General features: G+C 50.2%; 89 protein-coding genes (1 of these 89 running past the window's edge). 41 read left to right on the top strand and 48 right to left on the bottom strand.

Annotated features, from left to right (window positions below; translation table 11 throughout):
* Positions 1-37, top strand: partial view of a zinc-dependent peptidase gene (locus P2W70_RS12950; protein WP_276481894.1) — the final stretch only. 764 nt of this gene lie to the left of the window's left edge; 37 of the gene's 801 nt are visible here — the last part of the coding sequence; its start codon lies beyond the left edge, outside the window; the stop codon is at positions 35-37.
* A 220-nt stretch (positions 38-257) separates the two neighbouring features.
* Entirely contained in the window at positions 258-1061 is an 804-nt protein-coding gene (locus P2W70_RS12945; protein ID WP_276481893.1) for a zinc-dependent peptidase, read from the top strand.
* A gap of 129 nt (positions 1062-1190) precedes the next feature.
* On the opposite strand, the gene P2W70_RS12940 is transcribed toward P2W70_RS12945, so the two are convergent.
* Positions 1191-2246 (bottom strand): NAD(P)/FAD-dependent oxidoreductase, encoded by a 1056-nt coding sequence (locus P2W70_RS12940; protein WP_276481892.1) that lies wholly within the window; start codon positions 2244-2246, stop codon positions 1191-1193.
* Positions 2247-2321: 75 nt separating this feature from the next.
* A complete protein-coding gene (locus P2W70_RS12935; protein WP_276481891.1) occupies positions 2322-8390 on the bottom strand; it encodes an alpha-2-macroglobulin family protein in 6069 nt (2022 codons plus the stop codon).
* Between the two features lie 282 nt (positions 8391-8672).
* Between P2W70_RS12935 and P2W70_RS12930 the strand changes: the two genes are divergently transcribed.
* Positions 8673-9512: a proline and serine-rich protein 1 family protein gene (locus tag P2W70_RS12930; RefSeq protein ID WP_276481890.1), complete on the top strand. Its 840-nt coding sequence runs from the start codon at positions 8673-8675 to the stop codon at positions 9510-9512.
* Positions 9513-9647: 135 nt separating this feature from the next.
* Here P2W70_RS12930 and sucD read toward each other — a convergent pair whose 3' ends face one another.
* Positions 9648-10523: a succinate--CoA ligase subunit alpha gene (gene sucD / locus P2W70_RS12925; RefSeq protein WP_276481889.1), complete on the bottom strand. Its 876-nt coding sequence runs from the start codon at positions 10521-10523 to the stop codon at positions 9648-9650.
* A 202-nt stretch (positions 10524-10725) separates the two neighbouring features.
* On the opposite strand from sucD, the gene P2W70_RS12920 reads away from it, so the two are divergent.
* The gene (locus P2W70_RS12920) at positions 10726-11043 is read left to right on the top strand and encodes a winged helix-turn-helix transcriptional regulator (RefSeq protein WP_276481888.1); all 318 of its coding nucleotides are present in this window, start codon (positions 10726-10728) and stop codon (positions 11041-11043) included.
* 78 nt (positions 11044-11121) lie between these two features.
* Positions 11122-11598, top strand: a complete 477-nt coding sequence (locus P2W70_RS12915; protein WP_276481887.1) for a GNAT family N-acetyltransferase — start codon at positions 11122-11124, stop codon at positions 11596-11598.
* A 66-nt stretch (positions 11599-11664) separates the two neighbouring features.
* On the opposite strand, the gene P2W70_RS12910 is transcribed toward P2W70_RS12915, so the two are convergent.
* The 3 genes from P2W70_RS12910 to P2W70_RS12900 form a co-directional block, all read right to left on the bottom strand.
* Positions 11665-12474, bottom strand: coding sequence for an ABC transporter ATP-binding protein (locus P2W70_RS12910; protein ID WP_276481886.1), 810 nt, complete (start codon positions 12472-12474; stop codon positions 11665-11667).
* 49 nt (positions 12475-12523) lie between these two features.
* Entirely contained in the window at positions 12524-13267 is a 744-nt protein-coding gene (locus P2W70_RS12905; protein WP_276481885.1) for an MlaE family ABC transporter permease, read from the bottom strand.
* A 79-nt stretch (positions 13268-13346) separates the two neighbouring features.
* A complete protein-coding gene (locus P2W70_RS12900) occupies positions 13347-15686 on the bottom strand; it encodes an NADP-dependent malic enzyme (RefSeq protein WP_276481884.1) in 2340 nt (779 codons plus the stop codon).
* 912 nt (positions 15687-16598) lie between these two features.
* Between P2W70_RS12900 and P2W70_RS12895 the strand changes: the two genes are divergently transcribed.
* From P2W70_RS12895 to P2W70_RS12850, 10 genes are all read left to right on the top strand, one after another.
* A complete protein-coding gene (locus P2W70_RS12895; RefSeq protein WP_276481883.1) occupies positions 16599-17432 on the top strand; it encodes an ABC transporter ATP-binding protein in 834 nt (277 codons plus the stop codon).
* A 9-nt stretch (positions 17433-17441) separates the two neighbouring features.
* Positions 17442-18302, top strand: coding sequence for a hypothetical protein (locus P2W70_RS12890; protein WP_276481882.1), 861 nt, complete (start codon positions 17442-17444; stop codon positions 18300-18302).
* 19 nt (positions 18303-18321) lie between these two features.
* Positions 18322-18693 carry a GntR family transcriptional regulator gene (locus P2W70_RS12885; RefSeq protein WP_276481881.1) on the top strand — a complete coding sequence of 124 codons (372 nt, stop codon included), beginning with the start codon at positions 18322-18324 and terminating at the stop codon, positions 18691-18693.
* 18 nt (positions 18694-18711) lie between these two features.
* Entirely contained in the window at positions 18712-19446 is a 735-nt protein-coding gene (locus P2W70_RS12880) for a hypothetical protein (protein WP_276481880.1), read from the top strand.
* Position 19447: 1 nt separating this feature from the next.
* Positions 19448-20359 carry an ABC transporter ATP-binding protein gene (locus P2W70_RS12875; RefSeq protein WP_276481879.1) on the top strand — a complete coding sequence of 304 codons (912 nt, stop codon included), beginning with the start codon at positions 19448-19450 and terminating at the stop codon, positions 20357-20359.
* 2 nt (positions 20360-20361) lie between these two features.
* Positions 20362-21126, top strand: a complete 765-nt coding sequence (locus P2W70_RS12870; protein ID WP_276481878.1) for an ABC transporter permease — start codon at positions 20362-20364, stop codon at positions 21124-21126.
* Between the two features lie 35 nt (positions 21127-21161).
* Entirely contained in the window at positions 21162-21482 is a 321-nt protein-coding gene (locus P2W70_RS12865) for a hypothetical protein (RefSeq protein ID WP_276481877.1), read from the top strand.
* Positions 21483-21615: 133 nt separating this feature from the next.
* Positions 21616-22044, top strand: coding sequence for a hypothetical protein (locus tag P2W70_RS12860; RefSeq protein WP_276481876.1), 429 nt, complete (start codon positions 21616-21618; stop codon positions 22042-22044).
* Positions 22045-22054: 10 nt separating this feature from the next.
* A complete protein-coding gene (locus tag P2W70_RS12855) occupies positions 22055-23467 on the top strand; it encodes a TlpA family protein disulfide reductase (protein WP_276481875.1) in 1413 nt (470 codons plus the stop codon).
* Between the two features lie 47 nt (positions 23468-23514).
* The gene (locus tag P2W70_RS12850) at positions 23515-23949 is read left to right on the top strand and encodes a hypothetical protein (protein WP_276481874.1); all 435 of its coding nucleotides are present in this window, start codon (positions 23515-23517) and stop codon (positions 23947-23949) included.
* 141 nt (positions 23950-24090) lie between these two features.
* Here P2W70_RS12850 and P2W70_RS12845 read toward each other — a convergent pair whose 3' ends face one another.
* From P2W70_RS12845 to deoC, 3 genes are read right to left on the bottom strand one after another with little or no spacing between them, the layout of a single operon-like run.
* Positions 24091-25281 (bottom strand): M20 metallopeptidase family protein, encoded by a 1191-nt coding sequence (locus P2W70_RS12845; protein WP_276481873.1) that lies wholly within the window; start codon positions 25279-25281, stop codon positions 24091-24093.
* A 29-nt stretch (positions 25282-25310) separates the two neighbouring features.
* Complete coding sequence (locus tag P2W70_RS12840; RefSeq protein WP_276481872.1) at positions 25311-25733, bottom strand: SPOR domain-containing protein; 423 nt, start codon at positions 25731-25733, stop codon at positions 25311-25313.
* Between the two features lie 41 nt (positions 25734-25774).
* A complete protein-coding gene (gene deoC / locus P2W70_RS12835) occupies positions 25775-26449 on the bottom strand; it encodes a deoxyribose-phosphate aldolase (protein WP_276481871.1) in 675 nt (224 codons plus the stop codon).
* Positions 26450-26607: 158 nt separating this feature from the next.
* Between deoC and P2W70_RS12830 the strand changes: the two genes are divergently transcribed.
* Together P2W70_RS12830 and P2W70_RS12825 are read left to right on the top strand one after the other, a co-directional pair.
* The gene (locus tag P2W70_RS12830) at positions 26608-29676 is read left to right on the top strand and encodes an amidohydrolase family protein (RefSeq protein WP_276481870.1); all 3069 of its coding nucleotides are present in this window, start codon (positions 26608-26610) and stop codon (positions 29674-29676) included.
* Positions 29677-29697: 21 nt separating this feature from the next.
* A complete protein-coding gene (locus tag P2W70_RS12825; protein ID WP_276481869.1) occupies positions 29698-31008 on the top strand; it encodes an amidohydrolase family protein in 1311 nt (436 codons plus the stop codon).
* 80 nt (positions 31009-31088) lie between these two features.
* Here the strand turns inward: P2W70_RS12825 and P2W70_RS12820 are convergent, their stop codons facing one another.
* From P2W70_RS12820 to P2W70_RS12785, 8 genes are all read right to left on the bottom strand, one after another.
* Entirely contained in the window at positions 31089-32030 is a 942-nt protein-coding gene (locus P2W70_RS12820; RefSeq protein WP_276481868.1) for a hypothetical protein, read from the bottom strand.
* A gap of 74 nt (positions 32031-32104) precedes the next feature.
* On the bottom strand, positions 32105-32719 hold the full coding sequence (locus P2W70_RS12815; RefSeq protein ID WP_276481867.1) for a helix-turn-helix domain-containing protein: 615 nt from the start codon (positions 32717-32719) through the stop codon (positions 32105-32107).
* A gap of 259 nt (positions 32720-32978) precedes the next feature.
* Positions 32979-33896, bottom strand: a complete 918-nt coding sequence (locus P2W70_RS12810) for a UbiA prenyltransferase family protein (RefSeq protein ID WP_276481866.1) — start codon at positions 33894-33896, stop codon at positions 32979-32981.
* A 130-nt stretch (positions 33897-34026) separates the two neighbouring features.
* Positions 34027-34218 (bottom strand): hypothetical protein, encoded by a 192-nt coding sequence (locus tag P2W70_RS12805; RefSeq protein WP_276481865.1) that lies wholly within the window; start codon positions 34216-34218, stop codon positions 34027-34029.
* Entirely contained in the window at positions 34197-34694 is a 498-nt protein-coding gene (locus P2W70_RS12800) for a phosphatase domain-containing putative toxin (RefSeq protein WP_276481864.1), read from the bottom strand. Before P2W70_RS12800 ends, P2W70_RS12805 begins: the two co-directional genes overlap by 22 nt.
* A 5-nt stretch (positions 34695-34699) precedes the next feature.
* Positions 34700-35278: a hypothetical protein gene (locus P2W70_RS12795; protein WP_276481863.1), complete on the bottom strand. Its 579-nt coding sequence runs from the start codon at positions 35276-35278 to the stop codon at positions 34700-34702.
* Positions 35279-35491: 213 nt separating this feature from the next.
* The gene (gene secA, locus P2W70_RS12790; RefSeq protein WP_276481862.1) at positions 35492-38815 is read right to left on the bottom strand and encodes a preprotein translocase subunit SecA; all 3324 of its coding nucleotides are present in this window, start codon (positions 38813-38815) and stop codon (positions 35492-35494) included.
* A gap of 475 nt (positions 38816-39290) precedes the next feature.
* Positions 39291-40268, bottom strand: coding sequence for a c-type cytochrome (locus P2W70_RS12785; RefSeq protein WP_276481861.1), 978 nt, complete (start codon positions 40266-40268; stop codon positions 39291-39293).
* Between the two features lie 273 nt (positions 40269-40541).
* Here P2W70_RS12785 and P2W70_RS12780 point away from each other — a divergent pair, with 273 nt between their 5' ends.
* The gene (locus P2W70_RS12780; protein ID WP_276481860.1) at positions 40542-41297 is read left to right on the top strand and encodes an XRE family transcriptional regulator; all 756 of its coding nucleotides are present in this window, start codon (positions 40542-40544) and stop codon (positions 41295-41297) included.
* A gap of 207 nt (positions 41298-41504) precedes the next feature.
* Here the strand turns inward: P2W70_RS12780 and P2W70_RS12775 are convergent, their stop codons facing one another.
* The 9 genes from P2W70_RS12775 to guaA all read right to left on the bottom strand — a co-directional run bounded on the left by P2W70_RS12775 (position 41505) and on the right by guaA (position 53436).
* Entirely contained in the window at positions 41505-42407 is a 903-nt protein-coding gene (locus tag P2W70_RS12775; RefSeq protein ID WP_276481859.1) for a histone deacetylase family protein, read from the bottom strand.
* A gap of 7 nt (positions 42408-42414) precedes the next feature.
* Positions 42415-43074, bottom strand: a complete 660-nt coding sequence (gene pdeM / locus P2W70_RS12770) for a ligase-associated DNA damage response endonuclease PdeM (RefSeq protein ID WP_276481858.1) — start codon at positions 43072-43074, stop codon at positions 42415-42417.
* Positions 43075-43181: 107 nt separating this feature from the next.
* A complete protein-coding gene (locus tag P2W70_RS12765; RefSeq protein ID WP_276481857.1) occupies positions 43182-43637 on the bottom strand; it encodes a heme-binding domain-containing protein in 456 nt (151 codons plus the stop codon).
* Between the two features lie 73 nt (positions 43638-43710).
* The gene (locus tag P2W70_RS12760) at positions 43711-46248 is read right to left on the bottom strand and encodes a ligase-associated DNA damage response DEXH box helicase (protein WP_276481856.1); all 2538 of its coding nucleotides are present in this window, start codon (positions 46246-46248) and stop codon (positions 43711-43713) included.
* A 29-nt stretch (positions 46249-46277) separates the two neighbouring features.
* Positions 46278-47660: a c-type cytochrome gene (locus tag P2W70_RS12755; protein ID WP_276481855.1), complete on the bottom strand. Its 1383-nt coding sequence runs from the start codon at positions 47658-47660 to the stop codon at positions 46278-46280.
* A gap of 42 nt (positions 47661-47702) precedes the next feature.
* Complete coding sequence (locus P2W70_RS12750; protein ID WP_276481854.1) at positions 47703-49349, bottom strand: ATP-dependent DNA ligase; 1647 nt, start codon at positions 49347-49349, stop codon at positions 47703-47705.
* An 81-nt stretch (positions 49350-49430) separates the two neighbouring features.
* Positions 49431-50453 carry a ligase-associated DNA damage response exonuclease gene (locus P2W70_RS12745; protein WP_276481853.1) on the bottom strand — a complete coding sequence of 341 codons (1023 nt, stop codon included), beginning with the start codon at positions 50451-50453 and terminating at the stop codon, positions 49431-49433.
* 136 nt (positions 50454-50589) lie between these two features.
* On the bottom strand, positions 50590-51792 hold the full coding sequence (locus P2W70_RS12740; protein WP_276481852.1) for an ABC transporter substrate-binding protein: 1203 nt from the start codon (positions 51790-51792) through the stop codon (positions 50590-50592).
* Positions 51793-51903: 111 nt separating this feature from the next.
* Positions 51904-53436 (bottom strand): glutamine-hydrolyzing GMP synthase, encoded by a 1533-nt coding sequence (guaA, locus tag P2W70_RS12735; protein ID WP_276481851.1) that lies wholly within the window; start codon positions 53434-53436, stop codon positions 51904-51906.
* 232 nt (positions 53437-53668) lie between these two features.
* On the opposite strand from guaA, the gene P2W70_RS12730 reads away from it, so the two are divergent.
* Positions 53669-54388, top strand: a complete 720-nt coding sequence (locus P2W70_RS12730) for a head GIN domain-containing protein (RefSeq protein WP_276481850.1) — start codon at positions 53669-53671, stop codon at positions 54386-54388.
* A gap of 51 nt (positions 54389-54439) precedes the next feature.
* Here P2W70_RS12730 and pbpC read toward each other — a convergent pair whose 3' ends face one another.
* Positions 54440-56782: a penicillin-binding protein 1C gene (pbpC, locus tag P2W70_RS12725; protein WP_276481849.1), complete on the bottom strand. Its 2343-nt coding sequence runs from the start codon at positions 56780-56782 to the stop codon at positions 54440-54442.
* Positions 56783-56946: 164 nt separating this feature from the next.
* On the opposite strand from pbpC, the gene P2W70_RS12720 reads away from it, so the two are divergent.
* The 5 genes from P2W70_RS12720 (at position 56947) to P2W70_RS12700 (ending at position 65826) form a co-directional block, all read left to right on the top strand.
* The gene (locus P2W70_RS12720; protein WP_276481848.1) at positions 56947-57945 is read left to right on the top strand and encodes a PDDEXK nuclease domain-containing protein; all 999 of its coding nucleotides are present in this window, start codon (positions 56947-56949) and stop codon (positions 57943-57945) included.
* A 286-nt stretch (positions 57946-58231) separates the two neighbouring features.
* Positions 58232-63631: an alpha-2-macroglobulin family protein gene (locus tag P2W70_RS12715; RefSeq protein ID WP_276481847.1), complete on the top strand. Its 5400-nt coding sequence runs from the start codon at positions 58232-58234 to the stop codon at positions 63629-63631.
* Positions 63632-63748: 117 nt separating this feature from the next.
* Entirely contained in the window at positions 63749-64351 is a 603-nt protein-coding gene (locus P2W70_RS12710) for a hypothetical protein (protein ID WP_276481846.1), read from the top strand.
* A 106-nt stretch (positions 64352-64457) separates the two neighbouring features.
* Complete coding sequence (locus P2W70_RS12705; RefSeq protein WP_276481845.1) at positions 64458-65288, top strand: sigma-70 family RNA polymerase sigma factor; 831 nt, start codon at positions 64458-64460, stop codon at positions 65286-65288.
* Positions 65289-65355: 67 nt separating this feature from the next.
* On the top strand, positions 65356-65826 hold the full coding sequence (locus P2W70_RS12700; RefSeq protein ID WP_276481844.1) for a carboxymuconolactone decarboxylase family protein: 471 nt from the start codon (positions 65356-65358) through the stop codon (positions 65824-65826).
* 375 nt (positions 65827-66201) lie between these two features.
* Here P2W70_RS12700 and P2W70_RS12695 read toward each other — a convergent pair whose 3' ends face one another.
* From P2W70_RS12695 to P2W70_RS12685, 3 genes are all read right to left on the bottom strand, one after another.
* Entirely contained in the window at positions 66202-67041 is an 840-nt protein-coding gene (locus P2W70_RS12695; protein ID WP_276481843.1) for a toxin-antitoxin system YwqK family antitoxin, read from the bottom strand.
* 273 nt (positions 67042-67314) lie between these two features.
* The gene (locus P2W70_RS12690) at positions 67315-68421 is read right to left on the bottom strand and encodes an energy transducer TonB (RefSeq protein WP_276481842.1); all 1107 of its coding nucleotides are present in this window, start codon (positions 68419-68421) and stop codon (positions 67315-67317) included.
* Between the two features lie 98 nt (positions 68422-68519).
* Positions 68520-70250: a M14 family metallopeptidase gene (locus P2W70_RS12685; RefSeq protein WP_276481841.1), complete on the bottom strand. Its 1731-nt coding sequence runs from the start codon at positions 70248-70250 to the stop codon at positions 68520-68522.
* A 132-nt stretch (positions 70251-70382) separates the two neighbouring features.
* Between P2W70_RS12685 and P2W70_RS12680 the strand changes: the two genes are divergently transcribed.
* From P2W70_RS12680 to P2W70_RS12665, 4 genes are read left to right on the top strand one after another with little or no spacing between them, the layout of a single operon-like run.
* A complete protein-coding gene (locus P2W70_RS12680) occupies positions 70383-71246 on the top strand; it encodes an ABC transporter permease (protein WP_276481840.1) in 864 nt (287 codons plus the stop codon).
* Positions 71243-72520: an ABC transporter ATP-binding protein gene (locus P2W70_RS12675; protein WP_276481839.1), complete on the top strand. Its 1278-nt coding sequence runs from the start codon at positions 71243-71245 to the stop codon at positions 72518-72520. The genes P2W70_RS12680 and P2W70_RS12675 overlap by 4 nt, the downstream gene beginning before the upstream one ends.
* A 22-nt stretch (positions 72521-72542) precedes the next feature.
* Positions 72543-73562, top strand: a complete 1020-nt coding sequence (locus tag P2W70_RS12670; protein WP_276481838.1) for a glycosyltransferase family 2 protein — start codon at positions 72543-72545, stop codon at positions 73560-73562.
* Positions 73559-74593 carry a glycosyltransferase gene (locus tag P2W70_RS12665; RefSeq protein ID WP_276481837.1) on the top strand — a complete coding sequence of 345 codons (1035 nt, stop codon included), beginning with the start codon at positions 73559-73561 and terminating at the stop codon, positions 74591-74593. The genes P2W70_RS12670 and P2W70_RS12665 overlap by 4 nt, the downstream gene beginning before the upstream one ends.
* Here P2W70_RS12665 and P2W70_RS12660 read toward each other — a convergent pair.
* Both P2W70_RS12660 and rpsT read right to left on the bottom strand, forming a co-directional pair.
* Positions 74590-76818 (bottom strand): S41 family peptidase, encoded by a 2229-nt coding sequence (locus P2W70_RS12660; protein WP_276481836.1) that lies wholly within the window; start codon positions 76816-76818, stop codon positions 74590-74592. The two genes, P2W70_RS12665 and P2W70_RS12660, sit on opposite strands and share 4 nt — an antisense overlap.
* A 725-nt stretch (positions 76819-77543) precedes the next feature.
* Positions 77544-77807, bottom strand: a complete 264-nt coding sequence (gene rpsT, locus P2W70_RS12655) for a 30S ribosomal protein S20 (protein ID WP_276481835.1) — start codon at positions 77805-77807, stop codon at positions 77544-77546.
* Positions 77808-78078: 271 nt separating this feature from the next.
* Between rpsT and P2W70_RS12650 the strand changes: the two genes are divergently transcribed.
* Complete coding sequence (locus tag P2W70_RS12650; protein ID WP_276481834.1) at positions 78079-80826, top strand: 2-oxoglutarate dehydrogenase E1 component; 2748 nt, start codon at positions 78079-78081, stop codon at positions 80824-80826.
* A gap of 161 nt (positions 80827-80987) precedes the next feature.
* Positions 80988-82223: a 2-oxoglutarate dehydrogenase complex dihydrolipoyllysine-residue succinyltransferase gene (odhB, locus tag P2W70_RS12645; protein ID WP_276481833.1), complete on the top strand. Its 1236-nt coding sequence runs from the start codon at positions 80988-80990 to the stop codon at positions 82221-82223.
* Positions 82224-82604: 381 nt separating this feature from the next.
* Here the strand turns inward: odhB and P2W70_RS12640 are convergent, their stop codons facing one another.
* Together P2W70_RS12640 and P2W70_RS12635 are read right to left on the bottom strand one after the other, a co-directional pair.
* Complete coding sequence (locus tag P2W70_RS12640; protein WP_276481832.1) at positions 82605-83231, bottom strand: response regulator; 627 nt, start codon at positions 83229-83231, stop codon at positions 82605-82607.
* 52 nt (positions 83232-83283) lie between these two features.
* Entirely contained in the window at positions 83284-86364 is a 3081-nt protein-coding gene (locus P2W70_RS12635) for a sensor histidine kinase (protein WP_276481831.1), read from the bottom strand.
* Between the two features lie 71 nt (positions 86365-86435).
* On the opposite strand from P2W70_RS12635, the gene P2W70_RS12630 reads away from it, so the two are divergent.
* A complete protein-coding gene (locus P2W70_RS12630) occupies positions 86436-87611 on the top strand; it encodes an RsmB/NOP family class I SAM-dependent RNA methyltransferase (RefSeq protein WP_276481830.1) in 1176 nt (391 codons plus the stop codon).
* On the opposite strand, the gene P2W70_RS12625 is transcribed toward P2W70_RS12630, so the two are convergent.
* From P2W70_RS12625 to mnmA, 3 genes are all read right to left on the bottom strand, one after another.
* Positions 87608-89581: a S8 family serine peptidase gene (locus P2W70_RS12625; protein ID WP_276481829.1), complete on the bottom strand. Its 1974-nt coding sequence runs from the start codon at positions 89579-89581 to the stop codon at positions 87608-87610. The two genes, P2W70_RS12630 and P2W70_RS12625, sit on opposite strands and share 4 nt — an antisense overlap.
* A gap of 29 nt (positions 89582-89610) precedes the next feature.
* Positions 89611-90384: a hypothetical protein gene (locus P2W70_RS12620; protein WP_276481828.1), complete on the bottom strand. Its 774-nt coding sequence runs from the start codon at positions 90382-90384 to the stop codon at positions 89611-89613.
* Between the two features lie 218 nt (positions 90385-90602).
* On the bottom strand, positions 90603-91697 hold the full coding sequence (gene mnmA / locus P2W70_RS12615; RefSeq protein ID WP_276481827.1) for a tRNA 2-thiouridine(34) synthase MnmA: 1095 nt from the start codon (positions 91695-91697) through the stop codon (positions 90603-90605).
* 640 nt (positions 91698-92337) lie between these two features.
* Between mnmA and P2W70_RS12610 the strand changes: the two genes are divergently transcribed.
* From P2W70_RS12610 to P2W70_RS12600, 3 genes are all read left to right on the top strand, one after another.
* A complete protein-coding gene (locus tag P2W70_RS12610) occupies positions 92338-92784 on the top strand; it encodes a single-stranded DNA-binding protein (protein ID WP_276481826.1) in 447 nt (148 codons plus the stop codon).
* 90 nt (positions 92785-92874) lie between these two features.
* On the top strand, positions 92875-93693 hold the full coding sequence (locus P2W70_RS12605; protein ID WP_276481825.1) for an alpha/beta hydrolase: 819 nt from the start codon (positions 92875-92877) through the stop codon (positions 93691-93693).
* Positions 93694-93833: 140 nt separating this feature from the next.
* A complete protein-coding gene (locus tag P2W70_RS12600) occupies positions 93834-94706 on the top strand; it encodes a LamG domain-containing protein (RefSeq protein ID WP_276481824.1) in 873 nt (290 codons plus the stop codon).
* Positions 94707-94809: 103 nt separating this feature from the next.
* Here P2W70_RS12600 and P2W70_RS12595 read toward each other — a convergent pair whose 3' ends face one another.
* From P2W70_RS12595 to P2W70_RS12580, 4 genes are all read right to left on the bottom strand, one after another.
* Positions 94810-96111 carry a hypothetical protein gene (locus tag P2W70_RS12595; protein WP_276481823.1) on the bottom strand — a complete coding sequence of 434 codons (1302 nt, stop codon included), beginning with the start codon at positions 96109-96111 and terminating at the stop codon, positions 94810-94812.
* Positions 96112-96257: 146 nt separating this feature from the next.
* Complete coding sequence (locus P2W70_RS12590) at positions 96258-97535, bottom strand: RNA polymerase sigma factor (RefSeq protein ID WP_276481822.1); 1278 nt, start codon at positions 97533-97535, stop codon at positions 96258-96260.
* A 73-nt stretch (positions 97536-97608) separates the two neighbouring features.
* On the bottom strand, positions 97609-97962 hold the full coding sequence (locus P2W70_RS12585) for a YciI family protein (protein WP_276481821.1): 354 nt from the start codon (positions 97960-97962) through the stop codon (positions 97609-97611).
* 155 nt (positions 97963-98117) lie between these two features.
* Positions 98118-99818 carry a PQQ-dependent sugar dehydrogenase gene (locus P2W70_RS12580; protein ID WP_276481820.1) on the bottom strand — a complete coding sequence of 567 codons (1701 nt, stop codon included), beginning with the start codon at positions 99816-99818 and terminating at the stop codon, positions 98118-98120.
* Between the two features lie 590 nt (positions 99819-100408).
* Between P2W70_RS12580 and P2W70_RS12575 the strand changes: the two genes are divergently transcribed.
* Positions 100409-101287: a bestrophin family protein gene (locus tag P2W70_RS12575; RefSeq protein ID WP_276481819.1), complete on the top strand. Its 879-nt coding sequence runs from the start codon at positions 100409-100411 to the stop codon at positions 101285-101287.
* A gap of 27 nt (positions 101288-101314) precedes the next feature.
* On the opposite strand, the gene P2W70_RS12570 is transcribed toward P2W70_RS12575, so the two are convergent.
* Positions 101315-102196 (bottom strand): YihY/virulence factor BrkB family protein, encoded by an 882-nt coding sequence (locus P2W70_RS12570; RefSeq protein WP_276481818.1) that lies wholly within the window; start codon positions 102194-102196, stop codon positions 101315-101317.
* An 825-nt stretch (positions 102197-103021) separates the two neighbouring features.
* On the opposite strand from P2W70_RS12570, the gene P2W70_RS12565 reads away from it, so the two are divergent.
* Complete coding sequence (locus P2W70_RS12565; RefSeq protein WP_276481817.1) at positions 103022-104908, top strand: hypothetical protein; 1887 nt, start codon at positions 103022-103024, stop codon at positions 104906-104908.
* Between the two features lie 361 nt (positions 104909-105269).
* Here P2W70_RS12565 and P2W70_RS12560 read toward each other — a convergent pair whose 3' ends face one another.
* Both P2W70_RS12560 and P2W70_RS12555 read right to left on the bottom strand, forming a co-directional pair.
* Entirely contained in the window at positions 105270-106496 is a 1227-nt protein-coding gene (locus tag P2W70_RS12560) for a sterol desaturase family protein (protein ID WP_276481816.1), read from the bottom strand.
* Between the two features lie 32 nt (positions 106497-106528).
* A complete protein-coding gene (locus P2W70_RS12555; protein WP_276481815.1) occupies positions 106529-106849 on the bottom strand; it encodes a carboxypeptidase-like regulatory domain-containing protein in 321 nt (106 codons plus the stop codon).
* Positions 106850-107312: 463 nt separating this feature from the next.
* On the opposite strand from P2W70_RS12555, the gene P2W70_RS12550 reads away from it, so the two are divergent.
* Both P2W70_RS12550 and queD read left to right on the top strand, forming a co-directional pair.
* A complete protein-coding gene (locus P2W70_RS12550; protein ID WP_276481814.1) occupies positions 107313-108197 on the top strand; it encodes a DUF4382 domain-containing protein in 885 nt (294 codons plus the stop codon).
* 101 nt (positions 108198-108298) lie between these two features.
* Positions 108299-108655 carry a 6-carboxytetrahydropterin synthase QueD gene (queD, locus tag P2W70_RS12545; RefSeq protein ID WP_276481813.1) on the top strand — a complete coding sequence of 119 codons (357 nt, stop codon included), beginning with the start codon at positions 108299-108301 and terminating at the stop codon, positions 108653-108655.
* Positions 108656-108670: 15 nt separating this feature from the next.
* Here the strand turns inward: queD and P2W70_RS12540 are convergent, their stop codons facing one another.
* Entirely contained in the window at positions 108671-109105 is a 435-nt protein-coding gene (locus tag P2W70_RS12540) for a DoxX family protein (protein WP_276481812.1), read from the bottom strand.
* A 270-nt stretch (positions 109106-109375) separates the two neighbouring features.
* Between P2W70_RS12540 and P2W70_RS12535 the strand changes: the two genes are divergently transcribed.
* Positions 109376-110437 (top strand): hypothetical protein, encoded by a 1062-nt coding sequence (locus P2W70_RS12535; RefSeq protein ID WP_276481811.1) that lies wholly within the window; start codon positions 109376-109378, stop codon positions 110435-110437.
* Positions 110438-110592: 155 nt separating this feature from the next.
* Here P2W70_RS12535 and P2W70_RS12530 read toward each other — a convergent pair whose 3' ends face one another.
* Positions 110593-112416 carry a M61 family metallopeptidase gene (locus P2W70_RS12530; protein ID WP_276481810.1) on the bottom strand — a complete coding sequence of 608 codons (1824 nt, stop codon included), beginning with the start codon at positions 112414-112416 and terminating at the stop codon, positions 110593-110595.
* 90 nt (positions 112417-112506) lie between these two features.
* On the opposite strand from P2W70_RS12530, the gene P2W70_RS12525 reads away from it, so the two are divergent.
* On the top strand, positions 112507-112983 hold the full coding sequence (locus P2W70_RS12525; protein ID WP_276481809.1) for a nucleoside deaminase: 477 nt from the start codon (positions 112507-112509) through the stop codon (positions 112981-112983).
* 4 nt (positions 112984-112987) lie between these two features.
* Here P2W70_RS12525 and P2W70_RS12520 read toward each other — a convergent pair whose 3' ends face one another.
* Positions 112988-113350: an anti-sigma factor gene (locus tag P2W70_RS12520; protein ID WP_276481808.1), complete on the bottom strand. Its 363-nt coding sequence runs from the start codon at positions 113348-113350 to the stop codon at positions 112988-112990.
* 27 nt (positions 113351-113377) lie between these two features.
* Complete coding sequence (locus P2W70_RS12515; RefSeq protein ID WP_276481807.1) at positions 113378-113950, bottom strand: RNA polymerase sigma factor; 573 nt, start codon at positions 113948-113950, stop codon at positions 113378-113380.
* A 101-nt stretch (positions 113951-114051) separates the two neighbouring features.
* Between P2W70_RS12515 and P2W70_RS12510 the strand changes: the two genes are divergently transcribed.
* Complete coding sequence (locus P2W70_RS12510; protein WP_276481806.1) at positions 114052-114822, top strand: C40 family peptidase; 771 nt, start codon at positions 114052-114054, stop codon at positions 114820-114822.
* Positions 114823-115343: the final 521 nt, after the last annotated feature.

Raw genomic sequence — 115343 nt, 5'->3', positions numbered from 1 at the left:
ACCGGGAATTGTACTGAACGTAGTAGAAAATGTTTAACGCCAGCATATTATAATAAGGTTATAAAATTATTATCCGGGGCTTTCATTTACCAACTATTGTTTCTATTTTGTACCCGGGTTATAGATACCCCATTAAGAATTGACCCCTCTGTTCCTGAAACTTCCATACTCCCGAAAGACCGTTTTTTCTAATCCAAGCTTTGTGAAACCACATCCGTTACCACGTACCTATTCACAAAAAGAAAAAATGGACCCTTATGGAAATTTTGATCATTTTCCTGGTGGTTACTAGCATCCTCATTCTCCATAATCCGGTGAGTGAATGGATCAACCGCCTCTACGTTAAACGTCAGTATAAATCATTTCTCGCCCAGGAAACTTTTTACCACTCGATCGTCTCCAAAAACATTCGTTACTATAACAGACTCAACCTCGAAGAACAACGTAAATTTTTATTCCGCACCTATCTGTTCCATAAAGCCAAGAAGTTTCATTATATAGAAGTTACACCTACTGCTGAGATGCCCATTCTCGTTAGTGCTGCCTCGGTTCAACTGACATTCGGATTGGATAAGTATTTGCTGAACTATTTCAGGGACATCTATGTGATCAAGGATGACTATCACTATGGATTTTACTCACGGCCATTTATGGGGCATGTGGATCTGAGTGGTATTTATCTTTCCTGGGATAATTTCCTGAAGGGCATCAAGGGCGAACAACCCAACTGTAATGTAGGTTTGCACGAAATGGGACATGCGTTGGCGTGGGTTAACTTTATAACCCAAACAGAAGAGGATAAACACTTCAAAGGCGAGTTCAAAAACTTTTCCAAAGTAGCGCGCCCGATCTTCGAGTCTATGCAGAAAGGGGCCAAGAACATACTCGGCGATTATGCCGCCAGCAACTACCACGAGTTTTGGGCAGTAAGCGTTGAAGTGTTCTTTGAAAACCCAATCCGTCTGCGTCACGAATTGCCCGAACTCTACAAAGCGATGAGCACCCTGCTGCGTCAGGACCCTTCCGTGATCCTCACGGCGGCTAACAAGATCGCGGCGTAACTGGCCAATTATTACTGAACGATATATATAAACCGGTTCAGGTAGCTGTCGCCCGACAGACACCTGAACCGGTTGTCTTTTATTCACTTCTTGCACGATTAGGGTTTTCTCCATTCAAAGCTGCAACGGCTATCTCGACAATACCCGCTGAAACCGTTTGACATCCGCTTCAGGAGCAATGGCCTCACCAGACCTGATATGCTCCACCAGTTGGCGGGCAAACCAAGGCGCTAGTGAACATCCTTTGGTCCCCATACCATTGAAGATGCCAATAGCAGGATGCAACGGATGAAACCCTACAAAAGGCCGACGCTCGAGGGTGGCAGGTCGTACCGCCGCTTTGTGATCGAGTATCCTGAATGGCAACTTGACGGTTTGTAACAGCCAGTTGTGGGCAAACTGCCGGAAGCCTGGTGTAGGCAGGTCATTCTCAAATTCCCAGAGATAGGTGGAACCCAGCCAGAATACATTGTCCTTCCAAGGTACAAGGTTGAATCCCTTTTTGAAGATATGTGTAGGCGGGAGACCTCCTATCTCGGCCCATACCGCTTCGCCTTTATTGGGGGCAAAAGGCAGGGTCTTAAAATAAGGATTGTTGGCGGTGGCAATTCCATCGCTGAAGATGATGCGTGATGCTGTGACATCCTTGTAATTGACACCTGTACCAGTAACCTGCAGTTGCTCCACCTCGAACCGTTCTTCCAGCAGTAGCTGCCGGTTCTGCAGCCGCGCCCTCCAGGCGGGTATAATCTCCTGCAGCCTGACCAGGTAACAGGGATCTATCTCACCGTAACCAAAATCATAATTGAACAACGAGTGCCAGTTATTTTCATCAGCAGGTAGCGAGAGGTATTGCGGATCTTCCTGGTACTTCTTTTCGAAGGCCAGCTTCATTTGAGGCGTGGCATAGAAATCGACAATGCTGGTAGTGTCAATAGCATTGACGCCCAGTGCAGCGCCAAGTGTTTCATACGCCTGTTTGGCAAAGGGCATCACTTCATCGATGAGCCAGGTCTTCACAATCCGGCGGCCCGTCACCGGGTTGATGATGCCTGCTGCTACTTTAGAGGCGGTATTGTCCTGCGGCACATCGATCACCAGGTAGGAGATACCAGCCTGCTCCAGGTACCAGCTTAAGAAGGTGCCACAGATGCCCTGTCCAACGATGAGAATATCCTTATGCATGGCGCAAAAATAAGCCGGCCACTCCAAAGAGTGGTCGGCTTAATGATGTGACCTATAAAATTAAGGCCGATTATGTTATTGGGCTTCTACCGTCACTTTTACACCTTCCGAATGGCTGGTGAATTCAGGGGCGTACATACACTGGATGGTGGTAACTCCATTGCTGTAAGTGCCTGTATGCGTCACGAAGAGTGCGTACTCAAAAACAAAGGTGCCTTTGGGCAGGTTGCCAAAGAAGAAATTGGTGCTGGCATCTTTGGTGCTTTCGTAGTAACCAAGACCATCCTGCCATTTGTAGCTGCTCAATACATTCACCGGCTCCAGACAGGCGGCACGCATATCCTTCATGTGTACATACTCCATGGCCCGGTCGGACCGCAGTTCGATACGCACCTTCACCTTGTCACCTACCTTCAATGCATCTCCTTCATTCAGGGGCTGCAGCACGGGGCCGCGATCGGTAAGGCGCTCCACGAACAGTTTCTTGCTCAGCTTCAGTGGAGTTTCGGTAGCCTGTGTGATCTTGTCCAGGTTTTCGAAGTACTGCCAGTATACGGCTCCCCAGGATACAGATTCAGCTGCTGAAGGTGTAGAGGAAGTTACGGCTACTTTGATATTACCCATGTCAGGCTTCACATCTTTGCCGTCAATGACCTTTTTGAAGTAACCCGTACCGGCTTCCTGTGTTTGGGAACTGCTATTGATCACGTAATTGCCCAGGCTGATCTGTACCTGTGGTTCGTTGCTGAGCCAGTCGGTTCCCTGCAACAACAAGGCATAGCAAGCTTCGGCGGTAGCCTTGGTGGTTCTCCAGTTCTGCGTTTGCTTTTGTTTCAGCAACCAGGTCTTCATGTCGGCTACTGCTTTATGATCTTTCGTTACCTCGGTAAATGCTTCTATCAGCAGTGACTGGGTTTCGATGGGATGTTGATACCAATAGTAACCGGCTGATGCATTCTTCCAATACATACCCATTTCTTCGTTCACCACGGCATGTTGCTTCAGCGAGGCGATAATGGCCTGTGCTTTGGCTACATCCCCTGTGCGGTGCAGGGCCAGGGCGATCATTCCCTGCATATAGGTACTTTGTTTCAGCCAGTGTTGTTGTGCTTGTTTCCTGAAATAAGTGTGTGCCTTCAGGGAAGTGCCGGGAATACCATATTCCGGGAAGAAGCTACGCATGTACAGGTACTGAATCTGAATACTGCTGAGCGCCTCTTTAGGCTCTACATTCTTATTGTTTTTCAGCAATTGATCATACTCTTCTTTGATGGCCTTATCCAGGTAGGGGATGGCGGCCTTGACGATGGCATTGATGCGTGCATTGTTCTTTTGGGCATTCAGCTTCTTCAGGTGGCCAATGCTGGTGAGCATGTATTGCGTGATGTAGCGATCATCACGTCCACCCTGGAACCACGCAAATCCACCATTGTTCGTTTGCAGGTCTTGCAATTTACTGAGCGCGGCATCCTGTTCGCGGCTCATGCGGATCAGGTCAAACAGCAGCCCGATCTGTTTCTTTTGCTGGGCTTCGGTTTTGGCTTCCATGACCCAGGGCGTTTCCTGCAGCAGTACCGATTTTAATTCCTCGTTCTTTTGCAGGTTGCTCAGCAACGCGGCAGTGTCTGCCGTTTTCCAACGCTCGAAGATAGCCTTCAGGCGAGGAGAAGCGTTGGCGATCGTTGTAGCCAGGGTATTGGCGTAATACCGGTTGAAAACCTGCTCGGCGCACTCGTAAGGATACTCCATCAGGTAGGGGAGTGCCTGTACGGCGTACCAGGCAGGATTGCTGGTAAACTCAACGGTCACGGCATGCTGGCTGAGGGTTTCGCTTTCTCCGCTTTTCAGCAGTTTGTCGAAGGTGAAATTCTTCGTGCCGTTGCCACGTACGGGCAGGGGCAGGCTTTCTGTCACCAGCATCCGGTTGCTGACAACCGGCAGGGTGTTTTCTTCTCCGTCACTCAGACTGCTCGCCGTGCCTGCTGCTTTGGTAGCAGCGATGAGGCGGTAAGTAACCGGCTTGTTGTATTGGAAAGGTATTTCCAGCGAGAAGTTGACGGGAATGCTTTGGCCAGCCCCCACCGTAAAGAACTGGTTGGGGAATACATTCCGGAACCATCCATCAACGGATTGATTGGTAGTGGGGTCGATCAATTGCAACTCTACCTGGCCGGTTAGTTCCTTATCGCTCAGGTTCACGATCTTACCGCTGAAGTCCATGCGATCACCTTCCCGCAGGAAGCGTGGAGCATTGGGCTGCACCATCAGGTCTTTTTGGGTAATGATCTTTTTCTCTGCATAACCGAATGCCAGCTCTTTGGTATGCGCCAGGCTCATCCATTTCCATTCGGTGAGCGCCTCGGGCATGGTGAAGGAAAAGGTGATATTGCCGTCTGCGTCCGTTTGCAGGTCGGGGAAGAAGAAAGCGGTTTCATTGAAATTCTTACGTGCCTGGATGGGGGTGGACTCCTGTAGCGGGCCGGCATCTTCGGCCTTGTCATATTCATCCCGCATAATGCCTTTAGATCCATCAGGATCAGCCTTCAGGTCTGGAACAGCAATCATCCTTGGTTTAGACAGGGATGCAGAGACGGGTGCGGCCGCCATATTGGATTCGAAAACCATATTCGTTGCCCTGCCCGCAGCTTGTTTAGCCGCTCTGGCGCGGAATACTGTGCCATTATTGCCCATCATCACTACCTCTTCCCTGACCGTATTGCTACCCACCAGTGCATCATAGGTCTTTTCAAAGGAGTTAGCATCCTCTTTTTCGAAAACCCGGTCGGAGCTACCCATGTACTGAAAATTGTCCATATCATCCCAACGGGTGATACCGGAAATAGCCTGCCAGATATAAGGTCTGTTCCAGCTATGGGGATTGAATTGATCGAGCGAGGCATCATACATCGCCGTGAGCATCTCTGCTGCCACCTGGTCGCCTTTTATTCCGCTGATCTTTACCTTCCATTGCTCGGCACTGCCGGGTAGTGTCTTATCGCGATAGGTAGCGAAGTCGATCTTCAGCTCCTTGTTGGTAAAAGGAACATCGAAATTGAACGCATGGCTATAGAAGCGATTGTGTTTTACGAAAGCGATCTGTGCCGAAAAGCCACCCAGGTCATTTTCCGTTACCGGAATATTGTATACAGGGCTTTCACGGTTTATGTCCAGGTAGCTGCGTTCAGGCTTTACACCACGCCTTTCCACTTGTTTGATCACAAATAGTTTGTCGAGGTTGCTGACAACCTGGTAGGAGGCTGTTTGGCCAGGCGCATAATCGTCGCCATTGGGTCGTATGCTACCAAAGGCGACTGGGTTATGCTCTCCCGGTTTATTGAATAACTGCAGATAGTGCAGTGCTTTTACCGGATTGCCGTATTTATCCTTGGTGGTGGCTTCTATCAGGTACCAGCCTGCGGCTATCTTTCCTTTGTATGGGAAGCGGCCGTCTACCTGGGTGCTGTCTGTCATCTCCATCACTTTTTCCTGTCTTTCCCAACTGGCAGGTTGATCTTCATTGGCATACAGGTCATACGGGAATAGCTGCCGGTATTCCTCCTGCGACAGTACATACTGGTCGGGCTGCTCCCAATAGCGGGAACGGAAAACACGATCAGGTGCTTTTAATTTGTACAGACTCACTGCCACCTTCGACTTTTCAAAGAGGTTGTTGAGGTTGGTCGATTTGATCAATACATTTTTAAGGCTATCGATCGGTAGCTCGTTCAATCCTTCAATAGACAGCAACAATGCCTGATAGGCCACCGCCACCGTAGTACTACCGCTGCGGGTTTCTCCATTGATATCGGTGACGTCCGCATTGACGTTATAGGTAAAGGTTGGCTGGCTTTTTTTGTCAACGCTCAGGTCGGGCAATGCTTTGAACACTACTTCAAAACTACCATCTGCTTTGGTGGTAGTGGTGCCGTGTGCAATTTCCGCTTCGTTACGACCCTGTGGCGGCCAGATCTTTCTGCCCCAACCATACCAGTAAGGCATCTGCACATTGCGCACAACCCGGTATTTGACCGTTGCGCCGTCGATGTTGTTCCCGGCATATGCTTTGGCAAATCCTTTTACAGTAATGCTGTCGTTGAGGCGATAGGTACCGATGGGTTTGTTGACCTCTGTGGCAAAACGGGGTCTTTTGTATTCTTCCACCCGGAAGCTTTGATTGGTGCCGGTCACCTTATCACGAAGGGTGAATTGGCCATTCAGGTTGTTGGAGGGCAGTGTAAACCGGCCGGAGTAGGAGCCATAGGCATTGGTCGTTACTGTAAGGGAGTCCACTTCCTGGCCATTCGCATCGACCAGGTATACCTGTGTAGCGAAATTGGCAGCCACTGCATTTTGGTTGGTACCGCGGTGGTTGATCATGATGCCCTTGAAGTGAACGATCTGTCCCGGACGGTAGATAGACCTGTCTGTAAAGAAATACGTCGCCGAGCGATTCTCTTCTTCTGTCGAGGTCGTACGGTAGAGATATTTATTCCCTTCGAGTGCCAGGCGGTCTTCTTTGGTACTGATATCAAGGCGGTAATTGAGGTATTGGTTGCTGCGTTTGGCAGCGAACGTAAACAACCCTTGTGCATCACTGTACAGCACTTCGCCTTTGCGATCTACATACTCTCTTTTGGAATTGTCGTATTCGTTGTACCAGACCTGTACGGTAGCGCGGGGAACAGGGGCACCGGTTTCGCGGTTCAGTACATAGTAGTCGGTACCCTGGTTGATGTAGGCGAGATTGGAAACATGAATGGTTTGTAACGCCAGTGCATTCTCTTTCAGCGTAAAGTCTTTGTTGGCACTTACCAACAGGGCATAGGCACCTACAGGTAGGGCCTCTGCCTTGATCTCCACACCGTGCTCCTGGTAATCTTTGGTATCCGGCAGCGACTGGGTGAAGGTCTTCTGGGCTTTCAGGCTGGTCACTTTTTTCCAGTAATCTTCGTCCCAGCTCCGGTTATCTAATTTGATGGCTGGCGAGCCATCCAGGCGGATCACACGTACATACACCTGCGTGATGTTGCGGTAGTTGACCAGCATCCGGAACGGCTGGCCGGGAATATTGACCCGTTCGGTCTTCAGGCCCAATTGCTGTCTTTTAATGCGATTGAGCAGTTCGGTACAATTGGTTTTTCCTTCGCTCGAATCTTTTTGCACGATGATCTTTTCACAGATCTCTATAGCCTTGAGGTAAGCAAAGCGGTGCGTGGTATCTCCCAGCGCCTCATAGGTACCTGCGTCCAGGGCATAGGAATTGGCAAGCAGGTAAGACGCCTGTGCGGCAATGGGTAACTTACCATAGCGTTCTATGATGCGTTGCAAAGCCTGGCGATACAAGGTTGTTTTGTTGTCGATGACGGCATAACTATGAACAAATGATAAACGGGCAATATCGGCATCAATCCAAGCTTCGGGTTTAGCATCCTGCGCGTGGAAGTGGAGCAATCGTTGGTACAATTGAAGGGCCTTGGCATGCAGCGAGGTGGTGTCATCGGCCCTGAATCGATGGGTGGCAAAGTTGCCTGCATCGGCATAAGCCGCCGGGTCGGTGATCTCGAAGGCATCGGCGGGCTTGTCGATATTTCGTTCGTCGGTACTAAAGTAGGCCAGGGCCTCATGCGCCAGCAGGTCAAACAGGGTTGGGCGCAGGTAGCGCACATTACCTTTTACAATAATCGGATCGAATGGCTCCAGCTTCGTTTGCTGTAACTTCTTTTCATCTTTTAGTGATGCCAGGTACAGGGCGCTGATACGCTGATGGAAATCAGGAACCGACCAGGTGGCGATATCCGCTTTACTGAAGTTGACGGTGGCAGACCGGTTATAGATCCGGTAGCGGTATCGTTGAAATAAATTCCAGTACGCACTCGCAGCAATGTTCTGCAATATGGCCTTCGCCGGTTCGGTGGCGGTGGCGATCTCTGCTTCCAGTGCTGCAATGCTTTTGAGTTCGGCCCCTTCTTCATTGGTTTCGCTGAGTGCTCGCCGGTACAATAAGGCCTTGATCAACTGGCCATCATTCTTTTCCTGCTTTGCCTGGGCATAGATCTTATTGACTTCGGTCAATGCCGATTGCGGCAATCCCTTTTTATTGATCAGGCTGTCAATCTTTTTCCAGGCTTTGTCGTAGGTATTCATTTTTTGCTGCGCAGTTGCGTTGAAAACAAATAATATAGCTAATAGTAAGCAATAGACCCTTTTAAGAGGCATACCATCAATTTTTATACAAGTTATAGAATCTGCAATATTTTGCACGGTTGGCCGTTTTTAAATGCGTATTACTGCTTTGATGCAGATTTTAATCCAAATTCACATACTCCTAAAAACCCTATGCCCTAAATAGCATTCTTTTAACACATCCCGTGTAAACGTTCAGTGCCATCCGGCTTCTATATACTAAACAACCAACTGGAGGTCTTTATGAAAAAGATATTTACCCTTGCCTTACTGGTGATCACCTACGCTGTATATGCTCATCCCAACGATGGAAAAATGAGTGTGACCAACCTCAGTCAACAGCGGATCATTGTAGAACTGGATGGAAAGCGGTTTGAAGAACGTACAGACAACTACAACAATTTATTGCTGATCCCGGAACTGTCTTCCGGTTTCCATACCATCAAAGTATACCTGCAGGATGATAGTAAAGGGGCTACCAAAATGGGCCTGCGCAAACAGGTGCTGGTGTTTCAGAAAAGCCTCAACGTACGTCCTCAATTCCATATCGATATCGTGGTGAACCGTTTTGGGAAAGTATGGTACGACGAATTGTCGATGAAAGACCCCAAATACGTCGATACTGATGCCGACGACTGGAACAACAGCCGAGACAATGGTTACTACCCTGGCGGCAACCAGCAGCCTGGTGGCAATCAACCCGGCGGTGGCTACCAACAGCCAGGTCGTGGTAATAACCCCAGCAATCCTCCTGGCAACGGATATCCCGGCGGCGGCTATAACAACGGTTATCGCCCCATGAATGACCAGTCATTTGCAGCTCTGAAGGAAACCCTCACCAGGGAGCGGTTCGATAATTCGCGGGTAACCATCGCCAAGCAGGTCATCGACCAGAACCTGTTTACGGTAGACCAGGTAAAGCAACTGGTGCAGATGTACTCGTTCGATAATTACAAGCTCGACCTGGCCAAATATGCCTATAAGAATACCCTGAATAAGCAAGACTATTTTATGCTGTACGACGTTTTTCAGTTCAGTAACAGTAAAGAAGAATTAGCGGCCTTTATCAGGAACTATAAATAAAGATTTTCTGCGTGTTTTTAAGTGATGGATTCATCGAAGGCCCCGGCTTCAGCCCCGGGGCTTTTGATATTTTAAGGGGCAATAAAAAAGGGCCGCTGTTGCCAGCCGCCCTTGTAATATGTTGCGCGTATATCCTTACTTCTTCAGCAAATTAGCCATGGTGACACCGATATCAGCCGGGCTGGATACTACAGTGATACCACACTCTTTCATGATCGCCATTTTTGCTTCAGCAGTGTCTTCAGCGCCACCGATGATCGCACCGGCATGGCCCATACGACGGCCGGGAGGAGCAGTTTGACCAGCAATAAAACCAACTACGGGTTTCTTTACGGGTTGTGCTGCGTACCAGCGGGCAGCTTCTGCTTCCATACCACCACCGATCTCACCGATCATAACGATCGCTTCTGTTTCGGCGTCGTTCATGAACAGTTCCAGCGCCTCTTTGGTAGTAGTGCCGATAATGGGGTCACCACCGATACCTACCGCAGTAGATACGCCGAGACCAGCTTTAGCAACCTGGTCAGAAGCTTCATAAGTGAGGGTACCCGATTTGGATACGATACCGATCTTACCTTTCTTGAATACAAAGCCTGGCATGATACCTACCTTGCACTCTTCTGCAGTGATCACACCGGGACAGTTGGGGCCGATCAGCCTGGTCTTGGTGCCTTGCAGGTACAGTTTGGCTTTCACCATATCCTGTACAGGAATACCTTCAGTAATACAAACTACGAGGCCAATACCTGCTTCTGCCGCTTCCATGATAGCGTCTGCTGCAAATGCCGGGGGTACAAAAATGATCGATACATTAGCGCCGGTTGTCTTTACGGCTTCTGCTACCGTGTTGAAAACAGGACGGTCCAGGTGCGTAGTGCCACCTTTATTGGGCGTCACACCGCCAACCACATTTGTACCATATTCGATCATCTGAGTAGCATGGAAAGTGCCTTCCGTACCGGTAAAGCCTTGCACCAGTATCTTTGACTGTTTGTTGACTAATATGCTCATAGCTGTGATTTATGTATTCAGGAGGGGCAAAAGTAAGGCATAAACAGCATATCTGCTATGGTAAAATGCGATCTCTAACAGAGTCCTAATAAGGGCCCCGAAACCAACGGCAGACCTGCGTTAACCTGGTGAATCAGAAGCATATAAGTTCAATATGGGTAAAATAAAAATATATCTCTTTATATTAATTTAATACTGCATCATGGCTGTCATCTATAGCCCCATCGATACCTTTTTGCAGGTCATCAAAGGCAAGTACAAAGCTAAGATCCTCATCTACCTTGCTGCCCGCCAAAGGAGGTACAGTGAGATCAAAAGAAAATTTCCCCTGATGAGTGAGCGCATCCTCATCAAACAGCTGAAGGAGCTGGAGCAACAAGGCATCATTACCCGCAGCGTTACTGGTACCAAGCCGCCGCTCAAGGTGCAATACCAGCTCACGGCCTATGGATCTACCGTATGCCCCATCCTCAAGCAAATGTGGTTCTGGGGCGAGCAACATGAGCAGCAGGCGCGTTAGATCCGAAATAGTACCATCACCAATTGTTCGCTATTGATTGGCGGTTGCCAGTCCAGTAACTTTGACAAAAATGTAGCTATGAATAGTGTTGAAGCCAAACCCGTGCAGATAGTTGTTTATACCGCCGAATACCGGAATGCCTTTCGCAGCCTGAACCAGGCCTGGATCAATCGCTACTTCCGCCTGGAAGCAGCCGACAACAAAGCCCTCGACGATCCCGAAGGTTATATCCTCGACAAAGGTGGATTCATTTTTATAGCCCTGTACAACGACCAGCCTGTGGGTGCCTGTGCCCTTATCATGATTAGTGATGAGGAATATGAGCTGGCCAAGATGGCGGTAGACGATAGCGTACAAGGGAAAGGCATTGGCTACCTGCTGGGACAAGCCTGTCTGGATAAAGCCCGTGCGCTTGGTGCGACTAAAGTCATGTTGCTGTCGAATACGGTATTGAAGCCCGCCATTCACCTGTATGGCAAACTGGGTTTTGTGGAAGTACCCTTGCCTGCTACCGAATACGAGCGGGCCGATATCAAGATGGAAATCGTGCTGTGATATGCCGAAAAAAATGCCTGTAACCGATATGGGTACAGGCATTTGTGTTTTATTGTAAGCTAATAGCTACTTGATCATTTCATCCATGTTCCGGTCATTGTCGATCTTGCCCGTTTCCTCCAGCATACGCATGTCTTTGGCGTCTTTCAGGAACTCTGAGGCAAATATGAACTCATTCAACTTTTCATTTTTACTGAAGATGATCTCCTTGTTGGTTCCTTCCCATTCCTTGAGGCCCTGGTGCATGTAGATGATGTGATCGCCGATCTCCATCACACTGTTCATATCGTGGGTGTTGACGATCGTGGTAATATTGTACTCGATCGTGATCTCTTTGATCAGTTTATCGATCACCAGCGAAGTTTGCGGATCGAGCCCCGAGTTGGGCTCATCGCAGAAAAGGTATTTGGGGTTGAGTACGATGGCCCGCGCAATACCTACCCGCTTTTTCATGCCGCCACTTAGCTCAGCCGGGAATTTCTTGTTGACATCTTTGAGCTTTACCCGATCCAATACCTCATTCACCCGCTTCATTTTGGTAGCCTGACTGTCTTTGGTAAACATATCCAGGGGAAACAGTATGTTCTGTTCAACGGTCTGGCTGTCGAACAAAGCGGAACCCTGAAACAGCATACCTATCTCCTTGCGGATGCCTTTACGCTGCTCATCGTCCATCTCGGTGTAGTTCACCTTACTGTACATGATCTGTCCCTCATCGGGCTGAAACAGGCCGACCAGGCATTTCATAAATACCGTTTTGCCGCTGCCACTGGCACCGATGATCAAGTTGCACTTCCCGGCTTCCATGGTGACATTGACGCCTTTCAGTACCTCCTTATCGCCAAAATTCTTCTTAAGGTCTTTTACTTCGATCATATGATAAAGAAGAAACTGCCGGTTGCCCGGCAGTTCGACTGTTTTATCTTTAAGTACTTAACAATAATTGGGACAGAATATAGTCTGCAAACAATATCGCGATACAGCTCACCACCACCGATTTCGTACTCGCCCGTCCGATCTCTAAGGCACCACCATTCACATGGTAACCATAAAAAGCAGAGATACTGCTGATGATGAAGGCGAAGGTATATGCCTTGATGAGGGCAAAGAACACGTTATACGGTACAAAGGAACTCAGCAACCCGGTATCAAATTCCTGCGGCGACAGGATACCGGAAACAGTACCCGCCAGGCGGCCACCCCAGATGCCCAGGGCACCAGCCAGAATGATCAACATAGGGATCGTCAACAGCGCTGCCAGGATCTTAGGCATTACCAGGTAAGCCTTGGTATTGATGCCCATGATCTCGAGGGCGTCGATCTGCTCACTCACCCGCATATTACCCAGCTCACTCGCAATCTTACTGCCGATCACACCCGCCAGTACAATACAGACGAGGGTGGGGGCAAATTCCAGGATGATGGTATCGCGAACGATCTGTGCAATGGTGCTTTTTGGAATGATCGGGCTTACCAGCTGGTAGGCTGTTTGCAAGGTCGACACCGCTCCGATGAAGAACGAGATCAACACCACAATGCCCAGCGACCCGATACCGATCTCACCGCATTGGTGCATGAATTCCTTCCAATACATCTTGCCGTTCTCCGGTTTGGAAAACATGCCTTTGATCATTAACAGGTAGCGGCCAAATTCGGTAAATAGTGTCATAGATTCTTACCACAATAATAAGTCAACTAACCGAGTATTGACCAATCCTGGCCGTTAAAACTGCCTGATCATCCTCGTATTATGCGTTTTTTGCGTCCTTTTTGTTCCTTTTCCACCAGTGCGTCTTCTGTTGCGCCTCGGCATTGGCATGGCATTTCAACTGGGCGTCGATCACGGTGATCAGCGTCATATTGTAAATGCTGCGAACCGAACTACCCAGCTGCAGGATATGCACCGGCTTCTTAAGACCCAGCAGGATTGGCCCGATCGCATCGGCGCCACCTACTTCCTTCAATAAATTGTATGCCACGTTACCGGCGGCCAGGTTGGGGAAGATGAGGGTATTCACTTCCTGGTCTACCAACTCGCTGAAAGGATAGCTTTCCTTCATCAGATCCTGGTTGAAGGCTACGCTGGCTTGCATTTCACCATCAACGATCAGTGTAGGATCTTTTTGCTTCACGATCTCCCGGGCCTGCGACACCAGTTTGGCTTCGGGGGAAGCGCTGCTGCCGAAGTTGGAGTAGCTCAGCATGGCAATCCGGGGCACCAGGTTGAAATTGCGCACTTCCTGGGCAGCCATCAGGGTGATATCAGCCAGTTCTTCCGCCGTAGGGTTGAAGTTGACGGTAGTATCGGCCATGAAGATGGGGCCACGTTTGGTGAGCAATAGGTACATACCGGCGATCTTCTTGACACCGGGCTCTGTACCGATGACCTGTAAGGCGGGGCGGATGGTTTCGGGATAGTTACGGGTAAGACCGGAGATCATACCGTGGGCATCACCGGTTTCCACCATCATAGAACCAAAGTAGTTGCGGTCTTTCATCATCTTGATCGCTTCGTACTTGTTCACACCACGACGTTTTCTCTTTTCAAAGAAAAGCTCGCCATAGATCTTCCGACGCTCTTCGTAATCGTCGCTTCGGGGATCGATGATGGGCATATCGTCCAGGTCGATCTTGTTTTCGTTGGCGATAGCACGTATTTTTTTCTCATCGCCCAACAGGATAGGGTGGGCGATACCTTCTTCGTAGGCGATCTGTGCGGCTTTGAGGATCTTTTGGTTATCGGCTTCGGCAAATACCACACGCTTGGGATCGCGGCGGGCCTTGTTGCCGAGGATACGCATCACCTGGTTGTCCTGGCCAAGGCGTCGTTCCAGCTCGATCACGTAGTCGTCCCAGTTGTCGATCGTCTTTTGGGCCACACCGCTTTCGATAGCGGCTTTGGCGACCGCAGGTGCCACGGTAGACAGCAGGCGGGGATCTACGGGTTTGGGAATGATGTATTCAGGTCCGAAGGACATATTGTCCTGGTTATAGGCGAGGTTCACGATATCGGGCACCGGTGTGCGGGCCATTTCGGCCAGTGCTTTCACGGCTGCCAGTTTCATCGCTTCATTGATCTGCGTGGCACGTACGTCGAGAGCGCCGCGGAAGATGAAGGGGAATCCCAATACGTTGTTGACCTGGTTGGGATAATCACTGCGGCCGGTAGCCATGATGATGTCTTTACGAACTGAAGTAGCCAGTTCATAGGTGATCTCCGGATCGGGATTGGCCATCGCAAATACGATGGGGTTCTTTGCCATCGCCTTCACCATGTCACCGGTCAGTACATTACCCTTGCTGAGACCGATGAATACGTCGGCATCTACCAGGGCTTCGGTGAGGGTCAGGTTCTTACCGGTCGACAGGAATTCTTTCTTCATGTCGTCCAGGTCGGTACGGCTTTCATGGATGAGCCCCTTGCTGTCGAACATGCGGATGTTCTCCTTCTTCGCCCCCAGGGCTATATACAATTTGGTACAGGCCATGGCGGAGGCGCCGGCACCGTTTACCACAAACTTTGCTTTTTCAATCTTCTTCTTCTGCAGTTCTACCGCATTGAGGAGGGCTGCAGCGCTTATGATGGCGGTACCGTGCTGGTCATCATGCATCACGGGGATCTTCATCTGTTCTTTCAGCTTCTGCTCGATATAAAAGCACTCGGGGGCTTTGATGTCTTCGAGGTTGATACCGCCGAAAGTAGGCTCCAGGGCTTTTACGATCTGTACGAATTTCTCAGGATCTTTCTCGTTGATCTCGATATCAAATACATCGATGTCGGCGAATATTTTGAACAGTACGCCTTTGCCTTCCATCACGGGTTTGCCCGCTTCCGGGCCTATGTCTCCCAATCCCAATACGGCGGTACCGTTGCTGATCACGCCTACCAGGTTGCCCTTGGCGGTATATTTATAGACTGATTCGGGATTGGCTTCAATTTCGCGGCAGGGTTCGGCTACGCCGGGGGAATACGCCAGGGAAAGGTCTCTTTGGGTTTTGGTCTCTTTGGTCGGGATCACTTCGATTTTGCCGGGGCGACCTTTAGCATGATACTCGAGGGCCTGTTCTCTGATAAATTCTTTTTTCATACAATTTTTTTAGTCGGGGGCTGGGAAGGAGTGGTTTCTGGATATTTGATTAATGGGCCTTCCCGCCATGAAAAACAGGCGTGCAATTTACGGTAATTATGCTATCCGGGTGCTAATCTGCCAGTTAGGTAAATACACGGCTAATTTTGGTTTGAATTATTGGAAATAGGGCGGGGTGCGGGACGGGCACGTCGCGCCCTATCGCTTTTGGTGTAAGTGATTGATTTAGAAAAGTTGTGCTATTTTCATTACACTTCCATGGGAGCGCCATGGGAGCGGTACGGAAGCGGGTAGGGAGCGGTACCCTTCCGGTTACTCCGAACTACCTGTTTTTATCCTTCACTGCTGGCTCCAGACATATTAACCCCTTCCATTTTTAGCGAAAATGGCCTTGTTTTGAAAGTTGAGCTATTTATACGGGATCGATACGGGAACGGTACGGGATGGGTACGGGAGCGCCTGAGGTACGGTACCTGCACAACCAGGTAAAAGCGGGGCAAATGTACGGTCGCGGGCAGGCCTTTTCCAACTATTCAGTAAAATGTCATGACTTGGCTGATGGAGCGAACGATTACTCCAAAAGTCCCGGCAGGTGTCGAGCAACACTCATCCCGACAGCATACCAGCTCTATTTACTGCCCTGAGACGGTGGTTAAACCAGGGGTACAGCGCCCTTATAGAGGTGCTGTATCTACGCTGTATCCTCTATAACTGCCTACATTATCAATACATTAGGAGAGAGCCCGGCACGCGGGTCACGTGAATATTGCTAAGGTATTGTAAATCAATAAAAAACTCTGCAAACACTCTTTTTTACCGACCGCTCATCCCAGTTTTTGAAGAAAGATTTGGAATGTTAAGGAGTATTAGTATGTTTGTGTACTATTTAAGTAGTACACTAAAACACCGAGCATGGTCAATATTCAACAATTGCACTTTGGCTACCGCAAAAAGAAAGTCTTTACCGGGCTTAGCCTGCAGCTACAACCCGGCCATATTTACGGCCTGCTGGGTAAGAACGGCACCGGCAAATCGACCCTATTACGCAATATCGCCGGCCTCCTGTTTCCCGATCAGGGCAGCATCGACGTGATGGGCTTCACGCCCGGCAAACGCCAACCAGCCTTCCTGCAGGAAGTATTTATGGTACCCGAAGAGTTTTACCTGCCCAATATTCCGTTGCAGGCGATGGTGTCGAACCTGTCGCCCTTTTACCCCCGCTTCAACCAACAGCAGTTTGATACCTATATCCGTGAATTCGAGATACCGGTAGAGAACAAGCTGGAGAGCATGAGTTATGGCCAGAAGAAAAAAGTGCTGATCAGTTTCGGACTGGCCTGCAATACTTCTGTCTTGCTGATGGACGAGCCTACCAACGGTTTGGACATTATGAGCAAAAGCCAGTTCCGCAAAGTCATGGCCGGTGCCATCGATGAAAACAAATGTGTGATCATCAGCACCCACCAGGTAAAAGACCTCGAAAACCTGATCGATCGCATCACGATCATCGACGAGGGAGACATCCTTTTTGATCAAACGATCGACGCGATCTCCCGCAAACTGTCTTTCCGCATCTCTTTCGACCAGGAAGAAGTGAAACGGGCGCTGTACAGCGAAAGCTCCCTGCGTGGCAATGCCATCATTACATCCAATACCGATGGCGAAGAAAGCAAGATCGATCTGGAGCTGCTGTACAAAGCCATTGTAACGAACCGTCAACCCATTCACTCAGCCTTCAACTCTTAATAGAATAACATGAATCAGGTTTTTGATACAAGTCGGTTTGGCCTGCTGGTGCGGAAGCACTGGGGCGACAACCGCGGTAAATATTTGTTGTCATTGGGGGCCATCGCATCGCTACTGTTATTGTGGTATGGCTTTCTGAATATTATCGAAACGCGCAGCGCCATGCAGGAAGATGGCCAGATCGTGACCTACTATGTAGGGTTGTTTATTACCGGATCGCTCTATGCCAGCTTGCTGTTCAGCGATCTTGCCAATAAACCCAAAGCCATTAACTTTTTGGCCGTACCAGCTGCACAATTGGAGAAAGTACTGGTGATGATCCTGTATAGCGTCTTTATATTCTTCGTATGTTATACCGTTATTTTCTATCTGGTCGATTTTCTGATGGTGAAATTGAACAATGCCATCCGGTTAGCTAGCTGGGAAGATCAATTTCACGAAGCACAGGAAGTTTTTACGCCCCGGGAAGTAGCCAATGTATTCTACAGGGGAGTTAGTGACGGCACCGGCCCACACTTCGATCCGCTGGCCATGGCCTTCACATTGTTTTTTGGTGTACAGGGAGCTTATGCGCTGGGGTCCATTTACTTTCCAGCCTACAGTTTCATTAAAACGACCATTGCCCTGCTGTTGCTGGCCTTGTTATACGTCCTGGTCATTGCAAAAGTATTGTATCCCATCCTGCCACAAGGCTACTTCGACGATGGGCTTACGAGTTTTTACCCGTATGGTATCAACGATCCCAACTCGGAGAAACTGGTAGAGGTGCCCGGTTGGGTTGGCCAGGTAGTATTTGGTTTCTTCCGCTATGTGCTTGCGCCGGCATTCTGGGTAATCACTTATTTCAGGTTAAAGGAAAAAGAGGTTTAACCAACGTAAACAACTTATTATGCAATTCAGAGAATCGCAAGCAATATACTTACAGATCGCAGACTATGTGTGCGAGAAGATACTCCTGAAGGAGTGGAAACCGGAGGAAAGGGTGCCTTCTGTGCGTGAGCTCGCTGTACAGCTGGAGGTCAATCCTAATACCGTGATGCGGACCTTCGAGTTTCTCCAGCAACAGGAGATCATCTATAACCAGCGGGGTATCGGATACTTTGTATCACCCAATGCGCTGCAACAGGCTGTTCAATACAGGAAGGCAGAGTTTACCGAAAAAGATCTTCCCAACCTGTTCCGTAATATGTACCTGCTGGGTATGATACCGGAAGACCTGAAACCCTGGTACGAAAAATACAAACAACAACATTTCGCTTAACAAGCATAACTCAGTAACATGAGAACGAGTAATAAATTATTGTCTGGATTGATCCTTACCGGCCTGCTGCTGATTGCCGGATTGTTCATCTTCGTGAGGGTGCAAGTGGCCCGTGGGGCTACCGTGACCCGTGCGGTGGCTGGACAGGACCGTTATTGGGCCAATGTACACAAGATCGATGGCCCCGTGCGGTCTGTATCCATTATTGGACTGAAAAACATCACGCTGGTACCTGCTGATTCCGCCAGGCTGGAGATCGATAAAAATTTCCCCAAGGGCATTTTCTGGAAATTGGACAACGGCAGGCTGACCTTGACGATCGATACCAGCAGCAAAAATAGTTACAGCAGTAATGTACATGTTGAGCTGTTTCTGCCTGCTACCGATAGTATCATTGCTGACTACAGCAACATCGACGTGAAAAATACCGGTGATAGTACAACGGCGGCTGCTTTCCACTTCATGCTGTCGGGGTCTACCGTGGCGATCCAATCTGATGACCGTGACCCCGCCCACAAACCCGTAACCTATTATCAATCGCTGCAGTTCGACGCCCGGAATGGATCTGAAGTAAAGCTGCACAGCGACGTTACTGTCGGCAAATTCTCCGTCAAACTGCGGGGCTCGACCCTGGAAGTTACTGAAGACCATATCCGGTTTAATGAAAAGCCGACTATACAAACTGATAGTATCTCCCAATTACACCTAACCGGATCAACGTTACGTCAAGCCCTTATCACTTCAACAGAATAACATGAGCAACCATATTATCGAGACCCAGCGGCTGGACTTTTTGTTCCGGTCCGGGCAACCCATCCTTCAACAATTGAGCCTGCAAGTACCAGCAGGAAGTATTTACGGTTTCCTCGGTCCTAATGGGGCGGGCAAAACCACCACACTGCGGCTGATACTTGGCCTGCTGAAAAAACAACAGGGCAGTGTGACCCTCTTCGGCAAGGAACTGGCGAGCAACCGTATCGAGATACTGAAACGCCTGGGCTCCCTGATCGAGCAACCTTCCTTATACCTGCACCTCACGGGCAGGGAGAACCTGGAGGTTTTCCGGTTATCGTACCAATGCCCAAAGCAAAGGGTAAATGAGGTGCTGGACATTGTAAAACTGAAAGATGTCGCCAACAAGAAAGCGAAGGCTTACTCGCTGGGCATGAAACAGCGACTGTCCATTGCCATCGCGTTGCTGCACGATCCCGAGTTGCTGATCCTCGATGAACCTACCAATGGCCTCGATCCCAGCGGTATCATCGAAACCCGTGAGTTGATCAAGACGCTCAATCGGGAGCATGGCAAAACGGTCATGGTATCGAGCCATATGTTGGCAGAAGTAGAAAAGATGGCTACACACGTAGGTATTATCAATAAAGGTAAGCTGCTGTTTCAGGGTACGCTACAGGATCTGCAAAAACTGAAATCGAATCAATCGGCCATCGAGATTGAAGTAAGTGATACGCTCAAAGCGAAACAGGTACTCAACGGTCATTACGCGGTAAAAGAAGTCAATGGTGCCCGGATGCTGGTGCATTTCGAGAGCCGAGAAAAAATGGCGCTCATGAATCGGACACTTGTACAGGAAGGGATAGATGTGTACCAAATGGCGATGACACAAAATGACCTGGAAAACCTATTCATTCAAATTACATCCGAATAACCATGGCCTCTTTTTTTATCAATACACGCGCGGAAATGCTGAAATGCCGTAAAACGGCTGCCTACTGGCTTACTATAATAGCAGGGACTATCGTGCCCATCATATCGTGGATCGTCCTTGTGGCAAATCCCGATGAAATGTTGAAGGAGTTTGAAACCGATGCCTGGCGCAACCTGATGAATCTGAACTGGCAGCCTGCTGCTGCGTTTTTCCTTCCAATGTACGTAGTATTGGTTACCAGCCTCGTGGTACAGATCGAATACCGCAACAATGCCTGGAAGCAGGTGTACGCCTCTCCACGCAGCTATGCTGATATTTTCTTTTCCAAGTTTGTGATCATACACCTGCTGGTACTGGCGTCGTTGTTGTTTTTCAACGTAACGATTATTTTAACGGGTTTGGCCGCCAGCGCTGTTAATAATGGATACAAATTCTCCGGTACGCCCATCCCCTGGTACGACATGCTGCTGGTAACCAGCAAGATTTATATTTCCGTATTGGCCATGACGGCCATCCAGTATTGGATCAGCCTGAGGCTACGCAATTATATAGCGCCGGTAGGCATTGGCCTGGCCTTGCTGATCACAGCGGTAATGATCATACAATGGAAAAAGATTGTTTATTATCCTTATGCATATACGGCGCTTACGTATTTCAGGAATCTCAATAAGGGAGGCATGAACCACCTGACTTATTCCTTCATCTGGTTTGCGGGCATACTGGCTCTTGGATTTCTGGATACCGTCAAGCGCAAAGAAAGAGGGTGATCGCATAAAGTATAGCCATGAAAAAATTATTTGTTATGAATCTCCTCGTACCGATCTTGTTGCTGTTGATGACGGTGATGTATGTGTCGCAACCCGTGGATGCTGCAGCCGATCAGCCATTATCCCCGCCTGATCTGCAGGTTCCCGGGCCGACGCTTACCGGCATGGACGTCACTAAGGCCGGATTGGCCAGGCAGCCAGCCGCTTCGGCGGCTACTGAAGCAGCCACGACGTCGGTACCCCTTCCGATCTTATCCATCGAGGTGAGTGAAAGGGTGGTAAATGGATCGGAGGCGGAAGTGGAGGCCATCGAATCGGCGGGTGTGCTAAACCGGTTGGAACTGTTCGAGTTTTGACACGGGATAGGGCATTTCCGTCACGCCAGGTGGGAAATTGGTGTATTTTGAAGAGCGCTCCATCAATAATTCTGTAAACTGCATTCAGATACGGTACTCAATAATGCCATTAACCAATCAAGTAGATATAGCCATGAAAAAGTTCCTTTCCGTATTGTTCGTTGCGCTCCTGCTGGCTGGTGCCAGTTTTGCCCAATGCGATAAGCATGTCGTGTATAGCTCCGAAAAGCAAGAATTTATTGGTACTGATGGTCAGGTAGAAGATATTAAGACGGATGCTTTGACGCTTGAATTCTCCCAGGGGAAGATCGTCCTGAACGCGCCCGGCAAAGGAGATGCTTTGACCGGGATCATTAAGGAAACCGATTGCCAGTGGAAGACCTTGTACAAAGAAGGGAAGGCCGTGTACAAACTGGATTTCCAGAAACCACAAAGTGATGAAACTTCCGGCGGTTCCATCACTATTGAAGCTAAAGACGGTGTACTCACCATTCTCGTGGAGATTGCCAAGATGGAAGGTCGTAAAGTGAAGCTGATCGTGTCCAAATACGAAGAAAAATAATCACCCTATCATGAAGTATTGGATCATCTGGGCGCTGGTCATAGGATCGGCCGGGCAATGCTTTGCCCAAAAGCCAACCTATATCACGGGTACGATCGATCACTTCGACAAAGACAGCGTGGTGGTCTCTGTGCTGGAAGACGCCGTCATACGGCAGATGCAGGTATTGAAGGTAGCTGTTACGCAGGGCCGGTTTCAGGCCCGAGCCACGATCAGCAAGTCCTGTCTCATCTCTATCAGTGATGGCGAGTTCTATGTGAATGGTATGGTGGATGCCGGCGATAGCCTGGTGATCCATTTCGATGCGGCGGCGCCGCGTAGTTCGGTGCGGGCTGAAGGCCGTGGCCGGGAAGCATTTGGGCTGATGAATGGTCTGACCAATAATACGATTTCTGCTGCTATCAATGCGGCGGTGCCTCAGGCGAAGACTACTCCCTCTCCGCTCGATTACCTGCATCGGTTGGTGGATTCTGCGCAGCAGCATTACCTGCAGCAGCTGGCATTGATCAAACCAATTCTTCGTAGGGAGGCTGCACAATTGTTGGAAGGTGAGATCAAAGGCGCGTTGCTGTATAAGCGCTACAACCTGGTGGGGCCGGTGTACAACGAGACGGCTATACAGGCGGCCAGCCGCCAGGAACAAATAAGCCCAGCCGTGTTACTATACCTGCTCAATCCTATGCAGTTCGATGGCGCTTTTGCGGAGTCGGGCACTTATATCAACAACGTGCGATCACTGATCAATATGCATTACGATGCACTGGTGATGGCGGGTAAGCGGAGCAATAGTAGAGCCGACAAATACCGTTATGCCGACAGTGTGTTGCCGGTTTCCTTGCGCCAGCCGGTATTGACGCTGTTCCTGTTGGGAGATATCCGGGAAGATTTGTCGCGGGAAGAATTTGTGGTTTTGGAACAATTGGTCTTCCGTCAGAAAGATGTGGCCCGTTACCGTGATTTTGTGGTGGGCAAATATGATGCAGGTAAAGCGATGCAAGACGGTATGCCGGCACCCGACTTCCTGGTGGAGGATGAAAAGGGGCAACCGGTTCGTCTGGCAGACCTGAAAGGAAAGACGGTGTATGTCGATTTTTGGTTTGGCGCCTGTGGTCCCTGTCATGTTTTATTCAAGGACATCGCTCCGGTGAAGAAACACTTTAAAGACAACGACAAGGTAATTTTTCTAACAGTATCTGTCGATAACAACGTGACGTGGAAGAAGGCAATAAAGCAATTTGGGGTGGAAGGTTACCATGTATTCACACAGGACCAGGAGCGGGCACATCCCATGATCCGGGACTACCGGGTGGATGGTTATCCTACCACGTTGGTGATCGGTCCGGATGGTAAGATCGCTGTTACCCGGCCTGCACGCACGGCCGATGCGCTGATTGCGCAGTTGAACTCGGTATTAATGCCTTAAATATATTCCGGCCTGTGCCGGGTTTAACCTCCAAAAAGTATCAGCAAATGAAAAAAGAGATCGTTGACTACATTGGCTGCCTCTTGTTTGGCAACCAGGATACCGCCGGCACAGGCGGGCAATTGCACCTGCACAGTGAAAAGCAATTCCGTGTAGGTGCGGATGGGAGGTTGGAGAATGCCGCCTCTGTATTGACTGATATTACGGTCGACCAGCAGACCATTTACCTGCATTATGTATTGCCCGATGGATCGGTAGCGCGTTTTGCGAATGCCGTGAAGCAGGTTGATTGTACCTTGAATGCCGACTATACCATCGGCAGCATAGTGTACGAAGCGGAACCTTTACAGGGCGCATCAACAGGTGGTGAACCCGGCAGTCTGCTCTTTACATTGCAATGCGAAGAAGATGTGGTGCGATTTTATGAAGATCAGCGTGGGAAGGCAGGGTATGCCAATCGTGTGTTGTTCGAGATCTGTTGATAATAATTGTTTTCTATACGCAAGTTAACCTCTGTTAACACGGGGCGGGTTTTCACCTGCCCTTTCACTTAACGATAGTGTTTGAAAAGCAACAGCCTCCCGGGAAGGAGGCTGTTCTATTAAATTTTGTTTGATGATTGCTTAGTCGATCTGTGCGTTGGCACCTAGCCAGGCCATCATACCAATGCCTTTTTCGATCGCGCTTTCATCGATGTTGAAGGTGGGGGTATGTACACCGGAGGTGATGCCTTTGGCTTCATTCATGACACCGAGGCGATAGAAGCAACCGGGTATGAGTTGCGTATAATAACCAAAGTCTTCGGCGCCCATGCGCATTTCGGTGGTCTCTACATGTTCGGCGCCGATGAATTCCTCGGCCAGTTTGCGGGCTGAAGCGGTAAGGCCTTCGTGGTTATATACGGTAGGGTAACCAACATCGATGTGCAGGTCGATCTCGCCGCCCATGGCATGTACCAGTCCGATGGCATTGTTGCGGATGAGCTCATGGGCTTTAAAGCGCCAGGCCTCATCGAGGGCGCGGAAGGTGCCCATCAGTTTCACTTCGCTGGGGATCACATTGGTGGTATGACCGCCCTGGATCGAGCAAATGGAGAGTACGGAAGGAGAGAGTGGATTGCAGTTGCGGCTGATAATCTGCTGCAGGCTCACGATGAGATGCGAGGCAATCAGGATCGTATCTACCGTGAGGTGTGGGGCGGCTGCGTGGCCGCCTTTGCCTTTGATGGTGATATAGATCTCGTCGGCACTGGCCATGACCTGTCCGCCACGGAAACTGAGTTGTCCTACCTGCAATTGCGGATGCACGTGCAAACCAAAGATGGCTTGCGGTGCAGGGTTGGTCAGTACGCCTTCTTTGATGAGGATGCTGGCACCGCCGGGATTGCGTTCTTCGCCGGGTTGAAAGATTAGCTTCACGGTGCCTTCCCACTCGTCTTTCAGTTCCTGCAATATTTTGGCTGCACCCAGCAGGCAGGTGGTATGAACATCGTGGCCGCATGCGTGCATAATGCCATCGCGGGTAGATTTGTAAGGAATATCGTTTGCTTCAAGAATGGGGAGGGCGTCGATGTCTGCGCGCAGGGCGATCACCCGCTTATCGGGATTTTTCCCCTGGATAAGTCCCACCACACCCGTGGTGGCCATCACCTGGAAGGGGATGCCGTATTCAGTAAGTTTTTCTTGAATGAATTGTGATGTCTCTACCTCCTGGTAGCTCAATTCGGGATGGGCATGCAGATGATGCCGTATTTCAATGAATCCCGGGGCATAGGAATTAGCCAGGCTATGGATCTTTTGTTTCAGGCTGCTCATGCCCCAAAAGTAAAGCTTCTGACCGACACTTAGTTGGCTGCGGGGTCAGGATTCACTTCGATCGTATCTCTCACTACATAAACACCCGAGGGGAAATAACGCTGGAGGGTAACGATGAAATCGTCGGCATCTTTGCGTTCGCGGAAATTGCCGGCTTTCAATTTGTAAAATGGCGCCTGGTACATCAGATATACGGGTACCTCGGGCATTTCCTGGTACAGTTTGGATTTTGCATTCATGGCTTTGTTGCGATCATTGGTACTGACCACAAGAATACGAAAGCCCGGTACAAAGCGGCGGGCATTGCGCGTAGTGATCTCGTTGATCTCGATCTGCTTTTTGACGAGCAGGTCGATGCGGGGATCTTTGTGTACGACGATCGAGTTGGTATCTGTCTGCGCCAGGGCATTGGCGCTGATGAATAAGCCGATTATAATAAAGAGTTGTTTCATGTTTGTGCTGTTTATAGGGCAATAATCATGCTGGGATCTGCCTAGTATCCGCTGTTACCGGCAGCTTTGGCGCCGGTGACGATCGCGACGCTGGCGCTGCAGCCCAACCGGGTGGCGCCTGCCGCTACCAACTCCTGAGCAAACTCAAAGGTGCGGATGCCGCCTGATGCCTTGATCTGTATGGAAGACGGCAAGTGTTGCCGCATGAGTTGCACTGCGGCCACGCTGGCGCCTTTTTCTGCATAGCCGGTAGAAGTTTTAACAAAATCTACGTTGGCGGCTGTATAGAGATTGCAACATACAACGATCTCGGCGTCGGTCAAAATGCCACTTTCTATGATCACTTTTACCAGTCTGCCGTTTTGGTGCGCCAGGGCTACGATAGGTTCTATCTCCGCTGTGAGGTAAGCGGTATCAGCTGCCCGCAATGCCACCAGGTTGATCACCACATCCAGCTCATCGGCCCCGTCGGCAGTGGCCTGTTCTGCTTCTGCCAGCTTGGCGGCAGGTACCGAATACCCAAACGGAAATCCGATCACGGTAGCCACTTTAACGTCGCTACCGGTCAAATATTTTTTTGCCCCGCTTACACAGGGAGGTGGTACACATACGGCTGCGAAACGATAATTCCTGGCCTCCTCGCATAGCTGATTTATGTCATTTGAGGTAGCGGTGGGTTTCAGCAGGGTATGGTCGATGTATTGGGCAATATTCATATAAATACGATCAATTTTAATGCTGCATGAGCAGGAAATGATGGCTATCAGCGTCTCATGGGAAGTTATTTGCCGGGAAGGCAATTTTTTATGTGGTCTAAATTACAGCATTTGGCTAAATTGGACCTTTAAGCACAGATTAAAAAACCAACCAGCATATGAGAAAACGCAGGCTAAGTCCGCCAGGGAGAGCTCTTTCCCTGATGGGGCTGTTACTCGCATTAAAAGTTTCTACTCTGGCCCAGTCCACGTTTCCGGTAAACGGCGTGGCGGACCCCAAAAACGGCTACTACGCTTTTACCAACGCAACGATCGTTAAAGATGCACAAACCACCCTCAGCAATGCAACGCTGGTGATCCGGGATGGCAAGATCGTGTCGGTAGGCGCCAATATCGCAGCTCCCAAAGATGCTGTTGTAGTGGATTGCAAAGGCAAATTTATTTACCCCTCATTCATCGACGCCTATTCCGATTACGGCATTACTGCGCCAACGCGCACCTTCGGTGGTTTCAATTTCAATCAGCCTGCTCAGATCACTTCCAACCAGAAGGGTGCTTTCGGTTGGAACCAGGCAATTCGTGCTGATGTAGAAGGAGCCAAGTTGTTCAATGCAGATGAAGCCAAGGCAAAAACATTACGTGACATCGGTTTTGGCACCGTGCTTACCCATCAGAAAGATGGTATTGCCCGTGGTACCGGCGCCGTTGTTACCCTGGCCAATGAAAAAGAAAACCTGGTGTTGCTGAAGGAGAAAGCTTCTGCACATTATTCTTTGAATAAAGGCGTATCTACCCAAAGCTATCCCAGCTCTATGATGGGGGTAATTGCCCTGCTGCGCCAGTCGTATATCGATGCGGCCTGGTATAAATCTAATCCGGCCAAGGAAGGTACCAACCTTACATTGAAAGCCTGGAACGATAACCAGTCGCTGCCCCAAATCCTCGAAGCCAATGATAAATGGAATGTACTGCGGGCCGATCGCGTGGGCGACGAGTTTGGTGTACAATACATCATCAAGGCGGGTGGCAACGAATACCAGCGTATCAAAGAAATGGCAGAAACCAAGGCTGCCTTTATCCTGCCGCTGAACTATCCTACCGCGATGGACGTGGAAGATCCCAACGACATTCGTTTTACGGGTCTCGACGACATGAAGCATTGGGAACTGGCGCCTACGAACGCCGGTGCTTTCGAAAAAGCGAACATCACTTTCTGTCTTACGACTTCCGACCTGGCCAATGTAGGCGATTTCTTCGCCAACCTGCGCAAGGCGATCGAATATGGCTTGTCTGAAACCAAGGCCCTCGAAGCGTTGACCAAAACGCCGGCCACCCTGCTCGGTATTGCCGACAAAACGGGTAGTCTGGACGCTGGCAAGCTGGCCAACTTCCTGGTTACTTCAGGACCTATCTTCCAGGAAAAAACGGTGGTATTCCAAAACTGGGTACAAGGCCGTAAGTACGGTGTAAAAGAAGATGGCTGGAACGATGTGAAGGGTACTTATAAACTCGCCGCCAACACGGCTACCGGCGCCAAATCATGGGCGGTAGAGTTGAAGGATGGTGGTGTAGCTTCATTTGTAGCTGGTGATACCCTGACCGGCAAATACACCTATGATGGCAAACTGGTGAAGCTCAGCTTTACCGAAGGTCGTGGCCCGCGCGCTACGGAAACCGTTATGAGTGGTGTAGCCAGCGGTGATGTATGGAATGGTGCCGGCCGTGATGGTGCAGGCAACAAGTTTACCTGGACCGCGACTTTGGAAAAAGCGGCAGTAGCCAAAGCCGACAGTGTGAGACCCCGCCAACCCCTGCAACTGGGCAAGGTTACCTTCCCCTTCCTGGCTTATGGTACGGAAGAAGTAGCTAAGCAGGAAACCATCCTGATCAAAAATGCAACAGTATGGACCAGCGAAAAAGATGGTAAACTGGAAGGTACCGATGTACTGGTTATCGGTGGCAAGATCAATAAGATCGGCAAGAACCTGTCGGCTGCCGGTGCCAAGGTGATCGACGGTACAGGCAAACACCTGACTGCCGGTATCATCGACGAGCACTCACACATCGCTGCAGCTTCTATCAATGAAGGAGCACAGAGCGTTACTTCTGAAGTGCGTATTTCCGATAACCTGAATCCTGAAGATATCAATATCTATCGTCAGCTGAGCGGTGGTGTAACTACTTCTCACATCCTGCACGGATCGGCCAATACGATCGGTGGTCAGACCCAATTGATCAAACTGCGTTGGGGTGGCAGCGACGAAGACCTGAAGTTCAAAGGTTCCGATCCTTTCATCAAGTTTGCCCTCGGTGAAAACGTTAAGCGCAGTAGTTCCAGCGCGAACAATCGTTTCCCCGATAGCCGTATGGGTGTTGAGCAGGTGTTGAACGATGCCTTCCAACGTGCCAAAGACTATGAAGCTGCCCTGAAGGCCAAGAAGCCCGGTGTACGTCGTGACCTCGAACTGGATGCGCTGGTGGAGATCATGAACAAAAAGCGTTTCATCACCATGCACTCTTATGTGCAAAGTGAGATCACGGCGGCTTTGCGGGTGGCCGAGAAATTTGGTTTCCGCATCAATACGCTGACCCACATCCTGGAAGGATACAAAGTGGCCGACAAGATGAAGGCACATGGCGTGAATGCTTCTACGTTCAGCGACTGGTGGCAGTATAAGATGGAAGTGGTAGACGCCATTCCCTACAATGCGGCGATCATGACGCGTGTAGGCCTCAATGTAGCGATCAACTCCGACGATGCCGAGATGGCCCGTCGCCTGAACCAGGAAGCTGGTAAGATCGTGAAATATGGTGGTGTTTCTGAAGAAGAGGCGCTAAAGATGGTTACCATCAACCCGGCTAAGATGCTGCACGTCGACGATAAAGTGGGTAGCATTAAAGTGGGTAAAGACGCCGACCTCGTATTGTGGAGCAATAACCCGTTGAGCATTTATGCGGTAGCAGAAAAGACTATTGTAGATGGTACCCTGTATTTCGATCGTGAGAAAGACAAGGAACTGCGTGCGGCTATCCAGGCCGAGCGTACCCGGTTGATCTCGAAGCTGGCGGCTGCCAAGCGCACCCCAGGTGCCGGTGGCGCTCCTGCTGGTGGTTTTGGTCGTCCAAGACCGCGCTACGAAGTGATACAGGCTTGTATGGATCACCTGCACAGCCATGGTCTGCTGGCCATTACCGAAGAAGAGGCCGAACTGCTCAACGAAAAATAACCCTGAAAAAAGAACTTCATTATGAAAAGAATATTCTTCACGATATTATTGGGTAGCTGGGTAGTGACCAATGTTTCTGCACAAGAAACGGTGTACCCTGCATCCGCCCAAAATGAGACCATCGCGCTCACCAATGCCACCGTGCACGTGGGTAATGGCCAGGTCATTGAAAATGGCATGGTTGTATTTTCAAAAGGCAAGATCACTGAGGTAAAGCCGACAGCTGCCGTATCCGGCGCTAAGGTGGTCGATTGCAAAGGCAAGCATATTTATCCCGGACTGATCCTGTCGCAATCGAATGTAGGGTTGGTAGAAGTGGGTAGCGTGCGTGCCACGGTCGATGAAAACGAGCTGGGTGAACTGAATCCCAATATCCGCTCGCTGGTAGCTTATAATACCGATTCCAAAGTGACCAATACCTTGCGCAACAATGGTATCCTGCTGGCCAACATCGTACCGGGTGGTGGTGTACTGTCTGGTAGTTCTTCCGTGGTACAACTCGATGCCTGGAACTGGGAAGATGCTGCTTACCTGCCCGACAATGCGATTCAATTCCGCATGCCTTCGCTGATGTTGCGGGGCGGTGGTCGTGGTGGCTTTGGCCGCTTTGGCGCCCAACAGCCTGCCGGTGATCCCATCAAGCGTGCGCTCGATCAGATCGAAAGTGTAAAAGTATTTTTCCGTGAAGCCAAGGCTTATTATGAAGAAGCCAGCCACGAAGAGACCAATACCAAGTACGAAGCGGTGAAAGGTCTGTTTACTAAAAAGCAGAAGCTTTTTGTACACTGCAATATTGTCAAGGAAATGCTGGTGGCCATTGATTTTGCCAGGGAATTCGGTTTCGACGTGGTGATCGTTGGTGGTTCTGAAAGCTTCCAGATCGCAGACCTGTTGAAGCAAAACAACATCGCGGTGATCCTGGAGCAAATGCACAGTTTGCCGACCATGGTAGACGATGATGTAGACCAACCTTACAAAACTCCTGCTGCTTTGCAAAAAGCTGGCGTGTTGTTTGCAATCAATGACGATGATGGTAACACCCGTCAACGTAACCTCGCTTTCAATGCGGGTACGGCGGCAGCTTATGGCCTTAGCAAAGAAGAGGCCCTGGCCGCAGTGTCACTCAACGCAGCGAAGATCCTTGGTGTAGGCGACAAAACCGGCTCTATCGAAGCTGGTAAAGATGCAAACATCCTCGTATGCGACGGTGACTTGCTCGATATGCGCAGCAACCTTATCCTTAATGCCTTCATACAAGGTCGTGAGATCAATCTTACCGACAAGCACAAGCAATTGTATGAGCGCTACAAGTACAAATATGGATTGAAATAATTTCAATCCGTACCCCATGACAACGGTCCCGCCGCAAGGTTGGACCGTTTTTTTATGGCTGTCGACGGCATTTTCTTCCCTTAATAAACCATGAATATTTTCGCCCGTGTGTCCAACACAAGCCGGTGGTGCAGGAGTAGTTTGTTGCCCGTCATGCCGCCGATGCCCATGCGCATCATCTGCTGGGCCTGGCCAGCGTTGGCGCCTTCTATCCAGGTAACCTGGCGGATGGGGAGTCGCAGGCCTGCCAGTGAGATACTATCCCGGGTGTCGAATGTGTGGGCGGTTAATGTACGCCCCCAGGATTGGACGGGGTAGCTGGTTTGCCGGGTGCTGTCGATGGCCAGTTGGTGGCAGGTAGCTTTGTCGATCAGGAGGGGAAAGGCGCTGGAGCCGGAATCAAAATAGAGAATGGTTTGCTTGCCCGATAAGTTAGCTGGCAGTAGTATGCGACGCATGGCGTAGTGAAAGGCGCGTGCCTGGTGGGCCTGCCAGTTGGCGGGTAAGCTATCGCTGATGGTGAGTTGCAGGTGCTGGTAGTCGAGCGTTACCACTTTATGGTCGATCAGGTCGGTACCGATGGTGCCGATGATCAGTGGTTCATTCGGAGCGATGATCGAATCTCCGTGGTTGATCACTGCGATCTTTTGTGCAGTAAGCGGAAGTTTACCGGCTTTGAAACCAAACTGGTAGAGGGTGTCGGTCAGGTTCTTGCCATAACTGGTTTTGGGAAAAAGGCGATGTACTGCTTGCAGTGGTTGTCGGTACAATAATGTGTAGGGAGAGCCGGTATCGAATTGCATGTATAGGGTGCGGGTGCATCCGGGTAGCGATACGGGGATCAACAGGCTGGCCTGGGGCTCCCATTGTTGGTGGAGGCTATCGCCTTTCCAGTGCAGGGGGAGGGTGAAGGTTCCCGCCGGGTAGGAGAGATAGTTGGGTAAGGTGGATGGCTGGGGTGTCTGGGCCTGGGTAAGGCGGACGGTTGCCAGGAGCAGGGCGAGGCAAATGAGTTTTTTCATGCGGGCAAAATACTGCTGAAACTGGTGGGGTACACCCGACAAAGGCCCGTCATTTACCTGACATTATTTGATTATCAGCCTCTTATAAGCGACGCGCGGTGATGGTTCCGCAGGCGGAAGGCGGTGGTGCCGATGATGAAAGCATTCAGAATATACATACCAGCAAAGATCCAGAGATAATTGAGGAGGTAGCTTTTGCCCAACCAGTTGACCAGAACCAGGTTGTATATGAGGGTCAGCAACATCAGTAAATGGGTGCTGACGGTCCAGTAGATTTGGTGGCGGATAATCCGCTGACCGGTTGTCTGCAGGGTATCGTCCTTTTGTTTTTTCTTCCTGAGCAGAAAAATAGGAATGAGAAAATGTACGAAGGGCACCACGAGGTAAGAAAAGGCGGAGAGGTTGAGTAGCTGGAGAAAGTGACCAGTTTCGGAACGGTTGGCCGATTCAGGTTCCTGTACTACCATGGCTTCATGGCAGCTCTTGAGGCATGTCCGAACGGGGATGAACTCTTCGAACGGCATGTTCAGGGCGGCGGCGATGGCCTTCAGGGTGTAATCACGTGGTATGCTGTCATCGTTTTCTATGCGTTGAACAGTACGTACGGTGATCGTTGCTCTTTCTGCCAGTTGTTCTTGCGTAAGACCTTTACTCTTTCTGGCACTTACTACTTTATGTCCGAGACTCATGGTTGTTGAACTATCATTAGGGTACTCCATAAGCAAAGCCGGTGCCACCGGCTAAGTATCACTTACGAGTTGCTGATACAAAGATAGTCGGCGTGTTGCATTACTGGAAATATTGTGCAGCCCTTTACGGGTTCTTACTTATGCAGGATGTGGAAAATACTACCTAAGATATTATATATTAATAGGTTGTCGCGGTTTTAATCGCTGATTGCTGTGATTAATAAACGAGATTTTAATGTTGGCGACTTCTAAGAAACGGTTAAAAAAGCCACATGGCCAGGCTGCCGCAGAGTGCTTTCACGAGCATCAGCCCGTCGATGATGAACAGATAGTACAGGATGGATTTGCGTTGGGAGAGTGACCAGGCTACCCGGATCAAGGCGATGAAGGGAATCACGTTGAGAGCGATGCGATAAGGATTGAAGTGCATGGCTACGGTAAAGAGAAGCAGTGATACCAATCCCACCACGCAAAGTGGAATGATGATGTAGAAGATGGTTTTACGCAAGCCGGCTTTTACCACGAAGGTTTTCAACTGCAGGTTGTAGTCGACGGCATAATCCTTAATATCGAACATGATACAGAGCACGGTGATGAACATAAAGTTCTTGAGGAAGAACCAGGCGCCGATGAGGGAGGGCTGGTAGACAAGTCCATGTTCTATATGGTAAAACAGGATGGGGTATACGGTAACGAGGCCGGCCCAGGCGAAGCCGATCACAAAGGGTTTGAGCCAGCCGGTATTACGCAGACTGAAACGGCCGAGTTTGCGGTGATTGAATCCATAATACAAGGCCGCTGTTACCGGAAATACAAGAATCAGGAACCAGGTGCGTGAGGGCTGTTGCAGGAGGTGGTGCCAGTTGTGGTACAGCAGGTAGGTGCTGCCGATGGCCAGGATCACTGTAAGCATAATTTGCGAGTAAAACACCCATTTCCTGAATTGGATATACCACTTTGTGCGTTTGTTGCTGGTTTCTACGGCTACTTCCGTAATATAAGCTTTGGTGTAGTAGAGAATGGTGGCGCAGAAGACGAGGAAATAGTACAGTAGGCTGTTCAGGGGCACCAATTGTTGCAGACTGGATTCGATGGATAGGGCGACGGCACAGATGCCGTAAAAGTAGTTGCCAAAGAAAATAAAGCGGACCGCGGCATGTCCAAATGAGTTTTTCAATGGTATAGCGTCCTCTTTTACTGATTGCTGCAAATTGTCGGCGATTAAGCACCGGAAAGTTACGTCAAATGGCCAGAGCGGGCAAATGTGGGTGGGTGAAGTGCGCCTGGAACATGGGGTGTTGGCGCCGTTACTGCTGTGCGACCGGCTCACGTTTCCAGGCCAGGACTTTCACCCCACGTGAATAATGTATGAGGTCGGGTGGGCGGATGAGTGAGATGCCACCGAGGTTGTAATCTGTTTGGAGCCGGCTTACCTGTACTTCCTGTAAGGGCCAGGGCAGGTGGTGGAGGCGCTGAATTATTTGTTGGATGGTTTCCATGCTAAAAGCCATTTGGATTGTTCTGGTGTATCTGGTACAGATAGGCCGCGAGCTTTGCTGATATCGCCAATCAGTTCCTTTCGTGAATATCCCAGTTGCAATAATACACATCCTGCGATAATCGATGAGCGACCGATACCCATGCGGCAATGAATGACGATGGTGGCTCCATTGTGGAACTGCTCTGTTAGCTCATCGATGAGTATGCGCGTTTTTTCAATACTGTTTGGCAGGCCCCGGTAGGGGATGGGGTAGTTGATATACCGGATGCTGGCTGCTGTGCTGAGCGCTTCTTCCCTAAGCAGGCCGAGCCCCCTTATTTCTGCAGGTTCCAATAGGGACACGATGATCTGTACGCCCTGTTTCCGGAATTGTTCCATTTCCTCGGCCAGCCATTCGCCGCCCCGCGGGCGGGCCATGATGCCCAGCCTGGTGTTGGTGGATGATAGGTGCAGCCAATGGATTTTTGTGTACATAAATATTAACCTCCTGAAGTGTCGTCTTCAAATTCTATGACCTGTTCCAACAGGAACAGGCTGCAAAAAAGTAGCCGCAGGCTATCTCCATGTAACGTTACAGTGCCTTCCAGTTCTCCCTTGTACAACCGGGGGCGCTTGTACCAGGGTTGTGGACGCGTGATCCGGACATCAAAATGAACAGATTGCTCCAGGTTGCCCATCCATACGTCGAGGTTGTCTATCTGAGGACGGCTACCCAACTTGCAACTACCTGCCTTTTTCGTCCGGTATACGGCATCACCCAGAAACAGTTTTCCGTAGGGCGTCCAGGAGCTTGAATAATGTTGCCGGTCGTATCCACCAAATGGCTGTTGCGTTTTCTGGTCTATGATGGGATATAAAGTTCGCCGGAAAGCCCGTCGAACGTAATCGATCCTTACATCTTCATCGTCATAGGCATAAAAAGCAACTTCGTCACTGATAAAGAATTGGCCGATTTTTTTTTCCTCTTGCCAAACTTTGTACATGGCGCAATACTCCAGCCGGCCATACCCAGCCATGTAATGGGGTTCCAGTATTTCTTTCCGGAGTTGGTACTGCATAGGCTGGTTTAGGTGTTCATCCATTGGTTGATATAGATGAATGGGCGGATGATCTCCAGTTTGAGAATCCCGGTTTTGCAACAAAGCAAGGGGCATAGGATGCGCTTATCGGTAAGGTATGGTGAAGTTAGGTATTTTGAAACCTGCTGTCAATACCCCACAAAAAAAGCACCCACCTTGGTGGATGCTTTTAGTATTATTCAAAAGACTTGATTAAGCGTCTTTGCCGTGGCAGTTCTTGAACTTCTTACCACTTCCACAGGGGCAGAGGTCATTGCGGCCCACTTTCGGTCCTACGCGGACGGGCTCCTGCTTCACCTGGGTAGAGGGATCGAGGTAGTCGTTCTCATTGGCCGCGTAGTCTTCGCCACGACGGTCGATCTCTTCTTTGTTGACCTGCATGCGGCTCATATCTGTCTTCTCCTCATGTCCTTCACGGATCTGCTGGGGATTCTGCTGCTCAACGGGAATGTTGGCATGGCAAAGGAAACTGATGATGTCCTTATTTACGTCGGCGTCCATACGCTTGAACAGATCGAAGGCAGTGATCTTGTAGATCACCAGCGGATCTTTCTGCTCGAGGTAGGCGGTCTGTACGCTTTGTTTCAGATCGTCCATTGCGCGCAGGTGCTCTTTCCAGGCATCATCGATGATCGCCAAAGTGATCTGACGTTCGAGTGCATTAGTCAGCTCACGACCTTCTGTTTCAACGGTCTTGTTCAGGTTGGCCAGTACCTGCATACCTTTCTTACCATCGGTAAACGGTACTACCACATTCTCGATATGCGCCCCTTGTGTAGCGCGGATATCTTTAAATACCGGTACTGCCTGGGTTTGTACATCAGTCAGTTTACGCTGGTAGCGCGTAATTGCTTCGTTGTACAGGCGGTCGGCCAATTGATTGGCGTTGCCCTTGCCGAATTCCTCTTGTGAGATCGCTGTATCGATACCGAAGTTGACGATGGTAGCCATCTTGAAACCTTCGAAATCGCTTTGCTCCTGGAATCCGGAGATGAGGCTTTCTGCAACAATATAGAAGGCATTATCGAGGTCGAGTGCGAGACGGTCGCCAAACAGGGCGTGGTTACGTTTCTTGTAGATCACGTTCCGCTGCTTGTTCATGACGTCGTCATATTCGAGCAGGCGCTTACGGATACCGAAGTTGTTCTCTTCTACTTTCCGTTGTGCGCGTTCGATACTCTTGGTCACCATGCTGTGCTGGATCACTTCTCCTTCTTTGTAACCAAAGCGGTCCATGATGGAAGCGATACGCTCGCTGCCGAAAAGGCGCATCAGCTCATCTTCCAGCGATACATAGAATTGTGAAGTACCGGGATCGCCCTGACGGCCGGCACGACCACGCAGCTGGCGGTCTACACGGCGGCTTTCATGGCGCTCTGTACCGATGATGGCGAGGCCACCTGCTTCCTTCACGCCTGGTCCGAGCTTGATATCCGTACCACGACCCGCCATGTTGGTCGCGATGGTGACTGCGCCGGGCAAACCAGCTTCTGCTACCACCTGCGCCTCACGGGCGTGTTGTTTTGCGTTCAATACGTTGTGGGGAATTTTCTTGGCGGTCAGCATCTTACCCAGCAACTCACTCACCTGTACGTCGGTAGTACCTACCAGTACCGGACGGCCCGCTGTACGCAGGTTTTCGATCTCGTCGATCACCGCTTTGTACTTCTCGCGTTTGGTCTTGTACACCAGGTCTTCCTGGTCTTTACGAATGGCGGTTACGTTGGTCGGGATCGTGACCACATCCAGCTTGTAGATGTCCCAGAACTCACCGGCTTCCGTGATCGCCGTACCGGTCATGCCGGCCAGCTTATGGTACATCCGGAAGTAGTTCTGCAGGGTAACGGTAGCGTAGGTTTGGGTAGCGGCTTCGATCTTCACATTTTCCTTCGCTTCAATCGCCTGGTGCAGACCGTCGCTGTAACGGCGGCCATCCAGGATACGACCGGTTTGCTCATCTACGATCTTCACCTGTGCGTCCATCACCACATACTCGATATCCCGGTCAAACAGGGTATAAGCTTTCAGCAATTGCTGCACGGTGTGGATGCGGTCTGCTTTAACCGTGTAGTCGGTCAGTACTGCTTCTTTGCTTTGCAGCTTGGCTTCTGCGTCCAGCTCCGATTTTTCAATCTCTGCCAGTTGCACGCCGATATCAGGCAGTACGAAGAACTCGGGGTCTTCACCGGAACGGGTGATAGCCTGGATACCTTTATCGGTCAGTTCTACCTGGTTGTTCTTTTCGTCGATATGGAAATACAGCTCCTGGTCTACGGTCGGCATTTGCTTTTGCTGATCGGCCAGGTAGTAGTTCTCGGATTTCTGCAGTTTAACCCGTACGCCTGGTTCGCTCAGGAACTTGATCAGGGCGCTGTTCTTGGGTAAACCACGGAAAGCACGCATCAGGGCCAGACCACCGCCTTTGGGTTCGTCATCGCCTTCTGCAAATGCTTTTTTGGCTTCGTTCAGGTACTTGTTGGTGACTTGCTTTTGCATGTCCACCAGGCGTTCAACACGCCCTTTGAGTACATGGTATTGCTGATCGTCGCCACGGGGTACCGGACCGGAAATGATCAGCGGTGTACGGGCGTCGTCGATCAATACGCTATCCACCTCATCCACCATCGCGAAATGGTGTTTGCGTTGTACCATTTCTTCGGGGGTGTGCACCATGTTATCACGCAGGTAGTCGAAGCCGAATTCGTTGTTGGTACCGTAGGTGATATCGGCGAGGTAAGCCTTGCGGCGGTCGGCCGTATTGGGCTGGTGCCTGTCGATACAGTCTACGGTGAGGCCCAGCCATTCGAAGATGGGGCCGTTCCACTCAGAGTCACGTTTGGCGAGGTAGTCATTCACCGTTACAATGTGTACACCCTGACCGGCCAATGCGTTCAGGTAAGAGGGGAGGGTAGACACCAGGGTCTTACCTTCACCAGTAGCCATTTCGGAGATCTTGCCTTCGTGCAGTACGGTACCACCGATCAGCTGCACGTCGTAGTGCACCATGTTCCAGGTGATCAGGTTGCCGCCGGCTGTCCAGCTATTCTTGAAATAAGATTGATCGCCTTCTATGCGTACATAATCCTTTCGTACGCTCAGGTCACGGTCTAGCTGGGTGGCAGTAGACACCATATCAGGATTTTCCTTGAAACGGCGGGCTGTTTCCTTGATGACGGCAAAAGCTTCCGGCAGTATTTGTTTCAGGACCTCTTCAATCTGTTTGTCGCGGTCTTTGATCAGTTTATCTACTTCCTGGTAGATCGTGTCTTTGCCATTGATATCGCTAAAAGGGAGTTCTTCAGCTTGTTTGTTCAGGGTCGCCACCTCGTCGTCGATCTTTTGGAGGTGGTCTTTGATACGCTGGCGAAACTCTACGGTCTTGTTCCGTAACTGATCGTTGGTAAGTGATTGGTAGGCAGCAAAGTGCTGATTGACCTGCTGTACGATCGGCTGGATAGTTTTGATATCCTTCTCCGACTTACTGCCTCCAAACATTTTAGATAGAAAACCTAACATGATTATAGCTGGTTGATGTGTTTACAGAATTGTGAACCTTTTCGCCGTCAAAAAAGGTGCTATACTTTGATAACGAGCCAATTTGACAGGACGTCAAAGGTAAGGAAAAGCGACCGTAGTGGGGCACACCGGAGAGGGTTGATGGGATGGGATCGGTAGTTTCCCGCAGGGGAATGGAAAACCTGGAATCCGGGATCGTGTAGAAATGCCCTGATATGGGTATAGTGTGCTCATTGCTGGATAGCTACAAACGGATAAAAAAAATAATGTATCTCCTGAAATTGTTGCATTCCGCTTTGTATCCCGGAGCGATGAGCGCAGGATTTCGTAGGAAAATAATACAAGTTGCAGCAGCATTGCGCCAGCTTAGCAGGAACGGAGTGGCAATCAGGCCTTTTTCAGGGCAAAAAGGCAGCAGAAAACGGTCGTTTCCTGCTGCCTTTGATCGAATTATCAATTGTTTAACGGGGCTATGCTATTGTTTGATCGTGATGAGACCGGGTTTGATGGCATTGTTGACCGGCTTCAGCGACCGGAGGTAGTTGTACAATGCCTTCAGTTCATCATCACTCATCCGGGCGTAAGAAGGCCAGGGCATTGGGCTATGGGGATTGATGCGTCCCTGGCGGAATCGCTTGATAAACTGGTCCTGCGACCAGCCTGCCAGCCGGCCCGTGGTAGGGTCGGGGGTTATATTGGGTGTCAGCATCGCGTATTTTTCAGGCTCCAAGACCGATTCTATCTGCATGCCACCGGAAAATGGCTCACCAATGGCGGCGCCGGTCATCATATCGCGGGCCGTGTGGCAGCCTACACAATTGGCGATGCTGTTGGCAATGTACTTACCATAGTTGGCAGTGGTATCGCGGGCAATGCTCTTGCGTACCGGCATCGACGGGCCTACGGGCTCGATCAGGAAGGCATTGACCACTTTGCCGAGCGTGAATATTTCATGGTTGGGTACAGCGTGTTTGACGGGCTGCTGGCTGCGCAGGAAGGAGATAATGGCGGTGAGGTCTTCGTCGGTGGCATCGTGAAATGGCATGAAGTCGATCACGGCCGTGCCATTGGGGCGTACGCCGTAGCGTAACAGGCGGGCGATCTCTCCGTCGCTCAGGTTGCCAATACCCGTTTCTTTATCGGGGGTAATATTCCTGACGTAGATATTAGCGATGGGCAGCTTGAAAGGCTTGCCACCGGCCAGGGCTACTTCTTCTCCTTTCAGGATCTGTTCTTCCGATCCTTCGGCATGGTGGCAGTCGGCGCAATGGCCGGGACCGTAAGCAATGTACCGGCCACGGGCGATGATGCTGCTATCCGTCGATGCTTTGATATCGGGATAAGGGGCTTCGAATGTGCGGTGCTGGCGGGCGGCTACGGTGATAATGAGTATCACGAGCAGAGAGGCCAATACGATACCTGTCCATTTAAGGATCTTCACGGCTATTTTCATCGATTATACGTTCAATGGTGATATATGGTAAAAACTTAGCAGGCACAAAACTGCGGCGGGAATGGCGGCGGGAAAAGAGCCTGGGGTATGGACTGTGTAATGTGCGTGTTGAATTGAAGGCGATGGATATTTTTTGTGGCGAGCCATAGGAGGCATTAACTATGAAAACCGGGTAGGATCTACCCGGGGTTTCAAAAAGTTTGATTTTCTGGCAAAATTTATTTGTCAGGTTGATAAAATAGTTAGTATTTTTACTGCTAAAATAATTAGTCTATGGGCGTCGCTGGTAAAAACCTAAAGTATCTCCGCAAGTTGCGGGGGTGGACCCAGGAAGAATTCTCCAATAAGCTGGGCATTAAAAGATCTTTGTTGGGAGCCTATGAAGAAGAAAGGGCCGATCCCCGGATCGAGGTGCTGGAGCAGGTGGGGGAAATATTCAAACTAACCCTGGATGAATTGTTGTTGAAAGACCTGGGGGATGCAAAGGGCAATTACCTCGCCAAGCGTCGCGCGCAAAAGATGGCGTCTGGCAGTTCGAACGAGATCCAGCTGGTGCCTGTGAAGGCGGCGGCCGGTTACCTCGCCGGTTATGCCGACCCGGAATTCCTCGACGAGCTGAATACCTTCACCCTGCCCATGCTGGCGCCCGGTTCTTACCGTGCTTTCGAGATCGTGGGAGATTCTATGTTACCCACCCCCAGCGGTTCTGTGATCGTAGGCGAAAAAGTGGATGATATCGAAGATGTCAGGAATAACAATACGTACATCGTGATCTCCCGCAATGAGGGTATCGTGTACAAAAGGGTATTGAAAAATACACGGACCAAACAGAAGTATACCCTGATCAGCGATAACGTAGCGTATCAGCCCTACAATATCAATGCAGAAGATGTGATTGAATTGTGGAAAGCTACCATGGTGATCAGTAAGGCGAATACCCAGCAACGGTGGGACGTCAATCAGTTGGCCAGTGTAGTCAGCGATCTGCAGGAGCAGGTGAGCAAGCTGAAGAAGAAAAAAGCAAATTAGGACGTCAGATATTGGACAAACGGGCTGGCATTTGGTTGGCCGTACGTACAGTACAAGCCGCATGACAGTTACAACGCAATGACCGGTGATCAATTCAGCCTGATCATGGGTTGTTGCGTTTTTGTTTAGGAGTACAGGTCGATGGCCGTGCACAAGGGGCAGGGTTTTAGAAGTACCGACCAATGGTCGTAAGGAAGGATCAGGGTTTTAGAAGTAGCGGTCGAGTGCGGTACGAAAGGTATTGCAATGTGCTTCGACGATCGTCTTCACGTCGGGCGAATAGCCGCCACCCATCGCAACCGTACAGGGAATTTGGTGTTTACGCAGCATATCGAATACGATCTCATCTCTCCGGCGGCAGCCCTGCAGGGATACCTTGAGTTTGCCGAATTTATCGGTGTCCAGTATATCTACCCCCGAAAGGAAGAAAGCAAAGTCGGGCATCAGCTCGTTGATCAGTGTTTGCAGGGTATTTTCAAGCAGGGGTAGGTAAACGGCATCCGTGGTGCCATCTTTCAGTGCCACATCGAGGTCGCTCTTTTCTTTGTGAAAAGGATAGTTGTGATCGCCGTGCATACTGAACGTGAATACCCTGGGTTCTTTTTCAAAAAGACTGGCCGTTCCATTGCCCTGGTGTACATCGAGGTCGATGATGAGGATCTTACGCGCCAGTTGCCGGTGCAGCAGGTAGTTGGCCGCCACCCCAAAATCGTTGAGCAGGCAAAAGCCCTCTCCCCGGCCAGCAAAAGCATGGTGCGTACCACCGGCCACATTCATGGCCACGCCATACTCCAACGCAAAATGACAACAGTCGATGGTGCCCTGGGCAATGACGAGTTCCCGTTGCGTTAAAGCGGGCGATTGCGGAAATCCTATATGCCTTTGTTCTTTTGCGGACAGGGTTTGGTCGTGTAATCGCGCGAGATAGTCTGCTTCATGGGTCCACAAAACGATTTCATCGGGACAAATCGCCGGCGCAAACAGGTTGTCGGTCGTAATACTTCCCTCATACAATAGCTGCTCCGGGATCAACTCGTACTTCAGCATGGGAAAGCGATGCCCTTCGGGCAGCGGATGGGCATAGATGGGGTCGTACGCGATCTTCAGCATCGGGAGCCTATTGTAATTGAATGACCTGTTTATTGACGATCGCGAAGACATTCTCTTCGGCCGTAGGATTGATCATGGCCAATCCGGTAAACTGTCCGAAGGCGGGCAGTATGCAGAACGTTTTGGTGAAATAGAAACACGGGAAGGCCAGCGATTGCTTACCCAGGCCATGAACCCGTACGCCGGGGTGGATATGCCCGGAGAAACAGTATTGCTGGTGGTCGAGCTGTTCGGGCTCCAGGTCGTGCATGAATTTGAAATGGGTATGTAACGTAAGGGATTCTTCAATGACTTCGATAGCAGCCTCCTGGTACCAACGATCATGTAAAATATCGTGGTTGCCACGCACCAGTTTGATGGGCAGGTCGATGAGGTCATGGCGCCACCGTTTGAACAATTCCAGCTCTTTGTTTTCACGACTGTGAAACAGATCGCCGACCACGATCACCTGCTGGGGTTGAAAATATTGCAACTGATCGACGAGGCGTTGCAGATCATGTTTGTATACTGTTTGCGGAATGGGGATACCATTCTTGCGGAAATGGCCAGATTTACCAAAATGGAGATCTGATACGATGAGCGCTTTGGCTTCTTCCCAGAAGATACAGCGGTCGGGCGAAAGCCAGAACTGGTGCTGGAAGATCTTATGTGCAACGGGTACCTGCATGGAGTAGCAAAGGTAGGAAATGCAGCCAGAAAAAGGCGGTCTGTATTGTTTGACTACGTTATTGCCGCCGTTGAAGATGGGAATGAATGGAACTATTCACCCACAGGTCATTTGGTCGCCGCAATTTCTTTCTTGAGTTTTCGCGCCCAGTCGATAAGAACGGCGGTGTCGTCAAACAATTTTGCTTCGCCGTGCATCCACAGGTAGCTGGGCAGGGGCATCTCTCCATTGCCTACCACTTCAATGATCTCATCCATCACATGGTCCTGGTCTTTCGGCGTGTAGGAGCCAAACTCGTTAAAATTGAGGCTTTCTTTACCGTCTTCGATGTGCTTGCTCATCCACCAGCCGACGGGTTGGATATTCGTATACCACGGATACTCCGTGTTTTTGCTGTGGCAGTCGTAACAAGCGCGTTGTAGTATTTCCTGTATATCGGGCGGAATATAATACTGTTGGGCAATATCATTGGCCGTGATGCCGGTCGATTCATTGCGCTCGGGGCGTATGAACTGAATTCCGATCAGAATGAGTAATAAGATTCCGGCGATCTTCTTTATCATGCGGCTGGTATTGGGGACCCTAAAATAATAAAATTGCCAATAGCCGGGATGGCCTTTACAAGAGCGTGCAATATTACTTGCTCAATTGCAGCTGCATCTTCTTCACGCGGTCTTCCAGTTTTTCGGAGGTGAGTTGTTCGCGCATGCTATCTACCTTGATCGGGAAGCAGAAGGGGGTGAGTCGTTCGGGGAAGGTAAGGACGATCGTCGATTGTTGAATGCGCTCCAGCATATTGCGTAGCCGCACTTCTTCCATCTGCTGGTCCAGCACCTCCTGGTAGGCTTGTCGCAGCAGCAGGTTATTGGGTTCGTACTCCGAGAATACATTGAACAACAGGGAGGCCGAAGATTGCAGGTGGCGGGCCTTTTTTCTCTCGCCGGGCATACCCTGGAAGACGAGGCCGCCGATCACGGCAATATCACGGAACTTTCTTTTGGCCATCTCTGTCGCGTTGACGCTGCGTTGTATATCGGCCAGCAGATCGTCTGGCGCAAAAAGCTCGTAGACATTGGTATCGTCTACCGGAATGGGTTGATCACTCAGTAGCTCAAAGCCATAGTCGTTCATGGCAAACGAGAAGGTGATGGGCGTGATCTTGCTGATGCGGTACGCCAATATGGCCGCCATGGCCTCGTGTACCAGCCGCCCCTCGAAAGGAAATACGAACAGGTGGAAGCCGTCTTTCGTCTCGATCTGCTCGATGAGCAGTTCATTGGCCCTGGGCACGTGTGATAGAGTTTCCTGCAATTGAAACAGTGGCTGTAGTACTTTCAACTCGATGTCCCAGGCTGTGGCGAGTGATTTATGGCGGGAAGCCGTATTTTTTGCCGGTGCTACTGCCTGCATCGCTTCCCGGGCCACCATTTCGGCCTCTGTAAATTTCTCCCGTAACTTTTTACCCAAGTTGGCCGATAGCGGCATGCGACCGCCATTCCAACTGGGGACGATCGATTTGGTGGCATTCGACTTCCTCACAATGGCCGTCATGTCTTTGATCATTACCAGCTCGAGGTTACGGCCTGCCAGGGTGAATACATCACCGGGAGAGAGGCGTGAAATGAAATACTCTTCGATCACGCCGATGAACCCACCACTCACAAACTTCACTTTCATCATCGACTCACTCACAATGGTACCGATGTGCAGCCGGTGGCGCATGGCGATACGCCGGTTGGAGATGCGGTATACGCCATCGATGATCTCTATCTTCTTGTAGTCGTCGTATTGTTGCAAAGCCGTGCCCCCTTCGGTAACGAAATGCACGATGGCATTCCATTCGTCGCGCGTCATATCGCGGTAGCAATAGGTGGCGGTGATCTCGTGATAGAGCTCATCGGGTTTGAACCCATCGGATATTGCCAGCGTGCCGAGAAACTGGATCAACACATCATAGCACAGCAACATGGGGTCACGGCTTTCGATGAAGTTCTCTTCGATGGCAGATTTAAGGGCTGCTGCTTCCACCAACTCCAGCGAGTGCGTGGGCAGAAAATAGATCTTGCTCACTTCGCCTGGTTGGTGACCGGAGCGGCCGGCGCGTTGCAGAAAGCGGGCAACTCCTTTGGGCGAACCTACCTGTATAACGGTTTCTACCGGGCGGAAGTCGACACCCAGGTCAAGACTGGCAGTACACACCACCGCCTTGAGCCGGCCGGTATGCAGATTATCTTCTACCCATAGACGCAGTTCCTGTTCGATGCTGCCGTGGTGCAGGGCGATGGCGCCAGACAGTTCGGGGGCAATATTGAGCAGGGTCTGGTACCAGCGTTCACTCATGCCCCTGGTGTTGATGAAGATGAGTGTCGTGCGGCTTTGGTCCAGGATGGGGATCACTTTGTGGGCGAGTTTGATGCCGAGGTGACCTGCCCAGGGATATTTTTCTATCTCATCGGGAATGATGGACTCTATCTCCACTTCCTTCCGTAGTTGTGCTTTTACGGTAGCGCCGGTACTGCCCACCGGGGCCAGTAACACTTCCTGCGCCTGCTCGAGGTTACCGATGGTGGCGCTGATACCCCAGACGGCGCAGTGCCAGTTGGCCTGGGCTTTTTGGGTGTGCACGATCTTCGTAACGGCGAGTTCTACCTGCACACCCCGCTTGCTGCCGATGAGTTCATGCCACTCGTCGACGGCCATGATGCGAAGATGCTTCAACACGTCGGCATAACCTTTCTGCGCCAGCAGCAGGTGCAGGCTTTCAGGCGTGATCACCAAGGCTTCGGGCATCTGACGTTTTTGCCGGGCCCGTTCATTCACGGTGGTATCGCCATTGCGGATACCTACTTGCCAACTCATGCCCAGTTCGGTGACCACTTCTTCCATGGCGCGGGCGATGTCTTTGCCCAGGGCGCGCAGCGGGGTGATCCACAGTAGCTGTAAGCCGTTCTTTGATTTAGTCTGGTAATTGTTGGGGTGGCGGTTGATGAAGTCGATGACCGCGCCGAGGAATACCGAGAAGGTTTTACCGAAGCCGGTCGGCGCGTTGACGAGGCCGCTTTTGCCTTGTACGATATGCTCCCAGGCTTCTTCCTGGAATGCAAATGGACGATGGCCCTTGGCGGCCAGCCATTGTTGAATCGTCTTGTATCCTATGGTTTCCTGTAACTGCACGACAGCTGGTAAATGTAAGAGAAAAATGCTTACAACTTTTTCAGGTATTCCAGTACCGCCCGGCGTTCTTTATCGCTGAGCCGGTCACCAAAGGTGTGGCCATACTTGCCGTAGCCGTTTTTGGTGGTGTTGTATACATTTTTGCCCGGTCCTTCCTGCTTTTTATACACCCAGCCGAGCTTTTCGTAGTCGTATACCAGCTTATCGAAATTGCGCGACCAGTAAGCCGGTCGCAGGTCACTGTTGAGTAAGGCCTCCAAAGTGGGTACCGAGCCATTGTGCAGGTAAGGGGCGGTAGCCCAGATACCATCCAATGGTTGTGCCAGATAGCCGTCAAAAGGTTCGAGGCGCGCCGGATGGTCGCCTTTGGTGAACCAGCTGTTGTTGAACCAGTTTACAAATTGCGGATTGGAGTAGTTGCTTTTCGACAACAGGGAGTCGGTCTGGATGACTGCTGCCGGGATCAGCAGGTTCGGGAAACTGCCTTCGGGACCATAGGTGCCATGGCATTTGGAGCAGTTGTTCACGAATATCTTTTCGCCTGCTGTGGCGAGTGACTCATCGATCGTGCCGGGATATTTGGGTGTCTCGAGCGAATAGATATACGCCAGCATATCGGGCATATGGGCATCGACTTCGGCCGATTCGCTGGTATCGACTACCGTGAGCAGGTTGGAGGCGCCGAGAAATTTGCCAAAGTCACCGCGGCCAAAGCCGTTGTAGAACATGGCGTTCTTCTTTTTCAGCAACCACCAGGCGGGCACATCAGTGGGGATCACTTCTTCGGGAACATCAAGGTAGACAGTATCATTCCATTTAAAAGTAACGGGATCGCGGTGCGCCACCAGCAAGGCTGCCAGCCTGTCGGCGGCGTTGACGCCCTGTACATCGGTTTGCAGGTGTGGGCCGATGGCTTTCGCCACCTCGATGAATGATTTGGCCGCCTGGTATTTTTTGGGTGAAGTGAGTTTCAGAAAAGACTCCAGCGCTTTGAGGTTTTTGACGTTGAGCTTATCGTCCTGCCGGAAATCGATGGTCGTATTGCCCATGCCGATGAGGAGCTGGTCTTCGAATACCTGTGCGTGGCATTGCAGGCAATTGGGGGCTACCAGTATTTCACCATTGGGCGCCGTGACGGCTGTATACGAGAAAGGTATCTTTTCGTTCTTGCCAGCGCGTTGCAGGTAATTGTTCCGGTCTTTGCCCAGTCCCATGATAAAAGCGCTATAGGGTACACCGCCTTTTACATAGTCGCCGGTCGTGAGGTAATCGTATCCTTTTTGCGGATCGCCCCCCAGGCGCTGGCTGCTGGGCGGAATGGGAACCGGGTCATATTCATTCATGACCTCTATCCAGGCCGTGAAGGCCACTCCACTCAGCACCAGCGATAATATCATTGCATATTTCCTCATGAATCCCCGATTTCAGCCTTCAAGGTACAATTTCCCGGGCACTCATTTTCCATACAACGCCAGCATCTTTTTAAGGTCGTCGAGGGTATTGATCTCATCGGCTTTTTTGTCTGTGCGCCAACGACTCATGCGGGGAAAACGCAAGGCCACGCCCGATTTGTGGCGGTTGCTGGCGGCGATGCCTTCAAAGGCGATCTCAAATACCAGTTCGGGTTTTACGGTGCGTACGGGACCAAATTTCTCGATGGAGTTCCGCTTCACGAAATTATCCACCTGGGCAAACTCTTTATCAGTGAGGCCGCTGTAGGCCTTGGTAAACGTGACCAGTTTATCGCCATCTTTTACGGCAAAGGTGTAATCGGTATACAGGTTGCTTCTGCGGCCGGTTCCCTTCTGCGCATACACCATGACGGCATCGATCGTCAGCGGGTCGATCTTCCATTTCCACCAGTCGCCCCGTTTACGGCCCACGAGGTAGGCGGAGGATTTTCGTTTCAGCATCAGCCCTTCGCTGTTGAGGTCACGGGCCGATTCCCGTAGGGTGGTTAGTTGTTGCCAGTCGTCGAAAGTGACGATGGGTGACAACTGAACAAATGGCAACTGCAGACCCTGTATCAATATTTCAAGGGCTGCTCTTCTTTCGGTGAGTGAAAGGTGACGGATGTCCTGTCCGTCCAACTCGAGCAGGTCATAGGCATACAAGCCGGCGGGTGCTTCCTGCAAATGTTTTTTGGTGACGTTCTTTCGGCCAATACGGGTTTGCAGCACATTGAAGTTGAGGACCTGTTCATCTTTGACGGGCAGGATCTCCCCGTCGATAACGACCCCTTCGGGCAGTTTATCGAGGAGTGCGGCGAACTCGGGAAACTTTTCTGTGATCAGGTCTTCACCCCGGCTCCATACAAACAGCTGTCCGTTGCGCTTGATGATTTGTCCCCGGATGCCATCCCATTTCCATTCTGCTTGCCAGTCGGCCGGATCACCCAGGGCGGCCACTTCTTCTTCAATAGCATACGCGAGGTAAAACGGATAGGGCTTTGAGTGGTCGACCGAGCCGCCTTCTCCACTTACCAACGCGTCAAAGCTGGTCGTGGATGGATCCCAGTTGCCGCTGATGCGGTGCGCAATCACGCTTGATTCCAGCTGCAGGATCCTGGCCAGCGCATTCACCATCATGCTTTGAGATACGCCTACACGAAAGGTGCTGGACAGTAGTTTATTGAATACAAATCTTTCCTTGCTGGTCAGTTCCTGCCAGGAGTGCAGGATAAAATCTTTCTTGGTTGCTTCATCGGCTTTTTCCAGTTGCAGGAATTGCTCCACATAGTAATGTAATGGCTGTCCGTTGACAGCAGGATTATTTTGTTCCGGAATGAGCAGGGCGATCGTTTCTGACAGGTCGCCTACGGTATGGTAGCTTTCTTCCAGCAACCACAAAGGCAGGCCGACTACTTCGGCACACCAGGTCTGCAATTGCGTAGAGTTGATGGTTCGTCGCGGTCGACGTCCACTGAACAAGGCGATCACCCATACCTTGTCTTTGTCGTTCGCATGGGTGAAATAATGAACTAGGGCTTCCAGCTTGTCATTGGTCTTGGTATGCATACCCAGGTCCTGCACCAGTTGGGCAAACTGTTGCATGCCTCCCAGGCCGGGCATATGGATCGTATGGTCGGTCGTGTTGCTCAAAGTAACTGCTTTGAAAAATGACGCTGATCAATGCCTGGTGTAAGGTGCTGGGGCCAACTGTTGATCGATATCGTGATACAGTTATTCATCGGTCTTCTCCGGTTCTGTAATGGCTTCCTCTTCTTCGGTACCATATTCTGTTTTCACCTCGGCCGCTTCGATACCCTGCTCAGTCAGGTAGCGACTAAACACTGCCTGAAATCCGTGCGTAGCATATACTTTGGTGGCTCCGGTAGCTTTGACGGCCTGCAGCAGGCCTTTCCAATCGGCATGATCGCTGAGTGCGAAACCAGCGTCGGCGTTCCTCCTGCGCTGGTGTCCGCGCACCTGCATCCAGCCACTGCATACACCAACACTGTAGGGCGCAAAGCGGCGCATCCAGGGGGTGCCGTCGGCAGAAGGAGGCGCTATCACTACCTGTCCTTTAAACGCTTCCTTAGGCAGTTCCGGCGTTACCCGGATCACTTCCGGCAATTGCCAGCCGGCTTGCAGCAGCACCTGGTGTGTATTCCAGATAGCGCCATGCACAAAGACCTTACCTGTCAGGTGGGCTATGGCTTGCAATACCCGTTGTGCTTTGCCCAGGCTATAGGCGATCAATACGGAGGTTTTGCCGGCCAACTGGTTGCTGTGTATCCAGTTGCGGATATCGGTATAGATATCTGCCTGTGGCTTCCAGTTGTAAATGGGTAATCCAAAGGTCGATTCGGTAATGAAGGTATGGCAGGGCACGGGTTCAAAGGCACCACTGATGCTGTCGTTCTCTACTTTGTAATCGCCGCTTACCACCCAAACTTCTCCGTCCTGCTCGATGCGCACCTGTGAAGAGCCAATAATGTGGCCGGCCGGGTGTAAGGATAGTTTTATTCCGTTGAACTGGATGGGTTCATTCCAGCCGATACTTTGGTAGGCATTGTCACCCAATCGTAGTTGCAGGATGGGCGTGGAGGCATAATGACAGAGATAGGATCCATTGCCTGGACGGGCATGGTCGCTATGGGCGTGGGTGATCACAGCCTTGTCAACCGGCTTCCAGGGATCGATGTAGAATTGCCCCGCCGGGCAATACAATCCACTATCTGTAAACTCGATGATTTGACCCATATCTTGTAAGCCGGGAAGAGCGATGAGGGTTCAGTTCCGTTCACGCCTGCTCCGGTAGCATTGGCTGATGCAAATTTAAGGCCGGTAGAGCGATGGCTGTCGCCATCCTGATAAAGACGGTAATTACAGTAAGGTTTTAGTAAACAGCTTTTACAACGCCATCTACCTTTTTGAGGAAGTAAAGCTTTTTGTTTTCAAAGAAGTCGAGGGTCATGGTCTTTTTGTCGATTACAGGTTGCACGTCGAACTCGCTGAAGAGCTTGAACTTTTTGTCGCTCAGGCTGGAGGCAACATTCTTGCCGTGTAAATGGAGGAGGTGACTGAAATGGTACACACTTTCATAGCCGCGGTACACCATGTCGCTGGGACGTGAATAATAGTTGACCCTGAAATGCTCGCTGAGGGAGGTGGCCAGTTTATCGGTGGGTGGCACATAAAAGGGGGTACTATAATAGATCTCGATGCCTTTAAACACCGGCTTCTCAAAATCGAACTGGTCCCAGGTAGGCATGCCGATCACCGTGGTGGTATAGCTGCTGCTGACGGTGGAGAGCTGCTGACAGATCTGCTGACCAAAATAAGCATCGAGGCTGGCTACGAGGCACACATTGGTCTTGTTGCTGTCGAGGTAGTCGGTAATATCTTCCTGGGTGAAATTGTTCTCGAGGGTCACATACTTCATCTTCAGCGGCGTGCCGGTGGTCGACTTTTCAGCTTCGGTGAGGTAATTCTTCAGCACGTCTTCGGTAGCACCTTTTTTGCGAAACACGACGACGGTAGACACCGAGAAATTCTTTTGCAGGAACTTGTAGATCCCGGTGACCTGTGTTTCCAGCGTCGAGTTCAGGATCACATAGTAGGGATTATTGGTAGCGCCTGCTTCATTGGGCAGGTTGACGTTGATGAAGGGAACGGTGAGCCGGGCCGCCATTTGTGCCAGCAGGTTGGCTTCGTTGACGGTCACGTGCCCGATGAGGAGGTCCATCTCCTTGATCTGCTCGCTTTGCAATACGGTCATCAACGGTTTGGCGGTGGAGCGGGTATCGTACACATGCACATCCAGTTGAAGTCCCTCCCGCTTCATGGAGTCGATGGCGAGTTGGGCGCCCTCCCAGAATTCGAGGCCCGGATTGATGAACTTGGGAAATGATTTTGCGTAGCGGTACTGTCCGGATGCGTCAAAAGCAGAGTCCAGGTACAGTGGTGCAAATACGGCTATCTGATGACGTTTGGGCGTAGAATCGATGCGGGTGCTGGTGGAATCAACCTGTGAAAAAGTAATAGTGGCGCAAAAAAGGGCCAGGATCGTGAGGTGCAAGGTAAGTCTATTCTTTTTCATGTTGGAGCGTTGTTGATAGTGGTCCCTGGTAAAGATACCTGTACGTGCAGGCAATAACGCGCTGCACCGTACAGATATTTTATTGTAATACAAGGATTATGATCAAGACGGTTATTCCCACTCAATCGTTGCAGGAGGCTTGCTGCTGATATCATACACCACCCGGTTGATCCCTTTCACATTATTGATGATATCATTCGAAATATGTGCCAGGAAATCGTAAGGGAGATGCGCCCAGTCTGCCGTCATACCGTCTACCGACGTAACAGCGCGCAGGGCCACTGTGAATTCATAGGTACGTTCGTCGCCCATGACGCCCACGCTCTTAACGGGGAGCAGGATAGCGCCAGCCTGCCATACCTGATCATACAGGTTGTGTTCTTTGAGGCCTTTGGTATAGCGGTCGTCTGCGTTTTGCAGCAGTTCCACCTTCTCGGGGGTGATCTCTCCAAGAATACGGATGGCGAGACCTGGTCCGGGGAAAGGATGGCGATTGAGCAGTGCAGCGGGGATACCCAATTCTGCACCTACCCGGCGAACCTCATCTTTGAAGAGGGCGCGCAGCGGCTCCACGAGCTCGAGGTGCATGATATCTGGTAAACCACCTACGTTGTGGTGTGATTTGATGGTCACTGAAGGTCCGTGAACAGATACGCTTTCGATTACATCGGGGTAGATGGTACCCTGGCCCAGCAGGCCTACACCTTCTACTTTTTTAGCTTCTTCCTGGAATACGTCGATGAAGAGTCTGCCGATCACTTTACGTTTGGCTTCAGGATCGGTTTTGCCGGCCAGTTCTTTATAGAACAGTTCTTTCGCGTCGATGCCTTTCACGTTCAATCCGATGGTGGCGTAGGTGTCGAGTACCTGCTGGAACTCGTCTTTGCGCAATACGCCATTGTCGACGAAGATACCAAACAGGCGGTCGCCGATGGCTTTATGGATCAGGGTGGCTGCTACGGTAGAGTCAACACCACCACTGAGGGCCATGATCACTTTACGGTCGCCGATCTGCTTTTTCAGGGCGGCTACGGTATCGGTGATGAAGTGGGCAGAAGTCCAGTCCTGCTTGCAACCACAGATATTAACGAGGAAGTTCTTTAATATCTTCTTGCCTTCGATAGAGTGGTACACTTCGGGGTGGAATTGTACGCAATAGAGAGGCTGTTCTGTGCCGTTCTTTTTGAAGGCGGCGTAGGGGATGGCGTCGGTATTGGCCAATACGTCAAATCCTTTGGGCAATTCGAGGATCGTATCTGCGTGGCTCATCCACACCTGCGACAATTCCGTCACATCTTTCAGCAGCACATCCTCTTTTTGCTTGTGCATGAGTGCGCGGCCATACTCCCTTTTGTTGCTGTTGTCCACGCGGCCGCCATATTGTTTGGCAGTCAGCTGCGCGCCATAGCAAACACCCAGTACGGGCAGTTTCTGGTGCAGTGCATCCACATCGACAAGGGGTGCATTGGCATCGTTCACCGAGAAGGGTGAACCTGACAATATAATACCCTTTAAAGAGGGATCGAATTCAATTTTGTGGTGGTAGGGGACTATTTCGCAATATACGCTGGCCTCCCGGACGGCCCTGGCAATCAATTGAGTATACTGACTGCCGAAATCGAGAATGAGAATCTTTTCCGTCATGGTGCTGCGAAGGTAATAAAGTTTCTGTTTTCTGCTCGGGCCATTTTGGCCCGATTCGTCCCCGTTGCCCGCAGAACTGGCTAACACTCAGCTCGTTGCTTGGAAGGTCGTATTGGCGGGGTATCTGTGTATTGGGGGGATTTTTTACGTAACCTTTTTCAGTAAGCTGCGTCTAATCACTATATAATCAATATTTATCAGCATTTTTGTCATCGCCAAAACACCCAAGCACATGAAAAAGATCCTATTGATATGCGCCGCCACCGCTTTGCTGACTACTTCCTGCGATTTTGTTTCCGGTAAAAAAGTTCGGGGAAATGGTAATGTGACTACCGTCGACAGGCCCGAAACAGGTTTCTCTGCCGTTTCTGCGAGCTACAATTTTGATACGTATGTAGGCATCGGCCCCTATTCAGTACGTATCGAGGCGGAAGATAATATTGCTCCCTTTATCGAAACATACGTGGAAAATGGTGTGCTGAAGATCACCGACCGCGAAGGTTTTGCCCTGCGCCCCCGTCGTGACGTAAAGGTATTTGTGACTGCTCCCCGTCTGCACAGCATCCATGCCGGTGGCAATGGTGATGTACGCAGCACCACGAAGATCACGGATAGCACCAAGCTCGACCTTCGGGTTACAGGCAATGCCGAAATGAAGATCGAAGCCGATGCGCCTGCGATCGAGGCCGAACTGACCGGCAATGGTGATATCGACATCATTGGACAGACGCGCGACTTTCAGGCCAAAACAACCGGCAACGGCCATATCGACGCCAAGAACCTGCAAACGGAATCTACTAAAGTGGAGATCTTTGGCAATGGCAATGCCGATGTGAATGCCAGCGTAAAGCTCGATGTACGGATCGGCGGTAATGGGAATGTTCGTTACAAGGGCAATCCCCAAACCACTACCAACATTACCGGCAACGGTAGTCTGAAGAAGATCGACTAGTCAATGACAGCATAAAATGACAAACGACGGCCTGCGCCGTCGTTTGTCATTTTATAGGTTCACATACTTCACTTTGATCCAGATATCGCGGTTCCTGCCCTTGTCGTCTGTGCAGGAGATCTTCACCGGGCCTTCCTCGGGCATAAAGAATTGTTTGGCGCTGGCCTCTGCCGTCTTCAGGAATTGGTTGTTGATATACCAGTACACTTTGCCCACATCGTTGCCAGTGCGGCAGCTTAACTGCAAAGGCTCGGGATGCTTGCGGCTGATCAGGTATTCGGCGCCATTGCGCGGATGGGTGATGGCTGGGGCTCCTCCGGCAAATACTTTTTCACAGGCAGGATTGTGTACCGGGATCTTTTGGTAAGCTACCCGGTGTTCTTCAAAATACTGTTGCATATCGGCCGGCACCGTTTTGTACCATTTCTTTTTATAGCCGGCTTCCGGCATACAGGTCTTGCAATAAGAGAGTTTTTCGTCGGGGGATACCATCACTTCTTCCATATTGTTGCAGGGCTGTGTACTGGAAATAAGCGGAATGAAATAGTCGGTAATGGTATTGTGGCAATGTTCGCCGGGTGTGAGGCCTGTTTCGGAACAAACCACGCGGCTATCGCAATCCCTGGGTTGGGTAAACCATTCCTGGTCGCTGTCGTAATCGATCGTGTTGAAGACTTTGAAGAGGAGCGGGGTGGCCACATTGGCGCCACTGAGTTCCGGTATGCCCAGTGCGGAGAAGTTGCCTACCCAAATGCCGACGGTATAGTTCCTGTTGTAGCCGATGCTCCAGGCGTCGCGGCGGCCATAGGAGGTGCCTGTTTTCCAGGCGATCTTGGGCATGTGTTCGGTGCTCTGCCAGTTGAGTGGAAAATCAGGCCGGTTTACTTTGGATAAGATCTCGTTGATCATAAAAGTAGCGGCAGGGCTCATGACCGAATAGCCGGTGGGGCTGAGGGTATTGGCCACTACCGTCGTATCATCGATGGCCCGGGTATATTGTGGTCTGAAATATCTGCCTTCCTGCGCAAAGGAGCTGTAGAGACCCGTCAATTCTTCCAGTGTGGCACCACAGCCTCCCAGCACCATCGAAAGGCCGAGTTTCTGCTGGTCTTTCCGGATCTGCCGGAAATCGCAGGCTGCCAGTTTTTGCACGAGCTTATCCTTTCCCAACATGCGCAGCCCTTTCACCGCGGGAATATTCAGGGAATGTTCCAGCGCATACTCCACCGTGACATAGCCATTGAATTGCTTATCGTAGTTTTCGGGGGCATAGCCCTCATAATTCACAGCTACATCGGTCATCACTGCCTTGGGCGTCATCAACCCTTCGTCGAAGCAGAGTCCATAAAGCAGGGGTTTGAGGGTACTGCCTGGCTGCCGGATAGCCGCGGCGCCATTCACCTGGCCGGCATCGAGGGTGTCGAAGAAGCCGGCCGAGCCAATATAAGATACTACCTTATGCTGCTGGTTGTCGATGACGACCACCGCGGCATTGCGGATATTCAGCAGGCGAAGGGTGCGACTATAATCTTCTACCAGTTTCTCTACTTTCGACTGCACATTCATGTTGATGTGCGTAGCGATGATATCGCCGCCCTGACGTTTGAGGCGCCAGGCCAGGTGGGGCACCAGTTTGGGTACTTCCAGGCGGGTAGCGTTCAGTGGCTCGTCGAGGGCATCTTCAATCTCCTTTTCGGTAAAGACCTTGTCTGCTGCAAACTTTTTCAGCCAACGGTTGCGCTCCTGCACGATGCGGTCATTGTGTTTGCCGATCACCAGGGAAGAGGGCCGGTTGGGGATGATCGACAAGGCAGTGATCTCCGCTAGCGACAGGTGATCGGGGTTCTTATTGAAATAAAGGATGGACGCACTTTTTACGCCTTCTATATTGCCACCATACGGAACCAGGTTGAGGTATAGCTGCAGGATTTCGTCTTTGCTGTATTTCCATTCCAGCTCAAAGGCACGGAATACTTCCACGACTTTATTGTAGTAGGTACGTTTTTTAGGTTCCAGCGCCCGGGCTACCTGCATGGTAATGGTGCTGGCGCCGGATGTTCGTTTCAGGCGGAATATGTTTTTCACCATGGCCCGGCCAATGGCCAGCAGGTTGACGCCGGGGTGGTAGTAAAAGTATTGGTCTTCTTTGGCCACGATGGTTTTGCGCAACAGCGGAGAGATCTCGTCCAGGGTGGTTTTCATCCGCCATTTCTCATCATGGGTAAGGTAGGCATGGATCACTTCGTCTTTGTGGTCGGTAACAATGGTGGAATATTCTACCTGGTCGGGCAGGGGGAAGATCCATTGCAGCAGCAGGAAAAGCAGGAACAGGCCTCCGCTGACGATGAGGAACCATTTGCCCGCCTTTTTGAATTTGCCCCGGATGTTTTTCACGGGCTAAAGATAGAGCGCTACTGATTACTTTAAAAAGATGTGAGCCGGTTTTGACCGTTAATTTGGATTTAAATCTAAGTGAACATCCTTCTCGTACTTACTCCGCTTTTTCTTTTTCAATCGGACCCAACCAAATGATTTTTAATAACAAACTATCATTTGGCATGCAATTACATCAACCTTACACAGAATTAGTATCGAACATTGGCGAACTTTTGGCTGCTGGTCGCGCGAAGGCGGCCAGGCAAGTGAATAGCATCCTCGTCCAAACATATTGGGAAATTGGGCGTCATATTGTGGAATTTGAACTCAATGGGAATGAAAAATCAGAGTATGGAACAAAGCTTTTTGACCGGCTATCGAGGGATTTGACCGAGGTATACGGGAAAGGATTCGGTAGATCTAATCTGATGTATATGAGGAGGTTGTATGTTAGTTTCAAGATTAGTGGGACACTGTCCCACCAATTGACCTGGAGCCATTACTACGAGATCCTAAAATCAGATTCCGAGCTGGAAATTGGATTTTATACCCGGCAATGTGAAAAAGAGAAATGGAGCGTGCGAGAGCTGAAGCGCCAGATGAAATGCATGCTTTTCCACCGCCTGGCGGTCAGCACTGACAAAGAAGGGATCTTAAAGCTGGCTGATAAAGGACACGACATACAGCAGCCTGAGGACCTACTCAGGGATCCATTTGTACTCGAATTTCTCAATATTCCGGAACAATATCAATTCCACGAAGGCGATCTGGAAAACAGGTTGATCGATAATCTTCAAAAACTGTTTCTGGAGTTAGGCAAAGGTTTTGCCTTCATTGGACGACAATACAGAATGAGTATCGGCGGGCGTCATTTTCGCCTGGACTTACTTTTCTATCACCGCATTTTGAAGTGCTTTGTTTTGATAGACCTAAAGCGTGGAGAAATTGATCATGCCGACGTTGGCCAAATGAACTTATATATCAACTACTTTAAAAAGGAGGAGGCAACTGAAGGGGATAACGAACCAATTGGGATCTTACTGGGAACCTGCAAAGACAATGTGTTGGTGGAATATGCAACCGCCGGAATTACCAATAAAGTATTAATGGCTAAATATCAGCTTTACCTGCCTGAAAAAAAGCAATTGCAACACGCATTGAACAAATTGTTAGACATCTAAACGGAATTAACAAATCCTTATCTGGATAGATTTGCAAATGGGGTTGGGCGTTATGTAACTTTCGTCTACAATCACCTGTATGGACTCGTCCAGCATCCCTCCTTAGCTTTTCTAACTTATTTTTAATGGATCATCGAAATACAGCCGTAACGCCCGTCGTTACCGGCCGGTTTTCATGGTATTCCGGGATATTCTTACTAATACCTGCTACGAAAGCTGGGTAATTCCCGATATTTTGTATTTTTCGTCCGCTTTTCCTTAACAATCACGTCAATGTTAACCCTTTATGCGCAAACAATGTCTGGCCTTAACAACCGTCCTGGTTGTTATTTTTTTGTACGCCTGTAACAGGAACCTCGTTAACCTCGATTATACCAACGCCAAAGGCGAGGTGCAATCATTGGGCAACCTGGTATTCCGCTTCGACCAGGCGCTGGTAAACGATTCCCTGCTCAACCAATGGGATTCGACCGACTATATCGACTTCGAACCCAAGATACCGGGGCGCTTTCGATGGGAAACACCCGATCAACTGGTGTTTTCGCCCTCGAAACCACTACCACCCGCTACCAGTTTCAAGGCCAAGCTCAACAAAGACATCTTACAATACAGTGAGTATGGCAAGATCGGCAAGGCCGATGAAGTGAATTTCTCTACGCCGTACCTGCAGCTCGATGCTACCAACGTGACCTGGATGCTCGCCGATGGCAGCACTACGGCGATTCCCCAGATCGACCTGTATTTCAATTACCCGGTTAACCCTGCCACCATCAAGGAAAAGCTGAAACTCAATATCGGTGGCAAACCGGCTACGTATGAAGTCATCACCCTGTCAAACGATAGCAAGTTATCCTTGCGCATTTTGGGTATCAAGGCAGAAGACAAAGACCTCGACGCTACACTCTCGCTCGATAAAGGGCTGATCCCGGAAGGGGGCACCAATGGTACGAAGGAAGCCATCGAGAACAAACTGAGCATTCCCTCGCCCTTCAACCTTACCATCAATGACGTGACTGCAGAACACGATGGTACCGGCGGTACCGTCTATGTACGCACCAGCCAGCAGATCGTGATGGAGAATATTGCTGACCGTATTCAGTTTGACCCTGCGGTGAAGTTTACTGTACAGGAAACGGAAGACGGTTTCAGCATCAACAGCGAAGGGTTCGATGCCGATAAGACCTACGCGCTTAAAATATTAAAAGGCCTTCGTGGTAAGATCGGCGGTACCCTGCGGGAAGACCATACTGCTGATGTGGCTTTTGGTGAACTACAACCAGCGCTGAGCTTTGCCAATGGCAAAGGCGTTTACCTGTCGTCCAAAGGCAGTCAGAACATCGAAGTGAAGATCATCAACATCCCCAAGGTAAAAGTGATCATTTCCAAGATCTATGAAAGCAACCTGCTGGTCGCACAACGGTATGGATACTATCCTACCGACAACCGTAACGACGGCGAAGGTGAAGATTATTACGATGACGATTACGGCAACAGCGGTAGCCTTTCGGTAGGCGATGTAGTGTATGAAAAGGAGATAGATACCCGGTCGTTGCCCAAATATGGCAATAGCCGGTTGTTTACGTTCAATGTTGAGGACCGCCTGCCCGATTTCAAAGGCATCTACCATATCAAGATCCGATCTACCTCCGACTACTGGGTAAGCGATAGCCGCTTCATTTCAAAGTCTGACCTGGGTCTGATTACCAAAGAAGGCAAAGACAAGATCTACGTATTTACCAATAGTATCAAAACGGCAGAGGCTGTCAGTGGTGTCAATATCGTTGCCTATGGCAATAATAACCAGGTGTTGGGCGCCGGTACGACCAATGCGGAAGGGGTGGCGGAACTGCCCTTGACGCGCAAAGAGTTTGCAGGCTTCCGTCCGGCCATGATCATCGCCAAAACGGCCGATGATTTCAATTACCTGCCTTTCAATACGACCCGCGTCAATACTTCCCGCTTTGAAGTAGGGGGTAAGCGCAGCAACAGTACTGGCCTGGATGCCTTTATCTATGCAGAACGGGATATCTACCGGCCGGGCGAGAAAGTCAATTTCTCCGTGATCCTGCGTGACCGTTTGTGGAAGTCGCCGGGTGAACTGCCCGTGAAGCTGAAGTTCCTGATGCCCAATGGCAAGGAGTTGAAGACTTTCCGGAAAACCCTCAATGCACAAGGTTCAGCAGAAGGGGATGTCGATATTGCCGTGTCGGCATTAACCGGCAGCTATACACTCGAAGTTTATACCTCCAACGACGTATTGCTGGGCAGTAAGAATTTCAGCATTGAAGAGTTTGTACCCGACAGGATCAAGGTATCGGCCAAATTGGATAAGCCGTCCCTGCAACCTGGTCAATCGGCTACCCTGAGTGTGAATGCTCTCAATTTCTTCGGTCCGCCGGCCGCCAACCGCAACTACGAGATCGAGATACAGACCAAGACGCGGTACTTTAGTCCCAAGAAATATAACCGCTTCAGTTTCGGCCTGCAGAACCAGGGTATCTCTTTCGATAACTCGGTAAAAGAAGGTAGTACCGATGAGCATGGTAATGCTACAGTATCGTATTCCGTACCGGATATCTATGCTAATAAAGGCCTGTTACAGGCTACTTTCTTTGCAACGGTATTTGATGAAACAGGCCGCCCCGTCAGCCGCAGTACGACGGCCGATATTCATACCCAGAATGTATTCTTCGGTATCGCCAATGATGGCTATTGGTACTACCCACTCAACCAGGCGGTGAAGTTCCCCATCATTGCGCTCGATAAAAACGAGAACGTGGCCAGTGGCGCCAAAGCCGAGGTGAAAGTGATCAAACGTGAATACCGGACTATCCTCCGCAAAGAAGGCAGCTATTTCCGCTACGAATCGCAACAGGAAGACCGCGTGGTGGCCCAGCAGGCGCTGACCGTCAGTGGTGAGTCTACTGCTTTCTCTTTTGTACCCCGTTCTCCCGGTAATTATGAATTGCGGGTGGCGATCCCTGGTGCCGCCAGCTATGTCAGTACCACTTTCTATAGCTATGGGGCCTGGGGTGGCGACAACAGCTCATTTGAAGTAGACCCGGAAGGCAATATCGATATCGAACTGGATAAGTCATCGTACCAGACAGGCGAAAGCGCCAAGGTGTTGTTCAAAACGCCTTTCAGCGGCCGTATGCTGGTGACGATGGAGACCGATAAAGTGGTGTCGTATCAATACGTGAATGTAGAGAACAGGACTGCCTCGGTAGACCTGAAGCTGACGACCGAACACCTGCCCAACGTGTTTGTAACGGCAACGCTCATCAAGCCACATGAAGTAAGCGAGATTCCGCTTACGGTAGCACATGGTTACCAAAACCTCCGGGTAGAAGAAAAGGACCGCAAGATCGATGTGGCCATCGAGGCACAGAAAGCGGTACGCTCCCGTACACACCAGGTGGTAAAAGTAAAAGCCAAGCCAGGCAGCTTTGTGACCCTGTCCGCGGTAGACAATGGCGTATTACAGGTGAGTGATTTCAAAACGCCCGATCCTTATGGCCACTTCTACGCCAACAAGGCGCTGGAAGTACAGGCCTATGATATGTATCCCTTGCTCTTCCCCGAGCTGAGAGCCCGCCTGAGCAGTACGGGTGGTGACGGTGACCTGGATATGAACAAACGCACCAACCCCATGCCCGCCAAACGCATCAAGATCGTTTCTTACTGGAGCGGTATCGCCAAGGCAGATGGTAGCGGTGTGGCCAGCTTTGAATTTGATATTCCCCAATTCAGCGGCGAGGTACGCCTGATGGCCGTGGCCTATAAGGATGAAAGCTTTGGTAGCAGCGAGTCGGCCATTACTGTAGCCGATCCGCTGGTATTGAGTACGGCCCTGCCGCGCTTCCTGAGCCCGGGTGATACAGCCACCGTACCGGTGACAATCACCAACACGACCGCTAAAAGCACTTCTGCTACTGCTGCGTTGAACGTGAGCGGTCCGCTCAAAGTGATTGGCGAAGCCCGTCAATCGGTATCGCTCAATCCCAACAGTGAAGGCCGTGCTATCTTCCAGGTGGTGGCTGCTCCGCAGGTGAACGTAGGTAAGGTGAATGTGGAGGTGCAGGGCCTTGGCGAGAAGTTCAGTGACGAAACGGAGATCAGTGTACGGCCGGCTTCGCCGTTGCAGGTACAAACTGGTTCCGGCATCATTACCGGTGGAAACACACAGCGTGTTGCCATCCCGCTCAATGACTTTATGCCAGGCAGTGCTTCGTACCAGTTGGTGGTGAGTCGCAGTCCGGCCCTGGAGCTGGGTAAGCAATTGCGTTACCTGGTGCAGTATCCTTATGGCTGTACCGAACAAACGGTGTCTGCTGCCTTCCCGCAGTTGTATTATGATGATATGGTACAACAACTGCAATCGAGAACTACTAATTCTGGCGCCAATTACAATGTGCTGGAGGCGATCCGTAAGATCAAGCTGCGCCAGCTGTATTCAGGCGGTGTTACTTTGTGGGATGGCGAGGGCACCGAACAGTGGTGGACCTCCGTCTATGCGGCCCACTTCCTGGTGGAAGCGCAGAAAGCGGGCTTCGATGTCGATAAGACCGTGTTGAATGGATTGGTCAGCTTTATGAACAACCGATTGAAGAATCGTGAGCTGATCCCCTATTATTATAACCAAAAGGAGCAGAAGAAGATTGCGCCGAAAGAAGTGCCGTATAGTTTGTATGTATTGGCGCTGGCGGGCAAACCGAATGTGTCGGTCATGAACTATTACAAAGCCAATCCTTCACTGTTGAGCCTGGATGGTAAATACCTGCTGAGTGTAGCTTATGCCATTGCTGGCGACAAAGCCAAATTCAGGGAGTTGTTGCCGACTTCGTTTGCCGGGGAGGTATCTGTGACGCAAACTGGTGGCAGCTTTTATTCCGATATCCGGGATGAGGCGATTGCCTTGAATGCCTTGTTGGATGTAGACCCTGGCAATAACCAGATACCGGTCATGACGCAGCATGTGGCCAATAAGCTCAAGCAGCGTACCTGGTACAGTACCCAGGAGTGTTCCTTCAGCTTCCTGGCGCTGGGCAAACAGGCACGTGCGGCCAACAAGTCGACTGCGGTAGCCGAAGTGAAGGTAAATGGCAAGGTGGTTGGCAAAGCCGAAGCCAATACCCTCAAATTAAATGCGCAGCAGCTCGGTAACAATAATGTGGAGATAGCGACTAAGGGCGAGGGCCGGCTGTATTACTTCTGGCAAAGTGAAGGCATCAGTGTGAGTGGTACGTATATCGAAGAAGATAATTATATCCGGGTACGCCGCAAGTTCTTTGACCGCTATGGCAGGGCCGTTAGTGGCAATACCTTCAAACAGAATGATTTGGTGGTGGTGCAGCTCACGCTGGAGAAAGCGTACAACGGTGATGTGGAGAATATCGTGATCACCGATCTGCTGCCGGCCGGGTTCGAGATCGAGAACCCCCGCACCAAAGAGATACCGGGCATGGACTGGATCAAGGATGCTTCTACCCCTACTTACCTCGATGTGCGTGACGACCGGATCAACCTGTTTGTGGACCTGCACAATAGCCGCCAAACTTATTATTACGCTGTACGGGCTGTGTCGCCCGGTCTCTATAAAATGGGACCTGTAAGCGCCGATGCGATGTACAATGGTGAATACCATTCGTACAACGGCGCAGGCACCATCCGGGTAACTCAATAAATAGTACCGAATCTTGTTTTATCGGGGCCTCTTCCACAGCTGACCGCTGCGGTAAGTGGCCCCGGTTCTTTACCACTGTACCAAGCCATCGAAATTCAAAACAGTAAAATCTAACACATGAAACCCAAAAGATTATTAAGGATCTCTGTAGCCATTATTGGCATATTGGTCATTGGTACTTCTTTTCTGACCCCACCACGGCATCATACCCGGCGTGGGGGTGGAACATTCGTCATCGAATACAAAGGCAAGCAATATGTGTGCACCAAGCGCGATGGTTCTGCCATGCTCAGTGCAGATAACAAAGCCATGCTTTATTTCTCCGGCGAGCACCTCGCGGGCAAGCGTTCTTTCCGGCTGCAATTCAACTTCCACCCGTTGGCCACTTTCAAGCCTGGCAAATACATATTGACTACGCAGGAGAAACAAATGGACCAGCACCAGCAGGATGGCTGTGTGTTGGTAAGCTTCGTCACATTGGCGGAGGATGGCAACGATCCGGGCGAACAAAATCCGGCAGACCTGGCGGGCGATTCAGAAACAGGTAACGTCACCTTAACCAACATTGTAGTCAATGCGGCCGATCATAGTGCCTTACTGACAGGCACGTATGAGTTTACCGGTACCAATGCGGCCGATTATGCGACCGACAAGAAATTCTCCGTCAAGGGGAGCTTCAAGAACTTCGAGGTGAGCTACGCCAATCTATCGCGACCGTAATTGCCGGCGTCTATTATTGCGTTTGGTTAGAAATGATACACAGGCAGGGATTTGACTCCCTGCCTTTTTCTTTGTCTTACCTTTGCACCCCATCGATGTCTTGTTTATGAATGAATGGCGCCCACTGTTGACGACGTATGCCTACAATATCACCGGCTCGCTCGAAGAAGCTCGGGATATTGTGCAGGATGCTTTCCTGAAGTTCATCCCGGTCGACAGTGACCGCATTGAAGACAAGAAGAACTACCTCATCCGAACGGTCATCAACCTGGCCATCAATGCCAAGAAGCGACAGCAGAAAACCATCAGCGAGTACCCGGGGCCCTGGTTGCCCGAGCCCGTTGCCACCGAGCGTGCCGATGCGGGCATTGTACAGGAAGAAGTACTTTCCTATTCCCTGATGGTGCTGCTCGAAAAATTAAATGTAAAACAGCGGGCGGTGTTTATCCTGAAGGAAGCTTTCGATTATGACCATGAGGAAATTGCCGCGGTGCTCGACATCTCTACCGATAACTCCCGCAAGCTGCTCAGTCGTGCCAAAGAACAGCTACACAAGGGCGAGAAGATCACGAAACATCCGGTGCCAGCAGATTTTGTCAATAAATACCTGACCGTTATTCAACTGGGCGATGCAAAGCAGCTGGAGCAATTCCTGCATGACGAGATCACCCTGATCTCGGATGGTGGAGGTAAGGCGGTGGCGACCACTCGCCCGCTGCTGGGTATGCACAGGGTCACTACTTTCTTACAGGGTGTTTATAACAAAACGTATCGGGTACTGCGTGCCGAAGTACGGCAGATCAACCACGAGCCAGCTATTTTGTATTATCACGGCGATCAATTGGTTACCTGCATGGTCCTATCCATAGAGAATGACCGGGTAGAGCACTTTTACTTCATGCGCAATCCGGATAAACTGCGCCTCCTCCAAAAATAGTTTCCCGTTTTTGTCACGTTTTCTTTCCCTGCTTTGTTTTCTATTTATAAACAGTAAAACAATAGTTATGGAAAGGATCACATTTGCTTCATTACCAGCAGGGTTGTACCAGACAATGGCCAACGTGGAAACGTATATCGCCAGTTGCGGGCTTGATCATAAGTTTCTCGCATTGATCAAATTCCGGGTATCGCAGATCAACAATTGTGCTTATTGTCTCGATATGCATTACAAAGATGCGATTGCTGAAGGCGAAACTCCTTTACGCATGATCTCCGTATCGGCCTGGCGGGAAACACCCTATTATACACCACAAGAGCAGGCGGCACTCGCATTTGCCGAGTTGTTGACCCACATGCCCCAGGAGCAGCACAGTGATGGTATTCACGATGAGTTGAATAAGTACTATTCTAAAGCGGAGATTGCTAACCTGACGCTAGTGGTTTGCCAGATCAATTCGTGGAACCGGCTGGTGCGGTCGTTCGGGTCTGTACCAGGCAATTATAAAGTGCGGGAGAAATCAGGTGCGCACGAGTAAAGCGTGAATTTTATTCCGTGGTACCCATACGCCTTGGTTGATAACGGGCCTGGCATGACCTGCTGCGCGGGAAGTCACGGATCGTTGCCGTTTTTCTACCACTCATACCTGCTCAGCAGCCGTTGACTCAAAAGCGGCTGCTTTCCTGCGTTTATTGGATGATCTTTGTACTCTACTGTTCATCTGCCATACTATCTACTGCGAGAGGATATTTTGCCGGCAGTGCTCATTTGATTAGCCGTGCGATTGTTACACCACTACAACTGTTTCATGTTCACCTGATTTTTCCTACAGGGTACCCCAGTGATCAATAATGGGTGTTATTGATCATTGCCTGACTTTTTGGTGCAGGTTACTTCCTGATGCGTGCGGTCTTTAATCCAGGCTGGCTTGTTCGCTGTTGGTCGTATTGCGCGGGCCAATACGCTTGCTGCTGATCTCCCTGCCTTTGTGGTTATAAGTCTTTACGCCAACGATCCTGCCGGTGGGGGAGTAGTATTTCCAGGTGTCTTGCCGTACTCCTTTGTGATACACACCTGTTGAGCGCATAGCGCCGTCGTTGATCCATTCTTCCCATACACCTTCCCGCAATCCTTTATTATAGTAGCCAGAATCTTTTACATGCCCATTCGTATAATAGTTCATGTAAAGGCCATCGTGTATGCATTCCGTGAAGGGAGGCAGGTAAGGCAAGATGCTATTATCGACATTTTGCTCTACGCGATCTTCCAGTGCACGAGGTGTCGGTATATGTGGGTTGGCCGCTTTGCTGGCCAGTGTTACATACGAATAAACGGGGGTCAGCAATTGCCAGGCATAAGCCAGGTCTGTTTTGGCGATATCCGTCACCGTAAAGAAGGTAGCACGGCCACCACGTCGGGGAATTTCATTCTTGATGCGGTGCAGCAGGTAGGCATTGTAGGTGCGTATGGAGCGTGGTTGTCCATTGCTATACCAGCTTTTCCATTCGCCATCCGGTACATTGTGTACAAGCCGGCCGGAGTCGCACAGTTGGTGGGTGGGGTACCAGCTTTGCCAGGTACCATGGAGTTGTCCGCGTTTATAACCGCCTGTGAACAGCGTATCGCCACTGGCGTTAAAACCAATGATGGCAGATTGGTGGCGGTGTTTCTTGTCGATAACAATAGGTGTGATAACATGTCCCGAAGGATGGATCCCGATCGGGATCAGTACAGACTTGGAGGTAGTAGGCATGATACCATGTTGCGCCTTTGCAGAAGCTGCAACAAGTAATGCCCATACCATTGGTATGAGTAAATAGGTTTTCATGACATTGACAAGCTGGTACACAACAAAGTTACGCCACCTGTCATTATCTGCTACGTGTGGTAGAAAAAATTAATACCGTTCTAATTCAGTTACAGGTAACAGTGAGCTGTTGTCGCGGGTAAGCAGGCTTTTATTGCCATATGGGTTAAACACACATATGAGGAAGTTCCGATACAGGGTGTTTAAATTCCGCTACTCTCACCGATAAAATGGGATATTGTACTTGACGGTAAATTCAATTAGGCGGTTATGAGACACCGCAGGCGACCATTTTTGTTTTTTAAAGAATTCTGTTACTTCACGGCTCATGGCCTCATGGGGCGACCGAATGATCCTGAAATCCTTCATTTCGCCCGTAGCGCTGATGGTAAAAGTGACTGTTACGTCGCCCTGAATGTCCGACCTTTTAAGCTCCGTCGGCCAAAAGATGTTGTCCAGCATGTATTTTTCAAAATCCAGGAACCTGCCCTGAGCTACCGGAGGTTTCTGGATAGGGCAGGCATTGCCGGTGAAGTTGCCCTGCTCATCGTAACAATCCAGCTTGACGACCTTGCCGTTGGCGTATACCTCACGGGTGCTACGCTGTCCGTTCGGGTGATAGTATTCCCATTCACCTTGCGGGCTGTTATGAACATACGTGCCCATCGATTCGGGTGTGCCACCTTTGTTCCAGGTTTTCCAGATCCCTTCTTTGCTTTCTTTTACATATTGGCCGGAATCCTTCGGCGATCCGTCGGAATGAAAAGTAATCGTTGGGCCGTCGAGGATGCTGGTGGTTTTATCGCCTGCCATAATGGAGCGGAACTTGTCTTTCGGATCGAACTCAGCGACGATTAAGCCAGGTATGCTATCAGGATGCAGGTAACTGGTGATGGATTGCAGTTTGCCCGAGTCATTCCAGCTATACCAGCGACCTACCAGGTAGTTGTTGAGTATGGCACCGGAATCTTTCAGCTGTCCGTTAGGATGCCAGGCTTTCCAAAGTCCCTGCCTTACATTATCTATATAAGTACCTTCTATGGCTTTGATGCGTTTAGGATGATACAGCACGAATGGACCTTCTTTAATGGTCAGTGCTTCATCGCGAAACCAGGCGCGCAGCAATACATTGGTATCGCGATAAGCCGATACCAACAGCCAGCGGTCTTCCGGCTGCCGGATGGCGAGCGCAGGGAAGTCCATATTGGCCCTGGTGGTAAAATGCAGGTCGCTGGTGAGGTATTTGCGCACCGTGTCTGGCTGCTTTTTCTGGGCAGCGACGGGTAAGCTGAAGAATAAAATGATGACAGTGTATAAACGGGCCATAAGGATCGGGTTCGATGAAAAAGTAAACCGCGGGCGGCCTGCCCGCGGTTTACGCTGTTTAAGGTACGATCGAATTTTGTAGCGGACAACCGCGCCGGTTAGTTTTTAACAACTCTGTAAATAGGATACCGCATGTGGGCCGGTTCGTAATACGGGGAGTTCCTGTACACAAAGTCGAGTTGAGTGCTGGCGCTTTTGGCCAGGGTTGTATCCGTTGCTTTGCGTTCTTCCAGTTTGGTACGTACCTCCGGATGTTCTTTCAGGTATTGGGCGGCAATGTCCTCAAACGCGTAGCCGCTGAATCCTTCTTTCTGTCCCAGTATGCCATCGAAATAATTCCAGGCAAAATAAGAGTCGTCTGCCTGTGGCTCCAGCACTTCCACCAGGAAGCGGTTGGCTACCTGGTTCATGGGGATGTAGAAGTCACCCTTGCGGAATTTAACTGGTTGCAGTGTGGTGCTCACCTTAACATCGCTATTGAGGTGGTGCATCTCATAAGGGCGTGGGGATGACTTGTAATCTTCTATGCGGTATACTTCTACTTCGATGGTGGTGTCGCTGCTCAGGGGCTTCATCTGCACCTTATTGATCTTCAGCAGGTCGATCACTTTCCACCAGCCTTGTGGTACAATGTACGCGGATGGCTTCTTAATGGTGGTTTTCGCGTCGAAGTAGTTGTAGTATTTGAGCTCTTTGGTATAGGGCTTTGTGCGGTCGTAATAGAGGCGGGGTAGTCCCGAAACGTCACTGGGTTTACGGCCGGCTTCATAACCGGTGAAGGTGACAGTGTCGATCTGGTTGCGGTTGAGTGCCCAACTCACCGGGAAATCGGTTTGCTGTTTGACGGCAGCTTTGGTTCGCTCACGCAGCTGTTTGATGGCGTTGCTGTTGGTAGCCGTGAAGGCGATAAAGCTTTCCATCAGGGCATAGGTCGACTGCACGCGTTGTTCGTATGATTTCAGCATATGCGTTTCAGGTACGAATGCGAAGGTATGCCAGAGCGTTGCGTAACCGCTGCTGTAGCGGGGACCGTCGAAATAAGCGGTAAGGCCTGCATCGGGTGTGGCGCCGCCAAAACTTACATAAGGAACCAGGTGATAGCCTTTTTGCTGCATAAGGCCATAGATGCCCGGCTCAAATTGTTTGTGAAGGTATTCGCCCATCGCGCCACCGAGTTTGCTGTGCTGTGACGACAGCAAGGTCATCACGTGTTGGTAGTCGGCGCCGTTGCTCACGTGGTTGTCGATGAATACATCGGGATCACAGAGATGGAAGATCTCGGCGAAAGACCTGGCTTCGCGCGAGTCGGACTTGATGAAGTCGCGGTTGAGGTCGAGGTTTTGTGAATTGCCGCGGAAACCGAATTCGGCCGGACCGTTTTGATCCACGCGGTAAAAAGCGCTGCGGTTGAGGCAGCCGCCAATATTGTACACAGGGATGATCGCGAGCACGACATTGGCGGGCAGGGTTTTCTTGTTGGTGACGATATCGCGTACGAGCAGCATGCTGGCGTCGATACCATCAGGTTCGCCGGGGTGAATGCCGTTGTTGATGAGTATCACGCGGCGGTCTTTCTTTTTGAGGCTGGCGATATCTACATCCTTATCGGCGCTCACGATGACCAGGTGCAGGGGATAGCCGGCATCTGTGGGCCCCATAGTGAGCATTTTGATATTCGCAAAACGTGTATCCATCATTTTCCACCAGCTGATGGCTTCTTCGTAGGTGGGCGTTTCCAGGTGATTGGATTGTTCGTACCGGGTAGTGATGGTCTGGGCCGGTAGCAGGGCAGGGAACAAGGCTAAAAGGATCAGTAAAACGTTTCTCATTGTTGTGACTTAAGGCATAAAAATAAGGCAGTGTTCCCGAAAGGGGTCGCTGTGCAGGTCTTATTTCCGTTTATTTCGGTCGTTGTAGGATGACCGGCAATCGTTCATTATCTTTATCCTTAATATTAACACATGGCCGCAGATCCGGGTACCAACGATCACTGGGAATGGGAAATTGACCACCGGGCCCGATGGGGCATTGTGGATCTTCGTCAGTTATGGTCGTTCCGCCATTTATTAGGCAGATTGATCCGGCGAGAATTCCTGGTCAATTATCAGCAAACGATGCTGGGGCCACTTTGGGTAGTGTTGCAGCCTGTACTGACATTGGTCGTATATGTTCTGGTGTTTGGCAGGTGGATGGCGGTAGATACTGGTACTGTTCCCCCTGTCTTGTTTTTTTTAAGCGGCATCTTGCTCTGGGGTCTTTGCAATGACCTATTTACCGGCACAGCGTTCATTTTTACTCACTATAGCTATCTATTCACTAAGGTATATTTCCCCAGGGTGATCATCCCTTTGTCGATCGGAGGAACGCACCTGGCCAGGTTTGCCATCCAGTTTTTTTTACTGATTGGCGTTCTCTTTTTCTACGGGATAACCGGGCGTTTCGAATTTGCGTTTAATGCCTGGCTGTTCTTTGTATTGCCGGCTGTGTTGCTGACGGCGGCCTTTTCGCTTGCTATGGGGCTTATATTTTCCATTGCCACGGCCCGCTATCGTGATCTGTCGAATATCGTTCACCTGGGTATTCGGCTCGCCATGTTTATAACTCCGGTAATATATCCGGCAGCGATGGTGCCTGAAGGCCTGCGCTGGCTGGTACGCATCAACCCGCTTAGCGCGGTATTTGAAGTATTCCGGTATGGGTTATTGGGGCAAGGACTATTTACACCCGGCGATCTGATCTATAGTGTTGTATTCATTACATTGTTTTTATTGTTTGCATTAGCCTGGTTCAATAAACTGGCAGCAAAGCTTATCGATGTGGTATGAGTAAAATCGTTATTCAGGCTTCACAGGTCTCTAAATTATACCGCCTGGGCACCGTGGGTACGGGCTCGCTGCGGCAGGATGTACAACGCTGGTGGTCGAGCGTTTCCCGTGCTGGCCGTTCCTCGTTCTTTCAGGAGCGGGGACGAGGCGATGCGCCAAATTTATGGGCCCTGAAAGACATCAACTTTGATATTCGCCAGGGAGAGGTTTGGGGTATTGTGGGAGACAACGGCGCCGGCAAGTCTACTTTGCTTAAGATCATTACACGCATCATACAACCTACAAAAGGCGTGGTTCGCGGTCGGGGAACAGTTGGTAGCCTATTGGAAGTGGGAACGGGATTTCATCCCGAGCTCTCGGGCAGGGAAAATATCTATATCAGCGGATACCTGTTGGGGATGGACAAGCAGCAGATTCGTCAGCGATTTGACGAGATCGTTGCCTTTTCGGGGATAGAGCAGTTTCTCGATACACCGGTAAAGCGGTACTCTTCCGGTATGTATGTGCGACTGGCATTTTCGGTAGCTGCGCACCTCGAGCCCGATATTCTGATCATGGATGAGGTGTTGGCGGTAGGTGATACTTCCTTTCAAAAGAAATGTCTCGATAAAATGCAGCAACTGGCACGCGATGGCGAACGGACCATCCTGTTTGTCAGTCATCAAATGCCCGCCGTGCGGCATTTATGCCAGCACGCGATGTGGTTACATCAAGGGCAGATGGTTGTATCTGGAACTGCCACGGAAGTCGTGGACAAATACATAGGTAGCATGCAGCAACAGCGCCTGGTGCAGCAATGGGATGATCCCGCAGCCGCGCCTGGTAATGAGTTTGTACGTATCCTGTCAGTGGAAATGATCCCGGCATTTCTGGAGGGGCAGGAAACCATCGACATACGCACGCCGTTGACGGTACGGTTCTTGATCGATAACCGGATGTCGGGAGCACTCTTGAATGCCGGATTACACTTATATAACTATGCAGGAGAGTGCATCTTTGATGTGGCTTCTACGGCAATAATCTGTGAGGCTGGTCGAGTGGTAGGTGAATGCCAGATCCCTGGTCAGTTCCTCAATGATGGTTCTTATTATATTTCCCTGATCATTGTTCGGGATACATCGATCCCTGTGTATTACCACGAGGGGGCCATTCATTTTGAGGTGGCGGATTACCGGGAAAATACAAGCTGGTTTGGTAAATGGAAAGGAGCCGTGCGTCCTCATTTTCCGTTCCGGTTTGGGAATCAACAACAGCCGCCATCGATAACTATATAACATTTCAACGATAAAAGCAGCTATGCAGGAAGTCCGAATTCCAGAACGTCCACCACACATACTGCCGTTGCCGGAAGGGATGACCCGTCCGCGCTGGTCGGTCATGATCCCCGTGTACAACTGCTATCGTTTTCTGGAAGAGGCATTGAATTCAGTTCTGTTGCAAGGCTATGCAGCAGCGGACATGCAGATCGAAGTGATCGATGACGGGAGTTCGGATGGTGATTATGCAGCGCTCGTGTCCAGGCTCGGGCAAGGCAGGGTGGATTACTTCAGGCAGCCACAAAACCGGGGCAGTCTCAGGAATTTCGAGACCTGCATCAATCGGTCACGGGGAATTTACGTACATATATTACACGGCGACGATCTGGTAAAGCCTGGCTATTACCAGGCAATGGACCATCTCTTTGATAAATATCCCGGTATTGGAGCCGCTTTTTGTCGTTATGTGTATGTGGGTGAAAGTGGCAAGCCTTTGTATTACCGGAATGAAGAAATGTCCATGCCTGGTGTCCTGGACGATTGGCTCCTGCGCCTGGCCCAGCGACAGCGGCTGCAGTTTTGCACAGTGGCCGTGAAACGGCATGTTTATGAACAACTGGGGGGCTTTTATGGAGTAAACTATGGGGAGGATTGGGAAATGTGGATGCGGATTGCGCAACGATATCCGGTAGCCTATGATCCTGCAGTACTCGCTGCGTACCGGCTCCACAAAAATTCTATCTCCGGGAGTTCTTATGCCAGTGCTAAAAATCTCCAGGACCTGCAATGGGTGATCGGGACCATCCGGCAATACCTGCCTGTTGAGCGGCAAGACGAGTTGTATCGGGAAGCCATGAGGTTTTACGCGCATTATGGCATTAAGATCGCTAATGACCTATGGTATGGGTTGCACGATAAGCAAGGGGCGAGGGTACAGGTACGGGAAGCCTTGTCGATGCATGCAGACCCCTTGATGATCTGGAAGATCACCAAGTTGTACGCCAAGATGGCTTTGAATATTACTTCATTTATTCCACGTAAAAAGCAATCAGACATTTGATAAAAGCAGGCGTCACGGTCCTTATTTGTACCTACAACGGAGCCGACAGGCTGCGGGTAACCCTACAACACCTGGCTGCCCAGGTGCTTCCTGATTTTTTATCCTGTGAAGTAATCCTGGTTGATAACGCTTCGACGGATCATAGCGCTGCTTTCGCGCAACGTGTATGGTCGACTTTTAATAGCGGTCTTACTTTCAAAGTGTTTGATGAACCACGGCCGGGATTGACCCATGCCCGCGAGCGGGGTTTCCGGGAAGCAGCCTACGAGTACATCATTTTGTGCGATGACGACAACTGGCTTTCGGAACACTATGTACGACATGCCTATTCGATCATGGAAGCGAATCCCCGCATCGGTATCCTTGGCGGTCTAGGTGTTTTTGCATTTGAATCAACGCCGCCTTCCTGGTTTGGAGCTTTTAATCTTTACGCGGGTGGTGCTCAGGCAGCCCAAAGTGGCGCGGTTGCCGATCACCTGGTATACGGGGCGGGAGCCGTACTTCGTAGGTCGGCTTACGAAAAGCTGCTAAATCATGGATTTGAACCATTATTGACAGACAGATTGGGCTATCAACTGAGTTCTGGAGGAGATCATGAATTGTGTTATGCCCTCGCACTGGCTGGTTACCAGGTTTGGTACGATGATAGACTATTGTTTCACCATTTTATTACTTCGGGCAGACTTACCCAGACGTATTGCCAGACCTATATCAAAGAAAGCAGTCGTTGCTTTGCTGTACTGGAGCCTTATAAAATCCTGCTTAAAACAGGTAACAACTCATTGACCAGCTTTCGCATGGAACTTTTAAAGAGCTTTGGATACCACGTACGAAAATTGACCGCCCTCATGGTCTCTCCACCGGGCAAAACGTATGCGACGGATCGGGGCATCACGCTGCAACTGGACCGTATGTTATTACGCCTGCGGCTGGCATCCTACCGGGAGTTCAAACTGATGGAACAGCATTACCGGCGTGCCGTCGCCTTTCGCCAGCGTTTTCTTAGCCCTTCTTCCACCAAATCTGACTAATTGCCGGCATACTGTATCGCCGCTTCCAGCACTTCATCTTTTCCATCGATCACGCCTTGCAGGGTAGGTTTTACTACCTGATCTATTTTGACGCCTACTCTTTGTGTAGGGGTGGAGTCTGGATAATACACGCCCAGTCCGGTCATAAAGGCGGTGTACCCTCCGGGTATCGGTATTCGGGATACGTTGCCGTCGGAACCAGCCGTCTGGCTGCCCATGGTATGGCAGCCTGGCACTGTCTGAAACATCATGGTACTCCACTCGGCATGGCTTTGGGTGGTTTCGTTGACCAGCACGATCACTTTTCCGGCGTACAGAAACTTTCCGCGGCGGTTCGGGGTGGAAGGCCCGCATTTGAGCGGTAAGGTCGATTGAAAGGCGCCGGGGTATGCAAAGGAGGGATAGGTGCAGGTGGCAAACGGAACTTCACCAGCAAGCAGGTATTCAACGACATGTTTGGCGGTACTACGTGGGTAATTGCGGATATCAAAAATAATGGCACGGGTATCTTGCAAGAGCGGCATGATCTGATCGACTTGAGAAACGGTGAGTAGGCCCATGTTGAGGTAGCCAATATTGCCGGGCAATATTTTATGGAGTACCGTATCCAGCGGCCGTTGGTAACGAAGCTGTGCGAATGGGTAACGGGTGAGTTGATAAGTAGCAGCGGTACCTGCACGCCTGATAGTAACGTTGATCTTCGTCGTGTTGCCACCGGTGATCTTGTTCATAGCATTCAGCAGGTGCCATTCCCCTGTTTCATTGGAACCGCCTGTAAGGCCTTTTCTGGCAGCCACCAGGTCTTGTACGGATTGGCCTTCTATCTGCTCAATGATATCTCCTTTTTGTAAGCCACCGGCCCTGGCCAATGAATCGTTGTAAACGCCTTTCACCACCAGTTGCTGGTTGATGATGGTAAAAGTGTAGGGCAAATAATGGTTGTATGCTTTGTTGATCACGGGCGAGTAGCTACTGGCATGGTTATCCCGGACACTATGAATAAAGGCAAACAATGCCGTATGGTAAGCCAATGAATCCCTGGCTTCTGCTATCCGGGGCAAAAAGGCTTCGAGTACTTCATTCCAGTCACGTCCGATGATGTGTTTGTTGGGGGCAAAGTATTGGATAATATTCCAGTAACGAAAGAGGCTCAGCAGGCGATAAGCTTCGCTGGGGTATTCAGCTTCCCGCCAATTATACTCCATGTCTTTGACCGACACATTGCTGGCTGGGTCATAGGTTGCGTAAACGCCGGTTTCGCGGTGCCGGTTGATGAGCAGTTCCTGCCATTTGTTTTGCAGGGCCTGGTTGAAGTGGGAATCCTTCATCCATCTTAGGTCGATATTCATGGTCTGCAAGCCATCGGGTACGGCGGCGTCGCATTTTTTGCAGGGTGGCACCGGACCCAGTCCATCGATCCAGCTCAGTAGTTCCCCACTGAAGGTTTCGTCATTGTTGGCTGCTTTTACCCGGGGCAGCAGGCGCATCAGTTCTCCATCCCAATTGAATTGTCCTTTGGCGACCAGGGGATGATAATATTTCAGGTATCCCCAGGCCTTGCCCAGCAACGCCAGGTAGGTGACCTGTGCAGGCGTGAGTGGGGTGATGGTTTCGCCGATGGGCGAGCACGCCGAACGAGTGGCGTACAGGGGTTTTCCATCGGCCAGTATGGAAATATTATCCAGCGACAGACTACCCTTTCCGATGTAATAGGCTGAAATGCGCAGATGGTCTGTAGGGAACCGCAGGTCACCCAAGGGCATTTTGGTCGTATAGTGAACCCAGTTGGCCGATTCGGCAATCTTAAAACCTCGCTGTATTACCTTTTTTTCTCCCCGGTCCTGAAACAGGTTGAAGCCTACTATAGCTTCCTTCAGTGGACCGGTGCATTTGGCATACAGCGACAGGGTTAGCGTGTCGCAGGGTACGTCGATGGAAAGGGTATTGGTGACCTGCCCTTCCGAAGGGTTGGCAGCTTCGGGTGTATAGCGTATGACGAGGGCATATCTCCCTTCCTGCACTTCCGTGCTATCGACCGTAATGGTGTAATGCCGGTCCTGGAAGGCGGTGCGTGTCCAGGGGGCAAAGGAGCTATTGCCGGGGGCGGATCGCTCGAACCCCAGGTTCCAGGGATCGGGGGAAAGGGGGGAGGGCTGGGCGCAGGTGATATGGCAACTTGCCAGCAAACTGGCCAGGGCGAGCAGGCGGAGGGAATTCAATTTCATAGAAATGGTGTTGTGGGGCAAAATGACCGTGTTGCTGCATTGACGTACCGGATTGGCTATGGGTTGGGTAAACGCAGCGATCGATGGCCTGTAGGAGGAATGTTCGTTCGGGATAGGTCCTGCCTTCTTAGGGTTTACCAAGGGTATAGGTAGGGTCATCTCAGGGTCATGGTAGGGATAAAACCCAAGGATGACCCAAGGATAACCCTAGGATGACCCTAGGATGACCCTGGGATGGGAGGTTTAAGATAGGAGGAAGAAGCCCGCAACAGGCCGCGCAGGTTGACGACGGATCAGATAGGTGATTGTGCCCGGATAGTGGTTTGAAAAGTCGTTTGCGGGTGATTGGTCACAGAAAGGGGAAGGGCGGCAGGCAGGCGAAAAAAGTGGCCTGTTGTGGTGAGTTTGTAATCAGTAAGCTTGCTGGAGCAACTCGGGGAGTTGATAGGGGGATGAATCTGCCCGGATAGACATTACGTCGAAGCGGCTGCCACCGCTTGTGACGATCTGCAAGTCATTTTGAAGGTTGTGTAACCGATGGAGAATGGCCTTTTGGATGAAGTGTTTCGGTGCGCAGCGGGGAAGGGCTGCTGACCTGGCGAATGGTATCAATACCCAATACGGTGCTCGTTCTATTGATAATGAATTAGTTACGTTTGGGCAAAAAAAATAGTCCCGTCACGAGGACGGGACTAGCGTTGCTTTATAAAGAGTTTCGGAAAAAACTATTTAGCTGCAGCCAGTGCGTTCACTTTCTTAGTGAGCTTGCTTTTCAGGTTGGCTGCTTTGTTCTTGTGAATGATACCTCTTTTAGCGAGTTTATCGATCATAGAGGCAACATCAGGCAGTTGGTCAGCAGCTTCCTTACCAGTCTTCAGCGCTTTCAGGTCACGGATGGCATTACGGGTAGTTTTTCCGTAATACTTATTTCTTTCCCTGCGTTTTGTAGCCTGACGCACATCTTTTTTGGTAGCCTTATGATTTGCCATTGTCTTTCGAAAAATTTAGGACGGCAAAGGTAGGAGTCATCATGGAATTATCAAAATAAAAGGTCTTTATTTTCCAAAAACGATCGAATTAAAGCGAATTTAATGCATCGCCTGGGATTTAGCACTGTTGCGGTGTTCAAACAACCTAACCTCATTCCCTGTTATCTAAATGCAATAAAATAGCCCCAACCTCTGTTAATCAGACATTCGTGGCTATATTTGTACCCCGATTTCAAATACCTATATTCTTTTAGCATTCAATGGCTTCTTCATGAAGGACTTTTCGTACATCACCAGTTCATCTCCGGCTTTTATTGAGAGTCTCTACCAGGATTTTGTGAAAGACCCCAATACGGTGGATCCGGAGCTTAAGAAATTTTTTGAGGGTTTTGACTTTGCCGTAGGTGAAGGGAAGGCCGGCGTCAACGGTACTGCCACTGCAGAAACCGGTGTTGCCGGTGGCATCGACTGGAAAAAAGAGGTAGGTGCATACCGTCTCATTCTCGGATATCGCAATAAAGGTCACCTGATTGCCAAAACAAACCCCATCCGGCCACGCAAGGACCGGGGCGCGAATCTCGACCTCGCTTTCTTTGGTTTCACCGAAGAAGACCTCGATAAAACCTACCATGCCGGCAATATGATTGGCCTGGGTACTACCACCCTGCGCAAGATCCTCGCACACCTGCAAACCTGCTATGCAGGTCATGTAGGTACCGAATTCAAATACATCAGCGACCAGAAAAAGGTCGACTGGCTGACTAACGAGATGGAGCGAAATTTCAGCAAGCCCATCGCTGTGACGCAGAAAAAGCGGATCCTGGAAAAGCTGAACCAGGGCGTACTGTTCGAAAAATTCCTGCATACCAAATACATTGGTCAGAAACGCTTCTCCCTCGAAGGAGGTGAATCGACCATTGCTGCCCTCGACGCGATCATCAATACCGCTGCGGACCACAACGTGCAGGAAGTGGTGATCGGTATGGCACACCGCGGTCGTCTCAACGTACTAGCCAATATCATGGGCAAGACCTACGAGCAGATCTTCAGCGAGTTTGAAGGTACTGCCAAGCTGGACCAGACCATGGGTAGTGGTGACGTGAAATACCATATGGGTTATGGCAGCGAAGTGCAAACGCCCAACAACAAGACCATTCACCTGAAGCTGATGCCCAACCCTTCGCACCTCGAAGCGGTGGACCCGGTGGTGGTAGGTTTTGCCCGCGCCAAGGCCGATGTGCTGTATGCCAGCGATTTTGACAAGATCCTCCCCATCCTCATTCATGGTGATGCTTCCGTAGCCGGTCAGGGTATCGTATATGAAGTGGTACAAATGAGTGAGCTTGATGGTTATTATACCGGTGGTACCATTCACTTTGTGATCAACAACCAAATTGGTTTCACGACCGATTTTGAAGATGCCCGTAGCGCCGACTACTGTACTTCTTTAGCGGCGATGATCCAGGCTCCGGTGATGCACGTGAATGGTGACGATGCCGAAGCGGTGGTGAAGTGCGTAGAGATCGCTACCCGCTACCGCCAGGAGTTCAACACCGACGTATTCATTGACCTGGTTTGTTACCGCAGACATGGTCACAACGAAGGAGATGACCCCAAGTTCACACAACCTCAGTTGTATGGACTGATCGAAAAACACGCCAATCCCCGTGAAGTATACACTAACTTCCTGTTGGAAAACGGTGAAGTGGATGCCAAGGAAATGGCGAAGGAGATGGAGAAGAAATTCTGGGCCGATCTACAGGAGCGTTTGGATGAAGTGAAGCAAAAACCGCTTCCCTATCATTACCAGCAGCCTGAACTGGACTGGAAGAGCTTACGCAAGGCGACCAGCGAAGATTTCGATGCCAGCCCTGTTACCGCGATCAACAACGACGATTTCAAGAAAGTATTCGACGCCCTGATGACCTGGCCTGCCGACTTCAAACCTTTGAAGAAAGTAGAAAAGATCCTGCAGGATAAAGTGAAGCTCTTCAACGAAGAGGGTAAAGTAGATTGGGCTACCGGCGAGTTGCTGGCTTATGGTAGTCTGTTGCTGGAAGGCAAGGATGTGCGCATGAGCGGACAGGACGTACGCCGTGGTACCTTCTCTCACCGTCACGCTGTACTGCGCGACGAGAATACCGACAAAGCTTATAGCCGCCTCAGCAATATTCCCGGTGCTACCGGCCAGTTCCGTATTTACAACTCGCTGTTGAGCGAATACGGTGTACTGGGTTTTGAATATGGTTATTCCATGGCCAACCCCAATGCCCTGGTGTTGTGGGAGGCACAGTTCGGTGACTTCTGTAACGGCGCGCAAACGATGATCGATCAGTTCATCGCCGCCGGCGAACAGAAATGGAACCGCATGAATGGAGTGGGCATGTTGTTGCCGCACGGTTATGAAGGACAAGGTCCCGAGCACAGCAGTGCGCGGATGGAAAGGTTCCTGCAAATGTGTGCCGAGCTCAATATGGTAGCTACCAATATTACGACAGCTTCGAACTTCTTCCATGCATTGCGTCGTCAGTTGGCCTGGAACTTCCGCAAGCCATGGATCAACTTCAGCCCCAAGGCCAACCTGCGTCACCCGGGTACTTACTCGACCACGCAGGAGTTTACGCAAGGTGGTTTTAAAGAGGTGATCGATGATGTTTTTGCAGGTAATGCCGATGACGTGAAGAAGGTATTGTTCTGTAGCGGGAAAGTATATTTCGACCTGGCCGAGCGTCAGCAGAAAGAGAACAGGAAGGACACTGCGATCATTCGCGTGGAGCAACTGTATCCGCTGCCGCTTAAGCAACTGGAAGCCCTGTATGCCAAGTACAGCAAGGCTACCTGGTTCTGGGTGCAGGAAGAGCCGTTGAACATGGGCGCTGCCTCGTTCCTGCAAATGAACCTGAAGTCGATCAACTATGGTGTGATCAGCCGGCAGCCTTCGGCGTCGACGGCCACCGGTTACATGAAGGTGCATACGCAGGAGCAAACGGAGATCATCGATACAGCGTTTTCGATCTAATACTCATGAGCCAGCTGGTTCATCGGGTAATAAGAAATCAATAAAAGAAGGAAGTGCGATTCGGGGTCAATTTCACGCTAAAATTGACTAATATCCGAATCAGAACAAAGCCGATATTTGTAAGGTTCCGGACAAACGGACCCAACTAAGAAACATACTATATGATCGATATTAAAGTTCCGACTGTAGGCGAATCAATCAGCGAAGTGACTTTGCTCAAATGGGTAAAGAATGATGGTGATTATGTAGAAAGGGATGAAGTGATTGCAGAACTGGAAAGTGAAAAAGCTACTTTCGAAGTGAACGCCGAGAAAGCCGGTGTGCTGAAGCGTGGCGCCCAGGAAGGCGACACCCTCAACATCGGTGACGTACTGGCTACTATTGATGATGCGGCTGCCAAGCCGGAAGGTGCTGCTGCACCCGCCGCTGCTGCGAAAAAAGAAGAACCCAAGACTGCTCCTGCTGCCGACACAAAGCCTGCTGTGCAAGCGCCTGCAGCTGCTGCCAATGATGTGAAAGCAACGCCTGTTGCTGCCGCTATTATTGCCGACAAAAAAGTAGATCCCAAGTCGGTAACCCCTACAGGTTACCAGGGCAAGATCGTTAAGGATGATGTACTGGCTGCTTTGCAAAACCCCGGTAAGGTGACTGGCGGTAAAGCCCTGTTCAACCGCGACAAACGTCAGGAGAAGATGAGCCAGCTGCGCAAAACCATTTCGCGCCGCCTGGTAGAATCCAAGAATACAACGGCGATGCTGACCACCTTCAATGAAGTGGACATGTCGCGTGTGATGGAAGCACGTACCAAGTTCAAGGATAAATTCAAGGAAGCACATGGCGTGAACCTCGGCTTCATGAGTTTCTTCGCCAAGGCTTGCGCCATTGCGCTGCAAGACTGGCCCGCTGTGAACGCTTATATCGATGGTGATCAACTGGTTTACCACGACTATGCAGATATATCCATTGCTGTTTCTACACCCCGCGGTCTTACCGTACCGGTGATCCGCAACGTAGAAAGCCTCAGTATGGCAGGCATCGAGAAGAAAGTGATCGAACTGGCTGGCAAGGCGAGAGACAATAAGTTGACGATGGATGAGCTGCAAGGCGGTACCTTCACCATCACCAACGGTGGTGTGTTTGGTTCGTTGATGAGCACACCGATCATCAATCTCCCTCAGAGTGCGATCCTCGGCATGCACAAGATCCAGGAGCGCCCCATGGCGATCAATGGTCAGGTAGTGATCAAACCGATGATGTACCTGGCACTCAGTTACGATCACCGCATCATCGACGGTCGTGAGTCGGTCAGCTTCCTGGTAAGAGTGAAAGAATTGCTGGAAAATCCCGAATTGTTGCTGTTTGGCAAAGATCCGGTGAAGACCCTACTGGAATTATAAAAGTTCTAAAGGAATTAAACATAAGGCCCATGTTGCTATCTGCAGCATGGGCCTTTTTTGTTTCGGAGAGTAGCCATATATAGTTCGGGGGGCAAAAGGCAAATAAAAAAGGCCGGTGGGACCACCAGCCCTGCAAGCGGTATTAAATAGTTTATTACCACCTGTTTAGTATCACCGCTCTTGATCTCAAACAGCCCATGCAGGAGCTGCTGAAACATATCTTAATTTGAATTAGTACCGGGATTGTATAAGGGTAAACCGTTATAACATAAAGGTCTGGCAGGTAACATAATCCTGCAATAGCCTTTTTGAGTGAGGAAAAATACGCACCTACCCCTACCGGGAAGGAAGAATGGCTGGGAGCGGAGAGCAGTTCATGGGTTACACGATCCTTTCACTGAGCGCTTTGGCGATCGCTTCTTTCCCGCAGTTGACGTGTAGTTTCTGGTATATATTCTTGAGGTGTGCCCGCACAGTGTCGAAGGCGAGGCCCATTTCGGAGGCGATCAATTTGATACTATACCCTTTGGTGAGCCATTGCAACACTTCTATTTCACGGGGCGACAGATTATACTTGTTGGTGTCGGGCCTCGATTGAAAGGTGTTCAATACTTTCTTGGCAATGGTGGGCGACATGGGCGCTCCTCCTTCCAGTACTTCCTGGATTGCATCGAACAGTTTGGCCGGCGGCGTTTTTTTGAGCAGGTAGCCATTGGCGCCGGAGCACAGGCATTTGAACAATTTCTCATCATCTTCGAAGACGGTATACATGATCACCGCCGTTTTCGGTTGCGCTTCTTTGATCATTTGCACACCCCGAATACCTGATTCGCCCGGCATGTCAATATCCATCAACACCACGTCGGGTTTGTACACGCGGGCAATATTGGCGGCGTCATTACATTGATTGTAGTCACCTACCACATCGTAATTGTTCATTTTTAACAGGTAGGCCAGCGACTCCCGCAGCCTGTCATTGTCTTCAAATATGGCGATCCTGGCTAACATGCTATAAAGGTAAGCTTTGGTTACCACTAACTGGTATCACTCATTTGGGGTATCAGCTACTAACGGGAAGGGTAATTGACGTGCGTGTTCCTTTGCTCGTCGCTGATGCAATCAGGAGTTGTCCTTTCCATTTATTGACCCGCTGCTGCATGTTCTTCAACCCATTGCGATGGGTGGTTTGACGGGTATCGAATCCCTTGCCATCGTCTTCAATGGTCATATGCAGCTGGTTGCCATCGAGCCACACTTTGATCACTACGTTACGCGCTTCTGCATGTTTGTAGATGTTGTTAATGACTTCTTTGAACAGCAGGAAGCAATCGCGCCGTTGTTCCATATTGAGTTTGCGGTGGGCAAACTGTTCATCGAGGTGCAGGGAGTACCCAATGTTGGAACCATCGAAGATCTCTGCCGCATACCGGCGCATGCGGGCTACCGTTTGATCGAGTGTATCGTTGTTGGTATTGATACTCCACACAATATCATCGAGCGCCTGGCTCGAGTTGTTGACCTCCTCGGCGATGCGGTCAAGGAAGGGGGCAGCCGCTTCTCCGCGGTGTAGCTGTTGCCGGCTCAGCTCTGACAGGATGCTGATGTTGGTGAGGGTAGAGCCGATATCATCGTGCAGGTCGGTCGCAATACGGTTGCGCACCTGCTGCAATTCGATCAGGCGATTGATGCGGTAACGGTACAAGCCATACAAAATCGAAATGAGTGCCAATACCAGCAGGCCAATGAACCAACCCGTTTTCCAGAAAGGTGGCCGTATGTTGATGATGAGCAGGGCTTCCTGGTCGTTGCTGCCCGTGGGCTGGCCCCAGGCTTTGACCCGGAAGGTATAATGCCCGGGTGGGATATTGGTATAGGCAGCATAATTGCGGTTGCCGGCCGATATCCAGTTCTTGTCGTAGGGATAAAGCTGGAAGTAGTAATTGAACTTGCGGGGAGCTACATAATCCAGGGCTGCGAAACTGAAGGATAAGGAGTTCTGGTGCCAGGCCAGGTTCAGTATGTTTTTGTAGGGTATGGCTGTGTCGCCGGTCCATGGTTCGTTGTTGATGCTGGCTTGTGTGATGACGACGGGCGCCGCGGGATCGGCCCCCGTATATTTATGAGGGTCAAACCAATTCAGCCCGTTGGTGCCTCCGAAATAGAGTACGCCACCCGACGATGCGTGAAAGGCACCGGTATTGAATTCATTGCCCTGCAGTCCGTCTTCAACGGTGAACAGGCTGAAATGGGAACGGTTGATCTGCGCGAGATTGGCTGGTGGCGTACACCGTATGATGCCTCCATTGGTGCTCATCCACAGATTGCCGGCATCGTCCGGAATGATACTATAGATGGTGTTGTTGGGAAGTCCCTGTTTTTCTGAGATGCCGGAGAGTCGGCCAGTCGTAGAGTCGAGCAACAGGATACCATTCCCCAGCGTACCCATCCAGAGATAGGGTGGACGGAAGCAGAGACTTTTAAGGACCGGTTCTTCTACCCGGATCTGTTGTAATGCTTTGGTATAGGAGAGATCGGAGAAAGTGCCTGTACGAATGTGGAAGAATTGTATGCCCTTGCTTTCGAATGCCAGGCAAAGCAGGCTATCGTTGATCTTCGTGATCGCTCTGATGTTGTTGTCGGCGATACCGCCGGTGGTACCTGGCTGGTGTCTATAATTACTGATGAGCCCTTGCTGCTTATCGAGCAGGCACAGGCCGGCATTGCGGGTGCCCAGCCAGGCACGCTGTGACCCGGAAGGTAATATACACCATACCGTGTGATCGGCCAGATAGCGTGTGCCTTGTTGCTGTGGTGTGAAGCTCGCTTTGGGTTTTTGCTGCCTGTTATCGAGTATCAGCAAGCCATTGTCTTGTGTACCTACCCATACATCTTCTTCGTCGGCATATAAAGACACGATGCGCTCTTTATTGCCCGGCACCCGTTTAGTCAACAAATCGATCCGGCGCAGGGTACGACTGCTATGGTCGGGTGAATAGGATAGCCCGCTGGAGGATGTGCCGATCCACAGACCGCCCAGCGCGTCGGTAGTCACCGACCGCACCTGTTCGATGGGTATATGTTTCGGTACCGTGTTCCTGGATAGCAGTGAGAATAAGTTGAGCCGCTTGTCGTAAAAGGATACCCCACCGCCATCGGTTCCGATCCACATGCCACCCATCTGATCGGGCTGCAGGCAGAGTACATCGATGTAGCTCAGGGAAGCGGCATTGTTGTCTTCCGGCAACAGGTGGCGGATGGTCTTATCGTGGTTGTTGATGATGTATAATCCATCGCCAAGCGTACCGATCCAAACGCGGCCCTGCTGGTCGGTGCGAATTGCTTGCACTACCAGGTCGTTGGGAATGGTATTGTTGGCGTTGAAGCCGGTAAATGGCCGCAGGGCCGTATCGCCGGGCTGGCTGCAATAGAGGCCGCGCGCATAGGTGCCGACCCAGCGTTGGTTATTGTTGTCTTCTGCCATGACGCTGCAGGAAATTGGTGTTCCCGCCGCATTGTACAGGAGTCTGCTATTGATCGCTTTTGCCGGATCGATGACCGTAATGCCATTGCTGGTGAGCACCCAGTATTGTTGGTTGCGACATTGATACAAATGCTGGACGCTGTCGCTGGTGAGTGTGCCGGTGGTGCTGGTATAGTGAATGACTTTCCGGATGGTTGAGTCAAAAAAATAGAGCCCATTCTTTTGGGTACCGATCCACCAAGGGCCTTCTTTTTCCTGGCGAAAGCAGCTGAGGGGTGGTAATGGGCCGATCATGGGTAATGTCCTGTAACGGGTAAAGGAGTCGTTGTACAGATTGAACCGCTCCAGCTTTCCACCACTGGTGATCAGCCACAGATCATGGTGCTGACCTGGTATGATTTTACCGAGACGGCTATACGCACGGGTGGTGATATCGTCGAAGGTCTTACGGAAAATGGTCATTTCTTTTCCATCGTAACGGTTAAGCCCGTCTTGTGTGGCAAACCATAGAAAACCTTTGTCATCGTTGGCAATATCAATAACACTGTTTTGTGACAGGCCCTGGTTGATAGTAATCGTCCTGAAGGAAAAGGGCGATTGCCGGGCCAGTACCCAAACCGGGAGGAAGAGGAATGCCCATATAGTTAACCAGTTACGCATGAAGGTGGATGATCGATCATCAAATTAATGGTTTTTATTGGCCCAACCGCGTTTTTGCTATCTTGCAGCGGATGAAATTCTTTGCGCATCTCAATACGGCTGTTCAGGTTCTCGATCAATACAAGGGTCAACAGCCTTTTGGTCTCTTCATTAAAGAGTTCTTCCGGAAGGATAAGAAGTTTGGCTCCCGGGACCGCCGCAGCATTAGCCATCTTTGCTACTGTTATTTCCGGGCAGGTAAAGGATTGGAGCAGCTACCGGTTCCCGAGCGGATCGTAGCAGGCCTTTTTTTATGTAGCCAGGCACCCAATGAAGTGCTGGCACAACTGAAGCCGGCATGGAATGAGCAGGCCGCATTACCGTTTGCCGATAAATGGACGATGGTAGCGGGGGAGGAATCGTTGGCTGCTGTCTTTCCCTGGGCAGATGAGCTGAGCACGGGCATGGACGCATTGGCTTTTTGTACTTCTTTTTTTGTGCAGCCGCATTTGTTCCTGCGATGCCGCCCTGGCAAACGCGCGGTGGTGCAGCAAAAGCTGACGGCAGCAAATATTACGTATGCCATGGCATCGGAGGATGCCATCGCCTTGCCCAATGCTTCGAAAGTGGATGAGGTGATTGTATTGAACCAGGACGCGGTGGTGCAGGACCTTAGTTCGCAGCGGGTCGGTAAGTTTTTGCAGCTGGTCAAAGAGCGCATTACCAACACAGCCGCTTTACCGGTATGGGATTGTTGTGCTGCCAGTGGGGGTAAATCAATTCTTGCCTTCGACGTGTTCGGTAAGATAGACCTTACGGTATCGGATATCAGGGACTCGATCATTGCCAACCTGAAAAAACGGTTTGCCGAAGCCGGTATAACCCGTTACCGCTCCTTTGTGGCTGACCTGAGCAATCCACAGGCAAACCTTGCCCTGGCGATACCGCCAGTCCTCATCCTGGCAGATGTGCCTTGTTCTGGTTCGGGTACCTGGAGCCGTACCCCGGAGCAACTATTTTATTTCGACCAGGCCGCGATTCTCCGATATCAAACCTTGCAAAAGAAGATCGTTGCCCGCGTGGGCACGCAGCTACCGGCAGGGGGGCTTTTGCTGTATATTACCTGTTCGGTATTCCGCGATGAAAATGAAGCGGTGGTACAGTACATGCAGGAGCATGAGGGCTTGGAAGCGCTACATATAGAGCTACTGAAAGGATATAGCAACCAGGCCGATACCATGTTTGCGGCATTGATGCGCAAATCTTAAGGAAGTTTGATGATCTTCTGATCGTAGAAACGTTTATTCCCTTTGTTCAAGGTTATTTTATATAGACCGTTGGGCCATCCGGCGGTGTAGAGCGTGTATTGCCTGTATCCGGCAGGTTTGGATTGTTGCTGCTGATAGATCAGTTTGCCCTGGTCATCATATACCTGTATCGAGAGGTCGGGTATGGCCTCCGGTGTATTGGCGACGATCTTCAGTTCGTTGTTGAAGGGATTGGGCATCACCCGCGTGGTATTGGCCGGGAAGCAGGTATTGCTGACCTGCTGTTGTACCGTGCCGATAAGAAACGAAGTATCAGTACCGATGCGCTGTACCAGCTGGTAAGTGACCGTTCCGATACCGGCTGTCGTTAAGGTGTCGTTGATGGTGTGACTGTTCTTTTTGAAGGTGGTGGAAGTGGCAGCTACCGTGCGGAGCAGCGAGAAGTTATTTTCGCCCGGCAGTTTACGGGTGATGGAATAAACTACGCCTGTATCGTCCTGGCTGGTCCAATCGAGGCTCACTACACAATTGTTATAGGCTGCGGATGTTTTTGCCTGTTGTTGCGTCAACAGTACCAGGGCTTTTTTGAAGTCCGGCAATCCGTAGCCAAAACGTATGTCGGGATTGTTATAACGATCGGCACTTCTTTGCACGGCATCGATGATCTTCATATTACCCACTTCAGGAAATGCCTGCCATAAACAAGCGATCAGGCCGGCTATATTGGGATTGGAAAAAGAGGTGCCATTACCAGAAGAGGGCGTACCTGTAAGGCTCGCGATCACCGTGCCCTGGCCTACCGATACGATATTGGGTTTCAGCGTACCCTTACCGTTGGGCCCCCAACTACTGAAGGAGGCGATGGCCCCGGTAGGGGTGGTGGCGCCTACTGCTACCACGCTGTCGCCATCTGCCGGGCAGGAGATGAATTTGAGGTCATCGGTGCGGGCGCCGTTGTTGCCGGCACTGTTCATTACGATCATGCCTTTGCGGGCAGCCCAATCGGCTGCGCGGGTAATGAGGGAGGTATTGCCATCCCGTTGGGCGTAGGTATGATCAAAGCTGTGATCGTCGAAATCGATATAGCCCAATGAAGACGAGATCATGTCGACGCCTGCACTATCCGCAAATTCAGCCGCGGCTGCCCAGTATTGTTCTTCTACAGGATATTCACTGGCGGGATTCTCTGTTCGTAACAGCCAATAGCTCGCATGTGGGGCAGTGCCAACGAGCTGTCCGGGTTTGTTGGATGCCAGAATGCTGAAGCAATACAGGCCATGGGTGTCGTCTTCGGTTACACTGGGTTCGTTAGCTACATAATCCCAGGTACCCAATAGGCGGTTTTGAAGCCGTACACTGTCGAGTGCCGGATTGGTGTGGTAGTTACGGAACCCGGCATCAAGTATTGCGATGGTGATGCCATTGCCGGTGAGTCCGCGATCGTGCAGGTATTCGCCCCTGTGAATATGTATCTGGTTGTAGGTATTACCGTAATTGAGGCCCATTGCTCCTTGCTGCCGTGTTGCCACATAACTGGCCGGATGATCCAGTGGTACCACTGTTTCCAGGAATCTTTCCTTTGTGGCGGTGCTGTTGCCGGCAGTTTCCCGTTTGCCGATCGGGGCGCCCATGCGTACAAAAGGATAACTGTTGATCTTTGCCAGGGCAGCCGGATCGTTGGTTTGTATCAGGGCCTGGTTAAGCCATTTGGAGGTATTGATCACCGTCACCTGTGGTAGTTTACGCAAGCTATCGAGATAGGTGGCCGAAACGGGCAGGTCGGTAGAGTCGATAGGAATATGCTGAATAGTACGCCGCGCCAGGGCTTTGGGAGAAAGGTACGTGTTGGGCGTGGTCAGGCTGTGGGCCGTACCTTTCTTATCGGTGAATTGGATCAGGTAGCGACTGTATTGTGCCCTGGCTGTATGAAAGCAAGCTGTCAGCAAGAGCAACCAGGTGATGTTTCTCATACAGCCAGCTTTTTCGGTTTGTGTGTTGTTTAGTTGTGATCGAGTATCGTCAACCTGATGCCGAAACCTGCATAGGAGGCAGCATTGCCGAGTGAAGGCGGGTTGTATTCCCAGAGCGCCACGTCGCGGTAAATGAGGCCAATTCCTTTGGCATATTTTTCCACCCATACTGTTTTGGAAGCAGACCGTGAGCGATCGATGATGGGCACTTCGATCGAATCGTTGACCATGGTAACGGTAATGGTACTGTCGTAGTTTTTACCATTGATCTCGGCCGCACCGAATTCTTCGTAGGTGGATTCCCATTTGCCGATATTACCGGTTATCGTTAGTTTAAATTGATCGTAGTAGAGGCTGCTGGGGAGATAGCCATTGCCCATGAATCCTCGGCCTTCCACCAGGGGAGTCTGCATTTTTACAAAGCGCAGGTTGTTTTCGACAAGTTCGATGTTGTTACCTGCCCGCACCACCTCGTAGTTGAAGGCTGGCGCCCATTCGGCCTCATTGGTGCTTTTCAGCGAGCGCATATAGCGCTGTACCCGCCAGGAGGGGCGGCCGAGCAGGTCGGTCCCGGTACCTTCTACCACATCCTTCGCCTGGTATGACCTGATGGCGTAATTGTCGCCTACATTGAGCCAGATCAGCGAATCGACCTGGTACCTGATATATTTTCCCACTTGCAGGGGTATGTATTGATCTGGTGTTTCAAAAGTTGACTGATCCGTTTCTTTATCACATCCACTAATAGCGACCAGCAGGACCAGCATGGCTACGAGTGAATACAGGGTAACGTGTCTTTTCATGGTAAACCGGTTAGATTCTATATTTATCTGCCTGAAGGACAATGTTAATTCTTTTTTCGTTGTCTCTTTAGATACGTTGGCCAGCGATGCCTGGATGGGGCAGCCAGCAATAAAAAAAACGGGAAAATGGTATTTTCCCGGTTCTGATAACGTTTTATAGGGGCAATTATTGCTTGAAAATCAGTTCAGAATGGCCTTGCCCGGGTTGGGGCAGGTCATTATCCGCGTTGAATGATACCGCCGCCGATCACGTCATTGCCTTCATAAAAGACGGCGCTCTGACCCGGTGCGATTCCCTTGGCATCTTCGAAAAACCTGACCATTACCCCACGCTCGTGGGTGTACAGGTTGGATAGGGTTCCTTTGTCCTTGTAGCGGATCTTAGTGTTTGCTTCCATCCCGTCGGTTACTCCATCATACTTGAGCCAGTTGATCTTGCTGACCAGCATTTCGTGCCGGCTAAGGTCTTCTTCGTCGCCCAGCATCACGGTATTGGTTTCCGGGATGATGTTGGTCACATAGACGGGTTTACCAAAAGCAATATCCAGGCCCTTGCGTTGCCCGATGGTGTAAAAGGGATACCCTTTGTGCTTACCCAGCACTTTTCCCGCCTTGTCGACGAAATTGCCTCCGGCCACTTTCTCTTCCAGGCCATCTACCCGGCGCTTTAAAAAGCCGCGGTAGTCATTGTCGGGCACGAAACAGATCTCATAACTTTCGCTCTTTTTGGCCAGTTCGGGGTAACCGTAGTCCAATGCCATCTGGCGGATCTCGGTTTTCCGGAAATTACCCAGAGGGAGCAGGGTGCGGGCCAGCAGATCCTGCTGGAGGCCCCAGAGCACATAGCTCTGATCTTTGGTATCATCAACGCCTTTGCTGATATAATGGCGTCCATTGGTATGCTGGTGGATATTGCCGTAGTGCCCGGTAGCAATGAATTCGCAACCGAGGGCATCGGCTCTTTTCAGCAGCGCGCGCCATTTGATGTGGGTATTGCACATAACGCAGGGATTGGGCGTGCGTCCGGCGAGGTACTCGTCTACGAAGTTCTCGATCACAAAATCGCCAAATTCATCCCTGATATCCAATATATAGTGGGGGAAGCCGTGTTGTACGGCTGCCATCCGGGCATCATTGAAAGAGTCTACATTACAGCAGCCTGTTTCTTTTTTACTGCCTCCGCTGGCGGCATAATCCCAGGTTTTCATGGTAATACCCACCACTTCATATCCCTGGTCGTTGAGCATCAGCGCGGCTACCGTACTATCGATACCGCCGCTCATGGCTACCAGCACTTTTCCTTTACGACTCATGGTTCCTTGTTTAGTATGGAGAATAACAGGCAAATATACAAACTGTTCGGCGGAGGCGGAAGAAGCGGGAGGAGGCAATTGTCGGATTCGGGTATTGTAGGCTACTCCTGCAGTGGTGAAAATGGCGGAACGGACTCGCAGCCAACTCGAAATAAGGGGCTAGGCTGTTGTAATGTATTTATAATCAATCATCATGCTTGGGTTTTGCGATCGTCGCCAACCGATGGACGGAAAATAGTGCCAGGGCTTACTGCTCGCGTTTACCATCCTGGTCAGCATCGGATGTATTCAAAGGGGGGGCGTTGTGGTTGCGGTACCGCTCATTGCTGAAATCAGCATTTCTATAGAGCCGATGGGAAGGTTGAACATCTTCTGTTGCGAGGGAGGTGTTGTACACCCGTTTGATTGTTCCCTGTGCATGATTCGATGATAGCTTGAGATAGGTACCAATAATGGATAAACGATATCGGCGATCTCGCTGAAGTTGCTTTTATTTTCAGCGTGGCTGTAGACGAATGTATGCAGCGTTGGCCAGCTACCCACACGATATCAACATCGGGATTCTATTTATGGTTTCTGTTGATGGAAACTGTAAATTGCCGTTTGAAAACTATTAGTACGAAGCTAAATTTTATTAAGTATGATCAAACTACAAGCAATCGGTAACCTGGGCAAGGATTGTGTTACCAACACCGTGAATGGAAAAAATGTGATCAACTTCAATGTTGCTCATACTGAAAAGTTCCGTGATGCACAGGGCAACCAAAAAGATAAAACGATTTGGGTAGAGTGTGCTTACTGGACAGATCGTACCGGTATTGCTCCTTACCTGAAAAAAGGTACACAAGTGTATGTGGAAGGAACACCCGACATCAGGACCTACTCCAAAAATGATGGAACAACTGGAGTATCACTGACGTTGCGCGTACAGAATATTCAATTGCTGGGCAGCCGCGGTGAAGGCGGTGGAGACAATCCAAGTAGTGGGTATGGCAACAACAGCTATACGGCTCCTGTCAACACTACGGCACCTGCATCATCCGTTGGTGGCAATTTTGCTGAACCCATGGATGACCTGCCGTTTTAAATTGGTTACTAACCCACTGTTTTATAGTTTAAGTAAGGATGCCCCGCAATAGCGGGGCATTTCTTTATATTGTGATCCTAAAGAAATGCTATGTCGCCTCGTACCAAGCGCCTGCTGCTACGATTTTTCCTCATCGTTACTGCCGGATACCTGCTTATATGTTGCCTTGCTTACTTCCTGCAGGAGAAACTGATCTTCTACCCTGAAAAGTTACCGGATGATTATCGGTTCCGGTTTCCTGCTGCCCATGAAGAGCTACAATTTACCATGGCCGATGGCGTGCAGCTTCATGGTGTGCTCTTCAAGGCAGACAGTAGCCGGCGGCTTATTTTTTACCTGCATGGAAATGCCGGTAGCCTGGCCGGTTGGGGTGAGGCAGCGGACTTCTATACAGCCAGTGGGTATGATGTATTTATGCTCGATTACCGGGGTTATGGAAAAAGTGAAGGGAAGATCAATGGTCAGCAGCGTTTTTTTGACGACGTGCAATCTGTGTATGATAGCCTTTCAGCACGGTATGCTGTCAGGGAAACCATCATTCTGGGTTATTCGATCGGCACGGGGGCGGCTACCTGGTTGGCGGCGCACAATGATGCCCGCATGTTGATCCTGCAAGCTCCTTATTATAGCCTGACGGATATGATGCAACACTACTATCCCGTACTGCCCACCTTTGTATTGAAATATCGATTTGAGACTTTCCGGTTTCTGCCGCAGTGTAAAATGCCGGTCACCATTTTCCATGGAGATGCTGATGAAGTGATCTACTATGGATCTTCACAAAAGTTGAGCACCCTGTTCAAACCTGGCGATACGCTGATCACCTTGCAGGAGGCTGGCCACAACAATTTGAGCGACCGACCCGATTACCAGGAGGCCTTTTTGCAGGCGGTGGGCAAAGGCCAATAAGCCGAATTTTAACGGACCTGCCTGCACACTTATCCGCCAAATCTGCACACTTATGGCCTAAATCTGCACGAATACGAACTTCCCCACGGAATTAGCTTGGGATTGGTATTTTTGACCTTCAAGACCTTAAAACTCTATTTATGAAACTGTTAAAGCTGTTTTCAGGAAGTTTGTTCTTATACTTCCTCTTTTTCTCCACTGGAACTCAATTGGTGTCTTGTACACCTGATCCAATATTCGATACGATTTACGTCAAAGACACTTTGACTATAAGAGATACCCTGACAATCCGGGATACTGTCGATTGTAATTGTTATGACCTGAAAGACGGACTGGTAGCCTGGTATAATTTCAATGGCGGTAACCTGAATGATAGCAGCGGTAAAGGTAACCATATCGTGTTCAATAATGCCACGAAGACGACCGATCGTAATGGGAAGGCAAATGGTGCTTATTTGTTCGACGGCACCAACAGTTACATGCGTGTAGCCAACAGTACCAGTCTAAATCCGCAAACTGCCATCACCATTTCAGCTATTGTTAAGGTGAATGGTTTTTACGCTGGGTTCTGCAAAGGCAACCAAATCATAGGCAAGCAGGGCTATGACGATTATACAGATGGCTATTATGCACTTCGGTTTGCTGATTATCTCGGAGACTGCTATACCCCAAGGGATACTACAAGGATGAGGTTCTCCGGTGCCTACGGAAATAATTACGGAAGTGGCGGTACTGCTGCAGTAACCGATAGCTTCTTCGTTAAGAAAAGCACCTGGTACAATGTTGTATATACCTACGGCGACAATGAATCACGAATATATGTAGATGGAGTACTGATCAAAAAAAGCGTCGATCCTGCTGTATTCACACCAAACAGTTCTGATGTATATATAGGAAAGACGAACAATACGCAATATCCTTATTTCCTGAATGGGGTTGTGGATGATATTCGCATTTACAACAGGGCATTGTGCTCCGGTGAAGTAAAGCAATTGAACCGGGTTAAAGACTAATTTACTTTAATACCTCTTAAACTATAGGCTGCCTCCCGCAAGGGAGGCAGTTTTTTTATTGACTGGAAAGAGCTAATGAGTGCCGTATTGAACAAGCAACTGTTCAGCGGCCTTTTTCATAAGCCTTTACCAAACGCTCTACCTCTGCCCGGCTAACGGGCGCCTGCTGGTTATCGAGATTGATGACATAAAGATATCCCTTGCCGCCTTTGGTGGCATTAAACGCGCTGACGAGATTGTATTGCTCGCTGACCAGCAACCGGCCATTCGATTCGTTCCAGAGTTCTTTGGCGCATAGGCAGCCGTTGGTGGGGGAAAGCGGGTACCAGAGTTTATTGCTGAAGTATTTGGGATCAATGGCGGTGCCATGGGCAATGATCTCCGACCGGCCTATCTTGCCGGCCTGGAAGGCTTCTTTCATGGGTGCATATTGGCGCCAGGAGGGTGGCAATAACTCGAGGTAAGTGACCAGGGAATCACGGGTGCTGTCCCAATGTTCCCAGGGGGGCAGCTGAAAGTATTTGTCCCAGCTGTTTTCATTGGGCATGATCAATTGCAGGTTAGGGGTAGGACCAATCAGCGCATTTCTCGAAACGGCGGTACCCTGCAAGCTGTATACTCCCTGGGGTGTGCTACCATTCGTAATGAACCAGGGTAGGTCGGAGGCAGAACGGGCCAGTTGCTCGAAGATCATGAGGCGCCCGTCCGGATGACGCATGAACTTGCCGCCCGCATCCTGTACGATGGCGATGCCGGGGTAGTCACGGTTCCAACGCTGCAGGGAGTATACCGTTTTTTGTTTACGATCTGACTGGTACTTGAAAAGGGTGGAAAGGTCGGGTGTTTTGCGTGCAACAGCCGCGGTGTAACTATTGAGGTGTTGTTCAAGTGCCAGTAACAAAGGAATAGAATCGTAATTACTGAACTGTTCTACCATCCTGATCTTGATGTCGTTAGTATTGGCGGTAGAACGATCGTGGCGAAACAGGTAGCTAGCTGCCATCGCAAAAAGCTTCGGATGTGTTTCCTGCTGCAATACCCGTGTTAGCTGTTGTACATAGGTGCTGGGGTATATGGCATACACCGCTTCCAGCAAGGCTCTCCGGGTATCGTATTCCAGTGAGTCGTAGGCGAGAAAGAGTTTGTTGAACCCGTTGGCTACATCTTCACCGGCAAACTGGTATTGAGCGATGGCCAGGCAGGCCGATTCGAACCGGTATTCGGTATTGCTGTCGATAGCTTGCGTGAAGGTATACCCAACGACGTTATCACGCAGGTCTTTTGCGAGCCAGGCTCTTTTCTCATACAATACGAAATTGGAATAAATATCTTCTCTGCGCGTCTGTGCCTGCATGGTCAATTGTATCCCGAGCAAACTCAGCAAGCCTACCGTCCATATCTTCATGTTACAAATGTACTGGCCTGGTGGCAAATTTGAGCAGGCTTGTCGGTATAGGCTGATTCAGCCATTATGGCTCCATGCTATTGCCTGTAGGGCGGTTGGCGAAGTTAGAGGGAATGGATGTAGTAGTGGGTTTTGGCAATAGGTGATCAATTCAGTTTTGCGTGTTCAGCCAGTTTGATCTTTTCCAGGATGAGTTTTTTCTCAGCCGATGAGGTGGTAAGTGTAAGGGCCCTTTGGAGGTATTTACAGGCGTTGTTACTGTCAAGAAGTTGCCTATAAAGATCGCCCATGACAGCATTGTAGAGGTATTGGCTGGCCAGTAGCTTTTCAATCCCTTCTATAAGCCATATCTCCCGCAGAGCAGTTGAGGCGCCATCGGTTTGCGCGAGTACAATGGCACGGTTCAGTTGTACCGTGGGTGATGGTTTCAGGTCCAGTAGCAGGTCGTAAAGGTGCCGCATGTGCTGCCAGTTGGTGGCCACAAAACTGTTGGCCATGCAATGTTCTGCCGCGATGGCTGATTCAACATGGTAAACGGTCAGGGTATTTCCCTGCGAGGAGTGATTGAGAAAATGAAAGCCCTGTTGTATCAGATTCTTATCCCAGGTGCTGCGGTCCTGGTGCTGCAGCAGAATAATATTATTATCGCTTCCTATCCGGCTTTCGAAGCGGGAGGCCTGAAAACACATGAGGGCCAGCAACGCAAAGGTGGCGGGACGGGCGCCTGCCGGATGTTGAGAAAGCAGCAGCCCCAGGCGCATGGCTTCTACGCACAGGTCGCGACGAATCAGTTCATGTTCTTTGCCAGAATTATATCCTTCATTGAAGAGTAGGTATAGGGTGGCATATACCATGTCGATCCTGGATTGAAGTTGTGTTCCTGTTGGTATTTCCAGGGGAATATGCTCTTCCTGCAGGAACTGCCTGGCGCGGTACAGGCGTTTCTGGATCGTGGCTTCGTTGGTCACCAATGCCCGCGCAATCTCGGCGGCACTGAATCCGGATACGGTTTTAAGGGTAAGGGCAATCTGGTCTTCTTCTTTCAATGCAGGGTGGCAGCACGCGAAGATCATGCGCAGTTGGCTATCTGCCATCTCTGTGTCGAGAAAGAATTGCCCAACGGTTTCATCCGTGTCTTTTTGTAGCAGGTGTTCGAGCTCTTGTGAATATTTTCGTTGATGCCTTTCGCGCCGGATTATATCGATGGCTTTGTTCCTCGCGACGCGCATCAGCCAGGCCCCGGGATTGTCCGGTAATTGGCCAAACCGCCAGGTCTGTACAGCTTTGAAAAATGCTTCCTGCACTACATCTTCCACCATAGCGAGGTTGTGGGTACCGAACACCCGGGTCAATACGGCAATCATCCGGCCGGATTCGTGCCTGAAAAGATGATCTACCAGCTGCTGAGAGGAGTTAGATGTCATTGCGGAGTGTTATGCAGGCAGTTGTCGCGGGCTGCGACAACTGCCTGCAAGGAATAAAAAGGTTGACGGTTGGTTAGTCTTCGCCGGGTACTTCCTGTACTTCTCTGATCTCCACACTGCCCTCCATACCAAAGTCGGGGAATCCCTGGGCGTGCTGCACGGCTTCATCGATGTCCTTCGCCCTGATGATAAAATAGCCACCTACCAGCTCCTTGCTTTCGGTGAAAGGTCCGTCTGTTACTACGGGTGATTTTCCCGCGATCACTTTACCGGCTTTGGTGAGCGGGCGTCCTTCGATGTAAATGCCCTCAGCTTTTAGCTGATTGACCCAGCTGATCCATTTGTACATATAGGTCTGGAATTCATCGGCGCTCATATTCATGTCTTCGACATGGGGGCCTTTGAAGATGAACATAAACTCTTTCATAACATCGTTTTGAGATAAATAATAGGATTACCGTGCACAGGACGAATGAAGGACATCGGGCAGGACAAATGTGCGAAATATTTTTTGGGTGCAGCAGGAGGTAATTAAAAACCCGGCCTTTCAGCCGGGTTTTCGGATGATGATATTGACAATGGTTATTGTACCATAAAGGTTTTACTGATGGTTTTATCGGCGCGGCTAACCACGACGGTATACATCCCTTTGCTGAAGTTACTGACATCCAGTCGTATGACACCGGTCTGGTTTTGCAGGTTCTTGACCATCAGGATCTGTCCCTGCATATTGAATACCTGCATATTCATAAATGGTTCGTTCAGCTGTACCTGAAGTTGCCCGTAGGAAACGGCGGTGGGGAATAACTGCATTTCTTTTCCTCTACCCGGATCGGTATCTACGCTGATGACGCGACTATAGGTAAAGCTGCTATCGAGATCGATCAGTTTAAGGCGATAGAAAACAGTGCCGTAGTAGTTGGTCGGGTGTTTGTAATAATAATCGGCGTCGGTGTTCTTCCGGGTGGCCAGTACGGTACCGGCGCCGGTCCAGGTAGTGCCATCGGTGCTGAATTCAATAAAGAATGATTGCAGGTCGATCTCGCGTGCTGTGGTCCAGCGAAGTTCATTGTATCCTGCTTGTGAGGCTGCTGTAAAGGAGATCATGGTGACGGGTAAAGCACTGGCAACAGCGACCTGGTACAGCATGCCGGTTAATGATACGGCCAAAAGTTCCCCGCTTTCCGTTTCTCCGAATCCTGCAATACCGCCTGGCAAACCACCTTGTTGGGTTACCTCCCAGGTAGCCCCATTGGGCTTGATCAACCAAAAATTGTCGGAGAGATAGTCGGCGCAAACGTAGTAGCCTGACAGTGTCGGGAATTGTGTACCGCGGTATACATATCCTCCGGTTACGGAAAATCCTCCCGTTGTATTGTTGTGCGGATAGGTGAAGATGGGATTGACGTATTGGGATGCTGGCAGGCAGCCACTTGTATTGTAGGTAGCTGTTCCTTCGTAGCAACGCCAGCCATAATTGATGTTGCCGGTCGCATTGGCGGGGCGGTAGTTGATCTCCTCTGCTGCGTCCTGTCCTACGTCTGCCAGCCAAAGGTCACCATTGCTGCGGTCAAAGCTCCAGCGCCAGGGGTTGCGCAGGCCGAAGGCATAGATGCTATGCAGGGTGTCGGTGGCATTTACATAGGGATTTGTGGGCGGAACACTGTAGTAGGGTGGGGTAGTGAAGTTGTTGACATCGATACGGACCATTTTCCCCAGCAGGGTATTGCCGTTTTGCGCATTGTTGTCGGGATCGCCCGTACCGCCGCCATCCCCGACCGCAAAATAGAGATAGCCGTCTGTGCCGAAATTGAGTTTGCCCCCATTGTGGTTGGTTTCCGATTTGGGGATTGTCAGCAGGACGGTTTTGGTGGCAGGATCTCCCTGGTTGGGATTGCCCGACTGAACATGGTAACGGGCAATTTCAACATCACCGGCAGTATTGGTATAATAGACGAAAAAGAAACCGTTGGTGTTGAAATTGGGATGAAAAGCAAGGCTAAGCAGCCCCTGCTCACCCCCGGAAGTAATACCCGTTACGGTGAGAAAATTCCCCAACGTGTTGTAGTTGGCGTCAAATACTTTGATCGTACCACCACGTTCTACCACGAATAGGCGGTTGGTACCGTCGCCAGCATTGACCACATCGAGTGGAGCGCTGAGGCCGGTAGGTACGACCGGATTTAACGACAGCATGGGTTGTGCCTGCAGGCGAGGTAATGGCATCAGCCCCAAGAGCAAAGTGAATATGGGCAGCAACCGGGGAAGTGTAAAATTGGTCATATACATGATATTTACTTGAAATAAGCAGGTAATATCAGTTCTGACAGGGACCGGACGGTCTTAACGGCGCAGGTACAAATTCAATGCCTTAGGGGAGGAATAAAAAGCGGTAAGGATCTTTGGGTAGGTAGCGGGATTTGATAAAAAAACAGCTCCCAAATCTATGAAATCGGTAAATACGTATATGTGAAAAATACCGGAATTTACTTGTACTTGTACGTATCCATCGGTCTGAGTATGCTTAAAATGTTGGATATCTGGTTACTGGGTATTGGTGTTTATGGAAAAGGGGTTTAATTTTGGAGCAGGTCAACCGTCCGTTTACCATCCGTACAGCCCGCACTACCAATGAATACCTTTAATCTGTCCAATCCATTTACAGTAATTCGTTAAAATAACAGAGGTTGTCAAAGCGGTCTGGTTTCGCTTGTAAAACAAAGGGGGAAAACGCAATGATGAAAAACATGAATGATTACCTTGCGTTCTTTGGTTTATCCGTCGTGAGGCGGTGCTCTTAGGAGCGCGAAATTCTTAAAGCTGTCTTTTGTACAACCTCTTTTTCATATCCCGCCGGCGATTATTTTTGTGGTATGATCACTTACAATCCCAAAGACTGGTTCACTTTTGTTTTCCGTTTTCACAAAGCTGATACGTTGCGTAAACTGGTACCACTGATCGTGGGTATCTCTCTATATACCGGTTTGATCGCTTTTCTCGAACTGGAGGTTTTTCAACTGAGTCAGAATAACTACCTGAAGAATATTTCGATAATGAACAACTTGCTGAGTTTCGTGATCTCGATGCTGCTGGTATTTCGCACCAATACGGCGTACGATCGTTGGTGGGAGGGGCGTAAATTGTGGGGAGCGCTGGTGAACAACAGTCGTAACCTGGCCATCAAGATGAACGCCATGCTGGAGCCGGGTGATGAGGGTAACCGTTCTTTTTTCAGGCGGGTGATACCCATGTATGCGAACGTCCTGTCGAGGCATCTTGGTGAAGAAAGCACCCGGCTGGCGCTGGACGAGCAAGAGCATCCGGAACTGGGTGAGCTGGATCATGCCAAGCATATACCCAACCAGGTGGCCGCCTTGTTGGTAAAGCGGGTAAACCGATTGTACCAGGAGAAAGTGATCACCGGTGATCAGCTGATCGTGCTGAATGGCGAGTTGATTGCTTTTACCGACACCTGCGGTGCCTGCGAGCGGATCAAGAATACGCCCATTCCTTTTTCTTATAGTGTCTTCCTCAAGAAATTCATTTTCTTCTATGTAATGACCCTGCCTGTTAGCTTCGTATTCAGCCTGGGCTATATTGCGGTTCCTGTGGTCGCGTTTATATTCTACGTGCTCGCAAGTCTGGAGCTGATCGCCGAAGAGATCGAAGATCCTTTTGGCAGTGATGCCAATGACCTGCCCACGCAAAAGATTGCCAGCAATATCAAAAAGCATATCGCGGAGATATTATAACAGGCGAGGTCTGGCGCCTGTTGCCCATTAGTCCACCATCGACAATTTGTACCTGATTGCATGCCGGTGCGGTGTTATGGGATGCTGTTTGTGCGATGCCCATACTTTCAAAAAGCAGGCGCCATAATAGAACATAAACGAACAGTAGAAGACGAATAACAGTAACAATACGAAAGACGTAGAGGTGGCATAGATATTCTTAATCGTGCTGTAGGACAGTAGTACACCCAGGATCATTTTCCCAATTGTAAACAACAGACCGGTAAAGAAGGCGCCTGCGAGGGTGGTTCGCCAGTTGGTATAGCCGTCGGAAATGTATTTGAATACCAGGGTAAACCAGGCTGTGGCAGCAATGACGGAAATGATCTGCTTGAGCAGGCGGTTGAGCAGATCGGCTTTTTCAGGCAGCAAGGTTAGTAATCCTTCCGCCAGGAGGACAGTGAGGAACAACATTCCGGCCAGTAAAATGATGAGGAAGGAGCGGCCCCTTTGGCGCAACTGGAAAAGAAATCCTGTACTGTCTTTTAACCGGATGTCCCAAAGCTGGTTGAGTGTGTCGCGGATCACTTTGAACAGGGTCGTAGATACGAATATCAGGAACAGGAATACGCCTGCGGCGATGTACCAGGCCTGCGCCAGCTGCCGCACATTGCGGAGGGTAGCCCGCATTTCTTCCACGGCATTGGGCCCTAAAATATCGGTGAGACCGGTAAATAGCTGCTGCCCGATGGCTCTGCGACCTGCTATCAGGCCAAAGATCTGGATGAGAATAATGACGATGGCCGGCAAGGCAAAAGTGGTGAAAAAGGCAGTGGCCGCAGCTATCCGCAACGGATCGTTCTTTTGGAACTCCCGGAAAGCTGCTCTCATCAATCCCGCCAAAGTAATGGCTCCCTTGTACGAAGGCATGGGCTATAGTTTTTGGGCCTGGCGATTTTGCGATCCAAAGCCAGCCTGAAGGTACTCAAATTGCCCGAAGGGGATTGTTTGTGCGGATTAGAATGGTCTAAAAACAACGACTCCCTTTTTAGACAAAAAGGGAGTTGGGTAAACCATCCAATATGTATATTCCTTTGAAAAACTGTAACCGAAGTTTAAAGAAACCGGGACGTCAACACACTGCTTTGCTTTTTTTCAGCGACTGCCTGGAACCTGTCATCCTTCACACGCTGCTTTCCGGCAATCCTAAATAATTTGTTGTCTACTGGCCATACTGTTCACATACCTGCTACACACCGTCCCGGTTGTTGATTGGTTGTTGTAAGGGTCGTTACAACATCTTTCTTTTGTGGGGGTACGCTTTGCTCTTTGTGATAAGCTACGGTACGCCTTCCCAATCAAAGGATCAAATTCATAGTCTCAAGGTTCAATTACGATAAGGTCTGCTGGTCGTTTGCTCCTTTGATGACACAAAACTAATGTGGCTGGCGGCTGCTGAAAAGTGCTATTGAGTAAACTGTGCTATTTGTTTAATGAATGGGGGCAAACGGCCTATAAACTGTTTTGGACATCGGATGGGTGGAAACTTAACATTTCATTTACCGGATGTTAAGGGTCGGCAACCGGGCTGACTGTATAGCCTGATCGAGGCCTGGCCTGCGTTTTAGGGGTTTATGGGTAGTGTGGTGCCTGGCGGGCGTTTCAGGTAGTTTTGGGTGAGGTACCTCTTTTGCAAAGTATTCTTGGTAAAAGCTTATTTTGCTATTCATAATCAGGCGGAAAGCTATGCGGTGTATGCGGTCGTCCCTTTTTTTACTGAGTGTTTTGTGTTTTCTGCTGGTCATAGAACTGCCGGCCCAGGTGGAGCCTGATACGACCATCAATAAAGCATCGCTGAAAAAGACGGATACCGCCCGCCGGGCCTCGCTCGATAGTTTTATTCTCCGGCAGCGTGGTTTATTTGGAAAGCTGGCCCGCAACCTCCTATCGAACAATCCTACCGGAGACCCGGTTACCGGTCCCATCCGAAATGACCTGTTATTTAGTATCTACAATGGCCGGGTGATCCGGAGCATAAATGTAGAGGTCCTCGATTTCGGTACTGCCATTGCGGATACCAGCCGACGGTTTAAAAGCAAGCTGACCAACCTGGCAAATAGCTTTCACCATAAGACGCGTAACCACGTGATCCGGAATAACCTTTTTTTCCAGGTGGGTGATAAGGTTTCTCCTTACCTCCTGGCGGATAATGAGCGGCATTTGCGTGACCAACCTTATATGCAGGACGCAAGGATTGTTATCCGCTCTTCCGACAGAAGTTTCGATTCGGTGGATGTTACCATTTTTACCAAAGATGTATTGTCGATCGGCGGCTCGTTCAGGATGCGGAATTCTACGAGTGTGAGCGGCACCTTGCGGGAAGACAACCTTGGGGGATGGGGAGACCGTTTGCAGGGAAGCTTGTTGTACGATCAGCGCCGAAAAGAGCGGGTAGGTTACGGTGCGGAGTATATTAAACGGAATATTGGGGGTTCTTTTATCGACGGTTATATTGGCTTTGATAATTTTAATAGGGCGTTCAACAGTGGCCGCAATGAAGAGATGACCTATTATGCACGATTGATCAGGCCGCTGGTACATCCCTATCTGCGATTTACCTACGCAGGGGAGGTGGCTTATCACCGGACAGAAAACATGTACCTCGGCGACTCGGTATACAAGACCGATGCGCAATATGAATATTATAATTACGATACCTGGATAGGCTGGAATACGGGCGCCTATAAAGTGGGTAATGTGCAAAACGAAAACGACCGTTTGCGGACCTTATTAAGCATGCGGTTTTTCCGTAAGCAATTCCAGCAAGTACCGGATGTGTTTTCTCAGGAGTATTATTATGATTATATCGACCGGACGGCCGCGCTGGCTGCGCTGTCGATCTTCCGCCAGGACTTTTATAAAGTAAGGTATGTTTACGGTTTTGGGCGTAATGAGGATGTGCCCGAAGGTATGGATTTGTCGTTTACGGCTGGGTATACGCAAACGCAGGGGCGCGACCGGCCCTATGCAGGCATTGATTTTCAGCGTTTCTTCTTTACCGAGAAGGAGCATTATTTCAACTATACTGCGCGGGTGGGTGGTTACTTCAATAAAAAAGTGATCGAGGATGTGGACGTGCTTTTTAACCTGGACTATTTCTCCAATCTTAAGACGCTGAGTAAAAACTGGAAGCAGCGCACCTTCATTAGTGCCGGTTTTACCTTGCAGGCGAATAAGGAATTGAATGAGCCCTTATTCCTGGAAAGTCCTTTCGGTCTGCCAGAGCTGCGCAACAATAAACGGGTATATGGGGAGATCCGCAGTACGCTCAAAGGAGAGTCGGTGTTTTTCAGCCCCTGGATGTTCCTGAACTTTCGTTTTGCTCCTTTCATCTTCGGCAACCTGACGTTGCTGACTCCGGAAAAACAGGAGTTGAAGAAAAGTGATCTGTATAGTAGTATTGGCGGTGGCTTGCGTAGCCGTAATGAGAGTCTTATTTTCGGTACCCTGGAGTTCAAGGCCTTTTTCTTTCCCCGACAGAATTACTTCGGCGACCGGTGGCGGTTCGAATTCAATACGAATGTCAAGTTTAAGTACAATCGCCAGTTCATCAAGCGACCAGAGTTGATCTTGGCTAACTAAGGATAGCTATTATCCAGGCGTCTTCTTGTGTGGTGTTTTTGTGTGGCAATGGGAGCATACAGAGATACCGGCTGGTGTAACATCAGGCACTATGCCATTACCGTTTGGAGAATAAAAAAAGGCAGTGTAGAAACACCGCCCGTTCATCAACGATTGCTTGCCATACGAAAAAGAAGGTTTGGTCTTGCGACCCGCCGGGGCATGCCGTCGGCTAATAATTTGAAGGCGATGTAGACACATCACCCGGAGGTTCAGGTATGAAAGTTGAACCGATGCAATGCAGTTACGGGTGGAGTCGAACCACCGTAGAAGGTCTTGCCAACCTTCGCCTCTCCCCTCGGCCACGTAACTCGTGTTTATGTTAAGATCTTCTGTGCCGGTCATATACCCACTCCAGGTAATACACTCGGATGGTATCGAAATAGGCTATCAGCAGGATGGCTACAAAAAGCAGTATGATGTTGAGCCAAATAGCTGGGTAAGCCAGTATGAAACCTATTGTCAGCGTTAATAGCCGTAAGAATTCCAGGTAGTAGACCCATTGTTTCTGTTCCATGATGGCTCCACAGTTGATCAGCGTCAGCAATATAGCCAGTGAGATCAGTACCTGTTGCGAGAGCGGTAAATAATGCTCAAACAGGATAAAGATGAACAGTAGTCCCATGGTGAGCCCGATCTGCCATACAACGTACCGGTTGAGCGGGGCGTCGAAGGCGGCGTCGTTCTGTTTGATCCTGAATCTTTCTTCTGCTATTTCCCGTACCGCAGGATCTACCTGTTCCGGCTTGCTGAAGAGCAGCTTCACTTTGTTCCAGGTACCGGGTGTACGTCTGACTGCATAGGTCAGTTCCGCGATGAAGTGAAAGTGCTGCCACAGGAAGCTATAGCTTTTCAAGGGATGCGTCAATCCATATTTGATGGCTACATCCTCTTCTTCTTTTTGAAAAGTGCCAAAGAGCTTGTCCCAGATAATAAATACATCGCCATAGTTCTTGTCGAGGTATTGTTCATTGCTGGCATGGTGTACCCGGTGATGGGAAGGGGTTACTAGTATGTACTCCAGTATGCCCAATTTGCCAATGAGCCGGGTATGGATAAAAAACGGGTATAATCCGTGTACCAGTAAAATGCTGGTGATCATCGAAGCCGGAAAACCCAGCACGGGCAGTATGGCCCAGAATCCGGTTCGTAGGAAAGCCTGCAGCACGGTTATTCTTGCCGATACGGTATAGTTAAAGTCCTCACTCTGGTGGTGCACGATGTGCGCTGCCCAGAATATATTGATCTCATGTGCCAGGCGATGGTACCAGTACCACATGAAGTCGGTACACAGCAGCAGTAATAGCCAAAGCAGCAGGTTCGGTTTAATGTCAAACAAGCCATAGTTCTTTTGCAGGTAGTCGTACACAAAATAGAACAAGCCTACAACCCATACATCCATCAGGCGTTCTGCTATGCCCACGGCGACATTGGTTATGGAGTTGTGCAGGTTGAAATAGGGCAATCTTTTTCGCCTGGCAACAACATACTCCAATATCATAAAGGAAACGAAAAGCGGTACTGCAAAGGCCAGTATGTTAAGCTTCATAGTGAGCAACGTTGAATGATGGGTACTTGCTATTATTTAAGATCCAGCCTGATCGTAGTTTTTTGGGCAGGGTCTTTAATGCTGATCTGCTTGGATTTGTATTTAGGATGTTCTACTACCAGGGTTACCGGCAATTGCTGCCAGGTGGATATGGTGAATATGCCATCTTTGCCGCTCAGGGCCTCTTCTTCTCCCGACACGATGTAGACATAGGCATTCTCGACCTGTTTACCGTTTAGGTTATGAACGATATTCCCTTCAATCTTTACCGGCCTGGATGGATAGATGGCCGAAGGGCTCGTGATGAAGGCTGGTACAGCGATGAGCCAACTGTAAGCCGATGCAGGTTTCATGTGTATCTTTTTAGATGAACAAATAGGTGCGTATTCCTGTTAGGAATCATCAACTACATCGTGCTATTGAGTTCTGTGATTGCATGAATGTCTGTTCTGAGTGCAAGTATAGGAATAACTATTAAGTCTACCAAAATAGTGGACTATTTTAATTTGGAGTTTTTTGCACCGGGCCTAGTAAAAGAGGAAAATTCATAGCAGAGGGTGCTTGGCGGGAAGTTAATTATATACGTAATTGTGATGGAGACAGATGGGACTACAGGGCCTTTTTTTATGTTGTATCCTGTAGTGTGTATCCATGGGAGATGGGGTACCAGGGTGATGGACTCCTTCAGCCAAATTGTTAAAACCAACCCATTTGCAATGGTGTCGCCATTTTTTATCCACTTTTCAACGCCTAGGCATAGAACTTGTAATACCTGCTGTGTAAGGGTTTCTTTTACCTCTTTAAAACACTACTAATATGACCACAAAAGGAAAGCTATTGGGCTTAGGCTCAATGGTGCTTGCCATTGCTTTTGTTCTCCATGCCTGTAAAAAAGATGCCTCTTCTCAAGATGAACCACTACCCGACGGTAAGCAAGAGGTTCAGTTGTATCTCACCGATGATCCTGCATTATTCGACAAAGTACTGATCGACATCAAAAGCGTTCAGGTATTGACCGATACCTGCGATAAGAACAAACAGGATGACGATGATGACGATGATCGTGGCCGTGGTCACGGTGATGATGATCATGAAGATCGTTGTGTGATCTGGGATAACCTCAACATTGCGCCCGGCGTGTACGATCTGCTGGGCCTGCGCAACGGGGTCGACACCTTGCTGGCCAGTGGCATTATACCGAAGGGGAATATCCGAAAGATCAAAATTGTACTGGGTAGCAACAACTCCCTCGTCAAAGACAGTGTCACTTACCCCCTGGACCTGTTTCCCGGTGCCCAGGCGACTATCGTGCTTAAGTTGAAGAGCAAGGACTGGGACGAATGGAGACCAGGCCGCAATCGCCTCTGGTTGGATTTCGATATATCCAGATCGATCATTACCGTGCGGGGCAAATTCCTGTTGTTACCGATCATTAAAATATTCACCGTGAAAGCGACCGGTAGCCTGGAGGGCCAGGTATTACCCAAAGAGGCTGTTCCGGTAGTAAGTGTTTACAATGCCCAGGATACAGGTTATGCTATACCCTGGCGGAATGGGGAGTTCAAAGTAAGAGGTCTGCAGGAAGGCACCTATAATGTCTTCATCAATGCCTCCAACGGCTACCAGGACACCACCATTACAGGGGTAAAAATCAGTCGTGGCCGGGAAACGGACCTGCCCAGGATCACCCTGCATAAATGATTTTCCATTAGATCATACGCCAAGTGAAGACAGTGGAGTTGTTCTCAACTCCACTTTTTTTGTGCAATAGCCCGTACCTTTGTGCCCTCACAAGGAGTGCTATGCTGATCTATAAGGAATTTACATTCGATTCGGCTCATTTTCTGCCCAATGTTCCGGATGGCCATAAGTGCAAGGAAATGCACGGGCATACTTACCGTTTGCGTATCTGGATCAAGGGGCAACCCGACCCCCAGTTGGGCTGGGTCATGGATTTTGCGGTATTGAAAGGGCTGGTAAAGCCGGTAGTGGCTGAGCTGGACCATAAGTGCATGAACAATGTGCCCGGTCTGGAGAACCCTACCTGTGAGCTCATTGCGGTATGGATATGGAACAGGCTGAAGCCCCTGTTGCCCGCTATGGACCACCTGGAGCTGCATGAAACGCCTACTTCGGGCGTTGTTTACAATGGAGCATAAGCCGTAAGGCCTTTCTCATTTGGGGTTGAGCCGGAAGTAATTATCGAGCGAAAGAGGTCCTCCTCCTTCTACGAGGAAGAATACCAGCAACAAAAAAATGATGACCGTCAGTGGTAAGGCTGCGCCTGAGGCGAAGAGGCCGTACTGGTTGGCCATGATCATGATGGCTGCCAGCAGGATCGGCATTTGCAGCAGGATGGCCCAGCGTGTGAGCAGGCCGATGATGATCAGGAAGCCTCCCAGCAAGTGGGCCCAGGTGATGCCAATGATGATTCCGTCGGCGGAGGCTGCAAAGGCGGTGTTGTACAATAATTGGTGAGCCTGAACGGAATTGACCATGAAGGAAATGCCTTTGATAAAGAGGCAGAGACCTAATGCTACCCGGGGCACTACCAGCCAGCGGGGGTGATGCATCAGGCTCCAGTTGTGGATCTGTTGAAGCGTACCCATGGCGAGATGTTTTAAAGAACGATGATGTTTGTGTACCTAAAGTTACAGCTATTCCCTGGGCGGGTATTGAATCCGGGATTAAATTTGGGGTGCCTTGCCCAGCGTGTTTTAGCAAACCGTTACCAACGTACACCTTATCCGAAAACCTTCTTTTTGATACATACTTTTTTTATTAATGGTACGTTTTTAGTGTTACCTATATTTGCAAACCTCTTTGAACGAAACCCGAGTTGCCGTAGTAGGCTACGCTCTGTTTAAACATCATTCACTATGAACAAAAAGACCTGGTATCAGGCCTCCTCGCTGTGTGTTACAGCGACTATGTGTATCTCTTTATTGAGTAATTGTCAATCGACTTCTGCTGAAGCTATGGCCGCCGTCAAGTCGGCTGATACTACGGACAAAAAAACGCAGGCGACAGAACCTGCGCCAGTAGTGGCTCCTACGGCATTCCTGGATACCGCCTGGTACAATGAAAGTACCCGATTGATGGTCAACGGCGACTCTACCGGCAAATGGCCTGTAAAAGGTGACTACCCGTTACCGGGCGCCATACTACCTATGAAGCGGGTATTGGCCTATTATGGCAACCTGTATTCTACGAAGATGGGCATCCTTGGCGAACTGCCCGAACAGCAGATGCTGGAAAAGCTGCAAGGAGAGGTAAAACGCTGGCAGGCAGCCGATACGGCGGTAGAAGTAGTGCCCGCACTGCATTATATCGCAGTCACTGCTCAGGGTAGCCCCGGTGCCGGTGGTAAATACCGCCTGCGTATGCCGTTCAAAGAGCTCGACAAGGTAATCGCCATGGCGGCGAAGATCAATGCTTTGGTTTTCATCGATATACAGGTAGGTACAGGTTCTGTTCAGGAAGAGGTGCCGCAATTTGAAAAGTACTTCAAAATGCCGCATGTTCACTTCGGTGTCGATCCGGAGTTCTCTATGAAAACTGGCGCCAGGCCTGGTTCGGTGATCGGAAGCTTCGATGCTGCCGATATCAATTACGTGTCCAACTACCTGGCCAAGATCGTGAAAGAAAACAACCTGCCTCCCAAGATCCTGGTGGTACACCGCTTTACGCAAGCGATGGTTACTAACTATAAGAATATTAAGCTGCAACCAGAAGTGCAGATCGTGATGGATATGGACGGTTGGGGAGCGAAGGCCCGGAAGATCAGTACGTACCGGTCTTTCATCCATCGCGAACCGGTTCAGTACACCGGCTTTAAGCTGTTTTATAAGAACGATTTCCGTGAGCCCGGCAGCCGCATCATGACACCTGAAGAGGTGCTGAGCCTGAAGCCAAGGCCGATGTATATTCAGTATCAATAAGCTACATCAATAACCTATCATTTAAAGGGCCTTGCTGGTGAATACCGGCAAGGCCCTTTTACTGTTGGCCAGGCTTTATTTCCTGGCTATGGGTTGAGTATTTTGTATTGTGTCTGGCATGGCTGGCTTGCGGAAAGCTGCGTTGGCCCGGTTCACTACTTGGCTTTGTTGCCAAACCAACTGTTCCTGAAAGCGAGCATGTCGGCAGTAGGCGTTTTTCCTTCCTGCTCAAAAGTCACCAGGCTGTATTGCGGGTTGCCGGCCAGTATGATCGTGGCGGTTTTGGTATTACCCCTGTGCTGATATTCAACGACGATGTTGTCACCTGGTTTGTGTTCTTTGAGGATTGGTTCCAGGTCGCTTTGCTTTTTGACGGGTTTGCCATCGAGACTGATGAGTTGGTCATCTACATCGAGGCCTGCCATGTACAGCGGGGTGCCGATAACCGTATTGCTGGCAATGGTCAGGTTATTGCCTTCCCGGTATTGAACCGAACCCATCCATGCCTTTTGCTCATTGGCTCTTTTGAGTACCAGTCCTGCTTTTTCTACAAGGGGGGCATAATTGAAAGATTCGTGGCCGGTAATGTATTTGCTGAAAAAGCTGGTCGCAAATGATTTGTCGCCGGTAAGTTCAACCAGGGCAGCTTCAAGCCCGGGAATGGTATAGGCCTTCTCTGGTTTGCCAAACTTTTTCCAGAGTGTGGTCATATAACTGTCGAGGGTCAGGCCTTTATAGCGTGTACGTAATTCCAGGTCGAGTGCGAGGGCAATGGCACCGCCATAAGGGTAATACGAAGTATACATATTGACATAGTTGCTCTTGTCAATAGCTACGCCGGCGTCCACAAAGACGGCATGACGACTTACTTCGGCAGGCGAAAACCTTTTGGCGCCGGCAGTATTTTCTTTGGTATTGATGAGGCCGGCCAGGGAGGGCATGTATTCGTCTACTGTCTGGAATTTGCCCCGGGTCATGAGCAGGTCGCCGTAGTACTGCGTAAAGCCTTCGGCGCACCAGAGCTCATTGCTCATATTGCTCTTTTCGAAATTGAAGGGTTCCAGCGTTTTCGGGCGGATGCGCTCTACATTCCAGCAATGGAAGAATTCGTGGGAGAATACATCGAGCAGGTAATTGTTGCCATCGAATTGGGTTGGCAGGGCAATCATGGTCGAGTTACGGTGCTCCATACCATCTCCTTTTACATAAGGATTGATACTGGCGATAAAGGTGTAGGTGCCGTAATCGTAGGCAGGCACTTCGCCAAACACCGCCTGGGCTTCTTCTGTGATGGTATGTACTTTCCGGGCGAAGCTGTCGGCAAGCGCTTCGCTGGCTTTCGCTTCCATGGCCAGTCTGAACTGGTATGATTTTCCATCGGGGTTTTTGAGGGTCCAGGTCTTCCAGATCAGCTCGCCGATCTTGGTGGGGCTGTCCATAAAATACTGCAGCCCGGGAGCGGTAAAAAGGGTAGGATTGCCTTGCACAGGTTTTAATTGGGTGGCAATGGTCCACTTTTTTCCTTCCGGCAGCTGGAAGTTGATATCGATCGGCGCTTCCTCCATGCCTTTTACCCACATAAATACGGCTGGCATATTGAAGTGGATATTGGTTTCATCGATGCCGGCATAAGTGCCGTCAGGATGATTGGCATACAGGGTATATTCCAGTTTCACATACCCGTCGTTGCGAATCTCATACACGTCTCCCTCTGTACGATTGACGACAAGCGATTTGCCGGCGCGGTCAAATGCCTTTACGTCGTACACATTTTTGCCAAATTCGTGGGTAGCATATCGGCCCGGGGAGGAGCGGCTCATCCGGAACAGGGCCGTGCGTTGGGGGATATCGGAGGCAACCACCGTGATCTTTGCTTCGTGGTGAACGATATTGGGGAAAGCGACCACATAGCTTAGCTTTTGTGCGAAGCCAAGGAGGCCAAATGCGGAACAGAGCGAAAACAACAACAGTTTCTTCATTTTATGCAATTATGGTATAACAATGTAAACAATTATTGGGGCCAGCCGGCCTTCAGGTATTTTGTAATTTAGCGGTTAAAATAAAGTGTTATGACGGAACGGGAACAGCATTTTATGCAGGCGGCTATCGATCTGGCCCGCCAGGGTATGAACGCCGGCAAGGGTGGCCCTTTCGGTTGTGTGATCGTGAAAGGTGATGAGATCGTAGGACAGGGGTGTAATTCGGTGACATCGAGCAATGATCCTACGGCGCATGCCGAGGTGGTGGCCATCCGGGATGCCTGTCTACAATTGCATACGCACCAACTGACGGGGTGTGAGTTGTATACTTCCTGTGAACCTTGTCCGATGTGTATGGGAGCCATTTATTGGGCCAGGCCCGACAAGGTGTTTTTTGCCGGCACGAGAACGGATGCTTCCGCGGCCGGGTTCGATGATTCTTTCATCTATGAGGAGATTGCTGCGCCAGTGGGTGATCGAAAAATACCCTTGGTCAACCTCGGGCGGCCGGGGGCTGTTCAGGTATTTGCAGAATGGGTTGCCAAGCCGGATAAGATCACCTACTAGGCGCTTATCCGTGTTGTAGTTTTTTGATGATGAACCAGGCCAGTACGATCAGGGCCAGCACGAGGAATATGGCCAGGTAGGTCCAGGGTTGCTCCGGGATCCTGCGCTTTTCGCGCCGTTGCTTCTTTTGTTGGATGTATTGGTTCAGCTCCTTGTTCAGTTGATCCACATAACCGGTGAGGTCTTTCTTATTAGAGAACTGCTCCAGTCCTTCCATGGCCTCATCGGCAAAGTCGTTATCTGCCATCCAGCGTTCTACCTCGTGCTTTTCCGCTTCGGACAGTTTGCCCGCGAGGTAGTCCATCAACTTCTGGTTGTCGATGTCCTTGTTGCTGTTCGATAATATGTTTAATAAATCGTGGTTCATGTTGATTTGATGGCCGGTAGCATGGTATCAGGAGGCATTGATTTTTTTGTCGATCGCGATCTTCAGGTTTCGTTTGCCGTTCTGAATATAACTCTTAACCTGCTGAATGGAATATCCGGTTTGGTCGGTGATCTCCTGGTACGACCGTTTCTCCAGGTAAAACAAAGTTAAGCACTGTTCCTGCTCCTTGCTGAGTTCCCGCATGCTTTCTTCCATTAATTCCAGTTTCCGGTCTTTTTCCAGGTGTGCCAGTCTTTCTTCCGATTCTTCGCCGCGTGTGTGGATCATTTTTTCTTGTATCTCGACGATCCGGTTGGGTTTTGCCCGCAGCTTCATGAGGCAATGGTTTCGGGCGACAGTGCCTACCCAGGGACGAAAGGTTTGGATGTTGGCGGTGGTGGGGTCTGTAAGTACTTTTACAAAGACCTGTTGCACGGCATCTTTGGCTTCTTCTTCGTTTTTGAGGTATTTCATGCAGATACCGAGCAGCAGAAGTGTATATCTCTTCAGTAGTATTCCGAGCCATTGGTTATTGCGATCGATCTTGAAGCGATCCAATAACTCCATGTCGGTCATATGTTCATGCTGATCAGGTTTCACTCAGGGTAATTTAGCTCTTTTCTATTCTATGGATGCAAGAACGAATATTTTTCACAAATCGTTTCCCTTTTTCTTTCTTTGTTCTTAAATAATAACTGATTATGCCATTTGTCGTATGCTGTGTACCGGTAAGTCCCATGCGGGCAGAATCGAGTCATAAAAGTGAGATGATCAGCCAGCTTTTGTTGGGTGAAGGCGGCGAGCTGCTGGACGAGGCGGAATATTTTGTCAAGCTGCGTGGCAGTCATGACGGTTATGAAGGTTGGTGCCAGCGAAGCCAGGTAGTGATCCTCGAACAATGGCCTGGGGTGGTTGCCCCTTCCATGCTGGTAGGCGATTGGACAGACAAGGTGCTGATCAATGGAACGACGGCCTGGGTGCCGATGGGAACGCCCATTCTGGCACCTGCACAGGAAGTGGTGCAGGCGGGACCTTATAAGCTGCAATACACGACCGGTAGTGCCTGGAATGCTGCCAATACCCAGCCAACACCGGAAGCGGTGCAGGCGCGTGCGGTACGATTGCTGAATACGCCTTACCTGTGGGGTGGCCGTTCGGTATTCGGGATCGATTGCAGTGGATTTTGTCAGTTGGTATTCCGGTTCTTTAATATTCCCCTGCTACGGGATGCGTACCTGCAGGCCACACAAGGTGAAAATATCGGCTTTTTGCAGGAAGTTCATGGCGGCGATCTGGCCTTCTTCGACAATGCTGAAGGACGGATAACACATGTGGGCATTCTGTTGAGCGAGTCGGAGATCATTCATGCTTCGGGCAAGGTCAGGATCGATAAGATCGACAATGCCGGCATCATCAACACTGACACGGGGCAGCGTACCCATCAGCTGCGGATTATTAAAAGATTCTTCTAAAGGCATTTAGGGAACAAGGCATCGAGGGAGTAAGGCATCGAGGCAACAAGACATCTAGGCAGCTGAGGGGGCACTGAGGCAGTCCAGCTATACGGCGGCGAGGATGCTAAGGCATCGAGGAGACAAGGCATCTAAGCAGCGAGGTAACTGCGCGGACCTTCTGGCAGTCCTGCCATACGGTGGGAAAGGCAGGAAGACCTTGAGCTGTCAAGGACACAGTTGGAAAGATAGATAAAGTGCTAATCAATACTTGAATCGGCCTTCTACATAAAAAAAGCGTGCAAGGAATTGCCCTGCACGCTTTTTTATTAGTGTGCCCAGCATGATCTTAAACTTGGAGGTGGGAGTCCTCTACGGGCCTTGATAGTGGGAACCGTTAGCCAATGGCAAGGGTGTCCACCGCGAGGTGGAATCTGGAGGAAGCCTGCGGCAAAGTCCCGGTCCGACGAACAGAAACTGTATACAAGGCATCAAGAGGTGGACAAGGCTGCTAAGCAAGCTAAAGTCCTAAACTATCCGGA

Origin of the sequence: Paraflavitalea pollutisoli (genome assembly GCF_029360705.1) — a bacterium.
Taxonomy (GTDB): Bacteria; Bacteroidota; Bacteroidia; order Chitinophagales; family Chitinophagaceae; genus Paraflavitalea; species Paraflavitalea pollutisoli.
This window is presented reverse-complemented; position numbering and strand designations above follow the sequence as displayed.

Excerpts from the sequence above, each read along its gene's own strand:
- P2W70_RS12945 (WP_276481893.1), top strand. The coding sequence starts at position 258 with ATGGAAATTTTGATCATTTTCCTGGTGGTTACTAGCATCCTCATTCTC.
- P2W70_RS12940 (WP_276481892.1), bottom strand. The coding sequence starts at position 2,246 with ATGCATAAGGATATTCTCATCGTTGGACAGGGCATCTGTGGCACCTTC.
- P2W70_RS12935 (WP_276481891.1), bottom strand. The coding sequence starts at position 8,390 with ATGAATACCTACGACAAAGCCTGGAAAAAGATTGACAGCCTGATCAAT.
- P2W70_RS12930 (WP_276481890.1), top strand. The coding sequence starts at position 8,673 with ATGAAAAAGATATTTACCCTTGCCTTACTGGTGATCACCTACGCTGTA.
- sucD (WP_276481889.1), bottom strand. The coding sequence starts at position 10,523 with ATGAGCATATTAGTCAACAAACAGTCAAAGATACTGGTGCAAGGCTTT.
- P2W70_RS12920 (WP_276481888.1), top strand. The coding sequence starts at position 10,726 with ATGGCTGTCATCTATAGCCCCATCGATACCTTTTTGCAGGTCATCAAA.
- P2W70_RS12915 (WP_276481887.1), top strand. The coding sequence starts at position 11,122 with ATGAATAGTGTTGAAGCCAAACCCGTGCAGATAGTTGTTTATACCGCC.
- P2W70_RS12910 (WP_276481886.1), bottom strand. The coding sequence starts at position 12,474 with ATGATCGAAGTAAAAGACCTTAAGAAGAATTTTGGCGATAAGGAGGTA.
- P2W70_RS12905 (WP_276481885.1), bottom strand. The coding sequence starts at position 13,267 with ATGACACTATTTACCGAATTTGGCCGCTACCTGTTAATGATCAAAGGC.
- P2W70_RS12900 (WP_276481884.1), bottom strand. The coding sequence starts at position 15,686 with ATGAAAAAAGAATTTATCAGAGAACAGGCCCTCGAGTATCATGCTAAA.
- P2W70_RS12895 (WP_276481883.1), top strand. The coding sequence starts at position 16,599 with ATGGTCAATATTCAACAATTGCACTTTGGCTACCGCAAAAAGAAAGTC.
- P2W70_RS12890 (WP_276481882.1), top strand. The coding sequence starts at position 17,442 with ATGAATCAGGTTTTTGATACAAGTCGGTTTGGCCTGCTGGTGCGGAAG.
- P2W70_RS12885 (WP_276481881.1), top strand. The coding sequence starts at position 18,322 with ATGCAATTCAGAGAATCGCAAGCAATATACTTACAGATCGCAGACTAT.
- P2W70_RS12880 (WP_276481880.1), top strand. The coding sequence starts at position 18,712 with ATGAGAACGAGTAATAAATTATTGTCTGGATTGATCCTTACCGGCCTG.
- P2W70_RS12875 (WP_276481879.1), top strand. The coding sequence starts at position 19,448 with ATGAGCAACCATATTATCGAGACCCAGCGGCTGGACTTTTTGTTCCGG.
- P2W70_RS12870 (WP_276481878.1), top strand. The coding sequence starts at position 20,362 with ATGGCCTCTTTTTTTATCAATACACGCGCGGAAATGCTGAAATGCCGT.
- P2W70_RS12865 (WP_276481877.1), top strand. The coding sequence starts at position 21,162 with ATGAATCTCCTCGTACCGATCTTGTTGCTGTTGATGACGGTGATGTAT.
- P2W70_RS12860 (WP_276481876.1), top strand. The coding sequence starts at position 21,616 with ATGAAAAAGTTCCTTTCCGTATTGTTCGTTGCGCTCCTGCTGGCTGGT.
- P2W70_RS12855 (WP_276481875.1), top strand. The coding sequence starts at position 22,055 with ATGAAGTATTGGATCATCTGGGCGCTGGTCATAGGATCGGCCGGGCAA.
- P2W70_RS12850 (WP_276481874.1), top strand. The coding sequence starts at position 23,515 with ATGAAAAAAGAGATCGTTGACTACATTGGCTGCCTCTTGTTTGGCAAC.
- P2W70_RS12845 (WP_276481873.1), bottom strand. The coding sequence starts at position 25,281 with ATGAGCAGCCTGAAACAAAAGATCCATAGCCTGGCTAATTCCTATGCC.
- P2W70_RS12840 (WP_276481872.1), bottom strand. The coding sequence starts at position 25,733 with ATGAAACAACTCTTTATTATAATCGGCTTATTCATCAGCGCCAATGCC.
- deoC (WP_276481871.1), bottom strand. The coding sequence starts at position 26,449 with ATGAATATTGCCCAATACATCGACCATACCCTGCTGAAACCCACCGCT.
- P2W70_RS12830 (WP_276481870.1), top strand. The coding sequence starts at position 26,608 with ATGAGAAAACGCAGGCTAAGTCCGCCAGGGAGAGCTCTTTCCCTGATG.
- P2W70_RS12825 (WP_276481869.1), top strand. The coding sequence starts at position 29,698 with ATGAAAAGAATATTCTTCACGATATTATTGGGTAGCTGGGTAGTGACC.
- P2W70_RS12820 (WP_276481868.1), bottom strand. The coding sequence starts at position 32,030 with ATGAAAAAACTCATTTGCCTCGCCCTGCTCCTGGCAACCGTCCGCCTT.
- P2W70_RS12815 (WP_276481867.1), bottom strand. The coding sequence starts at position 32,719 with ATGAGTCTCGGACATAAAGTAGTAAGTGCCAGAAAGAGTAAAGGTCTT.
- P2W70_RS12805 (WP_276481865.1), bottom strand. The coding sequence starts at position 34,218 with ATGGAAACCATCCAACAAATAATTCAGCGCCTCCACCACCTGCCCTGG.
- P2W70_RS12800 (WP_276481864.1), bottom strand. The coding sequence starts at position 34,694 with ATGTACACAAAAATCCATTGGCTGCACCTATCATCCACCAACACCAGG.
- P2W70_RS12795 (WP_276481863.1), bottom strand. The coding sequence starts at position 35,278 with ATGCAGTACCAACTCCGGAAAGAAATACTGGAACCCCATTACATGGCT.
- secA (WP_276481862.1), bottom strand. The coding sequence starts at position 38,815 with ATGTTAGGTTTTCTATCTAAAATGTTTGGAGGCAGTAAGTCGGAGAAG.
- P2W70_RS12785 (WP_276481861.1), bottom strand. The coding sequence starts at position 40,268 with ATGAAAATAGCCGTGAAGATCCTTAAATGGACAGGTATCGTATTGGCC.
- P2W70_RS12780 (WP_276481860.1), top strand. The coding sequence starts at position 40,542 with ATGGGCGTCGCTGGTAAAAACCTAAAGTATCTCCGCAAGTTGCGGGGG.
- P2W70_RS12775 (WP_276481859.1), bottom strand. The coding sequence starts at position 42,407 with ATGCTGAAGATCGCGTACGACCCCATCTATGCCCATCCGCTGCCCGAA.
- pdeM (WP_276481858.1), bottom strand. The coding sequence starts at position 43,074 with ATGCAGGTACCCGTTGCACATAAGATCTTCCAGCACCAGTTCTGGCTT.
- P2W70_RS12765 (WP_276481857.1), bottom strand. The coding sequence starts at position 43,637 with ATGATAAAGAAGATCGCCGGAATCTTATTACTCATTCTGATCGGAATT.
- P2W70_RS12755 (WP_276481855.1), bottom strand. The coding sequence starts at position 47,660 with ATGAGGAAATATGCAATGATATTATCGCTGGTGCTGAGTGGAGTGGCC.
- P2W70_RS12745 (WP_276481853.1), bottom strand. The coding sequence starts at position 50,453 with ATGGGTCAAATCATCGAGTTTACAGATAGTGGATTGTATTGCCCGGCG.
- P2W70_RS12740 (WP_276481852.1), bottom strand. The coding sequence starts at position 51,792 with ATGAAAAAGAATAGACTTACCTTGCACCTCACGATCCTGGCCCTTTTT.
- guaA (WP_276481851.1), bottom strand. The coding sequence starts at position 53,436 with ATGACGGAAAAGATTCTCATTCTCGATTTCGGCAGTCAGTATACTCAA.
- P2W70_RS12730 (WP_276481850.1), top strand. The coding sequence starts at position 53,669 with ATGAAAAAGATCCTATTGATATGCGCCGCCACCGCTTTGCTGACTACT.
- P2W70_RS12720 (WP_276481848.1), top strand. The coding sequence starts at position 56,947 with ATGCAATTACATCAACCTTACACAGAATTAGTATCGAACATTGGCGAA.
- P2W70_RS12715 (WP_276481847.1), top strand. The coding sequence starts at position 58,232 with ATGCGCAAACAATGTCTGGCCTTAACAACCGTCCTGGTTGTTATTTTT.
- P2W70_RS12710 (WP_276481846.1), top strand. The coding sequence starts at position 63,749 with ATGAAACCCAAAAGATTATTAAGGATCTCTGTAGCCATTATTGGCATA.
- P2W70_RS12705 (WP_276481845.1), top strand. The coding sequence starts at position 64,458 with ATGAATGAATGGCGCCCACTGTTGACGACGTATGCCTACAATATCACC.
- P2W70_RS12700 (WP_276481844.1), top strand. The coding sequence starts at position 65,356 with ATGGAAAGGATCACATTTGCTTCATTACCAGCAGGGTTGTACCAGACA.
- P2W70_RS12695 (WP_276481843.1), bottom strand. The coding sequence starts at position 67,041 with ATGCCTACTACCTCCAAGTCTGTACTGATCCCGATCGGGATCCATCCT.
- P2W70_RS12690 (WP_276481842.1), bottom strand. The coding sequence starts at position 68,421 with ATGGCCCGTTTATACACTGTCATCATTTTATTCTTCAGCTTACCCGTC.
- P2W70_RS12685 (WP_276481841.1), bottom strand. The coding sequence starts at position 70,250 with ATGAGAAACGTTTTACTGATCCTTTTAGCCTTGTTCCCTGCCCTGCTA.
- P2W70_RS12680 (WP_276481840.1), top strand. The coding sequence starts at position 70,383 with ATGGCCGCAGATCCGGGTACCAACGATCACTGGGAATGGGAAATTGAC.
- P2W70_RS12675 (WP_276481839.1), top strand. The coding sequence starts at position 71,243 with ATGAGTAAAATCGTTATTCAGGCTTCACAGGTCTCTAAATTATACCGC.
- P2W70_RS12670 (WP_276481838.1), top strand. The coding sequence starts at position 72,543 with ATGCAGGAAGTCCGAATTCCAGAACGTCCACCACACATACTGCCGTTG.
- P2W70_RS12660 (WP_276481836.1), bottom strand. The coding sequence starts at position 76,818 with ATGAAATTGAATTCCCTCCGCCTGCTCGCCCTGGCCAGTTTGCTGGCA.
- rpsT (WP_276481835.1), bottom strand. The coding sequence starts at position 77,807 with ATGGCAAATCATAAGGCTACCAAAAAAGATGTGCGTCAGGCTACAAAA.
- P2W70_RS12650 (WP_276481834.1), top strand. The coding sequence starts at position 78,079 with ATGAAGGACTTTTCGTACATCACCAGTTCATCTCCGGCTTTTATTGAG.
- odhB (WP_276481833.1), top strand. The coding sequence starts at position 80,988 with ATGATCGATATTAAAGTTCCGACTGTAGGCGAATCAATCAGCGAAGTG.
- P2W70_RS12640 (WP_276481832.1), bottom strand. The coding sequence starts at position 83,231 with ATGTTAGCCAGGATCGCCATATTTGAAGACAATGACAGGCTGCGGGAG.
- P2W70_RS12635 (WP_276481831.1), bottom strand. The coding sequence starts at position 86,364 with ATGCGTAACTGGTTAACTATATGGGCATTCCTCTTCCTCCCGGTTTGG.
- P2W70_RS12630 (WP_276481830.1), top strand. The coding sequence starts at position 86,436 with ATGAAATTCTTTGCGCATCTCAATACGGCTGTTCAGGTTCTCGATCAA.
- P2W70_RS12625 (WP_276481829.1), bottom strand. The coding sequence starts at position 89,581 with ATGAGAAACATCACCTGGTTGCTCTTGCTGACAGCTTGCTTTCATACA.
- P2W70_RS12620 (WP_276481828.1), bottom strand. The coding sequence starts at position 90,384 with ATGAAAAGACACGTTACCCTGTATTCACTCGTAGCCATGCTGGTCCTG.
- mnmA (WP_276481827.1), bottom strand. The coding sequence starts at position 91,697 with ATGAGTCGTAAAGGAAAAGTGCTGGTAGCCATGAGCGGCGGTATCGAT.
- P2W70_RS12610 (WP_276481826.1), top strand. The coding sequence starts at position 92,338 with ATGATCAAACTACAAGCAATCGGTAACCTGGGCAAGGATTGTGTTACC.
- P2W70_RS12605 (WP_276481825.1), top strand. The coding sequence starts at position 92,875 with ATGTCGCCTCGTACCAAGCGCCTGCTGCTACGATTTTTCCTCATCGTT.
- P2W70_RS12600 (WP_276481824.1), top strand. The coding sequence starts at position 93,834 with ATGAAACTGTTAAAGCTGTTTTCAGGAAGTTTGTTCTTATACTTCCTC.
- P2W70_RS12595 (WP_276481823.1), bottom strand. The coding sequence starts at position 96,111 with ATGAAGATATGGACGGTAGGCTTGCTGAGTTTGCTCGGGATACAATTG.
- P2W70_RS12590 (WP_276481822.1), bottom strand. The coding sequence starts at position 97,535 with ATGACATCTAACTCCTCTCAGCAGCTGGTAGATCATCTTTTCAGGCAC.
- P2W70_RS12585 (WP_276481821.1), bottom strand. The coding sequence starts at position 97,962 with ATGAAAGAGTTTATGTTCATCTTCAAAGGCCCCCATGTCGAAGACATG.
- P2W70_RS12580 (WP_276481820.1), bottom strand. The coding sequence starts at position 99,818 with ATGACCAATTTTACACTTCCCCGGTTGCTGCCCATATTCACTTTGCTC.
- P2W70_RS12575 (WP_276481819.1), top strand. The coding sequence starts at position 100,409 with ATGATCACTTACAATCCCAAAGACTGGTTCACTTTTGTTTTCCGTTTT.
- P2W70_RS12570 (WP_276481818.1), bottom strand. The coding sequence starts at position 102,196 with ATGCCTTCGTACAAGGGAGCCATTACTTTGGCGGGATTGATGAGAGCA.
- P2W70_RS12565 (WP_276481817.1), top strand. The coding sequence starts at position 103,022 with ATGCGGTCGTCCCTTTTTTTACTGAGTGTTTTGTGTTTTCTGCTGGTC.
- P2W70_RS12560 (WP_276481816.1), bottom strand. The coding sequence starts at position 106,496 with ATGAAGCTTAACATACTGGCCTTTGCAGTACCGCTTTTCGTTTCCTTT.
- P2W70_RS12555 (WP_276481815.1), bottom strand. The coding sequence starts at position 106,849 with ATGAAACCTGCATCGGCTTACAGTTGGCTCATCGCTGTACCAGCCTTC.
- P2W70_RS12550 (WP_276481814.1), top strand. The coding sequence starts at position 107,313 with ATGACCACAAAAGGAAAGCTATTGGGCTTAGGCTCAATGGTGCTTGCC.
- queD (WP_276481813.1), top strand. The coding sequence starts at position 108,299 with ATGCTGATCTATAAGGAATTTACATTCGATTCGGCTCATTTTCTGCCC.
- P2W70_RS12540 (WP_276481812.1), bottom strand. The coding sequence starts at position 109,105 with ATGGGTACGCTTCAACAGATCCACAACTGGAGCCTGATGCATCACCCC.
- P2W70_RS12535 (WP_276481811.1), top strand. The coding sequence starts at position 109,376 with ATGAACAAAAAGACCTGGTATCAGGCCTCCTCGCTGTGTGTTACAGCG.
- P2W70_RS12530 (WP_276481810.1), bottom strand. The coding sequence starts at position 112,416 with ATGAAGAAACTGTTGTTGTTTTCGCTCTGTTCCGCATTTGGCCTCCTT.
- P2W70_RS12525 (WP_276481809.1), top strand. The coding sequence starts at position 112,507 with ATGACGGAACGGGAACAGCATTTTATGCAGGCGGCTATCGATCTGGCC.
- P2W70_RS12520 (WP_276481808.1), bottom strand. The coding sequence starts at position 113,350 with ATGAACCACGATTTATTAAACATATTATCGAACAGCAACAAGGACATC.
- P2W70_RS12510 (WP_276481806.1), top strand. The coding sequence starts at position 114,052 with ATGCCATTTGTCGTATGCTGTGTACCGGTAAGTCCCATGCGGGCAGAA.